The 92,687-nt window shown below is 60.5% G+C and carries 81 protein-coding genes and 1 pseudogene; 52 read left to right on the top strand and 30 right to left on the bottom strand.

The genetic code is table 11. From position 1 onward, the window contains the following. The first annotated feature begins 167 nt into the window (after window positions 1-167). Together KGA97_RS05525 and cueR are read left to right on the top strand one after the other, a co-directional pair. Window positions 168-2,561, top strand: coding sequence for a heavy metal translocating P-type ATPase (locus KGA97_RS05525; protein WP_223480342.1), 2,394 nt, complete (start codon window positions 168-170; stop codon window positions 2,559-2,561). Then, window positions 2,558-2,971: a Cu(I)-responsive transcriptional regulator gene (gene cueR, locus KGA97_RS05530; RefSeq protein ID WP_008031313.1), complete on the top strand. Its 414-nt coding sequence runs from the start codon at window positions 2,558-2,560 to the stop codon at window positions 2,969-2,971. Before KGA97_RS05525 ends, cueR begins: the two co-directional genes overlap by 4 nt. Here the strand turns inward: cueR and KGA97_RS05535 are convergent. Both KGA97_RS05535 and KGA97_RS05540 read right to left on the bottom strand, forming a co-directional pair. Then, window positions 2,925-4,175 (bottom strand): MFS transporter, encoded by a 1,251-nt coding sequence (locus KGA97_RS05535; protein WP_223480343.1) that lies wholly within the window; start codon window positions 4,173-4,175, stop codon window positions 2,925-2,927. The genes cueR and KGA97_RS05535 overlap by 47 nt on opposite strands. Window positions 4,176-4,334: 159 nt before the next feature. Continuing rightward, entirely contained in the window at window positions 4,335-5,228 is an 894-nt protein-coding gene (locus KGA97_RS05540; RefSeq protein ID WP_008038756.1) for a PA4780 family RIO1-like protein kinase, read from the bottom strand. A gap of 444 nt (window positions 5,229-5,672) precedes the next feature. Here KGA97_RS05540 and KGA97_RS29535 point away from each other — a divergent pair. Then, a pseudogene (locus KGA97_RS29535) lies at window positions 5,673-6,761 on the top strand (cache domain-containing protein); the annotation flags it as partial. Window positions 6,762-6,890: 129 nt separating this feature from the next. After that, entirely contained in the window at window positions 6,891-7,619 is a 729-nt protein-coding gene (locus tag KGA97_RS29540; RefSeq protein ID WP_371850912.1) for a methyl-accepting chemotaxis protein, read from the top strand. Between the two features lie 119 nt (window positions 7,620-7,738). Here KGA97_RS29540 and KGA97_RS05550 read toward each other — a convergent pair whose 3' ends face one another. Both KGA97_RS05550 and KGA97_RS05555 read right to left on the bottom strand, forming a co-directional pair. Further along, the gene (locus KGA97_RS05550; RefSeq protein WP_192226990.1) at window positions 7,739-8,530 is read right to left on the bottom strand and encodes an AraC family transcriptional regulator; all 792 of its coding nucleotides are present in this window, start codon (window positions 8,528-8,530) and stop codon (window positions 7,739-7,741) included. A gap of 202 nt (window positions 8,531-8,732) precedes the next feature. Continuing rightward, window positions 8,733-10,010: an acetyl-CoA C-acetyltransferase gene (locus KGA97_RS05555; RefSeq protein ID WP_223435133.1), complete on the bottom strand. Its 1,278-nt coding sequence runs from the start codon at window positions 10,008-10,010 to the stop codon at window positions 8,733-8,735. 261 nt (window positions 10,011-10,271) lie between these two features. Here KGA97_RS05555 and KGA97_RS05560 point away from each other — a divergent pair, with 261 nt between their 5' ends. The 4 genes from KGA97_RS05560 (at window position 10,272) to KGA97_RS05575 (ending at window position 14,764) form a co-directional block, all read left to right on the top strand. Further along, window positions 10,272-11,624, top strand: coding sequence for a 3-oxoacyl-ACP reductase (locus tag KGA97_RS05560; RefSeq protein ID WP_223480344.1), 1,353 nt, complete (start codon window positions 10,272-10,274; stop codon window positions 11,622-11,624). Between the two features lie 2 nt (window positions 11,625-11,626). Further along, the gene (locus KGA97_RS05565; protein WP_223480345.1) at window positions 11,627-12,481 is read left to right on the top strand and encodes a MaoC family dehydratase; all 855 of its coding nucleotides are present in this window, start codon (window positions 11,627-11,629) and stop codon (window positions 12,479-12,481) included. A gap of 115 nt (window positions 12,482-12,596) precedes the next feature. Beyond that, the gene (locus KGA97_RS05570) at window positions 12,597-12,779 is read left to right on the top strand and encodes a hypothetical protein (protein WP_223480346.1); all 183 of its coding nucleotides are present in this window, start codon (window positions 12,597-12,599) and stop codon (window positions 12,777-12,779) included. After that, window positions 12,776-14,764, top strand: coding sequence for a sensor histidine kinase (locus KGA97_RS05575; protein WP_223480347.1), 1,989 nt, complete (start codon window positions 12,776-12,778; stop codon window positions 14,762-14,764). The genes KGA97_RS05570 and KGA97_RS05575 overlap by 4 nt, the downstream gene beginning before the upstream one ends. Before the next feature lie 150 nt (window positions 14,765-14,914). Here KGA97_RS05575 and KGA97_RS05580 read toward each other — a convergent pair whose 3' ends face one another. Genes KGA97_RS05580 through KGA97_RS05595 form a run of 4 tightly spaced genes read right to left on the bottom strand, consistent with a single transcriptional unit; the run spans window position 14,915 to window position 17,205 of the window. Further along, window positions 14,915-15,472: a DUF4136 domain-containing protein gene (locus tag KGA97_RS05580; protein ID WP_008031292.1), complete on the bottom strand. Its 558-nt coding sequence runs from the start codon at window positions 15,470-15,472 to the stop codon at window positions 14,915-14,917. Window positions 15,473-15,526: 54 nt separating this feature from the next. Then, the gene (locus KGA97_RS05585; protein WP_008038742.1) at window positions 15,527-16,141 is read right to left on the bottom strand and encodes a DUF4136 domain-containing protein; all 615 of its coding nucleotides are present in this window, start codon (window positions 16,139-16,141) and stop codon (window positions 15,527-15,529) included. A 12-nt stretch (window positions 16,142-16,153) separates the two neighbouring features. After that, the gene (locus KGA97_RS05590; RefSeq protein ID WP_192226984.1) at window positions 16,154-16,903 is read right to left on the bottom strand and encodes a methyltransferase domain-containing protein; all 750 of its coding nucleotides are present in this window, start codon (window positions 16,901-16,903) and stop codon (window positions 16,154-16,156) included. Next, window positions 16,903-17,205, bottom strand: coding sequence for a MazG-like family protein (locus tag KGA97_RS05595; protein ID WP_007951009.1), 303 nt, complete (start codon window positions 17,203-17,205; stop codon window positions 16,903-16,905). Before KGA97_RS05595 ends, KGA97_RS05590 begins: the two co-directional genes overlap by 1 nt. Window positions 17,206-17,475: 270 nt before the next feature. On the opposite strand from KGA97_RS05595, the gene KGA97_RS05600 reads away from it, so the two are divergent. After that, window positions 17,476-17,769: a hypothetical protein gene (locus KGA97_RS05600; RefSeq protein ID WP_008031285.1), complete on the top strand. Its 294-nt coding sequence runs from the start codon at window positions 17,476-17,478 to the stop codon at window positions 17,767-17,769. Window positions 17,770-17,933: 164 nt separating this feature from the next. Further along, window positions 17,934-19,283 carry an MATE family efflux transporter gene (locus KGA97_RS05605; RefSeq protein ID WP_223480348.1) on the top strand — a complete coding sequence of 450 codons (1,350 nt, stop codon included), beginning with the start codon at window positions 17,934-17,936 and terminating at the stop codon, window positions 19,281-19,283. Here KGA97_RS05605 and KGA97_RS05610 read toward each other — a convergent pair. The 10 genes from KGA97_RS05610 to KGA97_RS05655 form a co-directional block, all read right to left on the bottom strand. Continuing rightward, window positions 19,277-20,062 (bottom strand): DUF4123 domain-containing protein, encoded by a 786-nt coding sequence (locus KGA97_RS05610; RefSeq protein WP_223480349.1) that lies wholly within the window; start codon window positions 20,060-20,062, stop codon window positions 19,277-19,279. The two genes, KGA97_RS05605 and KGA97_RS05610, sit on opposite strands and share 7 nt — an antisense overlap. Further along, window positions 20,059-21,375 carry a contractile injection system protein, VgrG/Pvc8 family gene (locus tag KGA97_RS05615; RefSeq protein WP_223480350.1) on the bottom strand — a complete coding sequence of 439 codons (1,317 nt, stop codon included), beginning with the start codon at window positions 21,373-21,375 and terminating at the stop codon, window positions 20,059-20,061. The genes KGA97_RS05610 and KGA97_RS05615 overlap by 4 nt, the downstream gene beginning before the upstream one ends. A 233-nt stretch (window positions 21,376-21,608) precedes the next feature. Further along, window positions 21,609-23,522 (bottom strand): arginine decarboxylase, encoded by a 1,914-nt coding sequence (speA, locus tag KGA97_RS05620; RefSeq protein ID WP_192226980.1) that lies wholly within the window; start codon window positions 23,520-23,522, stop codon window positions 21,609-21,611. A gap of 217 nt (window positions 23,523-23,739) precedes the next feature. Then, on the bottom strand, window positions 23,740-24,111 hold the full coding sequence (locus KGA97_RS05625) for a translation initiation factor Sui1 (protein ID WP_008031278.1): 372 nt from the start codon (window positions 24,109-24,111) through the stop codon (window positions 23,740-23,742). A gap of 291 nt (window positions 24,112-24,402) precedes the next feature. Next, window positions 24,403-24,960 carry an NUDIX hydrolase gene (locus KGA97_RS05630; RefSeq protein WP_223414956.1) on the bottom strand — a complete coding sequence of 186 codons (558 nt, stop codon included), beginning with the start codon at window positions 24,958-24,960 and terminating at the stop codon, window positions 24,403-24,405. Window positions 24,961-24,963: 3 nt separating this feature from the next. Next, complete coding sequence (locus KGA97_RS05635; RefSeq protein WP_008031276.1) at window positions 24,964-26,031, bottom strand: DUF2333 family protein; 1,068 nt, start codon at window positions 26,029-26,031, stop codon at window positions 24,964-24,966. Window positions 26,032-26,184: 153 nt separating this feature from the next. Then, a complete protein-coding gene (locus KGA97_RS05640; RefSeq protein ID WP_223480351.1) occupies window positions 26,185-26,661 on the bottom strand; it encodes a hypothetical protein in 477 nt (158 codons plus the stop codon). Next, complete coding sequence (locus KGA97_RS05645) at window positions 26,658-27,164, bottom strand: Hcp family type VI secretion system effector (protein WP_223480352.1); 507 nt, start codon at window positions 27,162-27,164, stop codon at window positions 26,658-26,660. The genes KGA97_RS05640 and KGA97_RS05645 overlap by 4 nt, the downstream gene beginning before the upstream one ends. Then, a complete protein-coding gene (locus tag KGA97_RS05650; RefSeq protein WP_223480353.1) occupies window positions 27,143-27,865 on the bottom strand; it encodes a hypothetical protein in 723 nt (240 codons plus the stop codon). The genes KGA97_RS05645 and KGA97_RS05650 overlap by 22 nt, the downstream gene beginning before the upstream one ends. Further along, window positions 27,862-29,013: a DUF2515 family protein gene (locus KGA97_RS05655; protein ID WP_223480354.1), complete on the bottom strand. Its 1,152-nt coding sequence runs from the start codon at window positions 29,011-29,013 to the stop codon at window positions 27,862-27,864. The genes KGA97_RS05650 and KGA97_RS05655 overlap by 4 nt, the downstream gene beginning before the upstream one ends. Window positions 29,014-29,328: 315 nt before the next feature. On the opposite strand from KGA97_RS05655, the gene gcbA reads away from it, so the two are divergent. From gcbA to KGA97_RS05725, 14 genes are all read left to right on the top strand, one after another. After that, window positions 29,329-30,999, top strand: coding sequence for a diguanylate cyclase GcbA (gcbA, locus tag KGA97_RS05660; protein WP_008031270.1), 1,671 nt, complete (start codon window positions 29,329-29,331; stop codon window positions 30,997-30,999). Between the two features lie 955 nt (window positions 31,000-31,954). After that, window positions 31,955-32,998: a methyl-accepting chemotaxis protein gene (locus KGA97_RS29545; protein ID WP_411737528.1), complete on the top strand. Its 1,044-nt coding sequence runs from the start codon at window positions 31,955-31,957 to the stop codon at window positions 32,996-32,998. A gap of 173 nt (window positions 32,999-33,171) precedes the next feature. Further along, on the top strand, window positions 33,172-34,911 hold the full coding sequence (locus tag KGA97_RS05670) for a protein-disulfide reductase DsbD (RefSeq protein WP_223480355.1): 1,740 nt from the start codon (window positions 33,172-33,174) through the stop codon (window positions 34,909-34,911). A 131-nt stretch (window positions 34,912-35,042) separates the two neighbouring features. After that, entirely contained in the window at window positions 35,043-35,498 is a 456-nt protein-coding gene (aroQ, locus tag KGA97_RS05675) for a type II 3-dehydroquinate dehydratase (protein ID WP_008031265.1), read from the top strand. Between the two features lie 24 nt (window positions 35,499-35,522). Continuing rightward, window positions 35,523-35,987 (top strand): acetyl-CoA carboxylase biotin carboxyl carrier protein, encoded by a 465-nt coding sequence (accB, locus tag KGA97_RS05680; RefSeq protein WP_008038728.1) that lies wholly within the window; start codon window positions 35,523-35,525, stop codon window positions 35,985-35,987. Window positions 35,988-36,004: 17 nt separating this feature from the next. Next, window positions 36,005-37,363 (top strand): acetyl-CoA carboxylase biotin carboxylase subunit, encoded by a 1,359-nt coding sequence (accC, locus tag KGA97_RS05685; RefSeq protein ID WP_008038726.1) that lies wholly within the window; start codon window positions 36,005-36,007, stop codon window positions 37,361-37,363. 280 nt (window positions 37,364-37,643) lie between these two features. Beyond that, complete coding sequence (gene prmA / locus KGA97_RS05690) at window positions 37,644-38,522, top strand: 50S ribosomal protein L11 methyltransferase (protein WP_223449964.1); 879 nt, start codon at window positions 37,644-37,646, stop codon at window positions 38,520-38,522. Between the two features lie 30 nt (window positions 38,523-38,552). Then, window positions 38,553-39,803: a DUF3426 domain-containing protein gene (locus KGA97_RS05695; protein ID WP_207284766.1), complete on the top strand. Its 1,251-nt coding sequence runs from the start codon at window positions 38,553-38,555 to the stop codon at window positions 39,801-39,803. Window positions 39,804-39,988: 185 nt separating this feature from the next. Beyond that, window positions 39,989-40,999: a tRNA dihydrouridine synthase DusB gene (dusB, locus tag KGA97_RS05700; RefSeq protein ID WP_150633367.1), complete on the top strand. Its 1,011-nt coding sequence runs from the start codon at window positions 39,989-39,991 to the stop codon at window positions 40,997-40,999. After that, window positions 40,996-41,316: a DNA-binding transcriptional regulator Fis gene (fis, locus tag KGA97_RS05705; protein WP_007907419.1), complete on the top strand. Its 321-nt coding sequence runs from the start codon at window positions 40,996-40,998 to the stop codon at window positions 41,314-41,316. The genes dusB and fis overlap by 4 nt, the downstream gene beginning before the upstream one ends. A gap of 81 nt (window positions 41,317-41,397) precedes the next feature. Continuing rightward, on the top strand, window positions 41,398-43,005 hold the full coding sequence (purH, locus tag KGA97_RS05710) for a bifunctional phosphoribosylaminoimidazolecarboxamide formyltransferase/IMP cyclohydrolase (protein ID WP_223480356.1): 1,608 nt from the start codon (window positions 41,398-41,400) through the stop codon (window positions 43,003-43,005). 154 nt (window positions 43,006-43,159) lie between these two features. Continuing rightward, the gene (gene purD / locus KGA97_RS05715; RefSeq protein ID WP_084319205.1) at window positions 43,160-44,455 is read left to right on the top strand and encodes a phosphoribosylamine--glycine ligase; all 1,296 of its coding nucleotides are present in this window, start codon (window positions 43,160-43,162) and stop codon (window positions 44,453-44,455) included. A gap of 99 nt (window positions 44,456-44,554) precedes the next feature. Further along, window positions 44,555-47,332, top strand: coding sequence for a hybrid sensor histidine kinase/response regulator (locus KGA97_RS05720; RefSeq protein ID WP_223480357.1), 2,778 nt, complete (start codon window positions 44,555-44,557; stop codon window positions 47,330-47,332). 64 nt (window positions 47,333-47,396) lie between these two features. Continuing rightward, a complete protein-coding gene (locus tag KGA97_RS05725; protein WP_008031249.1) occupies window positions 47,397-47,993 on the top strand; it encodes a MarC family protein in 597 nt (198 codons plus the stop codon). 46 nt (window positions 47,994-48,039) lie between these two features. On the opposite strand, the gene KGA97_RS05730 is transcribed toward KGA97_RS05725, so the two are convergent. From KGA97_RS05730 to KGA97_RS05755, 6 genes are all read right to left on the bottom strand, one after another. Beyond that, window positions 48,040-48,831, bottom strand: coding sequence for a hypothetical protein (locus KGA97_RS05730; protein WP_223480358.1), 792 nt, complete (start codon window positions 48,829-48,831; stop codon window positions 48,040-48,042). 415 nt (window positions 48,832-49,246) lie between these two features. Then, complete coding sequence (gene cobJ / locus KGA97_RS05735; RefSeq protein ID WP_223480359.1) at window positions 49,247-50,950, bottom strand: precorrin-3B C(17)-methyltransferase; 1,704 nt, start codon at window positions 50,948-50,950, stop codon at window positions 49,247-49,249. After that, complete coding sequence (locus tag KGA97_RS05740) at window positions 50,950-51,681, bottom strand: precorrin-2 C(20)-methyltransferase (RefSeq protein WP_032828913.1); 732 nt, start codon at window positions 51,679-51,681, stop codon at window positions 50,950-50,952. Before KGA97_RS05740 ends, cobJ begins: the two co-directional genes overlap by 1 nt. Beyond that, the gene (locus tag KGA97_RS05745) at window positions 51,681-52,307 is read right to left on the bottom strand and encodes a precorrin-8X methylmutase (RefSeq protein ID WP_008038718.1); all 627 of its coding nucleotides are present in this window, start codon (window positions 52,305-52,307) and stop codon (window positions 51,681-51,683) included. Before KGA97_RS05745 ends, KGA97_RS05740 begins: the two co-directional genes overlap by 1 nt. Further along, on the bottom strand, window positions 52,300-53,607 hold the full coding sequence (cobG, locus tag KGA97_RS05750) for a precorrin-3B synthase (RefSeq protein ID WP_223480360.1): 1,308 nt from the start codon (window positions 53,605-53,607) through the stop codon (window positions 52,300-52,302). The genes KGA97_RS05745 and cobG overlap by 8 nt, the downstream gene beginning before the upstream one ends. 145 nt (window positions 53,608-53,752) lie before the next feature. Beyond that, window positions 53,753-54,505 (bottom strand): hypothetical protein, encoded by a 753-nt coding sequence (locus KGA97_RS05755; protein WP_223480361.1) that lies wholly within the window; start codon window positions 54,503-54,505, stop codon window positions 53,753-53,755. A 168-nt stretch (window positions 54,506-54,673) separates the two neighbouring features. Between KGA97_RS05755 and KGA97_RS05760 the strand changes: the two genes are divergently transcribed. The 25 genes from KGA97_RS05760 to ureC all read left to right on the top strand — a co-directional run bounded on the left by KGA97_RS05760 (window position 54,674) and on the right by ureC (window position 79,506). Further along, window positions 54,674-55,885 carry a bifunctional cobalt-precorrin-7 (C(5))-methyltransferase/cobalt-precorrin-6B (C(15))-methyltransferase gene (locus tag KGA97_RS05760; protein WP_008038715.1) on the top strand — a complete coding sequence of 404 codons (1,212 nt, stop codon included), beginning with the start codon at window positions 54,674-54,676 and terminating at the stop codon, window positions 55,883-55,885. Next, window positions 55,878-56,975, top strand: coding sequence for a cobalt-precorrin-5B (C(1))-methyltransferase (locus KGA97_RS05765; RefSeq protein ID WP_008038714.1), 1,098 nt, complete (start codon window positions 55,878-55,880; stop codon window positions 56,973-56,975). The genes KGA97_RS05760 and KGA97_RS05765 overlap by 8 nt, the downstream gene beginning before the upstream one ends. Continuing rightward, window positions 56,972-57,700 (top strand): cobalt-precorrin-6A reductase, encoded by a 729-nt coding sequence (locus KGA97_RS05770; protein WP_223480362.1) that lies wholly within the window; start codon window positions 56,972-56,974, stop codon window positions 57,698-57,700. Before KGA97_RS05765 ends, KGA97_RS05770 begins: the two co-directional genes overlap by 4 nt. Window positions 57,701-57,891: 191 nt before the next feature. Then, the gene (locus tag KGA97_RS05775; protein ID WP_008038712.1) at window positions 57,892-58,194 is read left to right on the top strand and encodes a type II toxin-antitoxin system RelE/ParE family toxin; all 303 of its coding nucleotides are present in this window, start codon (window positions 57,892-57,894) and stop codon (window positions 58,192-58,194) included. 3 nt (window positions 58,195-58,197) lie between these two features. Continuing rightward, entirely contained in the window at window positions 58,198-58,488 is a 291-nt protein-coding gene (locus tag KGA97_RS05780; protein ID WP_008038711.1) for an addiction module antidote protein, read from the top strand. Between the two features lie 98 nt (window positions 58,489-58,586). After that, window positions 58,587-58,985: a DUF2946 domain-containing protein gene (locus KGA97_RS05785; protein WP_192226963.1), complete on the top strand. Its 399-nt coding sequence runs from the start codon at window positions 58,587-58,589 to the stop codon at window positions 58,983-58,985. A gap of 48 nt (window positions 58,986-59,033) precedes the next feature. Further along, on the top strand, window positions 59,034-59,513 hold the full coding sequence (locus KGA97_RS05790; protein WP_223435109.1) for a copper chaperone PCu(A)C: 480 nt from the start codon (window positions 59,034-59,036) through the stop codon (window positions 59,511-59,513). A gap of 21 nt (window positions 59,514-59,534) precedes the next feature. Continuing rightward, entirely contained in the window at window positions 59,535-59,984 is a 450-nt protein-coding gene (locus tag KGA97_RS05795; RefSeq protein WP_223480363.1) for a DUF2946 domain-containing protein, read from the top strand. A 168-nt stretch (window positions 59,985-60,152) separates the two neighbouring features. Then, window positions 60,153-62,270 (top strand): TonB-dependent copper receptor, encoded by a 2,118-nt coding sequence (locus KGA97_RS05800; protein ID WP_008038705.1) that lies wholly within the window; start codon window positions 60,153-60,155, stop codon window positions 62,268-62,270. A 129-nt stretch (window positions 62,271-62,399) separates the two neighbouring features. After that, on the top strand, window positions 62,400-63,779 hold the full coding sequence (locus tag KGA97_RS05805; RefSeq protein ID WP_223480364.1) for a PepSY-associated TM helix domain-containing protein: 1,380 nt from the start codon (window positions 62,400-62,402) through the stop codon (window positions 63,777-63,779). Window positions 63,780-63,927: 148 nt separating this feature from the next. Further along, window positions 63,928-66,048 carry a TonB-dependent receptor gene (locus KGA97_RS05810; RefSeq protein ID WP_223480365.1) on the top strand — a complete coding sequence of 707 codons (2,121 nt, stop codon included), beginning with the start codon at window positions 63,928-63,930 and terminating at the stop codon, window positions 66,046-66,048. Between the two features lie 141 nt (window positions 66,049-66,189). After that, window positions 66,190-66,978, top strand: coding sequence for an ABC transporter ATP-binding protein (locus tag KGA97_RS05815; RefSeq protein WP_223480366.1), 789 nt, complete (start codon window positions 66,190-66,192; stop codon window positions 66,976-66,978). Next, complete coding sequence (locus KGA97_RS05820; protein ID WP_223480367.1) at window positions 66,975-67,922, top strand: ABC transporter substrate-binding protein; 948 nt, start codon at window positions 66,975-66,977, stop codon at window positions 67,920-67,922. Before KGA97_RS05815 ends, KGA97_RS05820 begins: the two co-directional genes overlap by 4 nt. Next, a complete protein-coding gene (locus KGA97_RS05825; protein ID WP_207284755.1) occupies window positions 67,919-68,929 on the top strand; it encodes a FecCD family ABC transporter permease in 1,011 nt (336 codons plus the stop codon). Before KGA97_RS05820 ends, KGA97_RS05825 begins: the two co-directional genes overlap by 4 nt. 326 nt (window positions 68,930-69,255) lie before the next feature. Beyond that, on the top strand, window positions 69,256-70,521 hold the full coding sequence (urtA, locus tag KGA97_RS05830; protein WP_008031211.1) for an urea ABC transporter substrate-binding protein: 1,266 nt from the start codon (window positions 69,256-69,258) through the stop codon (window positions 70,519-70,521). A gap of 170 nt (window positions 70,522-70,691) precedes the next feature. Next, entirely contained in the window at window positions 70,692-72,194 is a 1,503-nt protein-coding gene (gene urtB, locus KGA97_RS05835) for an urea ABC transporter permease subunit UrtB (RefSeq protein WP_223480368.1), read from the top strand. After that, window positions 72,194-73,273 (top strand): urea ABC transporter permease subunit UrtC, encoded by a 1,080-nt coding sequence (gene urtC, locus KGA97_RS05840; RefSeq protein WP_008038697.1) that lies wholly within the window; start codon window positions 72,194-72,196, stop codon window positions 73,271-73,273. Before urtB ends, urtC begins: the two co-directional genes overlap by 1 nt. Beyond that, complete coding sequence (gene urtD / locus KGA97_RS05845; protein WP_008038696.1) at window positions 73,270-74,139, top strand: urea ABC transporter ATP-binding protein UrtD; 870 nt, start codon at window positions 73,270-73,272, stop codon at window positions 74,137-74,139. Before urtC ends, urtD begins: the two co-directional genes overlap by 4 nt. A 120-nt stretch (window positions 74,140-74,259) precedes the next feature. Then, a complete protein-coding gene (gene urtE, locus KGA97_RS05850) occupies window positions 74,260-74,958 on the top strand; it encodes an urea ABC transporter ATP-binding subunit UrtE (RefSeq protein WP_008031204.1) in 699 nt (232 codons plus the stop codon). A gap of 30 nt (window positions 74,959-74,988) precedes the next feature. After that, window positions 74,989-75,828, top strand: a complete 840-nt coding sequence (locus KGA97_RS05855) for an urease accessory protein UreD (RefSeq protein WP_223480369.1) — start codon at window positions 74,989-74,991, stop codon at window positions 75,826-75,828. A 146-nt stretch (window positions 75,829-75,974) separates the two neighbouring features. After that, window positions 75,975-76,277, top strand: coding sequence for an urease subunit gamma (ureA, locus tag KGA97_RS05860; RefSeq protein WP_007907366.1), 303 nt, complete (start codon window positions 75,975-75,977; stop codon window positions 76,275-76,277). A gap of 9 nt (window positions 76,278-76,286) precedes the next feature. Continuing rightward, a complete protein-coding gene (locus KGA97_RS05865) occupies window positions 76,287-76,820 on the top strand; it encodes a GNAT family N-acetyltransferase (RefSeq protein ID WP_008038694.1) in 534 nt (177 codons plus the stop codon). 6 nt (window positions 76,821-76,826) lie between these two features. Further along, the gene (locus tag KGA97_RS05870; protein ID WP_223480370.1) at window positions 76,827-77,360 is read left to right on the top strand and encodes a GNAT family N-acetyltransferase; all 534 of its coding nucleotides are present in this window, start codon (window positions 76,827-76,829) and stop codon (window positions 77,358-77,360) included. Beyond that, window positions 77,360-77,665, top strand: a complete 306-nt coding sequence (locus tag KGA97_RS05875) for an urease subunit beta (RefSeq protein WP_192226951.1) — start codon at window positions 77,360-77,362, stop codon at window positions 77,663-77,665. The genes KGA97_RS05870 and KGA97_RS05875 overlap by 1 nt, the downstream gene beginning before the upstream one ends. A 140-nt stretch (window positions 77,666-77,805) precedes the next feature. Continuing rightward, window positions 77,806-79,506 (top strand): urease subunit alpha, encoded by a 1,701-nt coding sequence (gene ureC, locus KGA97_RS05880; RefSeq protein ID WP_008031192.1) that lies wholly within the window; start codon window positions 77,806-77,808, stop codon window positions 79,504-79,506. Between the two features lie 54 nt (window positions 79,507-79,560). On the opposite strand, the gene KGA97_RS05885 is transcribed toward ureC, so the two are convergent. Further along, the gene (locus tag KGA97_RS05885) at window positions 79,561-84,843 is read right to left on the bottom strand and encodes an NEL-type E3 ubiquitin ligase domain-containing protein (RefSeq protein ID WP_223480371.1); all 5,283 of its coding nucleotides are present in this window, start codon (window positions 84,841-84,843) and stop codon (window positions 79,561-79,563) included. Window positions 84,844-85,079: 236 nt separating this feature from the next. Here KGA97_RS05885 and KGA97_RS05890 point away from each other — a divergent pair, with 236 nt between their 5' ends. Then, window positions 85,080-86,201, top strand: a complete 1,122-nt coding sequence (locus tag KGA97_RS05890) for a sensor histidine kinase (protein WP_223480372.1) — start codon at window positions 85,080-85,082, stop codon at window positions 86,199-86,201. Between the two features lie 129 nt (window positions 86,202-86,330). Here KGA97_RS05890 and KGA97_RS05895 read toward each other — a convergent pair whose 3' ends face one another. After that, entirely contained in the window at window positions 86,331-86,636 is a 306-nt protein-coding gene (locus KGA97_RS05895) for a chaperone modulator CbpM (protein WP_008038687.1), read from the bottom strand. Window positions 86,637-86,659: 23 nt separating this feature from the next. Continuing rightward, window positions 86,660-87,607, bottom strand: coding sequence for a DnaJ C-terminal domain-containing protein (locus KGA97_RS05900; protein ID WP_008031184.1), 948 nt, complete (start codon window positions 87,605-87,607; stop codon window positions 86,660-86,662). A 298-nt stretch (window positions 87,608-87,905) separates the two neighbouring features. Between KGA97_RS05900 and KGA97_RS05905 the strand changes: the two genes are divergently transcribed. Then, window positions 87,906-89,180 (top strand): Hsp70 family protein, encoded by a 1,275-nt coding sequence (locus tag KGA97_RS05905; RefSeq protein ID WP_008031182.1) that lies wholly within the window; start codon window positions 87,906-87,908, stop codon window positions 89,178-89,180. Window positions 89,181-89,323: 143 nt separating this feature from the next. On the opposite strand, the gene KGA97_RS05910 is transcribed toward KGA97_RS05905, so the two are convergent. The 3 genes from KGA97_RS05910 to KGA97_RS05920 all read right to left on the bottom strand — a co-directional run bounded on the left by KGA97_RS05910 (window position 89,324) and on the right by KGA97_RS05920 (window position 91,729). Next, a complete protein-coding gene (locus KGA97_RS05910; protein ID WP_008038685.1) occupies window positions 89,324-90,337 on the bottom strand; it encodes an AI-2E family transporter in 1,014 nt (337 codons plus the stop codon). 227 nt (window positions 90,338-90,564) lie between these two features. Continuing rightward, the gene (locus KGA97_RS05915; protein WP_008031179.1) at window positions 90,565-90,870 is read right to left on the bottom strand and encodes a PsiF family protein; all 306 of its coding nucleotides are present in this window, start codon (window positions 90,868-90,870) and stop codon (window positions 90,565-90,567) included. Window positions 90,871-90,934: 64 nt separating this feature from the next. Continuing rightward, entirely contained in the window at window positions 90,935-91,729 is a 795-nt protein-coding gene (locus KGA97_RS05920) for an AraC family transcriptional regulator (protein WP_192226946.1), read from the bottom strand. A 96-nt stretch (window positions 91,730-91,825) separates the two neighbouring features. Here KGA97_RS05920 and KGA97_RS05925 point away from each other — a divergent pair. Next, on the top strand, window positions 91,826-92,687 hold an 862-nt coding region (locus KGA97_RS05925; protein ID WP_223480373.1), incomplete at its 3' end, for a DMT family transporter.

Below are 92,687 nucleotides of genomic sequence, written 5' to 3' on the forward strand. Positions count from 1 at the left end.
AGGCTTGCCCGCGAAGGCGGTATTTCAGACACATCCTTGTCAACTGATACGACGCCTTCGCGGGCAAGCCTCGCTCCTACAGAGGATCACCACGCCAATCTTTGCGCTTGACCTTGCCAGCATGGCAAGGTTGATCCTGTAGGCATCTACTACAGGGAGTGCGACCGATGTCCGAATCCACCACGTTTGATCTGCCGATTGCCGGCATGACCTGCGCCAGTTGCGCCGGGCGTGTCGAGCGTGCCTTGAGCAAAGTCATCGGCGCCACGGCGGTCAGCGTCAACCTGGCCACCGAGCAGGCGCGGGTTCAAGCGCCCAGCGACAGCCTGCCGGCGTTGATGGACGCGGTGCAGCAAGCCGGTTACAGCGTGCCGCAGCAGAGCCTGGAATTGAGCATCGACGGCATGACCTGCGCGTCCTGCGTCGGTCGGGTCGAACGGGCGCTGGCCAAGGTGCCCGGCGTCAAGAGCGTCAGCGTCAACCTGGCCAACGAACGCGCCCACCTCGAACTGCTCGGGCAGATCGATCCGCAAACCCTGATCGCGGCCGTGACCAAGGCGGGTTACAACGCCAGCGTCTGGGAAGTCGAACACCCGTCAACCGACACGCAACATCAGCGCCTGCACCGCGAACGCTGGGTGTTGATCATGGCGATCGCCCTCGCCTTGCCGCTGGTATTGCCGATGCTGCTGCAACCGTTCGGCGTGCACTGGATGCTCCCGGCCTGGGTGCAATTCGCCTTGGCCACACCGGTGCAATTCATCTTCGGTGCCCGTTTTTACGTGGCCGCATGGAAAGCGGTGCGCGCCGGTGCCGGCAACATGGACCTGCTTGTAGCCCTCGGCACCAGCGCCGGTTATGGCTTGAGCCTCTACGAATGGGCCACCGCCGCCGGGCGCATGCCGCACCTGTATTTCGAAGCCTCCGCCGTCGTGATTGCGCTGGTGCTGCTGGGCAAATACCTTGAAAGCCGCGCCAAACGCCAGACCGCCAGTGCCATTCGCGCCCTCGAAGCCTTGCGCCCGGAGCGGGCGATTCAAGTCATCGACGGTCGCGAGCAGGACGTCGCCATCAGCGCTTTGCGCCTGAATGATCTGGTGCTGGTCAAACCCGGCGAACGTTTCCCGGTGGACGGCGAAGTGGTCGAAGGCCAGAGCCATGCCGACGAAGCACTGATCAGCGGCGAAAGCCTGCCGGTGCCGAAACAACCCGGCGACAAGGTCACCGGCGGCGCCATCAACGGTGAAGGTCGCTTGTTGGTTCGCACCCAGGCCTTGGGTGCGGAAACCGTACTGGCGCGGATCATCCGCCTGGTCGAAGACGCGCAAGCGGCGAAAGCACCGATCCAGAAACTGGTGGATAAAGTCAGCCAGGTGTTTGTGCCGACGGTGCTGCTGATCGCACTGGCGACCCTGATCGGTTGGTGGCTATACGGCGCACCGATGGAAACCGCGCTGATCAACGCCGTCGCGGTATTGGTGATCGCCTGCCCTTGCGCCCTCGGGTTGGCCACGCCAACGGCGATCATGGCCGGCACCGGTGTGGCGGCGCGTCACGGGATTCTGATCAAGGACGCCGAAGCACTGGAACGTGCCCATGAAGTCAGCGCGGTGGTGTTCGACAAGACCGGCACGCTGACCTCGGGCGCACCGCGTATCGCCCATTTGAACGCCATCGACGGTGACGAAGCCGCCCTGCTGCAAATGGCCGGCGCGCTGCAACGCGGCAGTGAGCATCCATTGGCCAAGGCGGTTCTGGATGCGTGCGCCGAACGCGGTTTGACCGTGGCCGATGTCAGCGACAGCCAGTCCCTGACCGGGCGCGGCATTGCCGGCAACCTCGAAGGTCGGCGCCTGGCGCTGGGCAATCGTCGCCTGCTGGAAGAAAACGGGTTGAGCGCGGGCCCATTGGCCGACGCTGCTACCGCATGGGAAACCGAAGGCCGGACCCTGTCCTGGTTGATCGAGCAAAAACCCACGCCGACCGTGCTGGGGCTGTTCGCCTTCGGTGACACCCTCAAATCAGGCGCGCTGCAAGCGGTGCAACAACTCAGCGCCCGCCACATCAGCAGCCACTTGCTGACCGGCGACAATCGCGGCAGCGCCAAAGTGGTCGCCGAGGCATTGGGCATCACCGACGTGCACGCCGAAGTACTGCCGGCCGACAAAGCAGCCACTGTCGCCGAATTGAAAAAGACCGGCGTGGTAGCGATGGTCGGCGACGGCATCAACGACGCCCCGGCCCTGGCCGCCGCCGACATCGGCATTGCCATGGGCGGCGGCACCGACGTCGCCATGCACGCGGCGGGCATCACCCTGATGCGCGGCGATCCTCGACTGGTGCCGGCAGCGCTGGACATCAGCCGCAAGACCTACGCGAAGATTCGTCAGAACCTGTTCTGGGCCTTCGTCTACAACCTGATCGGCATTCCGCTGGCCGCATTCGGCTTCCTCAACCCGGTGCTGGCCGGCGCGGCGATGGCGTTGTCGAGCGTCAGCGTGGTGAGCAATGCGTTACTGTTGAAAACCTGGAAACCCAAGGATCTGGAGGACAACCGATGAACATCGGCCAAGCAGCCCGCCAAAGTGGCCTGAGCGCGAAGATGATCCGTTATTACGAGTCCATCGGCTTGCTCAAGGCGGCTCATCGCACCGACAGCGGTTACCGGGTTTACGGCGCCGACGACTTGCACACGCTGGCCTTTATCAAGCGTTCGCGTGATTTGGGGTTTTCCCTGGAAGAGGTCGGCAAACTGCTGACCCTCTGGCAGGACCGCCAACGCGCCAGCGCCGATGTGAAAGCGCTGGCTCGTCAGCACATTGACGAGCTGAACCAGAAAATCCTTGAACTCGGTCAGTTGCGCGACACGTTGCAGGACCTGGTCGAGCACTGCCAGGGCGATCACCGCCCGGACTGCCCGATCCTCAAAAATCTTGAGTCGGGTTGCTGCGCCGTACCCGCTCACCCCTGATCGCGAGCACCTTCACCATCAACAAGGTGGTGAGGGGAATGCCGTGGAACAACAGCACCACCGCGCCGGGCGTCCACCATGAATAGAACGGCGCGGCGACCAGCATGCCAATGCCGAACCCGGTCATTTGCAGCAACGTCAGAAAGCTGAAAATCGGCAGGCGCAGGTTGTCCGGTTCACGTTGCAGACGCGACATCAGGCCGACTTCCGAGAAGCCGTCACCCAGCCCCGCCGGCAGTGAGAACAGCAACAAACCGTAGAGCGTTTGCTGCTGGAACATCAGGATGAAGCCGCAGGACATCAGCAACACGCCGAAGAAAAACCGTCGCTCCAGGTTCACGTTGTCCGAGCCTTTCAGGCGACTGGCAATCCGTGCGCCGATCAATTTTCCACTGGCCCAGACCGCCAGCATCAGGCCCAACGTGGTGCTGGCCGATTCGGGTGTCAGCAGTTTTGAAATGATCGGCAAACCCACGTTGTGTGCAGCGCTGCCCAGAGTATCGGCCATGGTGACCGCGAGCATCGCGGCCACCACCGGTGTGGTGCGCAGCCCTTGGCGCAGCGCTGACCATTCGCTTCGTTCATGATCGGGCCCGGCACTGGGAGACGGTCCGGCAAACCGCAGCGGCAGGATGAACAACGCGGCCAGCAGGTAAGTGACAACGTTCAGCGCAAAGACTGTTTCAAAGCCGAACGCCGCCACCAACAAGCCGGCCACCAGGCTTCCGCCGACCATCGCCGCCGACGATGCGGAGGTGATCCAGGCGTTGGTCTTGAGCAACTGCTCACCATCGATCAAGTGCGGCAACTGGCTGTTGAGGCCGATGGCGAACATTGAATTGCCCAAGCCCAGGCCAAAAGCGATCACCGGCAGCAAAAGCGCTTGCTGGCTGACTGGCAACACCAGCAGCAGGCCCAGCAATCCGGCGCGCAGCAGGTCGAACGCGATCAACGGCAGGCGCCCGGCCCAGCGGCGGTAAAAACTCGTGCCGATCAGGCTGGCGAAAATCCCTCCGCCCACGCGACTGGCGAGGAAGATCCCGACGCTCATGGCGCTGTTGCTGAGCAGGTAGACGTAGGTGGCCAGGGCGACCATGTTGAGGAACGCGCCGAAGTCCGAGACCAGACGGGCGGCAATGATCAGTCGGGCGTTGCGGGTGGAGGTGTTCACATTCAGTCCTTGAGTGTGGTGGGTATGACACATTTGGGTTGCCTGGGTTGACGTCTTCGCGGGCAAGCCTCGCTCCTACAAGGACAGCGTTGAACCTGTAGGAGCGAGGCTTGCCCGCGAACCAAACGACGCGGTCCCGAGTCTTCATCCCGAACAAAAAACCCGGCCGAAGCCGGGTTTTTCGTCAACCGATCACTGCATCCACGGTGGAGGCGGTTCTTCGGTTTTGCTCGGTGGCGCATCGTCTGCTGCGCGTATCGCTTGTTTGCGTTCTTCATCCAGGCGTGCCGCCTCGATTTCGCGCATGATCCCGCCGACGTCGGCCAACTCTTCCGGTTCGTCGAACTCGCCGGTCAAGACACTGGCCGGGTGCAAGGTGCCGGCTTCATACAAGGCCCACATTTCCTTGGCGTATTTGGTCTTTTTCAACTCCGGGGCAAACCGCCCGAAGTAGGACGCCATGTTGCCCACGTCGCGCTCCAGCATGCTGAACGCGTGGTTGTTGCCCGCCGCGTCGACCGCTTGCGGCAAGTCGATGATGACCGGGCCGGTTGGCGTCAACAGTACGTTGAACTCGGACAGGTCACCGTGCACCAGGCCGGTACACAACATCAGCACGATCTGCGAGATCAGGAATGCGTGATATTCGCGCGCCTGGTCCGGCTCCAGCACCACGTCGTTCAGACGCGGGGCGGCATCGCCGTACTCGTCGGCCACCAGTTCCATCAGCAGCACACCTTCAAGGAAGTCGTAAGGCTGAGGAACCCGCACACCCGCACCGGCCAGACGAAACAGCGCCGCCACTTCGGCGTTCTGCCAGGCGTCTTCGGTTTCTTTCTTGCCGAACTTGGAGCCCTTGGCCATCGCCCGAGCCTGACGGCTGTTGCGTACCTTGCGACCTTCCTGGTACTCGGACGCCTGGCGGAAACTGCGTTTATTCGCCTCCTTGTAGACCTTCGCGCAACGCAACTCGTTGCCGCAGCGCACCACATAAACAGCTGCTTCTTTACCACTCATGAGTGGGCGCAGCACCTCGTCGACCAGACCGTCCTCGATCAGGGGTTCAATGCGTTTTGGAGTCTTCATCAGCTTTTATTGTGGGTCCTTTATTACCAAACACGCGAAAGTCATTCGTTATACGGCAATCCACTCATTCGGGGGAGGGGTTACCGACCTATGAACGTTGCGGATGCACACAATGTGCCGAAAAAACCCGGCAAACCCGCCGATGCTCATCGACCGCCAAGGATCATAGCCGAGCCGGCAGCACTTGTTGGAGAAGGGATGCGAGGGGATTTGCGACAGAATCCGACATACCGGTCCCTACCGCTCGCAAGATTTTTTTCAACAGCCCTCAATTTCCTCCTTTAGCAGCCGAAGTCATCTGTAACAAAGTGAATTGTCCGACGATCGTTCCGACAGAAAACGATGGCGTGCCCAAGGGATCGGGTTCAACAAAACGTTTACGGCTGCCAATAAATCCGCGAGTCATCTGCACTGCGTGGGCCTACAAGAAAATCTGGAGCGCGGATGAACATCAAACAGAAGTTGACGTGGGCGTTTGCAATCATCGCCTGCCTGCCCGTGGTGCTGGTCGCCACCCTCGTTGTGTTGAACTTGCGCAGTGATGCCAAGGACGAGTTCGTCGACAACAGCGGTCGTGAAATCCGTCAGGTCAGCAATGCCATGCAACTGTTTTTCGACGGCATCAGCCAGAACGTCGAATACCTGGCCAAGCAACCGCTGATCACAAACTCCGACGACAGCCTCAAGACCTACATGAAGGCCGACGCCGCCAGCGTTCCCCAAGGCGAGGCGGACAAAAAAGTCTTCGGCTTCCTGCAGGACCTGGGCAACGCCCATCCGTCCTACGCCTACGCGATCCTCGGCACTGCGGCCGGCGGTTACGTGTCGTGGCCGGACGATGCCAAGCTGGCCAACTACGACCCGCGCCAGCGTCCGTGGTACAAGGCGGCCCAGGCCAAACCGGGCAAGCCGTTCCGTACCGAGGCCTATTACTGGGCCGAAAATGATACGTCCTACGTCAGCACCGTACGCACCATCGACAACAAGCTGGGCACCAACGGTGGCGTGGTCAGCATCGACGTGTCGCTCAAACAGCTCACCGAACTGGTTAAACAGATCAAGCTCGGCGAAACCGGCTACCTGATGCTGCTGGAAAACTCCGGCACCGTACTGGTCGATCCGAAACAACCGGAACACAACTTCAAGGCACTGGGCAGCCTCGGCGAGGGTTATGCGCAACTGGCCAAGGCCGGCAAAGGCCTGGTCGAAGTCGAGCTCAATGGCGAGCGCTACATGGCCAACGTCTGGCCTTCCGAGCAATTGGGCTGGACCTTCATCGGCCTGATCAAGCAGAGCGATGTGATGAGCACCGCGACCCAACTGACCTGGTTGATCGCAATCATCGCAGCCGTGCTGGCCGTGGTCTTCGCCGTCGTCGGCGCCAGTTTCGCCAGCGTCATCGTGCGTCCGATCCGCAGTGTGGCCGATGGCCTGGAAGGCATTGCCCAAGGTGAAGGCGACCTGACCAAGAACCTGCAAATCCGTGGCAGCGACGAAACCGCGCAACTGGCCAACTGGTTCAACCAGTTCCTGGCGGCGATCCGCAACCTGATTCAAAGCATCGGCGGCGCCGCGACCAAAATCCTCGCCACCTCCAAGAGCTCGACCCAGGTCTCCAGCGACATGGCCGAAGCGGCCGGACGCCAGCGTGAAGCCGTGGACATGGTGTCGACCGCGTTCCACGAAATGGTCGCCACCGCCAACGAAGTCGCGCGCTCGTGCAGCCAGGCGGCCGAGTCGGCCGACAGTGGCCAGCGCCAGGCACGCGAAGGTCAGCAACAGATTGATGCCGCCGTGACCAGCGTTGATCGCCTGAGCCAGGAAATCGAACAGTCGGCGCAGTCGATGCAACAACTTGAGCGCGACAGCAACGACATTCAGTCGATTCTCGGGACTATCCGTTCAATCGCCGAACAGACCAACCTGCTGGCGTTGAACGCTGCCATCGAGGCCGCACGGGCCGGTGAACAAGGTCGCGGTTTTGCGGTGGTGGCGGACGAAGTGCGGGCCTTGGCCAAGCGCACCGCCGACTCCACAGCGGAAATCGACGGCCTGCTTGGCAACCTCGCCAAGCGCACCAGCCAGGTGACTCAGCAGATGCATGCGAGCCTGGAAGTGTCCCAGCAGTCGGTGACTCGCATCGGTGAGGCGCGCAGCAGCTTCGGGCAGATCCGTGAATCGGTGGACGTGATCCGCGACATGAACACCCAGATCGCCACGGCGGCTGAACAGCAGCATCAGGTGGCCGAAGACATCAATCGGCACATCAGCCAGATTCATGGCGATGCGCAGTTGGTGGCAGAACTGGCGAACTCGGCGCGGTTGGACTCGCAGAGCCTGGCCGGGTTGTCGAATGAGCTGGATGGGTTGGTTCGCCGTTTCCGTACCTGATCCAGAACCTCGGTGGCCGCTTCGCGGCCATTCGCGGGCAAGTCGGATCGCCGCACCGCTCGCTCCTACAGGGTTTTGCGCTGTTTTTGTAGGAGCGAGGCTTGCCCGCGAAGGCGTCATCACTGCCGAAACAACTCTCCCGGCGTAAACCCGAACAACCCCTTGAACGCCGCAATAAACGCCGACGTCGAGTCATACCCGCACGCCAACGCCGCATTCGTCACGCTGTCCCCCGCCTCCAGCAAATTCAACGACGACAGCAACCGCATCCGTTGCCGCCAGCCACGAAAACTCAATCCCGTTTCACGCTGGAACAAGCGCATCAGGGTCTTCTCCGACGTACCCAATCGTTGTGCCCATTCCTGCAAGGTCACGTTGTGTTCCGGGTTTTCGATCAATTCGTTGCACAAGCCCAGCAAGCGTTCATGGCGCGGCAGGGGCAGCGAGAAACCGACCTCCGGCAAATTCGCCAGTTGATCCAGCAGCACATTCACCAGCCGCGCCTCCGGGCTGTCGCCCTGTGGATACTCCACCGGCAGCGCACAAAAACTCTTGATCAGCTCCCGCGCCAGCGGCGTCACTTCCAGCACCCGGCAGCGGCCGTCCGCCCATTGGCAATCCTCGCGACGCACGTAAAGGCTGCGCATTTCGGCGCGCATCGAGGTCACGACCTGATGTTCGAGATCCGCCGGAATCCAGATCCCCCACTGCGGCGGCGCAAAAAAACTGCCCTCGGCGGTGTGCACACCGAGGACGCCGCTGATGGCGTAGGAGAATTGCACCCAGTCGTGGCGGTGAGACGGCGTCCATGAACCGGCGTTGAGGCTTTCGGCACGTGCGTACAACGGACGCGGCAACACGGTCAGGGCCGGGATGGTCCGTTCGAGGGATTGTTGTCCGTTAGTCGGCATTGACTGGCCTTGTGTCGCGAGGTTGCTAATAAGGCGGACGTTAGGCCATGTCACCTCTCCAATCAACACCACAAACCCCCTGTAGGAGCGAGACCGGCTTGCCGGCGATAGCAGTGTGTCAGTCACGAATTTGTCGACTGATACACCGCTATCGCCGGCAAGCCGGTCTCACTCCTACAGGTTCGGTGTACACCCCGGCGAATCAGCGTTCGATGATTGCGGTGACGCCCTGCCCACCCGCCGCGCAAATCGAGATCAGCCCCCGGCCCTTGCCTGCGGCGTCGAGCAGCTTGGCCAGATTGGCGACAATGCGCCCGCCCGTCGCTGCAAACGGGTGCCCTGCCGCCAGTGAACTGCCTTTGACGTTGAGCCGGCTGCGGTCGATGGAGCCCAGTGGCGCGTCGAGGCCGAGGCGGGTTTTGCAGTACTCAGGGTCTTCCCAGGCCTTCAAGGTGCAGAGCACTTGAGCGGCGAAAGCTTCGTGGATTTCGTAGTAATCGAAGTCCTGCAAGGTCAGGCCATTGCGCGCCAGCAAACGCGGGACCGCGTACACCGGCGCCATCAACAGCCCTTCGGCACCGTTGACGAAATCCACCGCCGCCGCCTCGCCATCGCGCAAATACGCAAGGATCGGCAAGCCACGTTCCTTCGCCCATTCTTCACTGCCCAGCAGCACCAGCGACGCGCCGTCGGTGAGCGGCGTCGAGTTGCCGGCGGTCAGCGTGCCTTTGGCGCTTTTCTCGAACGCCGGTTTCAGCGACGCAAGTTTTTCCAGGGTCAGGTCCGGGCGCAGGTTGTTGTCGCGAGTCAGGCCGAGGAATGGCGTCATCAGGTCGTTGTGCCAGCCTTCGGTGTAGGAGGCCGCCATTTTCTGATGACTTTCCAGCGCCAGTTGATCCTGCTCGGCGCGCGCAATGTTCCAGGTCTGCGCCATCAGTTCGCAGTGTTCGCCCATCGACAGGCCGGTGCGGGGTTCGCCGTTGCGCGGAAATTCAGGGACGAGATGACCCGGTCGCAGCTGCAAAAAGGTTTTCAGTTTGTCGGCCGTGGTCTTGGCGCGGTTGGCTTGCAGGAGGATTTTGCGCAAACCTTCGTTGATGCCGATGGGCGCGTCGGACGTGGTGTCGACGCCACCGGCAATGCCGCACTCGATCTGGCCCAGGGCGATTTTATTCGCCACCAGCAACGCCGCTTCCAGCCCGGTGCCGCACGCTTGCTGGATGTCATAGGCCGGCGTGGTCGGCGACAGCCGTGAGCCGAGCACGCATTCGCGGGTCAGGTTGAAGTCCCGGGAATGCTTGAGCACCGCGCCCGCCGCCACTTCACCCATGCGCAAACCGTGCAGGTTGAAACGCTCGATCAGGCCTTCGAGTGCGGCGGTGAGCATCGCCTGGTTACTCGCGGTGGCGTACGGCCCGTTGGAGCGTGCAAAGGGAATCCGGTTACCGCCGATGATCGCGACGCGGCGCAGCTGAGTCATAAAAAGCTCCTGATGAAAATCCAAATGCGCGCCACCCCCTGTAGGAGCCGGCTTGCTGGCGATGGCGGTAGGTCTGTCGACATCAATGTAGCTGACACGCCGCTATCGCCAGCAAGCCGGCTCCTACAGGGATTGCATCGCTACAAAATCCCGGGATAAAACCAATCTGCATTGCCCAAGCGTAGGCCTTATCTCGTGGATCGAACGACTGATTGCCATTCGTGGTCCACACTTTGAACCCCAGCTGCTGGAGCGCGTTCCATGTCTGACCGCTATATCGACTTCGCCAATTCATCCATCGGCCATCGTCTGGTCGGGGCCTTGGGGCTGCCGTCGCCGGTTCGGCTGGAACGCTGGCAGGCGGGCCGGCTACGGCCTGTCGAGGGGGCGCTGCTGATCGGCGGCGGGCCGCTGGCGGAAAAAGTCAGCGCCTTCGCCAACCGCCTGACCGATGCGATTTACAGCTACGGCAGCGAACCTTCGATCGCCACCGCGTGGATTCCCGGCCACGGCCCGAAACTCAAGGCGGTGGTGTTCGACGCCAGTCATCTGGTGCAAACCGATCAGCTCAAGCAACTGCGCGAGTTCTTTCAGCCGCTGATGAAAAACCTCGATCACTGCGCGCACCTGGTCATTCTCGGACGCACGCCGCAGACGTTGAGCGATCCGTTTGCCGCCAGCGCCCAGCGAGCCCTGGAAGGCTTCAGTCGTTCGCTGGCCAAGGAACTGCGCAGTGGCGGCACCTTGCAACTGATCCACGTCGGCGAAGGCGCCGATGATCAACTGGAAGGCCCGCTGCGGTTTTTCCTTTCGCCCAAAAGTGCGTTCGTCTCCGGGCAAGTGATTCGCCTGAACCCCTGCGCCACGCCCGTGACGGACTGGACGCGTCCGTTGTCGGGGCGCAAGGCGCTGGTCACCGGCGCGGCGCGGGGCATCGGAGCATCGATTGCCGAAACCCTGGCCCGTGACGGCGCCGACGTGATCCTGCTCGACGTGCCACCGGCGAAAACCGATCTCGACGCCCTCGCCGCACGCCTCGGCGGACGCAGCATCACCCTGGACATCTGCGCCGAAGACGCCGCCACGCAGTTGATCGAGCAGTTGCCTGACGGCGTCGATATCGTGGTGCACAACGCCGGCATCACCCGCGATAAAACCCTGGCCAACATGACCCCGGAATTCTGGGACGCGGTGCTCGCGGTCAATCTCAATGCACCACAAGTGCTGACCAAGGCTCTGCTCGACAGCGGCACCTTGCACGATAACGGCCGTGTGATTCTGCTGGCGTCCATCAGCGGCATCGCCGGCAATCGCGGGCAAACCAATTACGCGGCGAGCAAGGCGGGTTTGATCGGTCTGGCCCAGGCCTGGGCGCCGTTGCTCAATGAGCGCGGCATCAGCATCAACGCGGTGGCTCCGGGGTTCATCGAAACACAGATGACCGCGCACATTCCCTTTGGCTTGCGTGAGGCCGGCCGGCGCATGAGTTCGCTGGGCCAGGGCGGCTTGCCGCAGGACGTTGCCGAAGCGGTGGCCTGGCTGGCGCAACCTGGCACCGGTGCGTTCACCGGGCAAGCGCTGCGGGTCTGTGGACAAAGTGTCTTGGGGGCTTAGCGATGATCACCGATTGGCACACACTCAACCGCGAACCGAGCCTGCCTGGGTTGTATGTGCAGGCTGCTACGCGCCGCAAGATCACCGGCACCACGCTGCCCGATGCGGGTTTGCGTTGCTGGGTCGATGTTGACCCGAAACGCCTGGCGGCCTATCGCAACGTCTGCGGGTTTGCCGACAACGGTTTGTTGCCGCCGACTTATCCACACATCCTGGCGTTCGCGCTGCAGATGCAACTGCTGACCGCCAGGGATTTTCCGTTTCCGCTGCTGGGGCTGATTCACCTGAGCAACCGCATTCGCGTCTTGCGGCCCATGGGCGGCGTGAACCGCGCGCGCATCAGCGTGCAGGTGCAGAATCTGCAACCCCATGCGAAGGGGGCGACGTTCGAGCTGCTGACCACGCTCGATGATCAGTTGGGGCCGTTGTGGGAAGCTGAGAGCCGGATGCTCTGTCGCGGGGTCAAACTCGAAGGCGAACCGGTCGAGGAAGTGCTGGCCCCGACGTTGCCGTTGAGCGAAGTCACCAGCTGGAAAGCGCCGGCGGACATCGGTCGGCAATACGCCAAAGTGTCCGGCGACTACAACCCGATTCACCTGAGTGCGGTGAGCGCCAAACTGTTCGGCTTCCCGACGGCCATTGCCCATGGGTTATGGAACAAGGCGCGAACGCTGGCTGCACTTACCGATCATTTGCCCACGGCGAACGTCGAGATTGCCGTGCAGTTTCGCAAACCGGTACGCCTGCCCGGCGAGGTGACACTGCTCGCCAGTGCGGCGGGGTCCAGTGGTGATTTTCAGCTGCTGGGCGCAGGTGATCTGGAGCATATGGCCGGGCATTGGCAGCCGGTTGCCTGATCGTTCGCATCAGCCAGATCAGTAGGACAAAGCACTGTATCGGGTAAAAAACGTCCGTTTTGGCTGAATGATTCTATGCTGACATTACATAGTGATAGTCAGGGTAGACGCACTCATGAAAACAAACCTCCCCCGCAAGCAAACAAATGCCGTGGCCACCACGGGACCGAGCCGGCAATTGGACTGGATTCCCGCCGAGCTGAATTTCATACTCTCCCGCGCCACTTATGTGGAAGGGATATTGAAGCTCCCTGATCTGCCGGCGCCCCTTGCCGCCCGTTCGAGCCTGCAACTTTGAGTTCCGGGGACAAGCTGTTCGGGCGTCTGCTCAACCGCCATCCACCACCGCCACCGGAAGTCCCCAGCGCCCTGAGCGTGCCAGGTGTCGGCTTACAGATGCGCCTGGACGCCGAAGGCCGGGTCATTCATCTGGCTGGTCCGCTGCGCCATGGCCTGGCCCAGCAGCACCCCGCCGCGCAGGCGCCGCTTCTACACGATTACCTCATGCCGCACAGCAGCCTCGCCGTCCAAGGCTCACCGGCCGACTGGCAAGGACAAAGTCTGGATCTGGACTTTTTCAGCCTCAGCGGGCACCCCTTGCACCTGCGCGGCTGGGTGCAGCCGTTGGCCGATGCCTGGCTGTTGCAGTTACTGGACATCGGCGATTTGTTGTACGAACGCCGGCAAGCGCGCAGCCGCGAACTCTGCCAGTTGCTCGCGACACAGATCGGCGACCAGTTGCGCCTGTGCAGTCTGGCGCGCCTGCCCGACGTACTGCTGGAACAACTGCAACATCTGGCGCGGCGTTTTCAAATCCCGTGCATGGCCGTGGCGTTGCTGGATGAACAGGAAGACGGCTGGCAGATCCACCAACATTACGCGGCCTTTGATGCGCCCCGGCTGTGGCAAAACGGTCAACGCCTGGGCACCGGGCTCGACAGTTTGAACGGCTCCGCCCCGCAGCATTTGACCCTCGGCGAGCACCCGCGCCTGCACAGCCTCTTCGGTAATGCCGAAGGGCTTGCGGTGCCTTACCACGATGCGCAAGGCGTGGTCGCGTGGTTGCTCTGTGGTTTTTACCCGGTGCAACAACGTGCACCCGACGTCGGAGAGCGCGACTGGTTGCAGCTCGCCGCCGCGCTCGCCGGGCCATTGCTGGAGCGTTTGCGCGAGCATCAGCATCATCTGCAACTGGAGCGACTGGAATCGCTGCAAGCCTTGCTCGGCAGCGGATGGTGGGAAATTTTCAGCGACAGCGCCGAGGTGCAATTGGCGTCGTCGCTGGCCAACACACTGAACCTGATCAGCACACGCATGCCCCTGCACGCCTGGCTCGAGCAGGTCCACCCTGCCGACCGCAAAGCGTTGCGCAGTCGTCTGCAAGACTTGCAGGACGACGGCACACCTTTATTGCTCTGCGTGCGCCTGCATCACCCCGACACGCCGACCTGGTATCGCCTGCAAGGGCAAGCCATGGGCGTCGGCAAAGACCGGCGGCTGGTGGGTTTCATGCTCGACATCAGCGACATCAAAAACCAGCAACAGGACGCCGCGACTGCCCAGAGCGCGAAAATGGCCACCCTTGGCGAAATGGCCACGGGCCTGGCGCATGAAATCAGCCAGCCGCTGAACGTGATGCGTCTGGCCATCGTCAACGTGCTCAAGCGCCTGGACAGCGGTGAAGTGCAGGTCGAATACCTGATCGACAAACTCAACCGCATTGATGCCCAGGTCCAGCGTGCGGCGCGGGTGGTCGATCACATGCGGGTGTTCGGTCGCCGCTCGGAGGCCGAGCAGCATCCCTTCAATCCGGTTGACGCCATCGGGGGCACGCTGTCGCTGCTGGCCGAGGAGTTGCGAGGCAAAGGCGTCGAGCTCAGGGTCAGCGAGACCGGTTTCCAGGTTCAGGTGCGTGGCAATGTCGATCAGCTGGAACAGGTGCTGATTAACCTGATGGTCAACGCGCGGGATGCATTGCTGAGCAAATGCGAAACGGATGGGGATTTCAAACCGTGGATTTCGCTGCACACCGAACATGACGAGCATTCAGTGCGACTGTGGGTCGAGGACAACGGTGGCGGTATCGATCCGCAGTTGCTGGAGCGGATTTTCGAACCGTTTTTCACCACTAAACCGGTGGGTGTGGGTACGGGGCTGGGGTTGTCGGTGAGCGTTGGCATCGTCGAGAACATGGGGGGAACACTGCGTGCGAGCAACTCGGCCGAGGGCGCTCGGTTCTGTATCGAGTTGCCGATAGCTGTAGATGATCGGATCACCGGATAGGCTTTGTCTTTCTGGCTGCCAACTGCCAGCCCAGACAACAAAACCCCCTGTAGGAGCGAGGCTTGCCCGCGAATGAGGCGACTCGGTCTAACTGAATGACCGAAGCGACTCCTTCGCGGGCAAGCCTCGCTCCTACAGGGGATGTGGTGTTTATTTGGGTGGGTAATTGGCGAGTATCCGCCCGACCGTCTCACGTATCGCTGTGCTGCGGTCCGACGGGTTCGGCGTGCGGCTGAGGATTTGTTCGTCACTGCCGCGCCACACCAGTTTGCCGTCCTTGCCGTCGAGCAGGTCGATCTGGATGATCGCCACTTTGTAGCTGATGTTGCGGGTTTCGTTGTACATCGGCCCGCCCCAGTAGCCATTCCACGGGTTACCCCAAGCGCCGCCGTAGTTGGTGGTCACTTGTTGCTGACGGTCTTCGACGATCAGGTAGGTTTGCACACTCACATCACCCTTTTTGCCCGCAGCGGCAGGACGAAGGCCACGCTGGTCCAGCTGATCGGCCACCGATTGGCGGATGCGCTGTTCGGTCAGGTCGCTCTTGATCCGTGGGTCATCGGGGCGATATTGCAGGGCGGGGTCTTTCCAGCTCCAGCTGCGATAGGCGGCAAAATCGCGGCTGGCGTCGAAGTCATGATTGACCTGGTTGGCGGCGCAGGCTGTCAGGAGCGCGGCCACTGCCAGTAAAACGAGACGGCGGAACATGATGATTCTCCGATTGAAGACATGAACCTGTGAAACGCTTCTTTTTTGCAGAAGCTAACTAGGAGGATACGCCGACATGGCCTTTTCCACAGCCTCCCGAATGGCATCGGCGCGTGCACTCTGGCTGCCTTTGTTGCTGGTTTCGGCGCTCGAACTCCAGACGGGTTGACCGCTTTGAGCATCGAACATGTCCACCTGTACCACCACGACCTGTTCCGAATAGGTGCGAACGATCGGCACCGTGTTGTACATGCCATAACCGCTGCCGTAGCGGTTGTAGCCGCCATACCCGCCGCCGTAGTAACCGTAGTCGTCCTGAACCTGCCGCAAGCGGGTTTCCAGATGCAGATTGGCGCTGACGAACAGGTCCGCCGGACGATTGTCGTGCAGCGGGCGCAAGCCGCGCTGATCGAGGGCGTTGCTCACGGCTTCGGCGACTTGCGCCGAGTCCGCCCACGCCGAACCCGGCGGCAGTTGCCCATTGAGCCAGGCCCAACTGCGGTAGCGGCCATAGTCACGCGGCGGGGCCGGATAGGCGCTGCGGTCGAACGTGTTGGCGGCCTCGGGCGGTGCCGGCGGCAAGGGGTTGGACGTCGCCACATAAGGGTTGCTGCCCTGGCAGGCAGCCAATCCCAGACAGATCACCAGTAACCCGGTACGACGTTTCATTTCGCGCTCCGATCAGATCGGCCGACAGATCCAGTGCAGGTAGCGTCCAAGCCCGGCAAAACTTGGGTGACGCCGGTGGGCCAGCTCCATTTCAAGCAAGTCCACCAGTTCGGCGCGAGCCTGAAATTCCACTGGCATGTAGTCGTGAAAAACACGCACCCCGCTCTGGGTTTCGACCTGCCACAGACCTTCAAGTTGCACCGCCAATTCACGCGGATCAAGGGGCTGTTGCGGCGTCAGGCTCTGCTTTTCGCCGGCCATGTCGTTCTTGCGCATTTTGCGGAAGTGGCCCTTGAGCAGGTTGCGGTAGATCAGTGCATCGCGGTTGTAAAACGCCAGGGACAACCAGCCGTCCTGCTTCGTCAGTTGATGCAGTACCGGCAGAATCGCGTGGGGTTCGGCCAGCCATTCCAGTACGGCATGGCACAGCACCAGGTCATAGGGTTCGGTGAGCTGACCGAGCAGGTCCTGCCACGGCGCCTGAATAAAAGTGGCCGTCTGGCCTGCATCGGCAAAGCGCTGGCGCGCCCCTTCAAGCATGGGCTCGGCAGGTTCGGCCAGTGTCACGTCATGCCCGCGCTGGGCCAGCCACAACGACATGTGGCCCAGGCCGGCGCCGATGTCGAGTACGCGCAAGGGGCGGTCCGGCAGGGTCTCCGCCAGGTCGGCCTGAAGCACCGCCAGACGGATCGCACCTTTGGCGCCACCGTAAATCTTTTCGGCGAAGCGGGTTGCCAGTTGATCGAAATGACGGTCGCTCATCAGCTGAACCTCCGTTCACTGTCCGCGAGTTTGCTGCGCACCACTTCATTCATGTCCAACCCCAACTCGCTGCACAGCAGCAGTAGATAGAGCACGATGTCGCCGACTTCCTGCCCGGCATGGGCGAGTTTGTCCGCCGGCAACTGGCGCGACTGGTCTTCGGTCAGCCACTGGAAGATCTCCACCAGCTCGGACATTTCCACGCTCGCGGCCATGGCCAGGTTTTTCGGGCTGTGAAATTGCCGCCAGTCATTGCGGTCACGGATGGCGTGCAGGCGTTCGGTCAGTTCAACAAGGTTCATCGGGCTCTCCTGAAGGCGTATAGCTTCGGGGGGATGGCCGGGGATGGCAAGTGGCGTTAGCTCCTGTAGGAGCTGAGCTTGCTCGCGATGGCGGTGTAAATGGCAGCATTTATGTTGGATGTTCCACCGCTTTCGCGAGCAAGCTCTGCTCCTACAAGTGCATCAACGAAGCAGAATCTTGCGTCATACTCATACGATTGCCGTATCGGGGAACTCGGCGCTGCGATGACTGGCCCAAGGCTCAACCACTTACATCAGGACGTTAACGACATGCAGGTAGACAGTTTTTTCGAATGGCTCGGCCAGGCGCTCGGCTCGGTCATCCGTTTTATCGTTGACGCCCTCAGCGGCCTGTTCAATCAGTTGAGCAACGCCGGTAGCAACTTCGTCGAAGGGTTGTCCAGCGCGCTGGGCATGGACACGTCGATCATCAGTATCATTGCGCTGATCCTGGGGCTGATGCTGTTGTGGTCGGCGATCCGGGCGTTCATGAATGCGTCGATCATCATGGGGATCATCTGGTTGCTGCTGGGGTTGTGGTTGCTTAGCTGGATAATCCACTGACACCACCAATCTCCTGTAGGAGCGAGACCGGCTTGCCGGCGATGGTGTGTCAGCTACGCAGGTGTCGGCTGACACACCATCGCCGGCAAGCCGGTCTCACTCCTACATTCGATCGCTGCGGATTCGGATGTATCGCTACAATGCCCGCTCCCCAAGGAGCCTGCATGTCCAACCTGATTGCCGACTGGCGCGACCGCCCGACCCATCGCCGGGTCTGGGCGCTCGCCGCGCCCATGATTCTTTCGAACATTTCCGTGCCGCTGGTGGCGCTGGTCGACAGTACGGTGATCGGTCACTTGCCCCACGCCCATCAGTTGGGCGCAGTCGCGGTCGGGGCCAGTCTGTACACGTTTCTCGCCTGGGCCATGGGCTTTCTGCGCATGGGTTCCACCGGGTTTGCCGCCCAGGCCGCCGGACGCGGGGATGGCGCGGCGTTGCGGCAGATCCTGTTGCAAGGCCTGTTGCTGGCCATGGGGCTGGCCATTGCCTTGGGTGCGCTGGGCATTCCGTTGAGCGGTGTCGCGCTGCACTTCATGCAACCTTCGGCGGAACTGGATCAACTGACCCGCGAATTCTTCCACACGCGATTGTTCGGTCTGCCTGCGGCGCTGGCCAGTTACGCGTTGGTCGGCTGGTTCCTCGGCACGCAAAACGCCCGGGCGCCGCTGGCGATTTTACTGAGCACCAACCTGGTCAACATTGCACTGAACCTGTGGTTCGTCCTCGGCCTGGAATGGGGCGTGGTCGGTGCGGCCCGGGCCTCGGTGATCGCCGAATGGACCGGCGCGCTGATCGGCCTGCTGATGACCCGCAAGGCACTGCGCGCCTACCCCGGTCACATCGCCTGGGCCGCGTTGGCGCTGTGGCAGAGTTGGCGACCACTCCTGGCCGTGAACCGCGACATCTTCATCCGCAGCCTGTTGCTGCAATCGGTGTTTTTCCTGATCACCGTACAAGGTGCGCGGCTGGGTGACGCCACGGTCGCCGCCAACGCGTTGCTGCTCAATGGTTTGCTGCTGACGGCCCACGCGCTCGATGGGTTGGCCCATGCCGTGGAAGCGCTGTGCGGGCACGCAATTGGCGCCCGCGACCGGGACGCCCTGCGCCGTTCATTGGTCGTCGCTTGCGGATGGTCGTTGTTGGCGAGCCTGGGGTTTGCCGTGCTGTTCCTGTTTGCCGGGCACTTGTTCATCGAGATGCAGACCGACATTCAGAACGTACGCGACACGGCGTTCGTCTACCTGCCCTACCTCGCCGCCCTGCCGCTGATCGCGGTCTGGAGCTATTTGCTCGACGGGCTGTTCATCGGCGCAACCCGCGCCCGGGAGATGCGCAACGGCATGCTGTTGACCGTGATCCTGTTGCTACCGTTCGCCTGGGCGCTGCAAGGTTTGGGCAACCACGGGCTGTGGATAACTTTCCTGTTGTTCATGGTGTTGCGCAGCGTGACCCTCGGCGCAATCGCCTGGGTGCTGCGCAACAACGATGGCTGGTTCGCGGGCCGGGCTCATTGAGGCTGATTGTTCTGCCAGCATTTGCGCAGGCTATCGAGACGCTCCTGCTGCGTAAGCCCCGACAACGGCTGCACCAGCGAAGCTCGGGGGTTCTGCAGGCGCAGCCATAACCAGCCATCAAGCACCGGCCGCTCGCTGAAACCCAGCGCCAGCCCTTCCTGCACATGGGACCACAGGCTGCTGAAATCGGCCCCGATGGATTGGCTCCAGTGCCAGGCATGCTGCTCCAGCAGGCAGGTTTGCAGGGTTTCGCGCTGTCGAGGGCTGAGGCTTTCTTCGACCGCCAGCGGGCTGACGGCGAGCCCCGGGTTGAGCAACTGTTGCCAGCCCTCGCTGCCGATCGCGCGATCGGCCCAGGACCCGCCGAACCAGTGCAACTGGCTGATCGGGCCCAGCCAGCGACTCAATTCCCGGGCATCACAGGCATCGAAAAAGTAACTGGCCGTGTTCGGGTTGTAATAACTCAACAAGGCTCGATGGTGCAGCCCGCAAGAGACGATGAGCATGCGGCGCAAATGCTCCAGCAACTGTGAGGACGACACCTCGCTGACGATCAGCAAGCCACGCCAGACCTGCGTTTGGCTGTAGCACAACTCGGCCAGTGCGGGGCACGTTCGAAGGTCAATGAGTACCGGGCCGTCTTCGCGCAGCGCCTGCAATTCGGTGCCCTCGAACAACCAGAACCACTGGGCCTGCGCGAACACCTGATGCAGTGCTGCGCTCGCTTGGGCTGCACTCGGGACATCCAGCAACAGCCATTGCGGGGTTGCGCCAATCATGCCGCACCGCTCTGGCCAAACAGCGTCGCCGCCCGACAGGTGCAAAGCGCCTGCGGGCAGTGACTGAAGCTGCCGCCGCCGGGCAACAGGCACAACACCACCAAGGGCTCGCCCGAGCGCAGGAGTTCCAGCAAGCCGTCATGGGGTGATCCGTCCTCAGTCGGGCTGGGCTCCTCAACCTCTTCGAGCGACGACGGCGCGTGAAGAAACCCGCAAATCAGCGGCTGATCCGGATCGCCCTCGATAAAGCTCACCACCACTTCGGTCCCTTCGCTCAGCGGCGAGGCGGTCGGCCCTTCCAGCTCAGCCGCCAACGGCAGCCAACAATGACTGGGCGTCGCGCCTTCGCCCTGATAGAGCCAGTCAAACTGCACGGCAATCGGTCTGGAAGGATCGGGCCGAGGCTCATCGACGTCGACCACCCAGGCTCGTTGCAGGCTGTGCATCCGTGGTTTCACCGCGCAATGCGGCGAGACGAAAGGCAACTCCCAGTGAATCGCACGGATCTGGTTGCTGTACGGGACCAATGGATCCTGACTACCCTGATGGTCGACATGGGTCAGCAACCACAGATGATTCCAATCGGCGACCGGATGGCCAGACAAGGGCATCAACTGACCGCTGCGCAGCGTCGGCAGGTCCGTGCAGCCTTCGGCACTTTGCGCGGTGCGTTGCTCTGCCTGAAGCTGAAACCGGCGCACTGCAGGAGAAGCTTGCCCGACCGCGAACACCGCGTTTTCGCCGAGACGAAAATGCCCGTGGCCGTCACCGAACACCACGCAATGCCCATCGCTCTGATGCTCGAAATGGTAGTGAAGGCGTTCCTGGGCACACAGACGCTGGAGAAACTGCAGATCCGATTCCCGATACTGCGTGCAGAAATCACGGGGCGGGTAATCGCCAGTCAATTCGAAGCGTCGGTCCTTACCGGTAATGCCGTGTTCCTTGAGCACCTGGCTGAGGATCTCGGGCACCGACAACGTACTGAAAATCCGCTGGCTGAAACGCTGGGACAGGCACGTAAGCTTCGGCCCCAGACGCACGTGGCAAAGTCTGACGCTCGGGCCATGGTCACGCTGGACCAGTTCATGCAGTTGGCCATGGAAAGTGCTGCCCTCTGGCCCGAAATGCAAAACGGCCGGGCGGTACAGCAGGCTCGCGAGGTCCAGCTTCGGGTCATTGATCAGCAGATCCACATCGAACACAAAGGGCTCGCTGATCGCTTCTCTACCGGTAAAGGCCAGGACTTCGAAAGGGTCGGGCAGACCGGCTACATCCAGACGAAATGAAGGTTCGTTGACTGGATCGAACATCGGCGATTCTCTACAGGAGGGGCGGCCGGGGATTCTCGCCGAGAGACATGGCCGAGTAGAGTGCCGAAGTACAACTTAGGAAATGGCCTACGCGAAAAGAAGACCATATGGCTTTGATAGCCGGGAGTGTGGGACGTTTCGCTTGAAAACAGAGAACCGCCGCACCAGGTCATCTGAAATTTCCGCAGCGTGCGGAACATTTTCAGACAACCTGGCGAGAACGGCGACTTACCTCAGGAAGACAGGTAAGACGAACGGGTCAGGCCCAGACGCAGGGCGTCGAGGAACTGGGTGCGCTCGGCCGCGGTGATGCGCGCACTGGCGCACTTGTCGCGGTAGTGGGTCATCAGCTCTTCCGGCGACAAATGCACGTAACGCAGCATGTCTTCGATGGTGTCGTGGGTTTCGATACCCGCGTGGTACACGCTGCCGTCGGCATTCTGGTAGATGTTCACCGAGTCGGTGTCACCGAACAGGTTGTGCATGTCGCCAAGAATTTCCTGGTAAGCGCCGACCAGGAAGATCCCCAGCAGGTAGTCTTCGCCCTCATTCAGAGCGTGCACGGGCAGGCTGGTCTCGATGCTCTGCTCGTCGACGTATTGCTTGATCTTGCCGTCGGAGTCACAGGTCAGGTCTTGCAGCACCGCGCGGCGCAGCGGCTCTTCGTCGAGACGGTGCAGCGGCAGGATCGGCAGGACCTGGCCGATGGCCCAGGTGTCCGGCAGGCTCTGGAATACCGAGAAGTTGCAGATGTACTTGTCGGCCAGCTTGTCGTTGAGTTCGTCGAGCACCTGACGGTGCGAACGCTGACGCGCCTTCAACGAGTTGTGCAGGCGACGGCACACGGCGAAGTAGCATTGCTCGGCCAGGGCTTTTTGCGCCAGGGTCAGCTTGCCGTCGGCGTACTGGGTGGCCACGTCGCTCATGTAGTGAGTGGCGCGCCAGTAGGTTTCGGTGACCATTTCGATGTCGGTCGGGCCGAGCAGGTCAACCAGCCACTGCACGGTTTCCGGCAGCTCTTCCTTGTTGTCGATCTTCGGCACGTCGTCGTTGTGTTTTTCAACGTCGGTGACTTGCACCACCAGCATCGCGTGGTGGGCGGTCAGGGAACGGCCGCTTTCGGAGAAAATGTTCGGGTGCGGCAGGCTCTGCGCGTCGCAGAACTCCTTGAGCATCCCGACCACGACACCGGCGTAATCGTCCATGTCGTAGTTGATCGAGCTGGCGTTACGCGAGTGCGTGCCGTCGTAGTCGACGCCCAGACCGCCACCGACGTCGATGTGGTCAACCGGCAGGCCGAGGTTGCGCAGTTCGCCGTAGTAACGAATCGCTTCCTTGAAACCGTGCTGGTAGTCCGCCAGGTTGGCGATCTGCGAGCCCATGTGGAAGTGCAGCAGACGAATGCCCTGGTCCAGACCCGCCGCGCGGAAACGCTCGACCACCGACAGCAGTTGCGCCGCCGACAGACCGAACTTGGATTTCTCGCCACCGGTGTCCGCCCACTTGCTCGAAGCCAGGGACGACAGGCGCACGCGCAAGCCGACCTGCGGCTTGACCTTCAGCGAGGCGGCTTCTTCGATCACCAGGCCGACTTCGGATTCTTTCTCGATCACGATGAACACGTTGTGGCCAAGCTTCTGGCCCATCAGCGCCAGCCGAATGAACTCGCGGTCCTTGTAACCGTTGCACACGATGGTGCCGCCCTTCGGCGCCAGTGCCAGCACGGCCAGCAGCTCAGGCTTGGAGCCAGCTTCCAGGCCGATGGACACGTTCTGCGTGGCGATGATGTTTTCGATCACCGCTTCTTGCTGGTTAACCTTGATCGGGTACAGCGCGGTGTACTTGCTCTGGTATTCCAGGCGCTCGATGTTGGCATCGAAGGCGCCGGTCAGCTGACGCACGCGGTCTTGCAGAATGTCCGGGAAACGCACCAGCAGAGGCAAGGACAAGCCACTTTTACGCAGCTGGTCGACTTGCTCGAACAGGTCGATAGGCGAACTGGCCGGACCGTTCGGACGAACCTCGACGCGACCGGCGTCATTGATCGCGAAATACCCGGCCCCCCAATGGCGAATCCCGTAAACACTGCGGCTGTCCGCAACTGTCCATTGGCTGCCATCGTCTTTGCGTGTGCGTCGTACGGACATTGAAGTCCCCTATAAAGAAGTCATAGAGCGTCGCCTGGGTTCAGGCCGGCGCAGTCTAAAGGATGAAAATGACGGTTCGTCAACGAGGGGATAGACCTCGCTGACCGCAGTGAGTTTAGAAACCGGTCAGAACAGGCTCTGTGAAAACCATGTAGGCGACGCCAGGCCAGAAGAAGTCAGGACCGGGTCAAGCCGAGGGTGGTTTTCACAGAGGCTGCTAGCCGCCGGACTTCTTTGCCTTGAAACCGAGTTTGATCAGCTCGCCCAACAGCAGCTCGACATGATCGCCCTGGATCTCAATGATTCCGTCTTTCAACGCCCCACCGGTGCCACAGCGTTTCTTCAACGTGGTGGCCAGGTCCTTGAGCGCGTCTTCAGCCAACGGCACGCCGGTGATGGTGGTCACCGTCTTGCCGCCACGGCCCTTGCTTTCGCGACGCACGCGAGCGATGCCGTCGCCGGCCGGGATAACGGTCTGTTTGCAGATACAGGCGTCCACCGGCTTACTGCAATCCGGGCAATGACGACCTGCGTCGGTGGAAAATACCAGGCCACCAAGGGCGGCGAAGGATGCGGCTTTTTTGGCCACCGGCAATCCTCTTGGGAGGACAAAGACTGGTCGCGGCAACCTGGGCAGGTGCCATCGACCGCGAAGCCCCACTCAGGCAGGGGCAGCGCTACTGAACCGAAACAACCCTGTAGGAGCGAAGCTTGCTCGCGAAGAACGCAAGGACGATGCGTACAATCTGGATGCACGCGTTATCGTTAACGTCCATCGCGAGCAAGCTTCGCTCCTACAAAGAGCAATACGGTTCAGCTTGAAAAGGTCGCGCAGTGTAACGGCAAAAAGCCGACTTGCTAAGAGCCAATCGGCGCCAATTTATGCCTCTTTTGCGACGTCCTCGCCACGAGCCCGGAGATAGCGCTTCAACGCGGCCAGAGAGTCCGGGCAGTAAGGCTTTTCGTCGATTTCCCGAAGCACTTCATCGATTGGCAAAAAGCGCGCTTCGAGCACCTCTTCCGGTTGCAGGGTCAACGGCCCGTCCCACACCGCCGAAAACGCCGAACACCACAAACGATTGCCGGTGTCTTCGAAGAAAAAATGATCATGGGCAGTGAGTTCCACCCCGCTCACGCCCAACTCTTCTTCAAGCTCGCGGGCGGCCGATTCGGCGTAGGTTTCGCTGGCGAGCACCATGCCCCCCGCCGCCACGTCCCAATACCCCGGATAAATCGCTTTGCTCAGGGTGCGCCGGTGAACGCAGAGTTCACCAGCCGAATTGAACAGCATGATGTAGGTACCGCGTCCGATCAGCCCGCGCTCGCGCAGGTCCGAGCGGACCAGTGCACCGAGCAGGTTGTCCTGCTCGTCGACCCAGGCGATCTGTTCGGCATCCGAGGCCGCGCGGTGGGCGGCCTCTCTCGCGTTATCGACCATGACTCAGCCCTGATTGAGCAGTTGACGCAAATCGATCACTGCGGCGTTGGCCCGGGAAATGTAATTGGCCATGACCAGCGAGTGGTTGGCCAGTACGCCGAAGCCGCTACCGTTGAGAATCATCGGACTCCAGACCGGTTCCTGCGACGCTTCCAGTTCACGAATGATCTGGCGCACGCTGACGGTCGCGTTCTTCTTCGCCAGCACATCGGCGAAGTCGACTTCGATGGCACGCAGCAAGTGGGACAAGGCCCAGGCCTGACCGCGAGCTTCATAGAACACGTTGTCGATCTGCATCCACGGGGTTTCGACGATTTCCTCGTCAACCTGTGGCACCTGACCCGGCGCGACCACTTCGGTCTTCAGCGCGGTGTTCAGTTTGACCCGGCCAACGCTGGCCGACAGGCGTTGCGACAGCGAACCCAAACGGGTGCCCACATCGCCCAGCCAGTTGTTCAGGTTGTCGGCACGGGCGTAGAACAGCGCGTTTTTCTGCAAAGGGTCGGACAGACGCGCCTGATAGCGGCTCAGGGAATTGATGCCTTCCTGATACTCGGACTCGCTGGAGGGCAGCACCCAGCTTTTATTGTCAAAGTTGAAACGCGGCTCGGCTTTCGCCAGATCGGCGTCTTCGGCCGATTGCGACTGCGAACGGGCGAAGTCTTTGCGCAGCGCCCGCGTCAGATCGCGGACCTGGACCAGCACGCCATATTCCCAGCTCGGCGTGTTGTCCATCCACAGGCCCGGCGGGAAACGGTCGTTGGAGATGTAGCCGCCCGGTTTGGTCAGCAAGGTATCGGCGACGGTCTTGAGTGTTTCGACCGTGGTGTAGCCGATGACCATTTGCTTGCCTTCTTTCTCGGCCGCCACTTGAGCATTCTGTTGTACCGGGAACAGCGCCGGCTCCTGGCTCCAGTACCAGCCAAGCACAAAGGCCACAATCAGATAGAGGCCGATCAGCGTGGCCAGCGCCCGACTGAACAAAAGGCCACCGATGTAACTGCGGGTAGCCGATTTCGGTTCAGCGGCACGTTCAGGCGCGCTGCCCGCGCGGTTCTTCCAGTCCAGCATGGCGATATCCTTTCAATCACTTGAGTTCATCGGTTCGACCACAACCATACAACAACGTGCCTTTGCCCGGCACCCGTCGTCGGGTTATCCGCAGAAATTAGCGTCAGGTCTGTGACAACCGAGCGCCGATGAATTCTAGTCGCCCTGCCAGGGTTAAACGCCAATGACCTTCATTGAAATTTGCTGCCACCCCGTTGATGTAAACAGATGAGCAATGCCCTTGCCGTCGGTCCTGCGTCGCGCCGTGTCCCCATCCACCGTCGCAATGTAGTCATGCAGCGCCAGCGGCTCACCGGTTGCGCTGTCCAGGAGGCGAAAGACCCTTGGCGTTCTCGACGGCTGAACAGGCGGATTTTGCATCAGCTCCATTATCTTCGGATCAAACGTCCGCTCCGGCATTACCCAGTCAGCGTAATCGGCTTCAGGCCTGACCAACCGCCATTCCCCCCGCTCGATCGGGTCGAGCACCTCGCTCTCGATATCAATCAGCAGGCCGGCACGCAACTCGTCCATTCCATCGATAAGCTGCCGATCTTGCAGCGCCTGGCGCACAAGCTCCAGCGCTTGCTCACTGGGCCAGGCATGTTGACGCTCCCACTCGGACAGATCGAGCTCGTTGACCAACCTCATCCCGGCACCTCGGTGCTCCACTCATCGGAGCCCATGGTTCGGCTGACTTCATGCCGCCAATTAATGCGCCGGTAACTGAAATGGACTTTCTCCACTTGAGTGAGGTGAGCAGTACCGGGATCCTGGCAATGCGGCATAAGCACTTCAGCGCCGATGATCACCGCGTCTTCCAGTTCCATCGTATAAAAGTGTTCCTGGATTCCCTGAGCCGAGGTGCGATACCACTCGACGCGGCATATTTTTAGCAATTCTCCAGAACATAAAGCGTTGTTGATCAGCGGTGTCGCTTTGTCGATGGCCTTGGTGACGATCAAGGGCTTGTGCATCCGACGACCTGCGCCCGACCCTTTCGGTACGAAGATCCCGTGGCTCAGGGCCTGGATCATGATTTGGTCCTCACGCCCCTTTTGATAGATGTTGCCCACCGACGCCTCAGTAAAAGCACCAGCGCTGATCAGGCCTTGGTGTTCGCCGTGGAGGGTCATGAAGGCGGGAGTTGGCATGGTGGGGCTCCTTGGGTTTTTTTGGGTTGTGGGGCGGGGAAGTGCGAGGGTTCGTCGTACATGTCTTCGATTTCGTCGAAGGGCCTCCAGGCTTTACCGAGGTCCAAGGTGATGAGGTAGCGTTCCTGACTCGGATTTCGATAATCCTCGAAGCGTCCCAGTATCAGCATGGCCTGATACTTGTCGCCCGCCTGCCAATAGGATCGCCCGGAAAGAATTCCTCTACTCAAGTAAGCCCGCCACTCAGGGGTATCCGCGATCGTGGGATTGTTTCGTAGCCCCTTTGCCACCCAACCTTTTTCGCGCCATTGGTCTTGCAGGTCGAGAACTACCTTGAGGGCATCATCGATCAGTAGTGGCTCTATCTGCGGAGACATGCGGATACTGCTAACGATATTGTCGTCAAATACAACAGTGAAAAAGCGCGCTCTCGGTGTGACGAATTCGTACTGCGGATCGATGAATCGAAGGCGCGCATCTGTCTTGGGAAGGCCCATCCAGACGTGCCCGGGGACCATCGGACTGAAGGGAACTGAAGAATGTTTGCGCAAGGTTTCGTAGGTACCGCCCATTTCCAATGCGATGACCGGCTCTTGCGATAGAGACTCGACTAACTGATTCGTAGCCATCCATAGCAGGACAGCCAGAAACAGCCAACCCGCCCCAAGCCGCCAGCGGTCGATACCTGGCCGCAGACTCATGGGATTACCTGCCCAGACGCAATCTCGATGATCGACTGCTCAAGTACACTTCGGTTTGTGTCGTCAAGCATCTGATCAAAGCGCGCTGCAGCGCGAAGTACGAAAGGCATTCGCTGCTGGATATCCGACAAGTCCGCCAGCGGGTTGTTACTGAAACCAATGGTGCGCTCGTCTTCGACGCGCTCACATTGACTGGTGAGGGTCAACTCAATCGCCTGGGCAACGCCTGAAGGAAACCCAGTGACGTAGGATGCGTGGTTGGCACGCAGTAAGCTGACCAACTGCCGATCCTTGTAAATAGTTGGCTGGAGAATGTTCTGTTGCTCATGCCAAGCCAAATGCTCAACGCTACCGGCAATATCTCCATCCTCTATCGCCTCAAAACCCAGCAAAATCTCGGTGTAATCCAGCCCGAATTCCAGCTTTTCCTTCCCCACTGGCCACAGCACCGGAAACTTCGGATGCCCAAATATTCCCGCCCGTGCTCCCAAACACTTTTTCAACTCTCTGAACCCCCGTTTCGCATAAAACTCATGCAACGGAAAAACATCCAGAAACAGCGTGGTGTTCCCCAGCGCCATCATGTCGTGCACATGCCGGAACTGTTGTTGCACCAACGACAAATCCTCATCCGCAGAACGAAAATCCACAGAGGGCGCCGGATTGCGCGCATCCGCTTCCTTATAGTCACGCAACTCTTGCGCCTGCCCGGCCATCCTGTCCGGCGTCAACAAACCGTACTCTCGACGACTGTCACGCATACGCTCCCGCGACTCATGCTCATCGCGAATGAGATCGATACTGTCCGCCGCATGCAGCAATCCGCAGCCAACCTGCTTGGAGGCAAACGCCGCCAGCCCGGCCCACTGAAACCTGGAATCGTGCAGCCAGAGTCGAGCGTACGCAGCGTTGATAACGCGGTTGCGCTCAACAGGGTCGGCAATCAATACCCCTCCAGGTGCGACGATGTCCTCCGCCTCCCGCTGGTAGTGTCGCCATAGGCACCCGCACGTCAGAATCGGGACGTCGGTAACAAACGTCTTGCTCCCATAGAGCAGTTCCTCTTTGCATTCACAATCAGCAACGGGCGTGCTGTTGTGATTCAGCCGCTGCTCGTCGCTGGGATGTTCTTTGAAACACTGGGTCATAATGGGCCGATGGCATCTAAGGGTTTCCCTGACACCCTACCAGCCGAAAATCCGGTTCAAGTCTGCCGGCGAAAAATCAGAACTCCCTGACAAGTATCGCTCGCCGGGATGACAGACGATTCGCGAAAACAGGCAGGAGAGGCCCTGATCATGGGTAATGCCAGATCACCGACACACATTTTCAGACCCGCCAGTCAGAAACTGAATGACGTCGCATTGCAGATTATTGACATACGACACTCATGCGACTGAAAAGAGGTGCTAGCATAGAGCCACCAGTCGATCTCAGCATGCACCCTAACTAGTAGTCAGGATATGACCGAGCCAGAAGACCCCAGCCGTGAGCGCCTCAAGCACCACTTTGCCCAGCGGGTAATTCATCAGGCACGTCAAATTCTTGAGATCTGGCAGCGCCTGCAACGCAGTGAGTGGTCCACCACCGACTTATCGGAATTGAGTGAAGCCAACCTGCGCCTGCTGCGTTTCGCCGAGCGCTTCGAACAACCGGAACACACGCAACTGGCGCGCCATATCGGCCAGTCGCTGGAGGCTGTCGACGCCAATCGCGGGCGCCTCAGCAGCGGCCTGATCACTGACCTCAATCGCTTGATGCAGCGTCTGTCGCGTACCGGCCTGCGCCATGGCGATCAGCTCGAACAAACCTTCCTGCCGCCGTTGCGCAAGCCGATCTACGTGATGCTGCAGGATCACGACCGTGCCGAGCGACTGGCCAAACAACTGGAATTTTTCGGCCTCAGCGCCCAGTCCCTCGACAGCGTGTCGGCGTTTCGCTCCTCGATGGTCGAGCGTTTGCCTGCCGCGATTGTCATGGACGTGGACTTCAGCGGCCCCGGCGTCGGCCTGAAACTGGCCGCCGAAGCCCAGGTCGGTCTGGATGAACCGTTGCCGCTGCTGTTTTTCAGTCTGCTCGAAACCGACACCCCGACCCGCCTCGCCGCCGTGCGTGCCGGTGGCCAGGAGTTTCTCACCGGCACCCTCGAAGCCTCGAGCCTGCTGGAGAAAATCGAAGTCCTGACCTGCGTCGCGCAGTACGAACCTTATAAAGTGCTGATCATCGACGATTCCCGCGCCCAGGCCTTGCACACCGAGCGCCTGCTCAACAGCGCCGGGATCGTCACGCGCACCTTGATCGAGCCGATCCAGGCCATGGCCGAACTGGCGGATTTCCAGCCCGACCTGATCATTCTCGACATGTACATGCCGGCCTGCACCGGTACGGAACTGGCCAAAGTGATCCGCCACAATGACCGCTATGTCAGCGTGCCGATCATTTACCTGTCGGCCGAAGACGACCTGGACAAGCAGCTCGACGCCATGAGCGAGGGCGGCGACGACTTCCTGACCAAACCGATCAAGCCCCGGCACCTGATCACCACCGTGCGCAACCGCGCGGCGCGGGCGCGCAATCTGAAAGCGCGGATGGTCCGCGACAGCCTCACCGGGCTGTACAACCACACGCACATTCTGCAATTACTCGAAGACTGCAGCTTCCGCGCACGCCGAGAGAGCAAGCCGCTGAGCTTTGCGATGCTCGACATCGACCACTTCAAACGGGTCAACGACAGCCACGGCCACCCCATGGGCGACCGTGTGATCAAGAGCCTGGCGCTGTTCCTCAAGCAACGATTGCGCAAGACCGATTTCATCGGCCGCTACGGCGGCGAAGAATTTGCCATCGTCATGCCGGACACCGATATCGAAGCGGCCTGTAAAGTCCTCGACGAAATCCGTCAGCGCTTCGCCGAAATCCATTACCCCGCTCAGCCCCAGGACCTCTGGTGCACGTTCAGCGCCGGGGTGGTCGAGCTGTGCGAAGACTCCGACGGCCTGATGATGGCCAGCCAGGCAGACGAGGCGCTGTACCGTGCCAAGCATGCCGGACGCAACCGCGTACAAGCCGCACGGACGTCAAAGCAAAGTGCCACTTTTTCATCGGAATCGACCCATTCAGTCATAACCCTGTAACAGAAACGCAATAACTTCAGGCACTTACCATTTCGCCGTTGGTAGTCCCTTGATGCGTCTGAAGCTGCTGACCAATCTCAATACCCTCCTTCTAGTCGCCGTGTGCGTGGCCCTCGGCGCCACGCTTTGGTGGTCGCAAAAAGCCCTGGAGCGCCCCTATCTATTGATGGAGCGCTACCTCGGGTTGTCCCAGCAATTCCAGAATGAAGTGGCGCGTAACATCGAGGATTACCTGGCCAGCGGCGATGCCTTGCGCCTGAGCAGCGCCAGCCAAGCCATCGACGGCCTGCAAAAGGAACTCGCCGAGCTACCGCCGACGCTGGCCGACAGCTTGCGCCCGAGCCTGTCGAACCTGGATGAATTCAGCAAAACCGACCTGTTGGCCGCCGGCAAACTCGCAGGCGATCCTCAGGCGCTGTTGCTGCAAGCCGAACGCGAACTCGGCGCCAGCCTCGACCAGTTGAGTCAATACGCCAGCAGCAACGCGAACTATCTGACGCCATTGCTCGCGGCCTCCCAACACCTGGGCAAACTCTCTTTGGCGCGGGACAAACTGGTCAGCAGCGGCCGCAGCGAACTGGCCGCCGATGTCGAGCGCGAAGTCACCAACATCCGCACGCAAGCCGAGCTTCTGAACGCCTTGCCGCTCTTGGGCGTGACCAGTAAAAGTGAATCGGGCACCGACGATTTCGCTGCAATGATGGGCCTGGAGAACACCGAAAAAACCGTTGCGGAAGATGCCGGCGTCGGCCTCAAACGCGAGCTCAACAGCCTGCTCACGCGCTATCCCGCAGAGCTTGCGCGAACCCGCGAGCAGATCCAGAAACGCGCCGACCTCAGCGCCGCGACTCACCAGAAAATCGCTGCCGTGCAACAGTCCATCGCCGGGCTGGAACCGGTGGTCCGTGCCCAGCACGGGCAGATCCAGAGCGAAGTGCGGCTGATGCAAGGGGTGATGATCGGCCTGATTCTGCTGATCGCATTACTCATCGACACCCTGCAGCGGCGCCTGGCCCGGACGCTGACCAACCTCGCGCCGGCACTCTCGACCTGGGCCGAAGGCGACTTCAGCCGCGACATCGAATTGGGCAAGACCAATCGCGAACTGCATGACATCCAGGCCTCGCTCAATCGACTGCGCGCCTACCTCGTCGATCTGGTCGGAACCATTCGCCTCAACGCCGAGCAGGTTGCCGGCAGCAGCCGCACCCTGGCCGAGTTGAGCAATGATTTGCACAGCGGCGCCGAACATCAGGCGGGTGACACCGCGTTGATCCGCGACTCCCTCGGCGAGCTGGAAGCGACCATTCAACAAGTCGCCGGCGATGCCAGCCAGGCTGCCGACGCCAGCCGCCATGCTGGATTGGCGGTAGAACATGGACAGAAAGTCATCGGTTTGAGCCTCACCGGGTTGCATGCGCTGGTGGGCGAAGTGCAAAGCAATGCACAGATGATCGAACATCTGGCCGAGGAGTCCGCCACCATCGGCGGCGTGCTGACGGTGATCCGCTCGATTGCCGACCAGACCAACCTGCTGGCCCTGAACGCCGCCATCGAAGCGGCCCGCGCCGGGGAAATGGGACGCGGGTTTGCCGTCGTGGCGGAAGAGGTTCGGTCATTGGCGCAGCGCACCGCAGGCGCTACGGCAGAGATCCAGAACTTGATCGCCGGGCTGCAGACAGCGGCCCGAGAGTCGGTGGAAGGCATGCGCGCGCAGGTTGAACACGCGGAGGCGACAGCCAATCAGGCCCAGGCGGCCGACGGTGCGCTGGATAAAATCGTCGGGGCGATCCAGACGATTTCAGACACTGCCGTACGCATCGCCGATGTCACGGCTCAGCAGAGCGGAGCCGTCAGCGAAATCCGCGATCACAGTGAGCGGATTCACCAATTGGGCGGGGATAATTTGCTGCGTATCGGTGAGGGACGTGAGCAAGGCGAGCATTTGTTGGTATTGGGCGGGCGGTTGCATACGGCCGTTCAGGCATTCCGCGTCTGACAGACCACCACATACCTGTAGGAGCGAGGCTTGCCCGCGAACCAGACGACACGGTTTATCAGGCGAACCGTGTCATCGTTCTTCGCGGGCAAGCCTCGCTCCTACAGGACCCATAAAAGCAATCCAATCGACTGTCCGCTATCATGGCCCCAATTCCGATACGCGAGATCGTCATGCGCCGTTTGCTCTGCCTGCTGCTTTTAGTGCTCGCCCTGCCGGCCACCGCCGCCGGTTTGCTGGAGAGTCGACCCAGTTCCACTCTGGGTTCGATCAACAACAGCGCCGACTTCCTGCCCGTGCGCGAAGCCTTTCAACTGAGCCTGATAGACAGCACGCCACAATCGATCAAGCTGCGTTTCGTCGCCACCGAGGGTTATTACCTCTACCGCCATCGCTTTCAGTTTCGCGCCGACCCTGCCGAGATCGTAGTCGGCCCGGCACAGCTGCCCAAAGGCGAGCAGAAACACGATGAATACTTCGGCGACGTCGAGGTTTACCACGGGATTCTCGATGTCGAACTGCCGCGCAGCGATCAACGCGCCTTCACGCTGGCGGTGACCTATCAAGGCTGTGCCGACAAAGGCCTGTGCTATCCGCCCGAGACCGAACGCCTGAGTATCGACGGCAGTGGCGGCACAACCACGAGCTGGAGCTGGCGGGAACTGGCATTGTTCTTCCTTGCGGGCCTTGGCCTGACCTTCACCCCTTGCGTGCTGCCAATGCTGCCGATCCTCTCCGGCGTGGTGTTGCGCGGCCAGGTGGGTGGCTTGCGCGGCTTCAACCTTTCGCTCGCTTACGTGCTGCCGATGGCCGCCTGCTTCGCTCTGCTCGGTGCGTTGATGGGGATGTTCGGCGCGCAGCTCAACCTTCAGGCGCGGCTGCAATCGGCGTGGGTGCTGGTGCCGTTCGCAATGTTTTTTGCACTGTTTGCCCTAGCGATGTTCGGTGTCTTCGAACTCAAGTTACCGCAGGCGATCAGCAGTCGGCTGGACCGCATCGCCGGGCGCACCGAAGGCGGTTCGTTGTGGGGCGCGGCGGTGCTGGGCGTGGTTTCCAGTCTGTTGGTTTCTCCCTGCGTCTCGGCACCGCTGGCCGGCGCGCTGCTGTACATCAGCGCCAGTGGCGATGCGTTGGGCGGCGGCTTGAAACTGTTCTTGCTCGGCCTCGGCATGGGCGCACCGCTGTTGCTGGTGGCCACTGGCGGCGCCGCCTGGCTGCCGAAAAGCGGACCATGGCTGGTCTACGTGAAAAACTCGATTGGCGTGCTATTGCTGGGTCTGGCGATCGGCCTGCTCAGTCGCGTGCTGCCGGGGCAGATCACTTTGTTGCTGATCGGCTTGCTGGCCGGCGGTGTCGGCTTGTTCATGGGCGCGCTGGAGTTCGTCTACAAACCTCCGCGAAAACGCCTGGGCCAGTTACTCGGGATGTTCCTGCTGTTTTATGCACTGGCCTGTTGGTATGGCGCCTTCAGTGGCCAGACCGATCCGTTCAACCCGATCGGCCAGCCGCGTGTCGTCAACAGCAACGAGCAGTCACAAAACACCAGCGACTGGCAAACCGTCACGACTCCAGCCGAACTCGATCGCGTCCTCGCCGAAGCCAAATCCTCCGGCACCCCGCTGCTGCTCGACTGGTACGCCGACTGGTGCATCAGTTGCAAAGTCATCGAACACAAAGTGCTTAACGACGCGCAGGTCGTCGAACGCCTCAAGGGTTATCGGCTGATTCGCTTCGACATCACCGCCAGCAACGCCGAGCAACGCGCCCTCCTCGACCGCTACACACTATTCGGCCCACCGGCGCTGATGTTTTTTGGCAAGGACGGTGTCGAACGCGCCGATGTACGAGTGATCGGCGAAATCAGCGCCACGGACTTCGCCGAACGTGTATCGAAAGCAAATGACCGGATTTAATCACCCGGTCACATATTTCGCGCAAACATCGGCCATCGTGCTGGCTATTGCATAGAACTGGACAGTCACAAAGGCTTTGCGGCATAGTCGCCGGGTTCTGACAAATGCACACGGATAACGAGGAACAGCAGATGGCGACCCTATTGGTTCTGCACGGCCCCAACCTGAACATGCTCGGCACCCGTGAACCGGGCACCTATGGCGCTACGACACTGGCGCAGATCAATCAGGACCTGGAACGCCGCGCTCGTGAAGCCGGCCATCATTTGCTGCACCTGCAAAGCAACGCCGAGTACGAATTGATCGACCGCATCCACGCTGCCCGCAGCGAAGGTGTGGACTTCATTCTGATCAATCCAGCAGCTTTTACACACACAAGTGTCGCATTACGTGACGCGCTGCTGGCGGTGAGCATCCCATTCATCGAAGTGCATTTGTCTAACGTGCACAAACGCGAACCTTTCCGCCATCACTCTTACTTCTCCGACGTAGCGGTGGGAGTGATCTGCGGCCTTGGCGCCAGCGGTTATCGACTGGCCCTGGAGGCTGCACTAGAGCAGCTTGAACAACAAGCTATACGCCCCTGACCGACCCTTGGGAGTTGATGATTCATGGATATCCGTAAAGTTAAGAAACTGATCGAACTGCTGGAAGAGTCCGGCATCGACGAGCTCGAGATCAAGGAAGGCGAAGAGTCCGTTCGCATCAGCCGCCATAGCAAAACCCCGGCTCAGCAATACTACGCTCCGGCGCCAATGCACGCTCCGGCTCCAGCGCCTGCCGCTGCTGCCCCGGTTGCCGCCGCTGCCGCTCCTGCTGCACCGTCCGCCCCTGCCCTGAACGGCGCCGTTGCCCGTTCGCCAATGGTCGGCACCTTCTATCGCAAATCTTCGCCAAGCTCGCCGTCCTTCGTTGAAGTCGGCCAGACCGTGAAGAAAGGCGACACCCTGTGCATCGTCGAAGCCATGAAGATGATGAACCACATCGAAGCTGAAACCAGCGGTGTGATCGAATCCATCCTCGTCGAAGACGGCCAGCCGGTTGAGTACGACCAACCGCTGTTCACCATCGTTTGAACCGCGGAGAAACTTTGATGACTGCGAAGTTGGAAAAAGTTCTGATCGCCAACCGCGGTGAGATCGCACTGCGGATTCTGCGTGCCTGCAAAGAGATGGGCATCAAGACCGTCGCCGTTTACTCCAAGGCCGACAAAGAGCTGATGCACCTGGGCCTGGCAGACGAATCCGTCTGCATCGGTCCGGCCTCGGCCGCCCACTCTTACCTGCACATCCCGGCAATCATCGCCGCGGCTGAAGTGACCGGCGCCACCGCCATTCACCCAGGCTACGGTTTCCTTGCGGAAAACGCTGATTTCGCTGAGCAGGTCGAGAACTCCGGCTTCGCTTTCATTGGTCCGAAAGCCGAGACCATTCGCCTGATGGGCGACAAGGTATCGGCCAAGCACGCGATGATCGCTGCTGGCGTTCCAACCGTTCCGGGTTCTGACGGCCCGCTGCCGGAAGACGAAGAAACCGCTCTGCGCATCGGTCGCGAAGTCGGTTACCCGGTGATCATCAAAGCCGCTGGCGGCGGTGGTGGTCGCGGCATGCGCGTTGTGCATAGCGAAGAAGACCTGATCTCTTCGGCGAAACTGACCCGCTCCGAAGCAGGCGCGGCGTTCGGCAACCCGATGGTCTATCTGGAAAAATTCCTGACCAACCCACGTCACGTGGAAGTTCAGGTACTTTCCGACGGCCAGGGCCACGCCATTCATCTGGGCGACCGCGATTGCTCGCTGCAACGTCGTCACCAGAAGGTTCTCGAAGAAGCGCCGGCACCGGGCATCGACGAGAAAGCACGCCAGGAAGTCCTCGCTCGCTGCGTCAAGGCGTGCATCGACATCGGCTACCGCGGCGCCGGCACCTTTGAGTTCCTTTACGAAAACGGTCACTTCTACTTCATCGAGATGAACACTCGTGTCCAGGTAGAGCACCCGGTTTCGGAAATGGTCACCGGTATCGACATCGTCAAGGAGATGCTCAGCATCGCCGCCGGCAACAAGCTGTCGTTCACCCAGGATGACGTAGTCATCCGCGGTCACGCGCTGGAATGCCGGATCAACGCCGAAGACCCGAAAACCTTCATGCCAAGCCCGGGCACGGTCAAGCATTTCCACGCTCCAGGCGGCAACGGCGTTCGCGTCGATTCGCACCTGTACAGCGGTTATGCCGTTCCGCCGAACTACGATTCGTTGATCGGCAAGCTGATCACCTACGGCGCAACCCGTGACGAAGCCATGGCGCGCATGCGCAATGCGCTGGACGAAATCGTTGTCGACGGGATCAAGACCAACATCCCGCTGCACCGCGACCTGACCCGCGATGAAGGCTTCTGCAAAGGTGGTGTGAACATTCACTACCTGGAACACAAGCTGGCTGGCGAAAAGCACTAAGCTTTTAGCCTGATCAACAAAGCCGCCTTCGGGCGGCTTTGTTGTTTCTGAAGGTTTCATATCCCCCTGTAGGAGCGAGGCTTGCCCGCGAAGGGTGCGCCTCAATCGTACAGACATACCGCGGCGCCTGGTTCGCGGGCAAGTCGAATCGTCGCACCGCTCGCTCCTACGAAGAACACGCATATGTCGACCTTGTCGTCTTCTGCCTCGCGCTCGCGTAAACTTGCGCGCTTCTCGCAGCCCGCTAGGCTGCAATCAATATTTTTCAAAGGTGCCCGCCATGCCTTGGCTGCAAGTCCGTCTCGCCATCAGCCCAGAACAAGCCGAAACCTACGAAGACGCTTTCCTTGAAGTGGGCGCCGTGTCGGTGACTTTCATGGACGCCGAAGACCAGCCGATCTTCGAACCGGAACTCAACACCACCCCGCTGTGGTCGCACACTCACCTGCTGGCCCTGTTCGAAGGCGGCACCGAAGCCGCTTCGGTCCTGGCACATCTGGAGCTGCTGACCGGCAGCCCGCTGCCCGAGCATCACAGCGAAGTCATCGAAGACCAGGACTGGGAACGCAGCTGGATGGACGATTTCCAGCCAATGCGCTTCGGCCAACGCCTGTGGATCGTGCCGAGCTGGCACGCCGCGCCTGAACCCGACGCCGTGAACATCCTGCTGGACCCGGGCCTCGCGTTCGGCACCGGCACGCACCCGACCACCGCGCTGTGCCTGGAATGGCTCGACGGTCAGGACTTGAAAGGCTGCAACGTGCTGGACTTCGGTTGCGGCTCGGGGATCCTGGCGATTGCCGCCCTGCTGCTCGGCGCCAAGGAAGCCGTTGGCACTGACATCGACGTGCAGGCGCTGGAAGCCTCGCGCGACAACGCCGGTCGCAACAACATCGCCGATGCGCTCTTCCCGCTGTATCTGCCGGAAGATCTGCCACAGGTTAAGGCCGACGTGCTGGTGGCCAACATCCTCGCCGGCCCGCTGGTCTCCCTCGCACCGCAACTGTCGAGCCTGGTCAAGCCGGGTGGTCGCCTGGCGCTGTCGGGCATCCTCGCCGAGCAAGGTGATGAAGTAGCCGCCGCCTACGCGCAGGACTTCGATCTGGACCCGATCGCCAATCGCGATGGCTGGGTGCGCATCACTGGCCGTCGGCGCTAGAATGAGCGCCTGCATAATCCGGATCGCCGCATGACCGACAGCTTCGTCACCCAGTGCCCGCATTGCCAAACCAGCTTCCGCGTCAGCCATGCTCAGTTGAGCGTGGCCCGTGGAGTGGTTCGTTGCGGCTCGTGCCTGCAGGTGTTCAACGCCGCCAAGCAACTGCTTGAGCAGGCAGGCAAGGAAGTGATCCCCCCGGCGGCTCCGGCCATCGTCGAGACAGCCGAGCCAGAACCTCGGGCCATCAGCCAGAAGCAGTGGACTGCCGCCGAACTGGACCTGGACAGCCTGGACCTGGATGAAGAACTCGCTCGACTGGAACAGCGGGAAATCCAGCCGACCACCGAATTCGGTCGCCACCGCGAAGATAGCCTGAGCGCCCGCCGCGATAGCGCCGAGCACGACGAAGAGCCGTGGTCCGACAGCCTGTTCAGCGAATCCGCCGCCGATCGCGCCGAAGCGGCGCAAGCGACAGAAGCTGCCGAAGTCCCCCTCACGCCCGAGCCGGCGATCGAGCCGAGCAAACCTTCGCGCACCGAACCCTCGCTGTCCCTGGAACCCGTGGAGCTGGACGACGAGACTCTGCCGCCGCAACTGCGCCTGAACGATCCACTCGACGCCCCGCTCCATCACGAACGCCTGTCAGCCACCGACGCCAGTGACGATATCGACGACGACCTGCCTTCGATCGAGCCGCTGCGCAAACGCCGTGAACGCAGCGAACCGGGCGTACGTGCCGAGGTGCTGCAAGACCTGACCGATGACCCGTTGCAACTTGACTGGCAAAAACGCCGCTCGCCCTGGGGCCGACGGTTTTTCTGGTTGCTGCTGATCCTGCTCGGCGCTGGCGCACTCGCGGGTCAATACATCGCTTACCATTTTGACGAACTGGCTCGTCAGGATCAGTACCGTCCGTGGTTCCAGCAGTTCTGCCCGCAAATCGGCTGCACCGTGCCGTCAAAAGTCGACATCGCGAAAATCAAGAGCAGCAACCTGGTGGTGCGCAGCCATCCGGAATTCAATGGCGCGCTGGTGGTCGACGCGATCATCTACAACCGCGCGCCGTTCTCCCAGCCGTTCCCGTTGCTGGAGCTGCGCTTTGCCGACCTCAACGGTCACCTGATCGCCAGCCGCCGCTTCAAGCCTGGCGAGTACCTCAACGGCGATCTCGAAGGCATGGCGGAAATGCCGCCGCAAACGCCGATCCACATCGCCCTGGACATCCTCGACCCAGGCGCCAAAGCCGTGAACTACAGCCTGAGCTTTCATTCACCCGAGTGAAACGCTTCAGTGTTACGGGTTTGACGGCACATTTCTGGCAGAGACCGCTCATACCAAACTGCTGGCAATAACAGAATAACTGTTCAGATTTTGTTCAATTCAGCCTTTATCCAGTCATCGAGAGCGGGTATCATGCCAACCCTTTTTCGAACTCTCATGATCCGGCCCCACAACTGGAAAGTCCTATGTCGGCGGTACGCATCGGTCCATACACATTGCACAACGGCTTGATTCTCGCCCCTATGGCGGGTGTCACCGACCAACCCTTTCGTCAGCTGTGCAAGCGACTGGGCGCAGGACTTGTAGTCTCGGAAATGGTCACCAGCGACATGAGTTTGTGGAACACCCGCAAATCGCGCATGCGCATGATCCACGAAGGTGATCCCGAGCCACGCTCGGTGCAGATCGCCGGTGGTGATGCACAGATGCTGGCGGATGCGGCCAGGGCCAACGTCGAACTGGGCGCACAGATTATTGATATCAACATGGGCTGTCCGGCAAAGAAGGTCTGCAACAAGGCCGCCGGTTCCGCATTGTTGAAGGATGAAGCACTGGTGACCGAGATCCTGCAGGCCGTGGTGGCTGCGGTTGATGTGCCGGTTACCTTGAAGATCCGTACCGGCTGGGACCGGGACAACAAGAACGGTCTGACGGTGGCGAAGATCGCCGAGCAGGCAGGCATTACGGCGTTGGCGGTCCATGGCCGCACCCGTGCCGATCTGTACACCGGTGAAGCCGAGTACGACACCATTGCCGCGATCAAGCAGGCCGTGTCGATGCCGGTCTTCGCCAATGGCGACATCGATTCGCCGGAAAAGGCCCGCTACGTGCTCGACGCGACCGGTGCCGATGGACTGTTGGTTGGACGGGCTGCCCAGGGGCGGCCATGGATTTTTCGCGAGATCGACCATTTCCTGCGTACCGGCGAAAAACTCCCGGCGCTGGAGCTGATCGAGGTGGAACGCATTCTGCTAGAGCATCTGGCCGCACTGCACGTCTTCTATGGAGATGTCATGGGTGTCCGGATCGCTCGGAAGCATGTGGGCTGGTATCTCGCAACCTTGCCGGGCGCCAGGGAGTTTCGCGCCCACTTCAATCGTTTGGAAGATACGGAAGCACAATGCGCCAACGTTCAGGGCTTCTTCGCCGAACGTTACAAGAGCCTGACAGGGGACGGAGAAGAGGTGGCCGCATGACGATGATGACCGAGACTTTAGTGAGTGGAACAACACCCGTGAGCGACAACGTGAATTTGAAACAGCACCTCAATACGCCGAGCGAAGAAGGCCAGACCCTTCGCGGGAGTGTCGAGAAGGCGCTGCACAATTATTTCGCCCACCTTGAGGGCGCTGCCGTCACGGATGTGTACAACCTGGTGCTCTCCGAAGTCGAGGCGCCCCTGCTCGAGTGCGTGATGAACTACGTCAAGGGTAACCAGACCAAGGCCAGTGAGCTGCTCGGGCTGAACCGAGGCACCCTGCGCAAGAAACTCAAGCAGTACGATTTGCTGTAAGCATTCAATCAAACCAGAAAGGCGCCCGCGTAAAAACGGTCGCCTTTTTTGCTGACTCCTTTGCTTTTGATGGAAATTGAAATGACCGACCAGACTACCCGCCTGCCGATCCGCCGCGCCTTGATCAGCGTTTCCGACAAGACCGGGATCCTCGAATTCGCCAAAGAGCTTGAAGCCCTGGGCGTCGAGATCCTCTCCACCGGCGGAACGTTCAAGCTGCTGCGTGACAACGGCGTTGCCGCAGTGGAAGTCGCGGATTACACCGGTTTCGCAGAAATGATGGACGGTCGGGTGAAAACCCTGCACCCGAAAATCCACGGCGGTATCCTCGGTCGTCGCGGTATCGACGACGCGATCATGAACGAACACGGCATCAAGCCGATCGATCTGGTGGCCGTCAACCTGTACCCGTTCGAAGCCACCATCAACAAGCCAGGCTGTGACCTGCCGACCGCCATCGAGAACATCGACATCGGCGGCCCGACCATGGTCCGTTCCGCGGCAAAAAACCATAAAGACGTGGCCATCGTGGTAAATGCCAGCGACTACGCCAACGTGCTGGAAAGCCTGAAGGCCGGCGGCCTGACCTACGCTCAGCGTTTCGACCTGATGCTCAAGGCCTTCGAACACACCGCTGCCTACGACGGCATGATCGCCAACTACATGGGCACCGTGAACCAGGCCGCTGACACCCTCAGCACCGAAGGTCGCAGCGAGTTCCCGCGCACCTTCAACAGCCAGTTCATCAAGGCTCAGGAAATGCGCTACGGCGAGAACCCGCACCAGAGCGCGGCGTTCTACGTTGAAGCCAAGCCTGCCGAAGTCGGTATCGCCACCGCGACCCAACTGCAAGGCAAGGAGCTGTCCTACAACAACGTGGCCGACACCGACGCCGCGCTGGAATGTGTGAAGAGCTTCGTCAAGCCGGCCTGCGTGATCGTCAAGCACGCCAACCCGTGTGGTGTTGCCGTGAGCCCGGACGCCGAAGGCGGCATCCGTCAGGCCTACGAACTGGCCTACGCCACCGACACTGAATCCGCGTTCGGCGGCATCATCGCCTTCAACCGCGAACTGGATGCCGAGACCGCCAAGGCGATCGTCGAGCGTCAGTTCGTCGAAGTGATCATTGCCCCGAGCGTCAGCGAAGAAGCCCGCGCCATCGTCGCGGCAAAAGCCAACGTGCGCCTGCTGGCCTGCGGCGAGTGGTCGGCTGACCGCGCCGCTGCCTGGGACTACAAACGCGTCAACGGTGGCCTGCTGGTACAGAGCCGCGACATCGGCATGATCAGCGCCGATGACCTGAAAGTCGTGACCAAGCGTGCACCGACCGAACAGGAAATCCACGACCTGATCTTCGCCTGGAAAGTCGCCAAGTACGTCAAGTCCAACGCCATCGTCTACGCCAAGAACCGTCAGACCATCGGTGTCGGCGCAGGCCAGATGAGCCGCGTGAACTCCGCGCGCATTGCCGCGATCAAGGCTGAACATGCCGGCTTGCAGGTGGCGGGTTCGGTCATGGCATCCGATGCGTTCTTCCCGTTCCGCGACGGCCTGGACAACGCGGCCAAGGTCGGCATCACTGCGGTGATCCAGCCAGGCGGCTCGATGCGTGACGCTGAAGTGATTGCCGCCGCTGATGAAGCCGGCATCGCGATGGTGTTCACCGGCATGCGCCACTTCCGTCACTAAGCACGACGATCAACTGTGGGAGCTGGTCTGCCAGCGATAGCATCCCCTCGGTTTAGCCGATAAACCGAGTTGTTTGCATCGCCGGCAGGCCAGCTCCCACAGAAAAGCGCCCTTGCGGCGCTCAACAGAATTAGCGTCATCCGAGGTTTTTGAAATGAATGTTTTGATCATTGGCAGCGGTGGCCGTGAACACGCCCTGGCCTGGAAAGTGGCTCAGGATCCGCGCGTGCAGAAAGTTTTCGTGGCTCCGGGCAACGCCGGCACCGCCATTGAAGCCAAGTGCGAAAACGTCGCTATCGATGTGCTCGCACTGGAGCAACTGGCCGACTTCGCCGAGAAAAACGTTTCCCTGACCATCGTCGGTCCGGAAGTGCCGCTGGTTGCCGGCGTCGTCGACCTGTTCCGCTCCCGTGGCCTGGACTGCTTCGGTCCGACCGCTGGCGCCGCGCAGCTGGAAGGTTCGAAAGCCTTCACCAAGGATTTCCTGGCACGCCACAAGATCCCGACCGCCGACTACCAGAACTTCACCGAGATCGAGCCAGCCCTGGCTTATCTGCGTGAAAAAGGCGCACCGATCGTGATCAAGGCCGATGGCCTGGCCGCCGGTAAAGGCGTGATCGTTGCCATGACACTGGCCGAAGCCGAAGACGCCGTGCGCGACATGCTCGCGGGTAACGCGTTTGGCGACGCCGGTTCGCGCGTGGTCATCGAAGAATTCCTGGACGGCGAAGAAGCCAGCTTCATCGTCATGGTCGACGGCAAGAACGTCCTGCCGATGGCCACCAGCCAGGATCACAAACGCGTCGGCGACGGCGACACCGGCCCGAACACCGGCGGCATGGGTGCTTACTCCCCTGCGCCAGTCGTCACCAGCGAAGTGCACAAGCGCGTCATGGACCTGGTGATCTGGCCGACCGTGCGCGGCATGGCCGAGGAAGGCAATGTTTACACCGGTTTCCTCTACGCTGGCTTGATGATCGACAAGGCTGGTAACCCAAAAGTCATCGAATTCAACTGCCGTTTCGGCGACCCTGAGACCCAACCGGTTATGCTGCGCTTGCAGTCGAGCCTAGTGTTGCTGGTCGAGGCGGCCCTGGCGCAAGCGCTGGACAAGGTCGAAGCCCAATGGGATCCACGCCCGAGCGTCGGTATTGTTTTGGCGGCAGGCGGCTATCCTGGCGACTACGCTAAAGGCGTCGCCATCAACGGTCTGGATGCAGCCGCAGCGCTGGAAGGCAAAGTCTTCCACGCCGGTACTGCGCTCAAGGACGGTCAAGTGGTGACGGCCGGCGGTCGGGTACTTTGCGCCACTGCCATGGGTGCCAGCGTTGATGCTGCCCAGCAGCAGGCTTACAAGCTGGCCGCGAAGATTGACTGGGAAGGCTGCTTCTATCGCAAGGACATTGGCTACCGTGCCATTGCCCGTGAGCGTGGCGAAAATCAGGAATAAGCGATCCATTCGGCAGGGCTTGGGATTCAGGCCCTTGCCGGACTATTCCGGCGCCGCGCATAGTTATATTCTGGCATCAACCTACGAAGGGATTTCGCCGTGCGCTGGCTCAGGATTGCCATAGGTTTCACAGTCACGCTGCTGACGCTGCTCTGCATGCTTTCGGCCCAGGCCGCGCAAGGCAGTGGCTGGGCGCTATTGCTTGACGAACAGGGCGACCTGCAACTCAGCGACATCCGTTCCGCTCGTTTCACCAATCAATTCAGCCCCATCGAACTCGAACGCCTCACCGCGGCCGAGCCCGGTGGTGCACTCTGGCTACGCTTCAGGCTGGCACCCGGCAAGCATGAGCAGTTGCTGCAGGTGTTCGCTCCCGACCTGTCGCACCTCAATCTTTATGTGCTGGACGGCGACAAGCTGATCGAGCAATTGAACACCGGCACCGAACAGCCTCAGGCAGAACGGCCGTTACCCAACAGCGACTTCATGTTGCCGTTGCCGCAAAGCGACAAACCCCTCGACGTCTACCTGCGCCTGGTGTCCGACCACCAGATGCGGCCTTACATCACCCTGCAATCGGCAATCATGACCGCAGCCAATCAGAGCCAGACGCTGATTTACGGTCTGCTGTTCGGCTGCATCGGGATGCTGATCCTGCACAACCTGATCCGTTACGCTTACACCCGGTCGCGCAGCAGCCTGTGGCTGGCAGGTTGTGAAGCGTTGCTGATGATCAGCCTGGCGCTGCTGCTGAATCTCGCGGGCCCATGGCTGTCGGACTGGCATGCGGTGCAAACCCCGGGCGCTTACCTCGCCCTGCTGCTGACCGCACCGTGCGGGCTGATGTTTGCCTACCGTTTCTTCGCCCCGCTCGGCCCGCACCCGCTGAACAAGCTGCTGCTGGGCGACATCCTGTTCATTGTGGCTTGCGGTCTGCTGCTGCTGTTCGTCAACACGCTGCCGCTGAACATCATCACCTACGCGCTGGTCGCCCTCGCGGGGCTCACGATGTTGTTCGTCAGCGCCTGGCACTGGCAAAAAGGCTATCGCCCGGCCCGGCTGTTCGTGGCCGCCATGGTGGTGTTCAACGTCGGTACGCTGATTATCCTGCCGGCGCTGCTCGGCCTGACGCTGGTAGAACCGCAAGGCCTGATCATTGCCCTGCTGGTGTTCATTTGCATCAGCGGCCTGTTGATGAGCATTGCCCTGAGCGAACGCCAGCGCAGCATCACCGAAGACCGTTTCAGCGTCAGCCGCGATCTGGCCGCCAGCAACGCCGAGATCAATGCCAAGGCCGAATTCCTGGCGAAGATCAGTCATGAAATCCGTACCCCGATGAATGGCGTACTGGGCATGACCGAACTGTTGTTGGGCACGCCACTCTCGGTCAAGCAGCGCGATTACGTGCAAACCATTCACAGCGCCGGCAACGAACTGCTGACCCTGATCAACGAGATTCTCGACATCTCCAAGCTCGAATCCGGGCAGATCGAGCTCGACGATGTGCAGTTCGATCTCAATGCACTGATCGAAGACTGCCTGAGTATCTTCCGCGCCAAGGCCGAACAGCAGAACGTCGAGCTGATCAGCTTTATCCAGCCACAAGTGCCGCGGGTCATCAGCGGTGACCCGACGCGCCTGCGCCAGACGCTGCTGAGCCTGCTGGAAAACGCCCTGAAGAAAACCGACGAAGGCGAGATTCTGATTGTCGTCGCCCTCGACGAGCGCACGGCCAAACCGCGTTTGCGCATTGCCGTACAAGACAGCGGCGAGCCGATGGATGCCGAGGAGCGCGACGCGCTGATGCACGCCGAACTGCACAGCAAGAACTTCCTCTCGACCACCCGCCTGGGCGGCAACCTGGGGCTGGTGATCGCCCGTCAGTTGATTCGCCTGATGCAAGGGGAATTCGGCATCAAGAGCGGCGCCAGCCAGGGCAGCACCTTATGGCTGACGTTGCCGCTGGACCCCGACCGCCTCGAACACCCGACGTCCGACCTCGATGGCCCGCTGCAAGGCGCAAGGGTATTGGTGGTGGACGACAACGACACTTGCCGCAAGGTGCTGGTGCAGCAGTGCAGTGCCTGGGGCCTGAATGTCAGCGCGGTGCCGTCCGGCAAGGAAGCCCTGGCGCTGCTGCGCACCAAGGCTCACCTGCGCGATTACTTCGATGTGGTCCTGCTGGACCAGAACATGCCCGGCATGACCGGCATGCAACTGGCGGCCAAGATCAAGGAAGACCCGAGCCTGAACCACGACATCCTGCTGATCATGCTCACGGGCATCAGCAATGCGCCGAGCAAGATCATCGCGCGCAACTCCGGGATCAAGCGCATCCTCGCCAAACCGGTGGCCGGCTACACCTTGAAGACCACGCTGGCGGATGAACTGAATCAACGCAACAAGGGCCTCGCGGTATCGCAGTTCCCATCCACCGGCCCGACCCTGCCGGTCAAGGTTCCCAGCGACTTCCGCATTCTGGTCGCCGAAGACAACAGCATCTCGACCAAGGTGATTCGCGGCATGCTGGGCAAACTCAACCTGCAACCGGACACCGCCAGCAATGGCGAAGAAGCCTTGCAGGCAATGAAAGCCCAACGTTACGACCTGGTGCTGATGGATTGTGAAATGCCGATCCTCGACGGTTTCTCCGCCACCCAGCAATTGCGTGCCTGGGAAGTCGGCAACCAGCGGATTCGCACCCCCGTGGTGGCATTGACCGCACACATCCTCGCCGAGCATAAAGAGCGCGCACGTCAGGCCGGCATGGACGGCCACATGGCCAAACCGGTCGAGCTGTCGCAGTTGCGCGAACTGATCGAACATTGGGTTGCCCAGCGCGATCAGCAGCAACGGACGGCAACACAACCGTCCTGAGCCGACAGACCCTGCAACGCCTGATAGACTCCCCCACGACTTCTCTCGCCAGTGAGCCTGCATCATGCTCCACGTGTTGTTCAGCGTTTACCTGAAGATGCTGGTGCTCTACAGCCCGTTCTTCGTGTTGTCCTGTTTCATCAGCCTGACCCGCGGTTATTCGCGCAAGGAACAACGGCGGCTGGCCTGGAAAGTGGCAACGGCCACACTGATTTCCAGTGTCTTGCTGTACTTGTTCGGACGGTACATTTTCAGTGTTTTCGGCATTACCGTGGATGCGTTCCGCATCGGTGCCGGCAGCGTGCTGTTCATCTCTGCGCTGGGCATGGCCCAGGGCAAGTCGGCGGTCCAGACCGATAACGTGCAGCAGGACGTCACCATCGTCCCGCTGACCATCCCCCTGACCGTCGGCCCCGGCACCATCGGCGCCTTGCTGGTGATGGGCGTGAGCCAGCCCCACTGGGATGACAAGCTCACCGCCATCCTCAGCATTGCCCTGGCCAGCTTTACCGTCGGTGTGGTGCTTTACCTGTCGAACCGCATCGAACGCATTCTCGGCGACCAGGGCTTGCAGATTGTCAGTCGCCTGATGGGGTTGTTTGTGTGTGCACTGGCGGCGCAGATCATTTTCACCGGTGTGAAAGGGTATCTGGTGCCGTAGGACGATGGAATGCCAGAGGCTTGATGCCTCTGGCAACCCGGTTCTTTTAAACAGGCGAAAACTCCATGAACACAGCCTCGCGAAGATCGTCGAGGTATTTGATGCACTCAGCCTCTTTGCGCAAGTCCTCCTCATGAATGGTAAAGAGCGCTTTACCTTGATACATCTCAACGTCAGAGCTGTTCCATTCGACAAAAATAACTTTGGTATTGTTGACCGATGAGTCGTAACGCACTGTGCCTACGGCCATCGTAACTTCAGCGTCTTCGTCTTGTTTGCACACAGACACACCGAAGTTCGCACCACTGGATTCGACAGCATGACGTTCAAATAGCTTGACCGCATCAGGTTGCTTTTTCAGCGCCTCAATGGTTTTTTCCGCTACAACTTTCAACGCGCCCCCAGCAGAACCCGCAACGCCACCGGCGACAGAATAAACAATATCCAGCGCAACATTATCCATCGTCAACTTGGCAGTACTTGACTTGTACTGAGTGAACGCACTGTGATACTCAGTCCAGCCCATGGCAAACAGCAATTTTTTAAAGCACTCGTAGCGAGCAACCTTCTCTGCCTTCCCCGGAAATAGAAGTTTTGAGGCAATATCGGCATAGGCGTAGGTGTTTTTTACAATGCGTTTGTTACGCCTCGACATCCCCTCCAGAAAACCAACGATGCCACTGCCCATGATGGCGGCATTCAATTCATCCCGATCAATCGGCAACTTTACTGCAGAGCGCGCCTGGATTTTCGGACCGGCAAGTTCAAGTTTGGCTCGACATTGCTCAAGACATTGATCGAAATACAAACTGGCTTCTGCTTCATTCATTTTATTCATCTTATAAACCTTAAATTCAAATATATATAAAAGCCGAACTGGCTTCATCGAAAAACTATCGCACCCACCGGATAGATTCAACAGCACCAGAACTTATAAAAAAGCCACAAAACAATCTATAAATACCGAGATGTAACAACCCATAATCAATTACAACAAATCAATAAAAACAAAACAACGGCAAACCCCAATAGATCCGCACACGCCTGCACGCCCCATTAAAAAACAAGAACCAAACTTACACAGAAAGGTAAATAATCCGACTCACCAAAAGCGCTAGAAGATAAATACCCTCTATTCATTCAGGAATTAACCTACACCCTACGGCGAATGTTTTTTACGACAGCGCAAAGAAAAAGCCACGGCAAATCGAGTGGAAACCCGGCCGTGGCTTTTTTTAGCGAAGCGCAACGCTTCAGGTGGCAGGCTTTTCTCCATACCAACGCGGCGTGTACACCCAGTCACCACCCCCCATACGCGAAAACACGCAGGTCGTAGACGAACCCACCAGGACCATGGTGCGCATATCCACCTGGTCCGGGGTCAACTGGCCAAGCGTCGTCACTCGCAGTGTCTGTCCTGGGCGACCGATGTCACGCCCCAACACCACCGGCGTCGCAGGTGTGCGGTATTGCGCGACGATCTCCAGCGCCCGGCCAAGTTGCCATGGACGGGACCGAGAGATCGGGTTGTAGAACGCCAGGGCGAGGTCGGCCTGTGATGCAAGGTCCAGACGCTTCTCGATGATCTCCCAAGGCTTGAGGTTGTCCGACAGCGACAACACACAGAAGTCATGCCCCAGCGGCGCACCGGCCTGAGCCGCCGTCGCCAGTGAAGCAGAAACCCCCGGCAGAATTTCCAGATCGACGTTGTGCCACGCGGCATCGCTGGACTCGTGAAGTGCTTCGAGCACCGCAGCCGCCATGGCGAACACTCCCGGATCACCGGAAGAAACCACCACCACCGACCGTCCTTGTGCCGCCAGTTCAAACGCGTGGCGCGCACGCTGCATCTCTTCGCGGTTGTCGGTGCAATGCATGACTTGATCCGCACGGAACGGGCCGGCCATGCGCACATAGGTTTCGTAACCGAGCACATCATTGGCGCGCGCCAGTTCGGCCTTGACCGCCGGCACCATCAGCTCGGCAGCACCAGGGCCAAGACCGATCACCGCCAGACGACCGCGAGGACGCCCGATCGACAATGGGTCCTGAGGTTGCTCGGCCACTGCGATAGCAAGGGTGTCGTCGCCGAAGATCTTCACAGACTGACCGAGGGCGTTGCGTGCCAGCTCACTGACTGCGCCGACATCGTTGCCAAAACGCAGCGGCACACCCAGCTCAAGCGCTGCTTCACGCAGCGCCGCACTCGACATTTCGCTATCGGCGGCCAGCAGACAGGCCACCGATTGCACGGCGATCTTTGCCTGATGCAACGCCTCGCGAATCGCATTCGGCAGATCGGCCACGCCGGTACCGACGGCCACCAACACGTTGCGCGGATAGATCAACAGCTCGTTGGCTGCCGGCGTACGCTCGGCATGACCGACGTGAACGGCCAGCCGCGCCTGCGGGTCCTCGGGCAACTGCGCCTGCGCCAACCACGGGGCCGCGCCTTCGATGCGCACCGTTTCACCGGCCAGCAAATCGGAAACGAAGCGCTTGCCCAGTTCCAGATCGCCCAGGGCATAACCGCTGGGTGGATTGAGCAGGCAGGTGCCGAAGCGCAATTCGCCACTGGTGGTGATCGCCGCCGCGACGTCCAGTGCAGCCGCAATTTCTCGCGCCAGCACGTTCACGCCGCCCAGACCGCCCAGCAACGGCACCACTGCGCTGCCGTCTTCAGCAACGGCCAGCACCGGTGGTTCGGCGCCCTTTTCCAGCAGCAACGGCGCCAGGGTGCGAATCACAATGCCAGCGGCGCACAGGGCAATGATCGGCGTGTCCTGCTGATAGAGCTCACGCAGGGTCGCGCCGAACTCGTGATAGATGCGGTCCGCGCCCTCGACCCGCTCGGCCAGACCGTGGATCAAGGCGCCCGGGTACACCTGCTGAATTTTACGTGCGGTCGCGAGGCTGCCATTGCCGAGAATGACAATCGCCGGAACTGGACGAGTCATCAGCCTTGCCACCTTTCACCTGGAACGATGATCAGCGAGAAGTACGGCGAGGACATCGGTTCGACCTGATCCAGCGGTACGATCTTCTGATTGGCCATGGTCGCGCGCTCGACATACAGCGCGCGCTCGGCCAACCCGAGTTCTTCCAGCACCTGACGGACTTTGGGAAAGTTGCGCCCCAGCTTCATGATCACCGCCGCATCCGCATCGGCGAGACGCCGCTTGAGGTCATCGTGCGGCAACACGCCGGACAGCACCGACAGGCTTTGATTGCGATACACCAACGGCGCGCCAAGTACCGAAGCGCCGCCGAGCATCGAACAGACACCGGGCACGACTTCGGCCTCATATCGCTCGGCCAGACGATCGTGCAGGTACATGTAGGAACCGTAGAAGAACGGATCGCCTTCGCAGATCACCGCCACGTCTCGGCCCGCATCCAGGTGCGCGGCGAGTTCTTCGCCGGCCGCATCGTAGAAATCGCTGATCACCTCTTCATAGGACAGCGGTGCCGGCAAGGCTTCGGTGGTCACCGGATACACCAGCGGCAGCAGGGTCTGAGCGTCCTGCAAATGCGCTTCGATGATGCCGAAGGCGTTGCCCTTTTTGCCCTTGGCAACGAAGTACGCCACCACCGGCGATTCGCGCAGCAGGCGCAGGGCCTTGACTGTAATCAGTTCCGGATCACCGGGGCCGACGCCGAGGCCGATCAAACGTCCAGGTTGCTGCATCATTCGATCTCCGTGGCGAGGGCATTGACGGCGGCGGCGGCCATGGCGCTACCGCCCAGCCGGCCTTGCATGATGACAAACGGCACACCGCGACTGTCGGCGGCGAGTGCGGCCTTGGATTCGGCGGCACCGACGAAGCCTACCGGGAAGCCAAGGATCAGTGCCGGTTTCGGCGCCCCGGCGTCGAGCATTTCCAGCAGATAAAACAGTGCGGTCGGCGCGTTGCCAATCACCACCACGCTACCTTCCAGGTGCGGGCGCCACAGTTCCAGCGCGGCGGCGGAACGGGTGTTGCCCAGTTCACGGGCAAGCTCCGGAACGCTTTCATCGCGCAGGGTGCAGATGACTTCATTGTTCGCCGGCAAACGCGTGCGGGTCACGCCTTCGGAGACCATCCGCGCATCACACAGGATCGGTGCACCGGCGGCCAAAGCATCGCGCCCGGCCTTGCCCGCGCCTTCCGAAAATTGCAGGCCGTCAATCGCATCGACCATGCCGCAGGCGTGTATCACCCGCACCGCGAGTTTTTCCAGATCGGCCGGGATTCGCTCGAGGTTGGCCTCGGCACGAATGATCGCGAAGGAGTTGCGATAGATCTCCTGACCGTCGCGGATGTAATCAAGCATCAAGGGGGCTCCGTGAGCGGGCGTCGAGCAAGGCGTCGACCGCTTCAATAGTAAGGTTGCGTGCGTGCAGGGCGCCGAAACCCGGCTGCCCCGCTTCGCGAAAATAGAGGTCGTAATGACCGGGGGTGACGGCCAGCAAAGTGACCGGCGCACTGTGCGCGGCGGCACAGGAACGCGGGCAACCGCTCAGATGCACGCTCAGCAGCTGACCATGGCGTTGCAGCAATGCGGCCAGTTGCAGAGCGTCCTGCTTGGTATCGGCCAGGCCCTTGGCGCAGCCCGTCGAGCCAGTGCAGGCAATCAACCGCGACAAGGCCTGACCGGCATCGCAGACCAGGCCCAACTCGTGCAGGCGGCGGATGACTTCATCGGCGTTGTCGTGGTGAATGTTCGGTAACAACAGGCTTTGCCATGGCGTGAACCGCAGCGTTGCATCGCCGTATTCCTGCGCCAGTCGAGCGGCGCCCCGAAGCATGGTGCTATCGAGTCGTCCGAGAGGCGGCACGCCCCCGACATAGACATGACCGGCTTGCGCCTGCGGGTGCGCGCCAATGTGCAGCACCTCGTTACTGACTGAACGTTGCCAGATGCTAACGGGCTGGAAAGGCAGTCGCTCGGCGAGGCGAGCGAGAAATTCGGCTTGAGGGACGTCGACCAGCAAGTGGCGCATCCGCGTGTGTTCAGGTCCCGCCAGTTCCAGGAAAAGCTCCAGCACGGCGACCACCAGCGCGTGGCCATCTTCCAGTGGAACACGACCGGCCGGTTGATCGGTGGGGCATCCCGCCAGACCGAAAGCCAGCCATCGCTCGCCCTCTCGCTCGACCGCGGACAACCACAGATCGTGGGGGTGTTCGAGCATCGCCAGGCGTTCACCGCCATCCAGTTGCACGGCGAATTTGGCGCTGAGGTCGTGAAAGCGTTCTTGCCCCTGCAAGGTGGCGAGGATCTGTGTGGCCAATTCACGCGTGTCGAACAGCATCTGCCGATCGATACCCGCGCTCGGGCTCAGCATCAGATTACGTACATCGTCGCCCGCCGCATGCGAAGGGCCAAGGCCTGCGGCGAGCAGACTTTCGATCAACGCTTCCTGCTCTTTGACGATGCCGCGAATCTGCAGGTTGGCCCGGTTAGTGGCCTCGATCACTGAGCCGGCATAACGCTGCGCACCTTCGGCGACAGCATTGGCCTGCTCGGAAGTGAGGGTGCCGCCCGCCAGTTTTATCCGGCAGATACCGCCGTCTCTGGCCTGGACGATACGCAGCAGCCCCGGACAGGCCGAGGGGCGTAAAGCGCGGGACATAGGGAGTTCGTTCAAAGGGATGACCGGATCTGAAGTGGGAGCGCCCCCCGTCGGAGGCGAGCGGTATTATGCCTGCTTTGCCGCGCAGCATCATAAGACCACGTGTCGCATTTGCTCCGACCTTGAATCCATCAGGCGGCCTCCCTCACAGGCGCTCTGAATAAAACTCGAAAATGGCGTCAGCGATCCGGTCGAGCCGATCGTTCAACTCCGGGCGGACTTTATCGAAGCGTGCCCTGTTCAGGGTGAAAGGGGCGGCTCGATGCGTGAGCGTCACGTTGCCCTCCTTCCAGTCCCAAAACAGGAAATCTTCCCGCTGCGCCAGCGCCCGAAGCGAAAAGTCATTCAGGTCCAGTGATAATTTCCCTTGTTTGTCGTATTCAGCGGGGGCAATGGAAAACTCCCTGCCACGCAGACTTTCGGTGGCCAATGACCAAAGCGCCGACGAATTAGCCAACAATGAATCAAACATGTCTTTTGCAACTATCGCCATCTGACTATTAACAGCGGCAATTCTGTTCAAATAAATCTGAGTTACTTTTCCTGCAAAGTGACTGTAACTTTTCTCGACAACCCTGCGTTCGTCAATTTCCCAACCCAAGTCCCATAACACCACGGCAAACAAGGAAAACCAGCCTTGCGGATCTGTGTCCCTATTGCGCTGCTGACTCGCATACCACTGCGCATAACGCACGCTGGAGTTGACGTCACGCTTGTCCTGACGCGACACGCCTCTGGCCGTGCTGACCAGGTTGCCGCCCAATAGCGACCCGGCAGCGCCTTGCTGATCCTGAGAGGCGTAAAGTCGAGAGTTCTTTGTTTGCCGTGGCGCGAAGTCTCGGTTGAACGCATCGGAATAAGCCATCAAGTCCAGGCTCCCTGTTTTATCAATAACCATAGTCAATTCCTTTCAACCATTATCAAATGAGTGCATGAATATTCAAACTACATAACTTAACTACGACCAGCTACAGACTAATCAAACCAACTTAAAACATTCTATTACTCGCCTCCGCGTCTGCCGCGTTATCATATGCCGCTTTATGCAGATGAATAGAGATCACACATGGCACGCTGGCTGACCGTGACAGGCATTGGTGAAGACGGCTTCAAGGGTTTGGGCAGGAATGCCCGGCATGCGTTGCTGGCTGCCTCGAAGATCTTCGGCAGTCAGCGGCAACTGGACCTGCTGCCGCCCTGCATCCGTGGCGAACGCAAACTCTGGCCGACGCCGTTCTCCCTCGATGCGTTGCTGGCCTTGCGGGGTGAGCCGGTGTGCGTGCTGGCCAGCGGCGATCCGATGTTCTTCGGTGTCGGCGCCAGCCTCGCCCGGCAATTGCCCAGCGCGGAAATGCTGATCCTGCCGGCGCCCTCTTCCTGCTCTCTGGCGGCCGCGCGAATGGGCTGGCCGTTGCAGGATGTGGTCACGCTATCGGTGGTCGCTCGCCCGGTCGCGGCGCTAAACGCGCAGTTGTTCAGCGGTGTTCGCTTGCTGGTACTCAGCAACGATGGGCAAAGCCCCGCCGCAATAGCGGCGTTGTTGCGCGAACGTGGTTTCGGGCCAAGCCGCCTGAGCGTGCTGGAACATTTGGGTGGCGAGGCCGAGCGACGCATCGACGGTGTCGCCAACGACTGGGCCGACCCGGCAATCGCCGACCTCAACCTGATCGCCATCGAGTGCATCGCCGACCCCGACACGCCGCGCCTTTCGCGACTGGCCGGCCTGCCGGATTCGGCGTTCAGGCACGACGGTCAACTGACCAAGCGCGATGTGCGTGCAATCACCCTCGCGCGCTTGGCCCCGGTTCCCGGTGAACTGTTGTGGGACGTCGGCGCCGGCAGCGGCTCGATCGGCATCGAGTGGATGCGCGCCCATCCGGGTTGCCGGGCGCTGGCGATCGAGGCCGATGAGGGCCGGCAACTGTTGATCGAGCACAACCGCGACGCGCTCGGCGTGCCCGGCCTGCAATTGGTTCGCGGCAGTGCGCCGCAAGCCCTCACAGGTCTGGAACGCCCGGACGCGATCTTCATCGGTGGCGGCGTCACCCGCGAAGGCGTGCTGGACACTTGCTGGGCGGGGCTCAAACCCGGTGGCCGACTGATCGCCAACGCGGTCACGCTACAAAGTGAAATGACCCTGATGGCCTGGCGCGAGCAACATGGCGGCGAGCTGACGCGTATCCATATCGCCCAGGCGCAACCGCTGGGCGACTTCGATACTTGGCGCCAGGCCTTGCCGATTACTTTGCTCGACGTGGTCAAACCTTTCGATGCGTGACGAAACCGCCGAACAACCCGCACCGCTGCGTAGCGGCCTGACCACCGGCAGCTGCGCCACCGCCACCAGCCTGGCGGCCGCTCGATTGCTGCTCGGCGGAACGAGTGCAGACGCCGTGGACATCGTCCTGCCCAAAGGCAAGCGCGTGCAGATGCGCCTGGAATTCTGCCGGTTGCTGGATGACGGCGCCGAAGCTGGAACGATCAAGGATGCCGGTGACGATCCGGACGTGACCCACGGCGCGCTGCTCTATTCCCGAGTGCGCCTGAGCGCAGAACCGGGCATTCGTTTCTGTGCCGGTCGTGGTGTCGGCACCGTCACCCGGCCGGGCCTGGTGCTGGGCGTCGGCGAGCCGGCGATCAACCCAGTGCCGCGCAAGATGATCAGCGATCATTTGACCTCACTCGCGCAAGAGCTCGATTACCACGGCGGTTTCGAAGTCACGGTAAACGTCGAAGGCGGCGAGGCGCTGGCGTTGAAAACCATGAACCCTCGGCTGGGCATTCTCGGTGGTCTGTCGATTCTCGGCACCAGCGGCATCGTCCGGCCGTTTTCCTGTGCGGCATACATTGCCTCGATCCATCAGGGCATCGACGTGGCGAAAACCAACGGTTACCTGCACATCGCAGCATGCACTGGCAACGCCAGCGAAGACACCATGCGCCGAGTCTACGACCTGCCGGAAATCGCCCTGATCGAAATGGGCGACTTCGTCGGTGCGGTGCTCAAACACCTGCGCAAAGTGCCGGTGGCCAAACTCAGCATTTGTGGTGGTTTCGGCAAGATCAGCAAACTGGCGGCCGGGCACATGGATCTGCACAGTCGGCATTCGAGCATCGACCTGCCGCAACTGGCCGAATGGGCTGCGGCGGTCGGCGCGGACGAAGCGCTGCAGCAGGCAATACGTGAAGCCAACACCAGTCAACAGGCCTTGGCCATGGCCAGCGCCGCCGGCATCGCACTCGGCGACGCGGTATGCCGGCACGCACTGGATTTTGCCCGCAGTGTGGTGCCGGCGCAGGTTCAGGTCGAAGTGTTTGCCATCGATCGACAAGGCGGGATTGTCGGCCACGCAGGAGCTTTTCAATGAAACGCCTATTGCTGCTCGGCGGTGTGACGGAAGCGCTGGCCATCGCCCGCACGTTGGGGCCGGAACACATCTACAGCCTGGCCGGCGTCGGTCGTGTGCCGACCGATCTGGCCTGTCGGGTTCGCGTTGGCGGTTATGGCGGCGCGGACGGCCTGGCGCAGTTCATCCGCGACGAAGGGATCGATCTGCTGCTGGACGCGACTCATCCCTACGCTGCGCAAATCAGCCAGAACGCCGCGACCGCTGCGCGGATGTCCGGCGTTCCCTGCTGGGCACTGCGCCGCCCGGCCTGGCAACCACAAGCCGGGGATGACTGGCGCGAAGTCAGTGACTGGGCCGAGCTGATCGAAGCACTCAAACCGTTCCGCCGACCACTGTTCACCCTCGGCCGCGAACCCTTGCAACACCTGCATGAAATCCCTGCGCAGCAATTCTGGACGTTGCGCGCCCTGGACGTTTATCCGGGCAACGAGCGCTGCGAAGTGATCGGCGCACGCGGGCCGTTTCCGATTGAGGATGAACGTGAGTTGTTCGAGCGCCGGCAGATCGATGTGCTGATCAGCAAAAACAGCGGCAGCACCGCCACCGAGCCGAAACTCGAAGTGGCGCGGGAGCGTGGAGTGCCGGTGCTGGTGTTGAAGCGGCCGGTGTTGCCGGGGGTGGAGCGGGAGTTTGGGAGTGTGGGTGAACTGCTAAGTGCCTTATCTGTGTCGGACCTTTCCTAACACCTGCATAGCCTTGTCATTTTGCCCGCAACACTCTAGGAAAGAGCCGACTGTACCTCCTATAGCCCCAATCCTATATTCGCATTCCTTAAATCCTATCAAGCACAACGACTCGATTCTTGGGGAACGACCAACCACAAGTAGAGGAAAGCGTTGCTTGCCAATGTGTATCCCAAGGAATACGATCAGCCATGATCGACTTCGAACAATCCAGAGCATTTGCAGATTGGCTCTACTCACTGAAAGACACCATTGGAAAGGTTCGGATCATCGCCAGACTCCGAGCTGCCGAACATGGAAATTTTGGCGATTGCGAACCTGTAGGCGAATCTGTCTATGAAATGCGTGTTCATCACGGCCCCGGCTACAGGATGTACTTCACTCGCCGAGGCGAAGTGGTTTATTTGCTTTTGGTGGGGGGCGACAAGTCGACTCAAAAACGAGATATCAAACGTGCTATCCAAATGGCGCAAAACATCGGTAATGAGGAGTAAATCATGACCGAACAATTCACTCGTTTCGATGCCGCAGAATTCCTCAAGTCGCCGGAAGAAATGGCGGCTTATCTGGATGCATGCTTTGAAGAAGATGCTGGCGACGGCGTTCTGATACGCGCGGCACTCAACGACATAGCCAGAGCACAGGGCATGACACAGGTTGCGCGTGATGCAGGTTTGGGTCGTGAAAGCTTGTACAAAGCATTGAGCGGCACTGGCAATCCGGAATTCGCGACTATCATGAAGGTTATGAAAGCCTTGGGCCTGCGCCTGCATGCCTCTGCGATCTGATTGCGCTGCGACACCAAACCGCAGGCCGCGTTTTTACTTATCGGCACTGATCAGGCTAAATAGCCGCGCCTGATCTCCCACCCAACCGGATCTGTCCCATGTCCCGACAACGGCTCGCAATTGCCTGGATAGCCTGCTTCGCAGTGCTGTTCAACATGCTCGCCATGCCGATGACCGGAGCGATGGCGCAGACGGCGAAATCGCCGGCCGAACAGGTGTTATGGGGCAGTTTCTGCTCGTCCACCGGCACGAAGATGGTGGCGATTTCTCTGGGGACGCTTGATCAGAAAGCTCCGCAGAACGACATTCATTCCAACATGCAGCATTGCTGGTGCTGTTCCGGTTCTGCGCCATTGGTGGCGTTGCCTGGGCATGTGCCGCAGTTGTATTTCGCGCGTTTCGAGTCCCATCGAAGCCTGCCCGCCACCGCACTCGACACCCCTACTCCGCGCCAGCAATGGCCGAATCTCAACCCCCGCGCATCCCCTCTGGTGTGATTCCTTCTCGCAATTGACCTGCGTTTTGAATCGTTCTGGAGAACTGCCATGTTGAACAAACTCATCGTTCTGGCTGCATTGCTGCTGCCTGCCTGCTTTGCCAATGCCCATGAATACAAGGCTGGCGAACTGCAAATCGCTCATCCGTGGTCACAGGAATTGCCACCGAACGCGCCGACCGTTGCGGCTTACTTCGTGATTCAAAACCCCGGCAAAACCGCCGACAAACTGCTCAGCGTCGACTCGCCGATTGCGGGCATCGCCCAGTTGCACGAGCACGTGATGCAGAACGATCTGATGAAAATGCAGCAGGTGCCGGCCGTCGAAATCCCGGCTGGCGGCGACGTCACGTTTGCACCGATGGCGTACCACGTGATGCTACTGGACCTGAAAGACCGCAGCCTGCTGAGCGACGGCAAGCGGTTCCCGCTGACGATGCATTTCGAAAAGTCCGGTGATGTGACGGTCGAAGTCTCGGTGCAGAAAACCGCACCGGGCGGCGTGCAAGTGCACGCACACAATCCGTAACTGCCAGAGCTGAATACGCCCATGCGCCCGCTTAGCGCCAGGCCATCCGCGCCCCGTCGTCAGCCATTGAGCCTGACACGCGGCAGCTGGATCAGCCTGTTCGCCATGTTGATGATCTTCATCGGCCCGCTGATTTCTCAGTCGATGCCGATGGATCAGCGCGCCTCTTCGATGTCCATGAACATGTCGATGGACATGAGCATGGACATGTCAGCGATGGCGCACGGCGAGCACCGCGCGACACCCGCCGCCGAGCACTGTCCACCCAAAACCTCCCATCATGCGATCTGGGAAAAGTGCGGCTATTGCAGCCTGCTGTTCAACTGCCCGGCGCTGACGGGTGGCCAGTCTTTCGTTGCATTCGACGCCCCAAAAACCAGTACCTTCAGTACACCCGCCACCCGCCTGGGCCACGCCCGGCAAACCTTCTTCCCCGGCGCCCGCACCCGCGCACCACCCATCGTCACGTAAACATCTCCCCAATCTCACACGGTTAGAAGACAGCAAAGCAACCTGTGGGAGCGGGCTTGCTCGCGAAAGCGGTGGGGCTGACCCACCCACATCGCGAGCACGCCCGCCCCCACAGGCATTGCGCAGGCTGCCGGCCGTGTCGTTTACGACTGTTCGATGGAAATTGTCATGTCCAGGTTTTCTGCTGACACACGCTTGAGCGCCGCCCAAGCTTCTTTTGCCCTGAACGAAACGCGCGTTCGTTTCAGGCACGCCACCGCCGTTCTTTGCGGCGTACTGCTGACACCGATGGTGCTGGCCGATGATCATGCCGGCCACAGTGAAGAACTGAGCCCGACGGTGATCACCGCCATCGCACCGAGTTCACCGCTGACCATCGTCACCAACCCCAAAGACCCACGCCAACCGGTACCGGCCAGCGACGGTGGTGACTACTTGAAGACCATCCCCGGCTTCGCCCTGGTGCGCAATGGCGGCACCAACGGTGACCCGGTGCTGCGCGGTATGTTCGGCTCGCGCCTGAACATCCTCACCAACGGCGGCCAGATGCTCGGCGCCTGCCCCGGCCGGATGGACGCACCGACCTCCTACATCTCACCGGAAACCTACGACAAACTCACCGTCATCAAAGGCCCGCAAACGGTGCTTTGGGGGCCGGGCGCATCCGCCGGCACCATCTTGTTCGACCGTGACCCGGAAAGCTTTGGCGAACTCGGCACCCGAGTGAATGCCAGCATATTGGCCGGCTCCAACGGCCGTTTCGACAAAGTAGTGGACGCCGCTGCCGGCGGGTCATTGGGTTACGTGCGAGTGATCGGCAACACCGCGCATTCCGACGACTATCGGGACGGCAACAACGACACCGTGGCCTCGCGTTACGACAAGTGGAATGGCGACGTGGCACTCGGCTGGACCCCGGACGCCGACACCCTGCTGGAGCTGACCGCCGGCAAGGGCGATGGCGAAGCCCGCTACGCCGGACGCGGCATGGACGGCGCGCAGTTCAAGCGCGAAAGCCTCGGACTGCGTTTCGAGAAGTCCAATATCGGCGACGTGCTCGACAAGGTCGAAGCACAGATCTACTACAACTACGCCGACCACGTGATGGACAACTACACCCTGCGCACGCCGTCCGGCACCGGGATGATGGCCGGCCCGATGGCTTCCAGTGTCGATCGCCGAACCCTCGGCGCACGGATCAAAGCCACGTGGCGCTGGGCCGATGTGCAATTGATCAGCGGTATCGACGCGCAGACCAGCGAACACCGCAAGCGCGCCGCCATGGGCATCGACACCTACAAGGATCTGCCGCGCAACAAGGACGCCGATTTCCATAACTACGGCGTGTTCGGCGAACTGACCTGGTACGCCGCCGACCGTGATCGACTGATTACCGGCGCGCGACTGGACCGTGCTTCGGCCAAGGATTTTCGGCAGACCACTGGCTCGGGGATGATGACCCGCGCCAACCCGACCGCCGACGACACCCGCGCCGATACCCTGCCAAGCGGCTTCGTCCGTTACGAGCATGATCTGGCAGACAGCCCGACCACGCTGTACGCAGGCCTCGGTCACACCCAGCGTTTCCCGGATTACTGGGAGCTGTTTTCGCCCAACTCGGGACCTGCCGGCTCGGTAAACGCCTTCGACTCGATCAAGCCCGAAAAAACCACCCAGCTCGACTTCGGCCTGCAATACAAGACCGAAGACCTCGAAGCCTGGGCCTCGGGTTACGTCGGACAGGTACGCGATTACATCCTGTTCAATTACAAGACGGGAATGATGGGCACGACCTCGCAAGCCGAGAACATCGACGCGCGGATCATGGGCGGTGAACTCGGGGCAGCCTACAGGCTGACGTCGAACTGGAAGGCCGACGCAACCCTGGCCTACGCCTGGGGCAAGAACAGCAGCGACGGCAAGGCATTGCCGCAAATGCCGCCGCTGGACGCGCGATTCGGCCTGACCTACAGCGAAGACAACTGGAGCGCCGGCGCCTTGTGGCGAGTGGTCGCGGCGCAAAACCGCATTGATCAGAACAAGGGCAACGTGGTCGGCAAGGACTTCGACAAGTCCTCCGGGTTCGGCGTGTTCTCGCTCAATGGCGCCTATCGGATCAACAAGAACTGGAAGGTCAGCAGCGGCGTCGACAACCTGTTCGGCAAGGCCTACGCCGAGCATTTGAACCTGGCCGGCAACGCCGGTTTTGGCTACCCGGCCAATGACCCGCAGGCCATTAAAGAACCGGGGCGAACGCTCTGGACCAAGGTGGATATGAGCTTCTAAAAGCTTCGCGGGCAAGCCTCGCTCCTACAGGTTTATCACCGTCCAAGTAGGAGCGAGGCTCGCCCGCGAATGACTGCACAGCAGTCACCAGACAACAACAAAAGTACCAAGCCAAGCGGAGCACAACCGATGAAACAGCCCAAACCGAATTTCTATAACCTGGCCTGGCGCTGGCATTTCTATGCCGGTCTGTTCGTCGCGCCATTCATGGTGATGCTGGCCCTGACCGGTGTCATTTACCTGTTCAAGCCGCAACTCGACTCGTTGATGTACGACAGCCTGATGAACGTCCCGGCCGGCCATCACAGCGTCCCGGCCGACGACTTGCTCAAGCGGGTGAAAGACGCGTATCCACAAGCGACGATCAAGCAATACCTGCCACCGGTCAACGCCGAACGCAGCGCGCAATTTGTCGTACTCAATGGCGGCAATGAGCTGAACGTTTTCGTCGACCCGTACCACGGCGACATCCTCGGCGAGCAAGACGCCAAGAAGAATCTGCAAGCGATAGCGCGAGCGATTCATGGCGAGTTGATGATCGGCACGGTCGGTGACCGGCTGATCGAACTGGCCGCTGGCTGGGGCATCGTGCTGGTGGTTTCCGGGGTCTTCCTGTGGTGGCCACGAGGTCAGGCGGCCGGCATTTTATGGCCGCGCCTGAGCAGTCGCGGTCGCGTGCTTTGGCGCGACCTGCATGCCGTCACCGGGTTCTGGGGTGCCGCGTTTCTGCTGGTGATGCTGCTCAGCGGCATGACCTGGACCGGGTTCTGGGGCAAGCAATACGCCGGGGTCTGGAACGTGTTCCCGGATGCCATGTGGAATGACATGCCCAAGTCCGACGTCGAGGCCCGCAGCCTCAACACCGCCACGCGCCAGACCGTGCCATGGGCGATGGAAAACACGCCGATGCCGATGTCCGGCGACCACGCCGAACACATGGCCCACGACAGTGCGCAACCCGGCCCCGCCGCCCCGACCATCAGCCTGCAAGACGTGCAGAACATCGCCGTGCAACGCAAGGTCGAGCCGGGTTACAGCATTACTTTCCCGACCACGGCCACCGGCGTATTCACCATCGCCGTATTCGCCGATGACCCGCGCAACGACGCAACCCTGCACATCGATCAGTACACCGGCAACGTCCTCGCCGACGTGCGCTGGGAACATTACGGCCCCGTGGCTCGCGCCACGGAAACCGGCGTGATGTTGCACGAAGGCAAGATGTTCGGTGTGCTCAACCAGATCATCGTGCTGCTGATCTGCCTGATGATTCTGCTCAGTGCCGTCAGCGGCGTGGTGATCTGGTGGAAGCGTCGGCCACAAGGCAAGTTCGGTGTTCCACCGCTGCGCCACGACCTGCCGAAATGGAAAACAGGGGTAGCGATCATGCTGGTGCTGGCAGTGGCGTTTCCGTTGGTGGGCGTTTCGCTGGTGGTGGTCTGGTTGCTGGATCGAGTGCTGTTGTCGCGATTCACCCGACAAACTGAATCAGCCTCATCTTCATCATGAAACAGCCGAGATGCGCGTATTAGAGGGATCTGTAGACTTCGGGCGCTTATCGCACGGTCATTTTTAGTGTTACTGTATAACGCAAATGCACCGCCCAACCCGCAGCCATTGCTGCGGGTTTTCTTTTGGAAGAAGTGTCACCCACCCGATGAACAAGTACCTCTTGTCCGGCCTTTGCCTGCTCGCCCTGAACAACAACGCCCACGCGCAATCGTTGACGCTGCCCGCCGGCACCATCACCGCACCGGCCGTTGACGACGAAACCGTCAACCTCGACACGCCGACCACCGCCGGTTCGCGCCTGAACCTCACGGCACTGGAAACACCCGCCAGTGTGGAAAGCCTGACTGGCGAACAGATCCGCGCGCGCGGTGACCGCAGCGTGCAGGACGCAGCCTCGCGCAGCACCGGGATCAGCCGTACCGGCACGCCGGGCGACGGCGGGACCTCGTTGTCTGCACGAGGCTTTACCGGGCAGAACTCGGTGATGCAGTTGTATGACGGTAACCGGATGTACACCGGCATGGGCACCGTGACCTTCCCGGTCGACACCTGGTCGGTGGAGCGCGTCGATGTGCTGCGCGGCCCGGCTTCGGTGTTGTACGGCGAAGGCGCGACGGGTGCGGTGGTCAATGTGATCCCGAAAAAGCCCTTCGAAGGCGAGATCGAAAACCACGTGCGTCTCGGTTACGGCTCTTACGACAGTCAGCAACAAGCGTTCGACAGCGGCGGCTCGCTGAGCGAAACCCTGAGTTATCGCTTGAACCTCAATCGCCTGCGCAGCAACGGTTGGGTCGATCGCGGCGATTCCTCCAGCGACTTCGTCAGCGCGGCCCTGCGCTGGCAGGCCACGGACGATCTGGCATTTACCCTCGCCCACGACTACGGCGACCAGAACCCGATGAACTACTTCGGCACGCCATTGATCAACGGCCGATTCCACGAAGGTTTGCGCGACAAGAACTACAACGTCAGCAACGACAAGCAGCACTACAACGATCAATGGACGCGCCTGACCAGCGACTGGCAAATTTCCGATAACGTCAGTTCAAGCAACGAGCTGTATTACCTCAAGGCCCAGCGCCGCTGGCAGAACGCCGAAAACTATAACTTCGACCGCAACGCACAGCAGCTTAGCCGCAGCGGCTATTTCGGCATCGGGCACCGGCAGGAACAGGTCGGCGACCGTCAGACCTTCACCTTCAAGCACTCACTGTTCGGCCTCGACAGCCAGACTGTGACCGGTGTCGATTACAACCGCATCCGCTTCCAGCTCGACAGCAACTCGCCGTTCAATGACGTGTTGCCCGATGGCCAGCCGATCGATTTGTATCATCCACAACGTGGCCGTTTTGAAAGTGCCAATCCGTATCGCGACCAGTTCCAGAGCACCACCAAACAGATGTCGGCCTTTGCCGAAAACCGCACGCAGTTGAGCGAGCGCTGGTCGCTGGTGACCGGTGTGCGTCGCGACTACGTGCACGTCGATCGCGACAACCTGGTCGATGGCAGCCAGAGCGACAAGACCCTGACCGGCAACAACTGGAAGGCCGGGCTGGTGTTCGCCGTGACCCCGGACACTTCGTTCTACGGTCAGTACGCCACCAGCACCGACGGTGTCGGCGGCCTGATTTCCCTGAGCCCGAGCCAGCAGCAATATGACTTGGCCACGGCGAAACAGACCGAGATCGGCGTGAAGCAGATGTTCTGGGATCAACGCGGCGAGTGGACGCTGGCGGCTTATCGCATCGTCAAAAAGAAACTGCTGACCGACGATCCGGGCAACCCGACGCTCAAACAACAGGTCGGCCAACAATCGTCCAATGGCCTGGAAGCCAGCCTCGATCTGCAACTGCCACACGCCTGGCAACTGCAGGCCAACGCGGCCATCGTCAAAGCGAAGTACGACGATTTCGAAGAAGTGGTCAGTGGCGTGCCAGTGTCGCGCAACGGTAATCGCCCGGTGGACGTGCCTCGTCGCACGGCGAATCTGTGGCTGAGCAAAGCACTCAGCGAAGACCTGAAGGCCGGGACTGGCGTGCGTTACGTTGACGCGCGTTATGCCGACATGGCCAACCAGAACGAGCTGCCGAGCTACACCGTCGTCGATGCCACGTTGTCATGGAAAGCGCTGCGCAATACGACGCTGGGGTTGCAGGTGAACAATCTGTTTGACCGCCAGTATGCGCAAAGCCAATACAATGAGGGGCAGCAGTGGATCCTGGGGGAGCCGCGTTCGTTCTTTGTCACAGCTGATTACACCTTTTGACTCAAGGACCCCTTCGCGGGCAAGTCTCGCTCCTACAGTTTATGTGTCGAACAAAAATTTTGTGATCGACGCGAATCCTGTAGGAGCGAGGCTTGCCCGCGAAGGCGTCATCAGCATCACCAAATATCTCTGAGTAAATGCATGACCTCGCTGAACCTCACCAACCTCGCCTGGACACCCCAGGGCCACGGCCACTGTCATCACCAGTTCCAACTGCGTGATGCCTCATTGCACGTGGCCGCCGGTGAGTTTGTCGGGTTGATCGGCCCCAACGGCAGCGGCAAGACCAGCCTGCTGCGGTGCGCCTATCGCTTCAGCAAACCGGAAAACGGTGAGGTCCGGCTCGACCACCACAACGTCTGGAAACAATCCTCGCGCTGGTGCGCGCAACGCATCGCCGTGGTGCTGCAGGAGTTCCCCGACGCCTTCGGCCTGACCGTCGATGAAGTGGTCGCCATGGGCCGCACACCGCACAAAGGCCTGTTCGACGGTGACACCCTCGAAGACCGCAATCTTGCAACGCAAGCACTGGAATCCGTCGGCCTCAACGGTTTCGAAGACCACGCTTTCGCCACGCTCTCCGGCGGCGAAAAACAACGCGTGATCCTCGCCCGCGCCCTGGCCCAGCAACCGCAAGTGCTGATCCTCGACGAGCCGACCAACCACCTCGACCCGCGCTATCAGCTTGAGTTATTGCAACTGGTCAAGCGCCTGCGGATCGGCACCCTGGCGAGCATTCACGACCTCAATCTCGCCGCCGCGTTCTGTGACCGGCTGTACGTGCTCAATCACGGCCGCATCGTCGCCAGCGGCACACCAAAAGAAGTCCTGACCGCCCCGCTGCTGCGTGATGTGTTCGGCGTCGAAGCGCTGATCGATGAACACCCTTTGCACGGCTACCCACGAATCACCTGGATAACCCAACCATGACTTTGCGTTCCCTGCTGTGCGTTGCTCTGTTGCTGGGCAGTAGCCAAGCGTTTGCCGAAGCAACGAAATATCCGCTGACGATCCAGAGCTGCAACCGCGACGTGACCTTCACGCAAGCGCCGAAACACGCGGTCAGCCACGACATCAACATGACGCAGATGATGCTCGCCCTCGGCCTCAAACCGAGCATGGCCGGCTACAGCGGTGTCAGTGGCTGGAAGTCGGTCACGCCCCAGATGCAGGCCATCCTCGATGGCCTGCCGGAGCTGGCGGCCAAATACCCTTCAGTGGAAACCCTGCTCAACGCCAACGTCGATTTCTTCTTCGCCGGCTGGGATTACGGCATGCGCGTGGGCGGTGATCTCACGCCGCAAACCTTGCAGCCGCTGGGCATCAACGTCTATGAGCTGACCGAGTCCTGCGCCTTCGTCATGAAGCGTGCACCGGCCAGCCTGGAGGACACCTACAACGACCTGCGCAACCTCGGCAAAATCTTCGACGTGCAGGATCGCGCCAATGCATTGATCGCCGACATGCAGGCGCAAGTCGCTGATGTGCGCAAGGATCTGCCGGCCGACAAACCACGGGTGTTCCTCTATGACAGCGGCGAAGATCGCGCCATGACCTCGGGTCGCCTGGGCATGCCGCAAGCGCTGATCGACGCGGCGGGCGGGCGCAACATTCTGGATGACGTCGAAGCGAGCTGGACCCGCGTGAATTGGGAGAACGTGGTCGAGCGCAATCCGCAGGTGATCGTGATCGTCGATTACGGTGAAGTGACTGCCGAGCAGAAGACGCAATTCCTGCTCGATAACAAGGCGCTGCAATCGGTTGACGCAATCAAGAACCAGCGCTTCATCGTCATTCCGTATGTGCAGGCCACGCCGGGGATCGACAACGTGCTGGCGGTTGAAACCCTGGCCAAAGGTTTCCACGGCGAATGATCAATAGTCGCTACGCCCTGTTGCTGATTGCCCTCGGCGCGTTGTTGCTGGTGTCGTGCGTGGTGTCGCTGGGCTTCGGCCCGGCGCGGGTGCCGGTGGACGTGGTGTGGCGGATTTTGCTGCACAAGGTGTTCGGTTTTGGCGAGGTGAGCTGGACGGCCGGGCAGGAACACATCGTGTGGCTGATCCGCGTACCGCGCATGTTGCTCGGTGCCTTGGTCGGTGCCGGCCTGGCGCTGATCGGCGCAGTGCTGCAAGCGGTGACGCGCAATCCGCTGGCCGATCCGCACCTGCTCGGCGTGACCTCCGGCGCCACCCTCGGTGCGGTGATCGTGGTGCTGCATGTCGGTGAAATCGTCGGCCTGCTGACCTTGCCCATCGCTGCATTTATCGGCGCGCTGCTGAGCATGCTGATCGTGCTGATGATCGCCAACCGCAACGGTCGGCTGGACAGTGATCGGCTGCTGCTGTGCGGTGTGGCGGTATCGTTCGTGATGATGGCCATCGCCAATCTGCTGCTGTTTCTCGGCGATCATCGCGCCAGTTCGGCGGTGATGTTCTGGATGCTCGGCGGGCTCGGGCTGGCACGCTGGGAATTGCTCGCGGTGCCGGCCGCCAGTGTGCTGCTCGGGCTGGTTTTGTTGCTTGGCATGGCTCGACCACTGAACGCGTTGATGGCCGGTGAACAGACGGCCGTGACCCTTGGGCTCAACGCCCGCACCGTACGGTTGCGGGTGTTTTTGATTGCCTCGTTGATGACCGGAGTGCTGGTGTCGATCAGTGGGTCGATCGGATTTGTCGGGCTGATGGTGCCGCACATTGCGCGGCGACTGGTCGGGGCCGAACACCGGCGATTGCTGCCGGTGTGCGTGTTGCTGGGGAGCGTATTTCTGGTGTGGGTTGATGTCGCCGCTCGAACGTTGATCGCTCCCGAAGACCTGCCCATTGGCGTGGCCACCGCTGCCATTGGAGGTCTGTTCTTCATCGGCCTCATGCGCCGCCGCTGACTCACATCAATCAAAACTGTGGGAGCGAGCCTGCTCGCGATGAGGGCGTATCAGTCACCCTTTACATGTCTGACACACCGCAATCGCGAGCAGGCTCGCTCCCACATTGGATCAATGTCGTCTGCAAGTTCTTCGCCCCAATGTGGCGCACCTCCTCGCACCAACGCGCCAGCCGCGATCCTTCATGGTGCGCCACCCCAACCGCGCAACCGCTCTAATACGACACTTCCCTGCCTTTTTCCGACTGGGCACAGCCCTTGCAAAACAGCCTTCAGTAGTCCGCATCTGCCAACCAAGAAAACTCATAAGTTCATGGAGATCGCACAATGAAGCGTCGCAGCTTGATCAAGGCTTTTACACTCACGGCAAGCATTGCCGCGATGGGCATGACCTGGACTGTCCAGGCCGCCGAGACCATCAAGGTCGGTATTCTGCATTCGTTGTCCGGCACCATGGCGATCTCCGAAACGTCCCTCAAAGACATGGCGTTGATGACCATCGACGAGATCAACGCCAAGGGCGGCGTGAACGGCAAGATGCTGGAACCGGTGGTGGTCGACCCGGCGTCGAACTGGCCGCTGTTCGCAGAAAAGGGTCGTCAGTTGCTAACCCAGGACAAGGTCGCCGTGGTGTTCGGTTGCTGGACCTCGGTGTCGCGTAAATCGGTGCTGCCGGTGTTCGAAGAGCTCAATGGCCTGCTGTTCTACCCGGTGCAGTACGAAGGCGAAGAGATGTCGCCGAACGTGTTCTACACCGGCGCCGCGCCGAACCAACAGGCGATTCCGGCAGTCGAGTACCTGATGAGCGAAGAAGGCGGCGCTGCCAAGCGTTACTTCCTGCTCGGCACCGACTACGTCTACCCGCGCACTACCAACAAGATCCTGCGTTCGTTCCTGCACTCCAAAGGTGTGGCGGACAAGGACATCGAAGAGGTCTACACCCCGTTCGGTCACAGCGACTATCAAACCATCGTCGCCAACATCAAAAAATTCTCGGCAGGTGGCAAGACTGCGGTCATCTCCACCGTCAACGGCGACTCCAACGTGCCGTTCTATAAAGAGCTGGCCAACCAGGGCCTGAAAGCCACCGATGTTCCGGTCGTGGCGTTCTCGGTCGGTGAAGAAGAACTGCGCGGCATCGACACCAAACCGCTGGTGGGCAATCTCGCGGCGTGGAACTACTTTGAGTCGGTGGAGAACCCGGCGAACAAGAAATTCGTCGCCGACTGGAAAGCCTATGCGAAGAAACACAACCTGCCGGGCGCCGACAAAGCGGTGACCAACGACCCGATGGAAGCCACCTACGTCGGCATTCACATGTGGGCGCAAGCAGCGGAAAAAGCCAAGTCCACCGACGTCGACAAAGTCCGCGAAGCCCTCGCTGGCCAGACCTTTGCCGCGCCGTCCGGTTACACCCTGACCATGGACAAGACCAACCACCACCTGCACAAGCCGGTGATGATCGGCGAGATCCAGGCGGACGGTCAGTTCAACGTTGTGTGGCAGACCGAAGGGCCGATCCGTGCCCAGCCGTGGAGCCCGTTCATTCCTGGCAACGACAAGAAGCCGGAGTATGCGGTGAAGAGCAACTAAGCCACCTGGATGTCGGGCCGAATACATCGTTCGTGCCCGACACAAATCCTGTAGGAGCCGGCTTGCTGGCGATCAGCATCACACGGTTTGCCTGATGCACCGCCATCGTCGGAACGCCGCCCGCAGCAAGCCGGCTCCTACAAGGTCCGCGTATGACCAGGACATTTGATATGCCCACCGCTTTTTACCGTTTCATCCTTACCCTCGCGTTGCTGTTGCCGATGGCCACGCATGCCGGCGACGCCGAAGACTTCGTCGCCGCCAACCCTGTGCAGCAAGCAAAACTGCTGGAAGCCTGGGCCGCGCAGCCCGATCCGGTCCGTGTCGAACTGATCAACGCCCTGCAACAAGGCGAGTTGACGGTCGACGGCCAACCGAAAACCTTGCGCCTGAACAATCGCCTGCGGGGGCTGATCGACACCGCACTGGCCAGCCATCAATTGCTCGCCACCGACGCCAAAACCCGTCTGGCCGCCGCGCAGCAATTGCAGAAAAGCGCAAAACCGGCGCAGCTGAAATTCCTCGACCAGCAACTGGCTGGCGAACACGACGAAAATGTTCACGCCGCGCTCAGCCTCGCGCTGGCCAACCTGCAACTGGTGGACACCGACCCGGCCGTACGCCTTGCCGCTGTGCGCCTGCTCGGTGAAACCGGCGATCCACTGGCTCGCACTCGACTGGAGAGTCTGCTGGAGCCGGGTGTCGAAGCTGACGCCAATGTGCGTACCGCCGCCGAAACCAGCCTAGCCCAAGTCAAACGCAAACTGCTGATCGGCGAGATGCTCGGCCAGGCCTTCAGTGGCATGTCCCTCGGTTCGATCCTGCTGCTCGCGGCGCTCGGGCTGGCGATCACGTTCGGCCTGCTCGGCGTGATCAACATGGCCCACGGTGAGATGCTGATGCTCGGCGCCTACTCGACTTACGTCGTGCAGTTGCTGTTCCAGCGCTTTGCCCCGCAAGCCATCGAGTTCTACCCATTGATCGCGTTGCCGGTGGCGTTTTTCGTCACGGCGGCGATTGGCATGGCGCTGGAACGCACGGTGATTCGCCACCTCTACGGCCGCCCACTGGAGACCCTGCTCGCCACGTGGGGTATCAGCCTGATGCTGATCCAGCTTGTTCGATTGGTGTTCGGCGCGCAGAACGTCGAAGTCGCCAACCCGGCATGGTTGTCGGGCGGGATCCAGGTGTTGCCGAACCTGGTGCTGCCGTACAACCGCATCGTGATCATCGCCTTCGCTCTGTTTGTGGTGGTGCTGACCTGGCTGCTGTTGAACAAGACACGCCTGGGCCTGAACGTGCGCGCCGTCACCCAGAACCGCAACATGGCCGCCTGCTGCGGCGTGCCCACCGGACGTGTGGACATGCTCGCCTTCGGCCTCGGCTCGGGCATAGCCGGCCTTGGCGGCGTGGCGCTGAGTCAGATCGGCAACGTCGGCCCGGACCTCGGCCAGAGCTACATCATCGACTCGTTCCTGGTGGTGGTGCTCGGCGGCGTCGGGCAGTTGGCCGGTAGCGTGCTCGCCGCGTTCGGGCTGGGCATCGCCAACAAGATTCTCGAACCGCAGATCGGCGCCGTACTCGGCAAGATCCTGATCCTCGCGCTGATCATTCTGTTCATCCAGAAACGTCCGCAAGGCCTCTTCGCACTGAAAGGACGGGTGATCGACTGATGAACCAGCCCCTGATGCTCACGGCCAGCCAAAAGGCCGGCCCCAAAGTCACGATTGCCGTCGGTGCGGTGATCCTTGTTTTGCTGTTGACGTTGCCGCTGCTGTCGCTGTTGTCGCCAGACAGCGCCTTCCATGTCTCGGCCTACACGCTGACCCTGGTGGGCAAGATTCTTTGCTACGCCATCGTCGCCCTCGCCCTCGATCTGGTCTGGGGTTACGCCGGCCTGCTGTCCCTCGGTCACGGTCTGTTCTTTGCCCTTGGCGGTTACGCGATGGGCATGTACCTGATGCGCCAGGCCTCGGGCGATGCCTTGCCAGCGTTCATGACTTTCCTGTCGTGGACCGAATTGCCGTGGTACTGGACCGGTACCAGCAGCTTCCTCTGGTCGATGTGTCTGGTGGTGTTGGCGCCCGGATTGCTGGCGTTGGTGTTCGGCTTCTTTGCCTTCCGCTCGCGGATCAAAGGTGTGTATTTCTCGATCATGACCCAGGCCCTGACCTTCGCCGGGATGCTGCTGTTCTTCCGCAACGAAACCGGGTTTGGCGGCAACAATGGCTTCACCAACTTCCGCACCATTCTTGGCTTTGGCATTACCGAACCGGGGACGCGCGCGGTGTTGTTTTTCGCCACGGTGGTGTTGCTGGTGGCGAGCCTGTTTATCGGCTGGCGATTGGCGCAAAGCAAATTCGGTCGAGTGCTGACCGCGCTGCGCGATGCCGAAAACCGCCTGATGTTTTGTGGCTATGACCCGCGCGGTTTCAAGCTGTTTGTCTGGGTCTTGAGCGCAGTGTTGTGCGGTCTCGCGGGAGCGCTGTACGTGCCGCAAGTCGGCATCATCAACCCGAGCGAAATGTCACCAACCAACTCCATCGAGGCCGCCGTCTGGGTCGCGCTCGGCGGTCGCGGCACGCTGATCGGCCCGTTGCTGGGCGCCGGCGTGGTCAACGGCATGAAGAGCTGGTTCACCGTGGCGTTCCCCGAGTACTGGCTGTTCTTCCTCGGCGCGCTGTTCATCGTCGTGACCTTGTACCTGCCCAAGGGCGTGATCGGCCTGCTGAAGAAAAGGGGTGACCAATGAGAGTGACTGCGACGGCTGAATTCATGCTCGAGCCGGCCTTCTATCCACCGCAGCCGAACAAGGACGCCGGCACCAGCCGCGATGCCATCGGCCTCGGCCAACGCGTCGGCCCCGGCCTGAATACCCGCCACGGCACCATCCTGACCCTGGAAGACATCAGCGTCAGCTTCGATGGTTTCAAGGCACTGAACGATTTGAACCTGTACATCGGCGTCGGCGAATTGCGCTGCATCATCGGTCCCAATGGCGCGGGCAAGACCACGCTGATGGACGTGATCACCGGCAAGACGCGCCCCAGCCATGGCAAAGCCTGGTTCGGTGAAACCCTCGATCTGACGCAGATGAGCGAAGTGCAAATTGCTCAGGCCGGCATCGGGCGCAAGTTTCAGAAGCCGACAGTATTTGAAGCGCTGAGCGTGTTTGAAAACCTCGAACTGGCGCAGAAAACCGACAAGTCGGTGTGGGCCAGCCTGCGAGCTCGCCTGAGTGGCGAACAGAAAGATCGCATCAGCGAAGTGCTGGAAACCATTCGCCTGACTACCTCGGTCAATCGCCCGGCGGGCTTGTTGTCCCACGGGCAGAAGCAGTTTCTGGAGATCGGCATGTTGTTGATGCAAGACCCGCAATTGCTGCTGCTCGACGAACCCGTGGCGGGCATGACCGACGCCGAAACCGAATTCACCGCCGAGCTGTTCAAGAGTCTGGCGGGCAAGCATTCGCTGATGGTGGTGGAACACGACATGGGGTTTGTCGGCTCGATTGCCGACCACGTCACCGTGTTGCACCAGGGCAGCGTGCTGGCCGAAGGGTCGCTGGAGCAGGTGCAGGATAACGAGCGGGTGATCGAGGTTTATCTCGGAAGATGATGTTGCTTTTGTAGGAGCGAGGCTTGCCCGCGAAGGGAGCGCCGCGGTGCAACTGGAAGACCGCGTCATCGTTTTTCGCGGGCAAGCCTCGCTCCTACAGGGATTGAGGAGATTTCAGAAATGCTGCAAGTCGACAAGCTGCACCAGTACTACGGCGGTAGCCACATCCTGCGCGGCCTGACGTTTGACGTGAAAGTCGGTGAAGTCACCTGCCTGCTCGGGCGCAACGGTGTGGGCAAGACCACGCTGCTCAAATGCCTGATGGGTTTGCTGCCGGCCAAAGAAGGCGCGGTGAACTGGGAAGGCAAACCGATCACCACGTTCAAGCCACACCAGCGGGTGCATGCCGGGATCGCTTACGTGCCTCAGGGCCGGGAGATTTTCGGTCGGCTGACGGTGGAGGAAAACCTGCTGATGGGCCTGTCACGATTTCCGGGCAGCGAAGCGAAAGAAGTCCCGGCGTTCATCTACGAGCTCTTCCCGGTGTTGCTGCAAATGAAGCAACGACGCGGCGGTGACCTGTCTGGTGGCCAACAGCAGCAACTGGCAATCGGCCGGGCGCTGGCCAGCCGTCCTCGGCTGCTGATCCTCGACGAGCCGACCGAGGGCATCCAGCCGTCGGTGATCAAGGAGATCGGCGCGGTCATCAAGAAGCTTGCGGCACGCGGCGACATGGCGATTCTGCTGGTGGAGCAGTTCTACGATTTCGCCGCTGAACTGGCCGATCAATACCTGGTGATGTCCCGCGGCGAGATCGTGCAGCAGGGTCGCGGCGAAAATATGGAAGCCGAGGGTGTGCGTGGCTTGGTTACGATCTAATCTGTAGCGTCCTAACGATAATTAGACATCATGAATTTACCTGCCCACACAACGCTGTTCACGCCTAGCTGGCACGCCGAGCTGGAACTGGGCTACGCCCGATTCGGCGACAGTACACGCCCGGTTCAGCGTCGGCATAAAGGGCCGCTGCGGGTGCAAAAGCATCTGTACGCCGAAGGGCCCGAGGTTTGCCAGCACATCATCGTGCATCCGCCCGGCGGGATTGCCGGCGGTGATCGGCTGGACATCAGCGCCAGCGTTGGCCGCGATGCGTGGGCACAAATCACCAGCCCCGGCGCGGCCAAGTGGTATCGCGCGGCAGGGCCGGCTTATCAGACACTTGATCTGAAAGTGGCCAACGGCGCGACACTGGAGTGGTTACCACAAGAGACGATTATCTTCAGCGCCGCCCAGGCAGAACTCAACACATCCATTGATCTGGAAGGTGATGCGCGGTTGTTTTACTGGGACGTGGTGGCACTGGGTCGTCCGGCCAGTGGCGAGCGCTTTGACCTCGGGCATTTTCAGGCGCAGCTGGATATCCGCCGCGACGGCCAGTTGCTCTGGCACGAACGCCAGCGCATTGTCGGGGATGACGGGTTGCTCGATTCGCCGATTGGCCTGGATGGGCAACCGGTGTTTGCGACGTTGTTGGTGACGGGGGAGATTGACAGTGAACTGCTGGAAACCTGTCGCTCGCTGCCCAATGACGTACGCGGGGATTTGACCCAGTTGCCGGGCCTGTTGGTGGCTCGGTGCCTGGCCAGCGAGGCGCTGTTGGCGCGAGGCTGGTTGATTGATTTGTGGCGATTGCTCAGGCCTGCGTTGCTCGGTCGAGACGCCGTCCCACCCAGAATATGGAGCACCTGAACACAATCCCCCTGTAGGAGCGAGGCTTGCCCGCGAAGAACGATAACGCGGTCAATCAGTTAAACCGAGGCGCAGCATTCGCGGGCAAGCCTCGCTCCTACAGAGGTTGTAGTGATTTTTTAATCTGCCGATTATGGATTTTTACGATGGACCTGACCCCACGCGAAAAAGACAAGCTGCTGATCTTCACCGCCGGCCTCGTGGCCGAGCGGCGTTTGGCGCGCGGCGTGAAACTCAACTACCCGGAAGCCATGGCCTACATCTCCGCAGCGCTGCTCGAAGGCGCGCGTGACGGCCAGACGGTGGCCGAGCTGATGCACTTCGGCACCACCCTGCTCAGCCGCGAACAAGTGATGGAAGGCATCCCGGAAATGATCCCGGAGATCCAGGTCGAAGCCACCTTCCCCGACGGGACCAAACTGGTCACCGTCCACCAACCCATCGCCTGAGGCCGCGCCATGACTTACCACATCCGCGATGCGGTGCACGCCGATCTGCCGGCAATCCGCGACATCTACAACGACGCCGTGCTCAACACCACGGCGATCTGGAACGAACAGGCCGTGGACCTGGGCAACCGCCAGGCCTGGTTCAGCACCCGGCAAGCCCAGGGCTATCCGATCCTGGTGATCGTCGACGGCGATAACAATGTACTCGGCTACGCTTCATTCGGTGACTGGCGACCGTTCGACGGTTTCCGCCACACCGTCGAGCACTCGGTCTACGTACGCAGCGATCAACGCGGCAATGGACTGGGTCCGCAATTGATGGACGTGTTGATCGAGCGCGCCAAAGGCTGCGACAAGCATGTGATGGTCGCGGCCATCGAAAGCGGCAATGCCGCTTCCATCCGCCTGCATGAACGCGTCGGCTTCGTGACCACCGGGCAAATGCCTCAAGTGGGCACCAAGTTCGGTCGCTGGCTGGACCTGACCTTCATGCAACTGACCCTCAATCCTGGCGCGGAGCCGCCGCCCGCCAACAAGGAGTAATGCCCGATGAACGCCGCCCAACTGCGCCGCGTCAATGTTGAAAGCTTTGCGCACTATCGTCAGGGTTTGATTGATCTGCTGCTCGACGCGGTCAGCTATGGCGCCAGTGTCGGGTTCATGGCCGATCTGGATGCCACACAGGCACGCGCCTGGTTCGATGGCGTTCAAGAGGAGCTGAACAAGGGCAACGTGCTGCTGTGGGTGGTGGTCAAGGACGAGCAAGTGCAGGCCAGTGTGCAACTGACTTTGTGCCAGAAAGCCAACGGCCTGAACCGCGCCGAAGTGCAGAAGCTGCTGGTGCGTGAACACGCGCGCCGCCGCGGGTTGGGCCAACAATTGATGAACGCCCTGGAACAGGCCGCGATCCAGCACAAGCGCGGCATGCTTTACCTCGACACTGAAGCCGGTTCCCCGGCCGAGGATTTCTACAAGGCCCTGGGCTACACCCGTGCGGGAGAAATTCCCGACTACGCCTGCGACCCGAGCGGTCGTTACAAGCCGACTGCCCTCTACTACAAGATTCTCCAAGGAGCCCATTGATGATTCCCGGTGAATACCAGATCCAGCCCGGCGACATCGAACTCAACGTCGGCCGCCGCACTGTCAGCCTGAAAGTGGCCAATAGTGGCGACCGGCCGATCCAGGTCGGCTCGCACTACCATTTTTTCGAAACCAACGACGCCCTGACCTTCGACCGCGCCGCCAGTCGCGGCATGCGCCTGAACATCCCCGCCGGCACCGCCGTGCGCTTCGAACCGGGGCAGAGCCGCGAGGTCGAGCTGGTGGACCTGGCCGGGCATCGCCGGGTGTTCGGGTTTGCCGGGCGGGTCATGGGTGACCTGTAAGTCATGTGCAGCCTGTACCGGCCTCTTCGCGGGCAAGCCTCGCTCCTACAGGTCATGTGTCGTCCGCAGCACGAACCCTGTAGGAGCGAGGCTTGCCCGCGAATGCGATCTCCCATTCAATTAATTCCTAAGGCAAGCACATGAAGATTTCCCGTCAAGCCTACGCCGACATGTTCGGCCCCACCGTCGGTGACAAGGTCCGCCTGGCCGACACCGAGCTGTGGATCGAGGTGGAGAAAGACTTCACCACCTACGGCGAAGAAGTGAAATTCGGCGGCGGCAAAGTCATCCGCGACGGCCAGGGCCAAAGCCAGCTGCTGGCCGCCGAAGTCGTCGACACGGTGATCACCAACGCGCTGATCATCGACCACTGGGGCATCGTCAAAGCCGACGTTGGCCTCAAGGACGGGCGCGTCGCAGGCATCGGCAAGGCCGGCAACCCGGACGTGCAGCCGAACGTCACCATCGCCATCGGCGCCAGCACTGAAGTGATCGCCGGCGAAGGCATGATCCTCACCGCCGGCGGCATCGACACCCACATCCACTTCATCTGCCCGCAGCAGATCGAAGAGGCGTTGATGAGCGGCGTGACCACCATGATCGGCGGCGGCACCGGCCCGGCCACCGGGACCAACGCCACCACTTGCACCTCCGGCCCATGGCACCTGGCGCGGATGCTTCAAGCGGCGGACGCCTTCCCGATGAACATCGGCCTGACGGGCAAGGGCAACGCCAGCCTGCCGGAGCCGTTGATCGAGCAGGTCAAGGCCGGCGCCATCGGCCTCAAGTTGCACGAAGACTGGGGCACCACCCCGGCGAGTATCGACAACTGCCTGACGGTGGCCGATCAGTACGACGTGCAGGTGGCGATTCACACCGACACCCTCAACGAATCCGGTTTCGTCGAGACCACCCTCGCCGCCTTCAAGGGCCGCACCATCCACACTTACCACACCGAAGGCGCGGGCGGCGGTCACGCACCGGACATCATCAAGGCCTGCGGCTTTACCAACGTGCTGCCAAGCTCGACCAACCCGACCCGGCCCTTCACCCGCAACACCATCGACGAACACCTCGACATGCTGATGGTCTGCCATCACCTGGACCCGAGCATTGCCGAAGACGTGGCCTTCGCCGAAAGCCGCATCCGCCGCGAAACGATTGCCGCCGAAGACATCCTCCACGACCTCGGTGCGTTCTCGATGATCAGCTCCGACAGCCAGGCCATGGGCCGGGTCGGTGAAGTCATTACGCGCACCTGGCAGACCGCCGACAAAATGAAAAAGCAGCGCGGCCCACTGCCGGGGGATGGCGAAGGCAACGACAACTTCCGCGCCAAACGTTACATCGCCAAGTACACCATCAACCCGGCGATCACCCACGGCATCAGCCATGAAGTGGGCTCTATCGAAGTGGGCAAATGGGCCGACCTGGTGCTGTGGCGCCCCGCGTTTTTCGGGGTAAAACCAACGTTGATCCTCAAGGGCGGGGCCATTGCGGCCAGCCTGATGGGTGATGCCAACGCCTCGATTCCGACGCCGCAACCGGTGCACTACCGCCCGATGTTCGCCAGCTACGGCGGCTCGTTGCACGCCACCAGCCTGACGTTCATCAGCCAGGCGGCGCAGGAGGCAGGACTTCCCGAAGCGCTGGGCTTGAAGAAGAAAATCGCTGTGGTCAAAGGCTGCCGCGACGTGCAGAAAACCGACTTGATCCACAACGACTACCTGCCGAGTATCGATGTCGACCCGCAGACGTATCAGGTCAAGGCCGACGGCGTTCTGCTTTGGTGCGAGCCCGCGGATGTACTGCCGATGGCCCAGCGTTACTTCCTGTTTTAATCGGCCAAATCACCGGAGCCTGGCTGGCCAGGCTCCGATGCAAAGCCGCAGCGATCAACTGTTCGGCTGTACGGTGAAAGGGATTTCTACCCGTTGCAGTTTTGCCCGTTCGATTGCCTGGCGTGTGAACGTTTTGATAAAGGCTTTCTTGTCTTCGTCGATGACTTCCAGCTCGGCGGAGTATTCCGCTTCGGTCATGACCCGTCCCGGCGCAAACGCGCTTTCCGGTCTGTTCAATTCAGCACCGAGCACCCTGAGCTCTTCCTTCAACTGTGCCTTTTGCTCAAGGGAAAGCGTTGTGTCGGTGGCTCGTTTTTCAAGCGCTGAGTAGAACTCGATCGTGGCCTCAATCCGGCGTCTGAAACCTTTGATAACCCCCCGGTTGGAACCCTCGACATAGGATGACCAGAACGGCTGCTCGATCAGCAAATCGTCGAGCAATTCACCCGCCTCAAGGTTCAGTACACGATGGAATGCATCTTCGATCATCGCGTTCGTGACGCCGGCGATTTTTCTGAACTGCATTTTTCGCGACTGCCAGGGCAGGTCCAACCGGTCGGCAAGATCCGTCATGAATGCCAGGTGAACTTCAACCTCATCAATCGTGCCGGTGACCTCGCCCGCTGCATTGACGCGCCTGAATTCCTCACCCATCGCCTCGCGCTCGGAAATCGTTTTGCGGGCAATCCTGCTCAGTTCATCCAGACGTGACTTGCCCTGCGCCAGCGATACCAGCTCACCCTCGACCAGCGCGGGATTTGCCAGTTCATAAGCTTCATGAATCAACACCTCCATCCCCATGGCGTTGAACAGCTGCGCCCCAGCATCGACGCACGCCGTGGGTACGGTGGTCAGGGTGAAGAGTTTTTGCCGCAGCTCGGTATTTTTCGACATCGCATCGAGCATTCGCCAGACCTTGGCGGTCATGTCGACCCGAAACCTGGGGTCGCGATTGAAATGCCCCGATTCGGTGAGTTTGCGAATCTCGTTGAAGAAGCCAACCGAACCGTGCTCATCCTCGACGCTGTTCCACACCTCCTGTCTGGCCACCCACTCCGGCCGGGTCAAGCCAGCTTCCCAGTCGAGGCTGTCGCGCACGCCACGAGGCGGATACGGTCGATCAGGGTCCATGCCAACGGACGCGATGAACTCCCTGAGCGTTTGCAGATTGAAGGCCGGCAAAAACTCCGGCTCCCGGCTCAACAACGTACGCGCCAGCAATTCCGCCTGGACCGAGCCACGCGTGACCATGGGCACGTAGGTGATTTCGTTGCGCTGCATGTCCAGGTAAAAATGCCGGAACCGTGGCTGCGCGAACAACCCATCCGGCCAGGTCCGAATGCCGGTATCGGCCAGGATCAGCGTATGCAACATGCGCATGCTGCCAATATCCGGAACCTGCCCCAGGGGATTGCTGTGCAGGTCCAGGATCTGAAGCCGCGTCAGGTTGCGCAGGTCTGCGACGCCTTGCGCATCCAGGACAATGCGGTTTGCGCGCAGGTTCAACTCCGTCAGCGCGCGCATGCGGCCGATGGCACGAGGAAGTCGGGTAAGCGCATTACCGTTGATGTTGAGCGAGCGCAATCGGGGGAAATGATCGAGCAATGAAGCATGAGCGTCGGTCAATTCGGTTCCGTTCAGATTAAGGCGAGTGACGTGATCGAAGTTGCCCTCCAGTGCGGGCATCGTGCGCAGATGCCGCCCCAGCGGCAGGTTCTCGAGGTCGAGCACGAAGCCTCGCAGCTCGCCGTACGAATCCACATCGCGCAAGCCGATTTGCTGCCAACATTCCCTGACCGCTTTGTACACCGCGTTTCTGGACTGCCATTCGGCGATACCGGTGGACGTGTAGCGGAACGCTTCGGTTGGCGAGCTCAGCCAACGTTGAAAATTGGCATTGAGCCGATCGAACTCCTCCTCCAGAGCACTCGCCCTCTGCTCAAGACTGACGTCGCTGCCCCCCGCTTGCAGATAGGACTGAGCTTCGGCCTCTGTCCATCCGGGCCGAACGACGCGAACCCGCTCTTGCGGCGTTATTTGCCCCTGAACTCGACGCAGACCTTGAGCCATCCCGCGCATGCCGCCACGCAGACGCATCGTGGCTGGATCGTACGCGGGTTTTCGAACAGGGTTATCCGCCAGAAGCGCGTTGAACCTGTCCCGTGGCAATGGCGTTTTTTGAATGGCGTGCTTGAGCGTCGTGCCTTGATTGATCCGGTACCCCAGCGCGTTGCGCTCAGCATCAGGCAGGGCATGCAACATAGACGCATAAAGGTCATCGGCCCCATGCAGATGAAGATCATCGGCATCGCGGGCCTGGTACTGACCGTCCTCGCTGACAAGGACTCGGCGAACGGCGGCATCTGCCGGGCCCACACTGTCGCGCAGTGGTCCGTCGAATGAGTATTCGCGGATTTCGATCCGCACGTTTGCGGGCCAGTCGGGCAACGCTTGCAACGAATGCAACGCCAATCGCTCGCTATCGACACCGTACGCACCATCGAGGTAAAGCCCTTCGTAAGCGCGTACGGCGCGTAATGTGCGCAAGGCCAGCCGCGTGCGCTCTCTGAGCTGCAAGGGAATGCGCGAAGACTCGGTGATATTGAGCAAGTCCTGCGGTTCGATGTCGGCCAGCAACTCACGGGCGATCACCGTCGGGAGGTTGCTGAAGGCGTCCTGAAGCGCCAGCACTTGCCGATTGTCTGTCTGCTGCAAACGGCGATTGAGCGCGTCAAACAAAGGTCCCGGATGACTGCCTGCCCGCCCCGCGAGCCTGTTTTTCAAGGCGTCGATGCGGATATGCTCGTCAGTGGAAATACTCTGTCCGAACAACGCATGGATGTCGGCTTCATTGACAAACTTCACGGCCAGCTCCGGAAGTTTCCCGGCACCGACCTCGGCACGGCTTATCCTCAGCGTATCGGCCGGCGACGCGTCGAGATTGCCGTATTTGATCGAGCGGCCCGACTGCTCGGCGTCGTCAAAAAGCTCGATGCTTTTTTGCTCAGGCCAGCCCGGCAGCTCCACCAGCAAACGGGGCACCTGCTCGATGAACGCTTCGGGAACCTCATCGAGCACTATCTGCCCGGGCAGCTTTTGCACATCAGCCCAGATCTTGAAGCGTTCGATCGTGTCGGTCAGCAGCGCGGGCGGTGGTTCGTTGACGACATGCAGCCGTCGCAACAGGTCTTCTTCGACACCGCTGGCGATACGAATCTGCTCCAACGTGGCCTCGGACAAATCCTCAACCGCCAACCCCAGGCGCCGCATGAGCGTGATTTTGCCCCACTCGACGGGTCGGTCGAGCTCGGTCTTCCACACACCGGCACCGTCGTGTTCGAGTGTGGGTTGATACGCCTGCGGCCGATCCGGATGTTGCAGGCGTGGCTGGCCCGTGAGTGGGTCGTTTCTGACTTCGAAGTATTTGTTTTCATGCTTCAGGATGGTTTTTTCGCTGTGCCGGAACAGCCCTTGTTCGCCTGGCTTCGTCGCTTTCGGCAACGTCAGGTCATGGGCGTAGGGCGACAGGTCCGGCTTCCAGAGGCGCGTCTTGCCGTCAGGCAACTCAACCTTTTGCAACTGATCGATGAAGGCCGAGGGTTTGACCGACGCCGCCGCACCGGCGGGCAACACATGCCCCGCCGCCATGATTGCCAGTTGCGCAAAATTGATCATGACACTGGTCAGATGGGCCGCCGCTTCGTCCCTGTCGCCCTTGCTCCACGCCTCGATACCTTCCATGGTTTCGAACAGCATCTGCCCGACCATGACCGCCAACATCGCTTCGCCCAGGCCGGGAACCAACATCGCGCCGAAGTTGAACACGTTCCAGCCGATGCTCAGATAGCTGGTCAACCGATTCCAGCGAGTGGTCGCGTCTTCATCGTCGGTCGGCACCGCGATGTGCCGCGCATCCGCTATCGCCTTGTCCCTGCGCCAGCGACCGATTTGCGGCCAAATATCGCCAGTAATGATGTTGGTGATGGGTTCTGCGTTGGCGTTTTCAACCGCGGTCTCTCGCCACCACGGCCCCATGTCCAGCGGCTCACGCTGCGTCCAGGTGAACGTGGTGAAACGCTCGCGAACCCGGGCAAAGAATTTGCCATGGTCTTTTTGTGCCACGAATCGGCTGAAAAACTGTTGATAGTCTGGCGAGCGCAACTGGCTCGTCAGTTCCTTCATGAAGTCAGTGAAGGACGCATACTCTTTGAAGGGATGGTCAGGATCATCCGGGACATAAGCGATCAACGTCCCGTCGAGACGGCTTTGTTGAAAACCATCTTCCCTTTGCAAAGTGGCGTCGACAAGACCGTTGGGGCCATTGGCGAAAAACGCTTCGAGTAATTTGAACTGCTCAAACTCCTGGCCCGGTAGCAGCGTCAAACGCCTGGACCATTCCATCAGTGTGCGTTGGTGCCGGGGAACCAGACTGTCGTAAATTCTTTTAACTTCAGTGGGGTCTGCCACTGCACTGAACAACAGGATGCCGGACAACCTGAAGCCCATTAACGAAAGTCGATGGCATTGCAAAGGACGATGATTCCACGCAATGCCTTTTTCATTGTCACGAATTTGCTGAAGTTTCCCGTAGCCATAGGAACTGATGTCGTTTTTCAAATAGGCAATCAGCGCAGATTCGTTGAAGATGGCTTTTTCACTGGCCATGCGATGCCGCTCGATTATTGCCTTGGCCGCGATATCTTCGGGCATCAGTGCTGCCTTGAGGTGACACTGATAGTGCGCGCCGATATCAAGCGTCCGGCACAGGGCCGCGAATTGTTCGACCGTCAGCGTATGCCGCTGTAACTCGTTTTCGTGGACCCGGGTGAAGATGCCGGAGCCATCGCGAAACGCACCGGCCTGCGTTTCAGGCGCCTCGAAATTGTGAAGCGCCGCTTCCAGCAACGTCGATTGCCTGAGCCGACTGGCATTGGTATCAATGCCAAAGCCCAGTTTTGCCGGGATGTACAGGCGAATGAGCGTCGCATTGACGTCCAGATCCAGATTCAGCTGGTCCTTTAATGCTTTAACGAGCAACGGTTCGGCAAAGGCAAGAATGTCCCGCTGTACATTCTCCAACACGTCGTCCAACGGGACCTGAAGGCGCCAGCGCTCATCCGTCAGTTGCTTGAGGTACTGACGGTCGATGGCGCGTGCATTCAAATACCACTGCGCAAATTCCACGGTCGAATCGGCCATCGTAAGCAGTCGTGAAACAGGTGCGTCTTTTAGCGGCGAAGGCAGTTTGCCCAGCAAATAATCATGATGAACATTGTCTTTGCTTCTTCCATGCCCGGTAATAACTTGCAACGCCGGAGCGTCCGATAGTTCGTTCATTTCGCAAATCCTTATGCGATGAAAAGAACCACCAGACTATTGAGTGCGATTAAAAACAAAAGCTTAAAAAACCACTTGAAAAACCGCGCCAGCCCAACAATGCATTTAATTTCAGGATCTAAAAAATATTTAATTAGCACCCTGGGGCCACTAAAGAATGGTCGCCGGCGCAGTGGTAGTTTTTAGGGGGTGCCAAAGGGGCTAAGATGCCTCGGATTGCCATCAGGAAACCGACCATGCGCCTATCCGAATTCATCAGGCAACACGTAGACCGTATCGTCGATGAATGGGAGCAGTTCGCCAGGACGATTACCCCGGCGGCCGAAAATATGGATCGAGTGGCCTTGCGTGATCACGCCAGGGAAATTCTGTTGGCAGCAGCGCGGGACATGACCACCGCGCAAACAGCCAGCGAGCAACTCGCCAAGGCCAGGGGCGAAAGTCCGGAGAAAACCCCGAGCCTGGACGAAGCCGGCGCCAGTCATGGTGAACTGCGCCATACCGTGGGCTTCGATCTGATGCAGATGACCAGCGAATTCCGTCACCTGCGTGCCTGTGTGATCCGGTTGTGGGTCAACAGCCTGGAATCACCGGACCTCGCTTACTTCCAGGACATGATCCGTTTCAACGAAGCCATCGATGAAGCCCTTGCCGAATCCACGGCGGCCTATGCCGAACAGGTCAATCATTCGCGGGATATCTTCCTGGCTATTCTCGGCCATGACCTGCGTGCCCCCTTGCAGGCCGTGAGCCTGTCCACCGAAATGCTGATGCGCAAAACCACGCTTGAAGGCGATGCCCTGGCTTGTGCGATCAATATCAAACGCGGCGCGCGGCACATGGCGGTGATGGTCGGCGATTTGCTGGAGCTGGTGCGCAGTCGCCTGGGCAAGAGCCTGCCAATTGAACCGAAGCCGATGGACCTGGCCGATGCCGCCCACGCAGCGATTGCCGAAGCCTGTGCCGGTAATCCCGAATGCGATCCGACAGTTCATGCACAGGGCGACACGACAGGCGTGTGGGATGCCGGACGCCTGGCTCAACTGCTGCAAAACCTGATCGGCAATGCGTTGCAGCATGGGTCGAACAAACATGATGTGACGGTGACCCTCACCGGCGAACCTGACACCGTTCGTCTAACGGTGCATAACTTTGGAGCGCCGATACCCGAGGAGGCGATCGGTACGATCTTCGATCCGCTGGTACGCAGCGCCGATGAAGAACTCGGCCAGCCGTCCACCAGCCTTGGCCTGGGATTGTTCATCGTCAAGGAAGTGGTCGATGCGCACGGCGGGACGATCGAGGTCAGTTCGAACGAAACTGATGGGACGCTGTTTACCGTGGTGTTGCCCAGATAGACCGCCGTGCACGGTGATGAACTGTAGGAGCCGGCTTGCTGGCGATGGGGGCAACGCGGTCTGTCTGACTCACCGCATCATCGTTCATCGCCAGCAAGCCGGCTCCTACAGGAATCGAATTGGCTTCAGCTATTCGACAACCAACCGCGCCAACCGCTGCTTGAGCATCCGGTTCTCGGCCCGCAGTTGCTGCACCTCTTCAAGCAGGTCGAGCGCCAGGGCGACGCCTTCCCACTCCAGCTCCAGGTCGTGCCGCAGCTTGGCGGCACGCTTGGCCAGCGCCAGCTCATAATCGGTGAAACGCCAATCCTTGGGCTGCTTGCCCTGAGGTTCGAGGATGCCGTGCTCGACGATTTCGATCACGTAGACGTCCGACAAATCGGTCGCCTCACAGAATTCTGCCATGTCCAGTTGAACGATCAGGGGGTTGCTCATGATGGGCTACTCCGTCTCTTGGATCAGAAGTTTTCTCTCGGGTCGAATGCGGCTTTTTTCGCCAGTTCCTGCCACAACGCCTTGACCTCATCGCTCGAGGTTTTTGGCATGACCGCCTTCAATTGCACGAACAGATAACCGCGTTGACCGGCCTTGTTCAGCAAGCCGTGGCCCTTGGCACGCATGCGCTGGCCGTTCTGGCTACCGGCCGGCACCTTGAGGTTGATCTTGCCTGTCAGTGTAGGCACGGCCACTTCGGTGCCCAGCGCCAATTCCCACGGAGCCAGCGGCAGCGTAATGATCAGGTCCTCGCCTTCGACGTCGAACTTCGGATGCGGCGCAAAGCGAATGATCAGGAACAAGTCGCCGTTGGCGCCACCACCGATGCCCGGTGCACCCTGGCCTTTGAGGCGGATGCGCTCGCCGTCGGTCACGCCGGCGGGAATTTTCACATTCAGGCTTTTGCTGGTGTTGCTGACGTGCTGGCCGGCAGCGTTGTACTGCGGCACCTGGAACGTGACCTTCTTCGATTCGTTCGAGAGGGTTTCTTCCAGAAAGATCCCAAGTTCCATTTCCACGTCTTGCCCTCGACGTCCGGCACTGCGACGCGACTCTCCACCACCAAACCCAGGACCACGGTTACCGAAGATCGAACTGAAGAAGTCCGAAAAATCGCCCGAGTCCTGACCGCCACCAAAACCACCGCCGCCACGCCCCTGCCAACCTGGCGGGCCCTGGAACGGTTGGCCGTGCTGGCCGTATTTGCGCAAGTCGTCGTATTCGGCGCGCTTGTCGGCGCTTTTCAGCGCTTCATAGGCTTCGGACGCGTCCTTGAATTTGGACTCGGCGTCCTTTTCCTTGCTGACGTCGGGGTGGTATTTGCGCGCCAGCTTGCGATAAGCCGCCTTGATCGTCTTATCGTCCGCGGTCGGTTCCACACCGAGAATCTTGTAATAGTCTTTGAAGTCCATCGTGGAATCACCATCCATTATCAAAATCGCGCCATCAGCCTCAGCATGCTCTTAATTGCCGCACGAGGTTTGACCGATCTCAAGTTTGTGACCGGACAGCGCATTAGAAGTTTATCGGCAGCGGCGGGCGGTTCTTTTGACCATCCCAATGGCTGCCAGGGCCAATGCAGACAAGTTTGGGGCATCGGGCCATCTTATCAAGGCGCTAATTACCGAGATTTAGCGGATAGTCGGCCTTCGAATCTGCGCCGCACTGGCATACACTGCGCGGCCGTTTTTTAACCGGAACCTGATAGACATGAAAAACGCATCTCCAGCCCGTGCCTGTGGTATCGACTTCGGCACGTCCAACTCCACCGTCGGCTGGCTGCGCCCCGGCATGGAAACGCTGATCGCGCTGGAGGACGACAAGATCACCCTGCCCTCGGTGGTCTTCTTCAATATGGAAGAACGCCGCCCGGTGTACGGCCGTCTGGCGCTGCACGAGTACCTGGAAGGCTACGAAGGCCGGCTGATGCGCTCGCTCAAGAGCCTGCTGGGTTCCAAGCTGATCAAGCACGACACCAGCGTTCTCGGCACGGCGATGCCGTTCAAGGACCTGCTCGGGTTGTTCATCGGTCAGTTGAAGAAACGTGCTGAAACCGCCGCTGGTCGCGAGTTCGATGAAGTGGTGCTGGGTCGTCCGGTGTTCTTCGTCGATGACGACGAAATGGCCGACCAGGAAGCGGAAAACACCTTGGTGGACGTGGCCCGCGCCATCGGCTTCAAGGATGTGTCGTTCCAGTACGAGCCGATTGCGGCAGCGTTCGACTATGAGTCGACCATCGAAAAGGAAGAGTTGGTACTGATCGTCGACATCGGCGGTGGTACGTCTGACTTCTCGCTGGTGCGCCTGTCTCCTGAACGCCGCAACCACGACAACCGTCACGAGGACATCCTCGCCACCGGCGGCGTGCACATCGGCGGGACCGATTTCGACAAGCAGTTGAGCCTGCAAGGCCTGATGCCACTGTTCGGCTACGGCAGCCGCATGAAGAGCGGCGCCTACATGCCGACCAGCCACCACATGAACCTGGCGACCTGGCACACCATCAACTCGGTGTACTCGCAGAAGTCGACCCTGGCCCTGGGCAGCATGCGCTACGACATCGAAGACACCGGTGGCATCGACCGTCTGTTCAAGCTGATCGAGCAACGTGCCGGGCACTGGCTGGCGATGGAAGTGGAAGAAACCAAGATCCAGCTGACCCACGCCGACAGCCGCCATGTGCCGCTGGACCGCATCGAGCCGGGCCTGAGCGTGGAGTTGAGCCGGGCGTTGTTCGAATCGGCCATCGACAACTTGCTGGAGCGCGTGCGCAACAGCGTGACCCAGATGCTGAACGACGCCGACGTGCGGGTCGATCAGGTGGATACGGTGTTCTTCACCGGTGGTTCGAGCGGGATTCCGGCATTGCGCAACAGCGTCTCGGCGATGTTGCCGAATGCGCGGCACGTGGAAGGCAACATCTTTGGCAGCATCGGCAGTGGTTTGGCGATTGAAGCGGCCAAGCGTTATGGGCCGATGGACTGATCCGAAACCGAGGTGAGCCCTTCGCGGGCAAGCCTCGCTCCTACAGGTTTGGTGTCGTAACCATTATCGGTGAACGACACAAACCCTGTAGGAGCGAGGCTTGCCCGCGAAAGCGTCAGATCAGGCAATAAATATCGACCGGATCAAACCATCCCCACCTGCTTCAACTCACTCTTCAAATACGCGTAATAAATCGGCCCCGCCACCACCCCCGGCAGGCCGAACGCGGCCTCGAACACCAGCATCGCCAACAGCAACTCCCACGACTTGGCACTGATCTGCCCGCCGACAATGCGCGCGTTGAGGAAGTATTCGAGCTTGTGGATAACAATCAGATAACCCAGCGCGGCCACCGCGACCCAGATCGACAGCGACAAACCGACGATTGTGATCAGCGTGTTCGACATCAGATTGCCGATCACCGGCAACAGGCCGAGCAGGAAGGTCAGCACGATCAGGGTTTTGGTCAGCGGTAACTTGATGCCGAACATCGGCAGGACCACCGCCAGGAAAATCCCGGTGAAGAAGGTGTTGAGCAGGGAAATCTTGATCTGTGCGAACACGATGTTGCGGAACGCCTGGACCAGCAGGTGCAAGCGATCAAACAGTGCGGCGGCCAGCGGCTTGCGCTTGGTCAAGTCCGGCACCCGTTGCAGGGCGATGATCGCGCCGAGCACCATGCCGATCAGCAACGTCACGAACATGTGCGCCGCGTCCTTGCCCACCAGTTGAAGATCGCTGAGGTGTTTGCTCATCCACTCGCCAATCGCCACGCGAAACTCGGCGGCGCTGGCCGGCAGGTAGGCGTCGATGAACGGCGGCAACTGACCGCGAGCGCGGTCGACCACGAGCATGAATTTATCGAGGGAAGCGCCGGGGTTTTCCGCCTCATGCAGCAGGAAACTGAAAGCGCCGGCAAAGATCAGCGTCAGCACACTGACCACCAACGTCCCCAGTAACGCCACCGCCAGCCAGCGCGCACGCCGACCTTCGATCAGTCGCTGCAATTGCGGGGTGAGCATGTTGACCAGTTCGAACACCAGCAGACCGGCCAGCAGGCTTGGCAGCAAGCGCAACGGAATCACCAGCAGCAAACCACCAAAGATGATGACCCAACTGATGAGCAGCAAGACTTGGCGTTGAGAAAACGTTGGCATACAGCCTCAAAACGAACGGCGTAAAAGGATTGGCAGTCTGCCAGCGTTCGGGTGTCAGCACTAGGGATTGTGTGGGGCGACGTTGGTCGGGGGCAGAGGCGATTTCTGCAGCGCTCTGGCCGGCCTCATCGCGAGCAGGCTCGCTCCCACATTTGTCCTGTGTATGCAGATCCATTGTGGGAGCGAGCCTGCTCGCGATGGGGCCCTCACAATCCCCGCAAATCCGTTTATTTCTTCTTCAGGCAATCACTCATGAACGCCTTGCGCTCATCACCCTTGAGGGCCTTGGTCGCGGCATCGGCATTGCAGGTTTTCATCTTCTCTTGCTGAGGGGTCAAGGCTTTCGCGTCATTGGCGGCTGGCGCGGCTTTAAGGCAGGTGCTCATGAAGGCTTTGCGCTCATCGCCCTTGAGGCTTTTCGCGGTAGCGTCGGCATTGCACGTGGTCATCTTGTTCTGTTGGGCAGTGGCGGCGAAGCCCTGGGAGCAGAGCAGCAAACCGATCATCAACAAAGGGACACGCAACATCGTCATGGAGTTTTCTCCTTGTTGCCGCACCGAGGGGCACGGCCTCGCTCTGGAGTGTAGACAAAGCCTGTTACAGCTTCCTGCCCGGCAGATGGCTTCGGCGATACTGCTCCGGCGTACACCCGGCCTGGCGCTGGAACATGGCGATAAACGCCGACCCGGTGCTGTAGCCCATGTCGAACGCGATTTCCTGAATGCTGCGATGACTGTCCAGCGCTTCGATCGCTGCCAGAAAGCGCAGGCGCTGCCGCCATTCGCCGAAACTCATGCCCAACTCGCGCACAAACTGCCGCGCCAAGGTGCGCTCGCTGACGTGAATCTGCTCGGCCCATGCCGACAGTGGCCGGTTATCTCCGGGCTCAACCTGCAAGGCTTCCAGAATACCGAGCAGCCCGGGACTGCTGGCGTAGGGCAAGTAGCATTGGTGAATGGGCGCCTGCTGCAACTGATCCACCAGCACTTGGGCCAGGCGTTGGTCGGTCTCTTGCTCGGGAATCTTCACGTCACGGGCGGCGAAGTCCTTGAGGATTGCCTTGAGGATGTCGCTGATCGCCAGGGTGCAGGCCTGTTTCGGCAGCTCGTGGCACAGCGCCGGCGCCAGGCAGACGGCGCGGTAGTTGATCGGTTGATTGCTGTAGAAACTGTGCTCGATCTGCGGCGGCACCCACACGGCGTATTGCGGCGGCGACATGAAACGGCTGCTGCCGATTTCCATGTGCAACACACCATTGGCCGAATACTCCAGGGTGCCCCAGGGGTGACGGTGGGCCGAGGCATATTCGTGGCTATTGAAGTCGGCGTAGCGGAAGTACACCGGCGCGGGCAATTCGCTGAAATCCAGCAGGTCGATGTGTTTGCTGCTCATGCTGTCTGTCATCAGGGTCAGGTTGTCTGGATCGCAGTATAGGCTTGCATCCGGACAGGCGATAATTCTCCCTCATTAACGTTCTGGTTGTTCCTGATGCAATACGCTTATCCCCTGCTGGCCATTTTCATTTGGGCTGGCAACACCGTGATCACCAAATTGTCTGCCGGGGCGATCTTCCCGGCGGAGATCGGTTTTTACCGCTGGCTGCTGGCCGGATTGTTGTTCACACCGTTCATGCTCAAACCGGTGATCGCCCATTGGTCGGCCATCCGCCCGAACCTGGGGAAGATTTTCGTCCTCGGCGTGCTGGGCATGGCGGTTTATCAGAGCCTGGCGTATTTCGCTGCGACACTGACGTCGGCCACCAACATGGGCATCATCCTGTCGCTGATGCCGTTGATGTCGCTGGCCATGGCCATCGTCAGCCTGGGCCAGCGCCTGACCGCCGGTGCACTGGCCGGTGCGGTGTTGTCGTTTGGCGGTGTGTTGGTGGTGGTGTCGTCCGGCAGCCTCAGTGCATTGCTTGAGCACGGGGTGAACCTGGGCGATGCAATGATGCTGATCGCCACGCTGGCCTATGCGATTTACAGCACGCTGCTGAAAAAATGGCAGCTGCGTTTGCCGCCGCTGGTGTTGTTGTATCTACAGGTGTGGGTGGCGGTGGTGGTGCTGTTTCCGTTGTTCGCCGTGTCGCCGAAAATCGGTCCGACGCTGCAGAATATTCCGCTGGTGCTGTATGCCTGCCTGCTGGCGTCGATGGTTGCACCGCTAGCATGGATGCAGGCCGTGGTGCGTCTGGGGCCGAGCCGGACGACGCTGTTTTTCAATTTGCTGCCGGTGATTACCGCATTGATTGCCGCACTGGTGTTGCATGAGCAATTGGCGATGTATCACCTGGTGGGCGGGATGCTGACGTTGGGTGGGGTGATTGTTTCGGAGCGTTGGACCATGGTGT

Source organism: Pseudomonas sp. BF-B-15 (genome assembly GCF_019946675.1).
Taxonomy (GTDB): Bacteria; Pseudomonadota; Gammaproteobacteria; order Pseudomonadales; family Pseudomonadaceae; genus Aquipseudomonas; species Aquipseudomonas migulae.

What these genes read in the sequence shown, in the direction of transcription:
- KGA97_RS05525 (WP_223480342.1), top strand. Translation starts at nt 168, where the DNA reads ATGTCCGAATCCACCACGTTTGATCTGCCGATTGCCGGCATGACCTGC.
- cueR (WP_008031313.1), top strand. Translation starts at nt 2,558, where the DNA reads ATGAACATCGGCCAAGCAGCCCGCCAAAGTGGCCTGAGCGCGAAGATG.
- KGA97_RS05535 (WP_223480343.1), bottom strand. Translation starts at nt 4,175, where the DNA reads ATGTGTCATACCCACCACACTCAAGGACTGAATGTGAACACCTCCACC.
- KGA97_RS05540 (WP_008038756.1), bottom strand. Translation starts at nt 5,228, where the DNA reads ATGAAGACTCCAAAACGCATTGAACCCCTGATCGAGGACGGTCTGGTC.
- KGA97_RS29540 (WP_371850912.1), top strand. Translation starts at nt 6,891, where the DNA reads ATGGTGTCGACCGCGTTCCACGAAATGGTCGCCACCGCCAACGAAGTC.
- KGA97_RS05550 (WP_192226990.1), bottom strand. Translation starts at nt 8,530, where the DNA reads ATGCCGACTAACGGACAACAATCCCTCGAACGGACCATCCCGGCCCTG.
- KGA97_RS05555 (WP_223435133.1), bottom strand. Translation starts at nt 10,010, where the DNA reads ATGACTCAGCTGCGCCGCGTCGCGATCATCGGCGGTAACCGGATTCCC.
- KGA97_RS05560 (WP_223480344.1), top strand. Translation starts at nt 10,272, where the DNA reads ATGTCTGACCGCTATATCGACTTCGCCAATTCATCCATCGGCCATCGT.
- KGA97_RS05565 (WP_223480345.1), top strand. Translation starts at nt 11,627, where the DNA reads ATGATCACCGATTGGCACACACTCAACCGCGAACCGAGCCTGCCTGGG.
- KGA97_RS05570 (WP_223480346.1), top strand. Translation starts at nt 12,597, where the DNA reads ATGAAAACAAACCTCCCCCGCAAGCAAACAAATGCCGTGGCCACCACG.
- KGA97_RS05580 (WP_008031292.1), bottom strand. Translation starts at nt 15,472, where the DNA reads ATGTTCCGCCGTCTCGTTTTACTGGCAGTGGCCGCGCTCCTGACAGCC.
- KGA97_RS05585 (WP_008038742.1), bottom strand. Translation starts at nt 16,141, where the DNA reads ATGAAACGTCGTACCGGGTTACTGGTGATCTGTCTGGGATTGGCTGCC.
- KGA97_RS05590 (WP_192226984.1), bottom strand. Translation starts at nt 16,903, where the DNA reads ATGAGCGACCGTCATTTCGATCAACTGGCAACCCGCTTCGCCGAAAAG.
- KGA97_RS05595 (WP_007951009.1), bottom strand. Translation starts at nt 17,205, where the DNA reads ATGAACCTTGTTGAACTGACCGAACGCCTGCACGCCATCCGTGACCGC.
- KGA97_RS05600 (WP_008031285.1), top strand. Translation starts at nt 17,476, where the DNA reads ATGCAGGTAGACAGTTTTTTCGAATGGCTCGGCCAGGCGCTCGGCTCG.
- KGA97_RS05605 (WP_223480348.1), top strand. Translation starts at nt 17,934, where the DNA reads ATGTCCAACCTGATTGCCGACTGGCGCGACCGCCCGACCCATCGCCGG.
- KGA97_RS05610 (WP_223480349.1), bottom strand. Translation starts at nt 20,062, where the DNA reads ATGATTGGCGCAACCCCGCAATGGCTGTTGCTGGATGTCCCGAGTGCA.
- KGA97_RS05615 (WP_223480350.1), bottom strand. Translation starts at nt 21,375, where the DNA reads ATGTTCGATCCAGTCAACGAACCTTCATTTCGTCTGGATGTAGCCGGT.
- speA (WP_192226980.1), bottom strand. Translation starts at nt 23,522, where the DNA reads ATGTCCGTACGACGCACACGCAAAGACGATGGCAGCCAATGGACAGTT.
- KGA97_RS05630 (WP_223414956.1), bottom strand. Translation starts at nt 24,960, where the DNA reads ATGGTCGATAACGCGAGAGAGGCCGCCCACCGCGCGGCCTCGGATGCC.
- KGA97_RS05635 (WP_008031276.1), bottom strand. Translation starts at nt 26,031, where the DNA reads ATGCTGGACTGGAAGAACCGCGCGGGCAGCGCGCCTGAACGTGCCGCT.
- KGA97_RS05640 (WP_223480351.1), bottom strand. Translation starts at nt 26,661, where the DNA reads ATGAGGTTGGTCAACGAGCTCGATCTGTCCGAGTGGGAGCGTCAACAT.
- KGA97_RS05645 (WP_223480352.1), bottom strand. Translation starts at nt 27,164, where the DNA reads ATGCCAACTCCCGCCTTCATGACCCTCCACGGCGAACACCAAGGCCTG.
- KGA97_RS05650 (WP_223480353.1), bottom strand. Translation starts at nt 27,865, where the DNA reads ATGAGTCTGCGGCCAGGTATCGACCGCTGGCGGCTTGGGGCGGGTTGG.
- KGA97_RS05655 (WP_223480354.1), bottom strand. Translation starts at nt 29,013, where the DNA reads ATGACCCAGTGTTTCAAAGAACATCCCAGCGACGAGCAGCGGCTGAAT.
- gcbA (WP_008031270.1), top strand. Translation starts at nt 29,329, where the DNA reads ATGACCGAGCCAGAAGACCCCAGCCGTGAGCGCCTCAAGCACCACTTT.
- KGA97_RS29545 (WP_411737528.1), top strand. Translation starts at nt 31,955, where the DNA reads ATGATCGGCCTGATTCTGCTGATCGCATTACTCATCGACACCCTGCAG.
- KGA97_RS05670 (WP_223480355.1), top strand. Translation starts at nt 33,172, where the DNA reads ATGCGCCGTTTGCTCTGCCTGCTGCTTTTAGTGCTCGCCCTGCCGGCC.
- aroQ (WP_008031265.1), top strand. Translation starts at nt 35,043, where the DNA reads ATGGCGACCCTATTGGTTCTGCACGGCCCCAACCTGAACATGCTCGGC.
- accB (WP_008038728.1), top strand. Translation starts at nt 35,523, where the DNA reads ATGGATATCCGTAAAGTTAAGAAACTGATCGAACTGCTGGAAGAGTCC.
- accC (WP_008038726.1), top strand. Translation starts at nt 36,005, where the DNA reads ATGACTGCGAAGTTGGAAAAAGTTCTGATCGCCAACCGCGGTGAGATC.
- prmA (WP_223449964.1), top strand. Translation starts at nt 37,644, where the DNA reads ATGCCTTGGCTGCAAGTCCGTCTCGCCATCAGCCCAGAACAAGCCGAA.
- KGA97_RS05695 (WP_207284766.1), top strand. Translation starts at nt 38,553, where the DNA reads ATGACCGACAGCTTCGTCACCCAGTGCCCGCATTGCCAAACCAGCTTC.
- dusB (WP_150633367.1), top strand. Translation starts at nt 39,989, where the DNA reads ATGTCGGCGGTACGCATCGGTCCATACACATTGCACAACGGCTTGATT.
- fis (WP_007907419.1), top strand. Translation starts at nt 40,996, where the DNA reads ATGACGATGATGACCGAGACTTTAGTGAGTGGAACAACACCCGTGAGC.
- purH (WP_223480356.1), top strand. Translation starts at nt 41,398, where the DNA reads ATGACCGACCAGACTACCCGCCTGCCGATCCGCCGCGCCTTGATCAGC.
- purD (WP_084319205.1), top strand. Translation starts at nt 43,160, where the DNA reads ATGAATGTTTTGATCATTGGCAGCGGTGGCCGTGAACACGCCCTGGCC.
- KGA97_RS05725 (WP_008031249.1), top strand. Translation starts at nt 47,397, where the DNA reads ATGCTCCACGTGTTGTTCAGCGTTTACCTGAAGATGCTGGTGCTCTAC.
- KGA97_RS05730 (WP_223480358.1), bottom strand. Translation starts at nt 48,831, where the DNA reads ATGAATAAAATGAATGAAGCAGAAGCCAGTTTGTATTTCGATCAATGT.
- cobJ (WP_223480359.1), bottom strand. Translation starts at nt 50,950, where the DNA reads ATGACTCGTCCAGTTCCGGCGATTGTCATTCTCGGCAATGGCAGCCTC.
- KGA97_RS05740 (WP_032828913.1), bottom strand. Translation starts at nt 51,681, where the DNA reads ATGCAGCAACCTGGACGTTTGATCGGCCTCGGCGTCGGCCCCGGTGAT.
- KGA97_RS05745 (WP_008038718.1), bottom strand. Translation starts at nt 52,307, where the DNA reads ATGCTTGATTACATCCGCGACGGTCAGGAGATCTATCGCAACTCCTTC.
- cobG (WP_223480360.1), bottom strand. Translation starts at nt 53,607, where the DNA reads ATGTCCCGCGCTTTACGCCCCTCGGCCTGTCCGGGGCTGCTGCGTATC.
- KGA97_RS05755 (WP_223480361.1), bottom strand. Translation starts at nt 54,505, where the DNA reads ATGGTTATTGATAAAACAGGGAGCCTGGACTTGATGGCTTATTCCGAT.
- KGA97_RS05760 (WP_008038715.1), top strand. Translation starts at nt 54,674, where the DNA reads ATGGCACGCTGGCTGACCGTGACAGGCATTGGTGAAGACGGCTTCAAG.
- KGA97_RS05765 (WP_008038714.1), top strand. Translation starts at nt 55,878, where the DNA reads ATGCGTGACGAAACCGCCGAACAACCCGCACCGCTGCGTAGCGGCCTG.
- KGA97_RS05770 (WP_223480362.1), top strand. Translation starts at nt 56,972, where the DNA reads ATGAAACGCCTATTGCTGCTCGGCGGTGTGACGGAAGCGCTGGCCATC.
- KGA97_RS05775 (WP_008038712.1), top strand. Translation starts at nt 57,892, where the DNA reads ATGATCGACTTCGAACAATCCAGAGCATTTGCAGATTGGCTCTACTCA.
- KGA97_RS05780 (WP_008038711.1), top strand. Translation starts at nt 58,198, where the DNA reads ATGACCGAACAATTCACTCGTTTCGATGCCGCAGAATTCCTCAAGTCG.
- KGA97_RS05785 (WP_192226963.1), top strand. Translation starts at nt 58,587, where the DNA reads ATGTCCCGACAACGGCTCGCAATTGCCTGGATAGCCTGCTTCGCAGTG.
- KGA97_RS05790 (WP_223435109.1), top strand. Translation starts at nt 59,034, where the DNA reads ATGTTGAACAAACTCATCGTTCTGGCTGCATTGCTGCTGCCTGCCTGC.
- KGA97_RS05795 (WP_223480363.1), top strand. Translation starts at nt 59,535, where the DNA reads ATGCGCCCGCTTAGCGCCAGGCCATCCGCGCCCCGTCGTCAGCCATTG.
- KGA97_RS05800 (WP_008038705.1), top strand. Translation starts at nt 60,153, where the DNA reads ATGTCCAGGTTTTCTGCTGACACACGCTTGAGCGCCGCCCAAGCTTCT.
- KGA97_RS05805 (WP_223480364.1), top strand. Translation starts at nt 62,400, where the DNA reads ATGAAACAGCCCAAACCGAATTTCTATAACCTGGCCTGGCGCTGGCAT.
- KGA97_RS05810 (WP_223480365.1), top strand. Translation starts at nt 63,928, where the DNA reads ATGAACAAGTACCTCTTGTCCGGCCTTTGCCTGCTCGCCCTGAACAAC.
- KGA97_RS05815 (WP_223480366.1), top strand. Translation starts at nt 66,190, where the DNA reads ATGACCTCGCTGAACCTCACCAACCTCGCCTGGACACCCCAGGGCCAC.
- KGA97_RS05820 (WP_223480367.1), top strand. Translation starts at nt 66,975, where the DNA reads ATGACTTTGCGTTCCCTGCTGTGCGTTGCTCTGTTGCTGGGCAGTAGC.
- KGA97_RS05825 (WP_207284755.1), top strand. Translation starts at nt 67,919, where the DNA reads ATGATCAATAGTCGCTACGCCCTGTTGCTGATTGCCCTCGGCGCGTTG.
- urtA (WP_008031211.1), top strand. Translation starts at nt 69,256, where the DNA reads ATGAAGCGTCGCAGCTTGATCAAGGCTTTTACACTCACGGCAAGCATT.
- urtB (WP_223480368.1), top strand. Translation starts at nt 70,692, where the DNA reads ATGCCCACCGCTTTTTACCGTTTCATCCTTACCCTCGCGTTGCTGTTG.
- urtC (WP_008038697.1), top strand. Translation starts at nt 72,194, where the DNA reads ATGAACCAGCCCCTGATGCTCACGGCCAGCCAAAAGGCCGGCCCCAAA.
- urtD (WP_008038696.1), top strand. Translation starts at nt 73,270, where the DNA reads ATGAGAGTGACTGCGACGGCTGAATTCATGCTCGAGCCGGCCTTCTAT.
- urtE (WP_008031204.1), top strand. Translation starts at nt 74,260, where the DNA reads ATGCTGCAAGTCGACAAGCTGCACCAGTACTACGGCGGTAGCCACATC.
- KGA97_RS05855 (WP_223480369.1), top strand. Translation starts at nt 74,989, where the DNA reads ATGAATTTACCTGCCCACACAACGCTGTTCACGCCTAGCTGGCACGCC.
- ureA (WP_007907366.1), top strand. Translation starts at nt 75,975, where the DNA reads ATGGACCTGACCCCACGCGAAAAAGACAAGCTGCTGATCTTCACCGCC.
- KGA97_RS05865 (WP_008038694.1), top strand. Translation starts at nt 76,287, where the DNA reads ATGACTTACCACATCCGCGATGCGGTGCACGCCGATCTGCCGGCAATC.
- KGA97_RS05870 (WP_223480370.1), top strand. Translation starts at nt 76,827, where the DNA reads ATGAACGCCGCCCAACTGCGCCGCGTCAATGTTGAAAGCTTTGCGCAC.
- KGA97_RS05875 (WP_192226951.1), top strand. Translation starts at nt 77,360, where the DNA reads ATGATTCCCGGTGAATACCAGATCCAGCCCGGCGACATCGAACTCAAC.
- ureC (WP_008031192.1), top strand. Translation starts at nt 77,806, where the DNA reads ATGAAGATTTCCCGTCAAGCCTACGCCGACATGTTCGGCCCCACCGTC.
- KGA97_RS05885 (WP_223480371.1), bottom strand. Translation starts at nt 84,843, where the DNA reads ATGAACGAACTATCGGACGCTCCGGCGTTGCAAGTTATTACCGGGCAT.
- KGA97_RS05890 (WP_223480372.1), top strand. Translation starts at nt 85,080, where the DNA reads ATGCGCCTATCCGAATTCATCAGGCAACACGTAGACCGTATCGTCGAT.
- KGA97_RS05895 (WP_008038687.1), bottom strand. Translation starts at nt 86,636, where the DNA reads ATGAGCAACCCCCTGATCGTTCAACTGGACATGGCAGAATTCTGTGAG.
- KGA97_RS05900 (WP_008031184.1), bottom strand. Translation starts at nt 87,607, where the DNA reads ATGGACTTCAAAGACTATTACAAGATTCTCGGTGTGGAACCGACCGCG.
- KGA97_RS05905 (WP_008031182.1), top strand. Translation starts at nt 87,906, where the DNA reads ATGAAAAACGCATCTCCAGCCCGTGCCTGTGGTATCGACTTCGGCACG.
- KGA97_RS05910 (WP_008038685.1), bottom strand. Translation starts at nt 90,337, where the DNA reads ATGCCAACGTTTTCTCAACGCCAAGTCTTGCTGCTCATCAGTTGGGTC.
- KGA97_RS05915 (WP_008031179.1), bottom strand. Translation starts at nt 90,870, where the DNA reads ATGACGATGTTGCGTGTCCCTTTGTTGATGATCGGTTTGCTGCTCTGC.
- KGA97_RS05920 (WP_192226946.1), bottom strand. Translation starts at nt 91,729, where the DNA reads ATGAGCAGCAAACACATCGACCTGCTGGATTTCAGCGAATTGCCCGCG.